The following is a 113035-nucleotide window of genomic DNA, read 5'->3' as shown; positions in this document are numbered from 1 at the left end:
TCTGGTCCGGCACGGCGACCCGGCTCTACAGCGTTCGGGGACATCGACGTCGGTCGACGTAGCGATCTCTCCCCGTGCGCCGGCAGGACGGCGAGAATTCGCTACGTCACCTTCGACGAGGTCGTGCGAGGATCCCGACGTGTCGGCGCGACGAGGGAGGAACTGATGTTCGCGAGGTCGCTGGGCGACGATGGCGCGGAGCTGCGGCCGCTGGAGCCGTGGCACGCAGAGGAGCTGCTGGCGACGATCGACCGCGGCCGGGAGTTCGTCGGGCGGTTCATCGGCCTCGCGGACCGGATCACGGACCTCGCGTCGAGCCGGTCGTTCCTCGAGTCGTACGCGCAGAAGGCCGCGACCGACACCGGGCGTCTCCACGGCATCTGGCTGGACGGCACGCTGGTGGGCGGCTTCCTGTTCCGCACGATGGACGTCGCGCAGGGCACGGCCGAGGCGGGCTGCTGGCTGGAGCCGGCGGCCGCGGGGCGCGGCCTGGTGACCCGCGCGGCGCGCGTCATCATCGACTGGGCGATCCGGGAGCGCGGCATCCACCGCGTCGAGTGGTGGGCGGCGTCGGGCAACACGGCGAGCATCGCGGTCGCCCGCCGGCTGGGGATGCGCCGCGACGGCGTGCTGCGCGAGCACCACGAACACCGCGGGGTGCGGCAGGACATCGAGGTCTGGTCGGTGCTCGCGCGGGAGTGGGAGGCCGAGGTATGACCGACGACGGCGTCGAGCTGGTGGGTGGGATCGAGAAGCGCGAGATCGTCCTCGTCGAGCCGGACCCGGCGTGGCCGGCGCGGTTCGCGCACGAGCGTGGGCGCATCGTCGCCGCCCTCGGCCGGGTGGCGGTGCGGGTGGACCACGTGGGGTCGACGTCGGTGCCGGGCCTCGCGGCCAAGCCGATCGTCGACATCGACGTCAGCGTGCCCGACGTCGAGGACGAGGACGCGTACCTGCCCGCGCTGCTCGCCGCGGGGTACGAGCTGCGCGTGCGGGAGCCCGGCCACCGCCTGGTCCGCACGCCGGAGCGCGACGTGCACGTCCACGTCTGCCCGGCGGGCGGCGACTGGGAGCGGCGGCACCTGCTGTTCCGCGACCGGCTCCGGCACGACGCCGACGACCGCGCCGCCTACGCCGCGCTCAAGCGCGAGCTCGCCTCCCGCGACTGGCCGAGCATGAACCACTACGCCGACGCCAAGGGCGGACTGATCGCCGAGATCACCGCCCGGGCGGAGGCGTGGGCCGCCGCCACGGGCTGGCGGGTCTAGCCCTCGTCGTCGAGCAGCGTGCCCGCCGCGTGCGCCTCGAAGAGCGCGGACGCGGCGTCCGGGTCGCCGTCGTCGAGCACGTCGAGCAGGCTGCGGTGCCAGTCCGCGACCTGGTGCCAGTCGCCCGTGAACTCGGGGTCGCCGAGCAGGTGCATGGACCGGAGGCTGGGCTCGATGATGTCCCACATGCGCGGCAGGTAGGTGTTGCCGCTTGCCTCGATGACGGCGCGGTGGAAGCCGAAGTCGAGCTCGCGGAAGGCGGGCAGGTCGGCCGAGTCGACGGCGCCGTGCATCTCGTCGATGACCTTCTCGAGGCTGGAGCGCGTCTCGGGCGCGAGCTGCCCGCACGCGAGCCGGCCGGCCAGCGCCTCGACGGCGACGCGCGCCTGCTTGGCCTGCTGCGCCTCCTCGTCGGAGTACTGCGCCACGAAGTTGCCCTGGTGGCGCACGTGCGTCACCAGGCCCTCGTGGGCGAGGCGCTTGAGCGCGTCGCGCACGGGCGCCTGGCTGACCTGGAGGCGGCGGGCGAGCTGCGACTCGACGAGCTGCTCCCCCGGGGCGAGCTGCGACGTCTTGATCATCGACTTCACGAGGTCGTAGATCTGGTCCGACAGGAGCCCCCGCTCCAGGCCGCTGATCGAGCTGAGCGCGTCCGTCATCCGTGCAGCCTCACGTCGTTCCTCGGGTCGTTATCGACAATCGTTTGTTGGTCGTCAGCGTACGCCGCCAGCCAGGCGTCCGCGATCATCCGGGACGCCGGCGGCGTCGGGTGCACGCCGTCGGGGGCGAGCGCCGCGGCGCCGGCGTCCTGGGCGGCGCGGGTCAGCAGGGCGTGCAGCGGCACCAGCGCGGCCCCGGTCTCGGCGGCCAGCCGCGCGACGACGTCCCGCTTGCCGTCGAGGTCCTCGAGCCAGCCGTGCTGCTCGTCGCGCACGGGCAGCAGGAACGGCTCGACGAGCACGAGCCGCGGGCTGCCCGGCACGCGCGCCAGCAGGCGCCGGTAGGTGGCCTCGAACGCCTCGGCGCTCGTCGCGTCGTCGGAGTCGAAGCGGCGCCACGTGTCGTTGACGCCCACGTACACCGTGAGGACGTCGGGCGCGGTCGCCGCGACGTCGCGCTCCCACCGCTCCTCGAGGTCGACGGCGCGGTTGCCGCCGATGCCGAGGTTGAGCACGACGGCGTCGGGCAGGTCCGCCGCGACGAGCGAGACGTAGCCGTCGCCGAGCGACGCCTCGTCCGCGCGGTCGCGGCCCGCGTCGGTGATGGAGTCCCCGACGAACACGAGTCGATCGGGGGCTGCACTGCTGGTCATGAGCTCTCCTTCGAGTGGCGGACGGGTCCGACCGTAGCGGGTCGGGGCGCCCGTCGCCGCATTGTCAGCGATTATCGATTAATGTAACCTGCGGGTGCTTGACGATCCGGGCGCGCCGCACCCGCGTCGCCCCGAGAACCCCGTGACCACACGAGAGGTCGGAGCACTCGCAATGAAGCGACCACTGTCAGCACTGCTGCTGACGTCCCTGCTCCTCGCAGGGACGCAGACGGCGGCCCACGCCGCACCACCCCCGCCCGCCGGCGCCCACAAGGCCGGCGTCGTCCTCTACGTCTCCCCCGACGGGAACGACGGCGCGAAGGGATCCCAGAAGCGTCCCCTGGCGAGCCTCGAGGGCGCGCGCGACGCGATCCGCGAGCTGTCGAAGGGACAGCGCAAGAAGGGCGTCACCGTGTACCTCCGCGAGGGCACGTACGAGCGCTCGGAGTCGTTCCTCCTCGGACCGGAGGACTCCGGCACCGCGGACGCCCCCATCACCTACGCCTCCTACCCGGGTGAGACCGCGACGATCTCGGGCGGCAAGGAGCTGCCCTACGACGGCTTCTCCCCCGTCACCGACCAGGCCGTGCTCGACCGGATCATCGAGACGTCCGCGCGCGACGACGTCCTCCAGATCGACCTGCGCGAGCTCGGCATCGACGACTACGGCCAGCTCAGCCGGCACGGCTACTGGAAGGCCAACGACGTCAGCACGACGCCGCCGATGGAGCTGTACGTGGACGGCGAGGACATGACCCTCGCGCGCTGGCCCAACGCCGGCGCCGCGAAGGACACCGTCCAGATGAACAAGATCGTCGACCCCGGCCCCACCAAGGACGACGCCGACCTGCAGGAGCGCGGCGGCACGTTCAGCTACTCCTACGACCGCCCGCAGTACTGGGGCGAGGCGAAGGACGTCTGGATGGACGGCATCTTCGGCCAGAGCTGGGAGTGGTCGTACAACAAGATCGAGACGATCGACACCGACGCGCGCACCATCACGCTGCGCTACGGCGAGATGTCGGGGCTGATGAAGACCTGGTACCCCGACTTCCACTTCGCGCAGAACCTGCTCGAAGAGCTCGACGCGCCGGGCGAGTACTACATCGACCGCGACACCGGGATGCTCTACCTGGTGCCGAACGCGTCGTTCCTGGCCGAGCGCGGGGCGCCCGTCGTCACGACGCTGGACGAGCCGATGATCCGCACGGACGGCGCGTCGTACGTGACGTTCGACGACCTGGTCCTCGAGTACGGACGGGCCCTGGGCGCCGTCATCCTCGGCGGCAGCCACGTGACGATCTCGCACAGCGACGTGCAGAACTTCTCCGACGGCGGCGTGTCCATCAACTCACCGGGCCGGTACACCTACGACGGCATCCCGGTGAACCGGGGCGGGCGCGACCACGCCGTCGTCTCCAGCGACATCCGGCACGTCGGCGGCGTCGGCGTCGTGCTGCAGGGCGGGGACAAGACGACCCTGGAGCCCGGCCGCAACCGCGTCGAGGACTCGCACATCCATGACTTCGCGTACTACCACAAGGCGTACAACCCGGGCGTGATGTTCGACGGCGTCGGGAACGTCGCGCGCGGCAACGAGATCAACGACGCGCCGCACCCGGGCGTCATCGTGCACGGCAACGATCACCTGTTCGAGCAGAACGAGGTCTACGACGTCTGCAAGACGTTCCAGGACCTCGGCGCGATCTACATGAACTCCGGCGAGACGCCGCAGCAGCGCGGGCACGTGTTCCGGCAGAACTACTTCCACGACGTCGGCCTCACCAAGCACGGCGTCGAGGGCATCTATGCCGACAACTTCACGTGGGACCTGGAGATCAGCCAGAACGTCTTCGTGGACATGGGCAACGACGCGATCAAGTCCGGCTCGGCCGACTACATCGACGCCACGAACAACGTGTTCGTCGACACGACCGTGCCCTACGACAACTACACGCAGTGGATGGGCGACGGGGAGGGCAACACCGTCGACCGCGTGTACATGCCGAAGTGGAAGAAGGTGTTCGCCGACAACAAGGACTTCGTCGGCACGCCGTACCTGGAGAAGTACCCCGAGCTGGGCCACTTCTTCGAGGACAACCACTACTTCCCGAACAACTCCACGTTCGCGAGGAACGTCGTGTGGAACCCCGACCGCACGCGCAACCCCGACGTCAACGCCGAGGGCGCGCTCGACACGAAGGACCTCCTCGACTACGGGACCGGCGACGACGCCAACTGGGTGGCGGACGCCGACCCGGGCTTCGTCGACGCGGCGAACGGCGACTACACGCTGCGCGACGACGCCGCCGTCTTCGACCAGATCCCCGGCTTCGAGGCGATCCCGTTCGACGAGATCGGCACGGACGGGCACGTCGGCCAGTCGCAGACGCCGGACACCGTGGCCCTGGAGTCGCTCCAGCTGCCCGCGGACCAGCTGGCGGTGACGCTCGGCGACGAGGTGTCGGTGGCCGCGCAGGCGGTGCCGTGGAACGCCACCCAGCAGGCCGTCACCTACACCTCGAGCGACCCGGAGGTCGCGACCGTCAGCGCCGCGGGGATCCTCACCGCCGTCGCGCCCGGCGAGGTGACGGTGACCGCGGAGGCGAAGGCCGACGCGAGCATCCGTGACGAGATGACCGTGACCGTGGCGGCCGGCGACGGCGTGCTGCACTCCACGGACTTCGAGACGGGCGGCAACGGCTGGGCCACCGACCCGAACCGCGCGATCGTCGACGACGGCACGGGCGACCACGTCTACCGGATCAAGAACGGCGCCAACTCCCAGCTCGACCGCTCCTTCACGGAGTACGCGCTCGACTTCACGGTGACGACGCCGGCAGAGGTGCCCGAGGGCGGGCAGATGCTCGTCTACGACCGCACCGGCAGCACGCCGGGCGGGTACGTCCGCTACCGCCACGCGGCGGCCGGCTCGACGTGGACGATCTTCGACTCCGCGTGGGGCACGGTGAAGGAGGTGACGCTGCCCGCGGGCGAGGGGCTCGAGCCCTCCACCCAGTACGACGTCCGCGTCGTGGTGACGGCCGGCGGCGTGCGCGTGCTGCTCGACGGCGAGGAGGTCGTGGCGGGCGCCAACCCGGCGCCCGACGGGGCCGGCAAGGTCGGCTTCTACGTGCAGGGCTTCGCGTCGCTGGACTTCGACGACGTGCGGTTCTCGCTCGTGGGCGTCGACCCCGACGGGCTCACCCTGGCGCCGTCCGAGGCGACGATCGAGCCGGGCGAGACGCACCCGCTCGCGCCGTCGTTCACCCCCGCGGACGCCACGCGCACCGGGCTCGGGTGGACCTCGAGCGACGAGTCCGTCGCGACCGTGGACGCGAAGGGCGTCGTCCGCGGCGTCGCCGCCGGCACGGCCACGATCACGGCGACGTCGACCGTGGTGGCCGGCCTCGCGGCGTCGTCCACCGTGACGGTGCAGGCGGCCGACCACCCCGTGTCGTCGCTCGGCGCCGAGATCCTCGACCCCGCGGCCTGGACGCCGGGCGAGGGGATCACGGTGGCCGACGGCGCGGCCCACCTGGCCCCGCGCGGCGCGTGGAGCTTCAAGCCCCGGCAGTTCGGCGACGAGCTGCTCCGGTTCGACACCTCGGTCGGTGCCTTCAACGGCGGCTGGTTCGGGTTCTCCGTCCGGTCGAAGACCGCCGGCGACCCGGTGTGGACCAACAGCAGCTCGGGCTACCTCGTGGTGATCAAGGAGGACGTCATCGAGATGCAGAAGTGGAGCCCCGCCGTCTTCATGGTCGACACGTTCCCCAACACGGTGATCGAGCCGAACTCGACCCACGAGGTCACGTTCGGCGCCGTCGACGTCGAGGGCGGCACCCGCGTCGTGCTGCGCGTGGACGGCGAGCCGGTCTGGAGCTACCTGGACGACGCGGCCGACAACCCGCTCGCCACGGACGGGTACTTCACGGCCTACCGCCAGGGCCCCGCGGGAGAGATGAGCATCGCGCCCGCGAGCTGACCGAGTCGCCTTCGAGCACGGGATCCGTGTCGCCATCCGCCCGGTTGGCGACACGGATCCCGTGCTCGAAGGGAACTCCTCCTCCCGTCCCCTAGGGTCCTGACCGTGCGGTCGAGAGCGACGTCCCGGGAGACGCGGCGCGTGCGGGCGGCGCTCGACGACGCCACGCACGCGCTCGGCTCGACGCTCGACGACGGCCAGCGCGCCGCCGCGGACGCACTCGCCGCCGCCGGGGCCCGCGTCTCGGCCCGCCGCCGCCGGGGCCGGGGCGTCTACCTGTACGGACCGGTGGGCCGCGGGAAGACCTTCCTCGTCGACGCCCTCCTGGCCGCCCTGCCGGACGACGGCGTCCTGCGGGTGCACGCCTTCGAGGCCGCCCGCCGGCTGCACGCAGCCGTCGCCCGCGAGTCGGGGAGCCCCGGTGCCCTGCCGCGCGCGCTCGCGAGCCTGCTCGACGGCACGCGGGTGCTGTTCCTCGACGAGCTGCACGCCCATGACCCCGGCGACGCGATGATCCTGGCGCGGCTGGTCCGCGAGGCCGTCGGGCACGGCATCCCGCTGCTCGCCACGTCGAACTACCCGCCGGACGGACTGCTGCCCAGCCCGCACCACCACCACCTGGTGCTCCCGCTGGTGCGGTCGATCGTCGAGTGCTGCGACGTGGTCGAGGTGGCGCACGGCGAGGACTACCGCCGCCGCAGCGACCTCGTCGACCGCTCGGGCTGGCGCGCCGGGGCGTGGGCCGTGCCGGGCAGCGCCGCGCAGGTCGCCTCCCTCGGCCTGGCCACCCCGGACCCGGGCGACCGCTTCCTGGTGCGGCTCCCCGCGACGACGCTGCGCGCCCTCGCCGCGGCCGGCCCCGGCACCCCCGAGGGCGTGGTGCACCTGGACTTCGGCGAGCTGTGCGAGGCGCCCACGTCCGTCGGCGACGTCCTCGACCTCGTGGACCGGTTCGGCACCCTCGTCGTGTGGCGGGTGCCCCGGCTCTCGGCGACGACGCCGGACGGGGTGCAGCGGTTCGCGAACCTCGTGGACGTGGCGTGGGACCGCGACGTGCGGCTGGTCATGCTCGCCGAGAGCGCGCCCGACGACGTCCTGGACGCCGAGGTCCGCGACCGCGACCGGATCGCCAGCCGCCTCGCGGCCCTCCCCCGGGTCTGACGCCCGCGAGCCCGCTCTCCCCTCGCGACGTCCTCTGCGCTAGATTATTGGCATGACCGACAATAACGTCGTCGCAGGCCACCGCGGCAGACGCCGCCGGCTCAGCCCAGAGCGCTCCCGCCAGGAGATCCTCGACGCCGCGACCGCGCTGGTGGCCGAGCACGGTCCCGACGCCGTCACCATCGCCCAGGTCGCCGCCGCGGTCGGCGTGACCCGAGGCCTGGTCAGCCACTACTTCGGCACCCACCGCGGCCTGGTCCGCGAGGTGCTGCGCGCAGAGGACGCACGCCACCGCGAGCGCGTCCGCGCCCGGGTCGCGGACGACGCCGGCGTCCCGTACGCCACCCGGATGCTCGACGTCGTGTTCGCGACGCTCGACGACGAGCGGTACCTGCGGCTGTGGGCATGGTCGGCCCTGCACCCCGAGCACGGCGCGCTCGCGACCGACGGGCTCGCCGGCATCGCGGACGTGATGGAGGCGGGCCTGCGCGCGGCGCTGCCCGCGGACCGGGTCCCGTCGCGCGACCGGATCGAGGCGGTGCTGCTCCTCGGGATGTCCGGCGCGTATGGCTACGCGCTGGGCGGGCGGTCCTGGCAGTCGGCGCTCGGTCACGACCCGGGCGACCCCGAGCACGCCACCGCGTTCCGGACCGCGCTCTCGGCCGCGGTGGCGGCGTACCTCGTCGGCGAGGAGGCCGCCTGATGGACAGCACGCTGGGCTCCGTGCTGGACACGGTGCCGCCCCAGGTCCTCGTCGGCCTGGTGACCCTGACGGCGATCGTCCTCCTCCGCCTGCGCCCCCGACCCGTGCGGACCGGGCGCCTGTTGATCGTCCCGGTCGCCGTCATGCTCGTCGGCGCGTTCCTGCTGGTGCCGTGGCTCGCGCTGCCGTCGCCCGGGGGCGCGAGCGCCACGATCGCGGTCCTGGCCGTCGACGTCGTCCTCACGATGGGCCTCGGCGTGGCCCGCGGGGCCACCGTCGAGGTCACCACAGGCCCGACCGGGTCGGTCCGGTTCCGCTACACCGGGGTGACCGTCGCGCTCTGGGCGGTGTCCGTGGCGCTGCGCTTCGAGCTCGCCGACGCGGGCGCGGGGGCCGGCGCGTCCCCGGCCGTCACGGAGGGGAGCATCCTGCTGGCGCTGGGGCTCTCGCTGCTGGTGCAGAACCTCGTCGTCGTCCACGCGATCAGCCGCGCACGCGCCCGCCGCCCTCAGCCCTTGACCGAGCCGAGCATGACGCCGGACACGAAGAACCGCTGCACGAACGGGTAGACGCACACGATGGGGATGATCGTGAGGATCATCGTGACCGCCTGGATGTTGGCCGAGACGGCCTGGGTGGTCGCGCCGACGGCGGCGGCGCCCTCGGACGCCGACGACGACGCCCCCGCGATGAGGTTCCGCATGAACAGCGTGACGGGGAAGAGCTCGTTCTTGTCGAGGTACAGGAAGGCCGAGAACCAGTCGTTCCAGTACGCGACCGAGTAGAACAGCACCATCGTGGCGAGCACGGCCTTCGACAGCGGGAGCACGATGCGGCCGAAGATCCCGAACCACCCCAGCCCGTCGATCTGCGCCGCCTCCTCCAGCTCCTGCGGGAGGTTCTCGAAGAACGACTTCATGACCAGCAGGTTGAAGACGGAGACGGCGCCAGGGAGCACCACCGCCCACATCGTGTTCTTCAGCCCGAGCGACGAGATCAGCACATAGTTGGGCACCAGCCCGCCGTTGAAGAACATCGTGAACACGGCGACGCCGATGAGGACCCCGCGACCGCGCAGGTGCCGCTTGGAGATGACGAACGCGAACGTCGTGGTCAGGACCATCGCGATGGTGGTGCCGACGAGCGTGTAGACGAGGGTGTTGCGGTAGCTGCTCCAGAACAGCCCGTCCTGCGCCATGGCGCGGTAGGTGTCCAGGTTGAACCCGACCGGCCAGAAGCTCACCATCCCGGCCTTGATCGCGCCGGGGCTGCTGAACGACTGCGCGAGCACGGTGACGAACGGGTAGAGCATGAACAGGGACACCACCACCAGCGCCACCGTGTTGAACACCGTGAACGCCCGGTACCCCCGGGTGTCCCGCGCCCCGACGGGCGTGCCGGCGGACCGCACGCTCGGGGACGACGTCGCGCGCTGCATCACCACAGGCTTGCTCCCACCACTCGTCGCGAGATGAAGTTGGCGCTCAGCACCATGACCAGCCCGATGCACGCCTGGAAGAGCCCGATGGCGGCCGCGTAGCTGAGGTTGTTGGACACCAGGCCGACCCGGTAGAGGTACGTCGAGATGACGTCCGCGGTGGAGTACGTGAGCGGGTTGTAGAGCAGCAGGACCTTCTCGAAACCCACGTTGAGGAACGTGCCGATGTTGAGGATCAGCAGCGTGATCATCGTGGGCCGGATCCCGGGGATCGTCACGTGCCACGTCTGCTGCCACCGGTTCGCGCCGTCGATGCGCGCCGCCTCGTACAGCGACGCGTCCACGGTGGTGAGGGCGGCGAGATAGAGGATCGTGCCCCAGCCGACGGTCTGCCAGACCTCCGACCCCACGTAGATCGTGCGGAACCACTCCGCCCGCTGCAGGAACGGGACGGCCTCGCCGCCGAGTCCCTCGATGATCTGGTTGACGGTGCCCTGCAGCGACAGCAGCTGCATGACCATGCCCGCCACGATCACCAGCGACAGGAAGTGCGGCAGGTAGGAGATCGACTGGATGGTGCGCTTGAAGGCCTTCTTGCGCACCTCGTTGAGCAGGAGCGCCAGCACGATCGGCAGCGGGAAGCAGACGAGGAGCGTGAGCCCGCCGAGGATCACCGTGTTGCTGAAGACCTTCCAGAACGTCGGGTCGTGGATGAACATCTCCACGTACCTCAGGCCCACCCACCGCTCGCCGAAGATGCTGCCGCCGGGGCGGAACTGCCGGAACGCGATGACGTTCCCCAGCATCGGCACGTAGCGGAAGACCAGCAGGAACGCCACGGGCAGGACGGCGAGGGCGTACAGCTGCCAGTCGCGGCGCAGGCTCAGCCGCCACGACCGGCGGGCCGGCCTCGACCGGCCCACGTCCGCCCGCGGGGGGCGGGGCGTGGGCCCGTCGAGAACCGGCGCCGGGGCCGACAGCTGCCGGTCCGAGGTCGTGCTCATGGATCAGTTCTTCTCGGCGAAGCGCTGCTGCGCGCCGTTGATCAGGTCGAGGTAGCCCTGCAGGTTCTGCCCCTCGAGCTCGGTGACGTAGTCGTCCCACTCCGCCAGCGGACGGTCGCCGAGGATGAACTTCAGCGTGTTCGTGTCCACCGTGTCCTTGAGCGGGGTGGCGAGCAGGGACGCCTGCTCCAGCTCGGCGTCGTCCAGCGGCGCCGGCGGGAACGGGTCGCGCGGGGTCCTGCTCTCCAGGACGCGGTCCATGTACTCGACGAACTGGTCGGAGTTGTAGGACTCCTTCAGGGCGCGCGACTCGGTGGACTCCGCGAGGAAGGTGGAGAAGCCGAGGTCCTTCGCGAGGTCGGTCTTCGCGTCGGGGTTGATGTTGTACGCGTCGAGCGAGTAGTCCGGGTCGATGGTGATCGTGCCGTCGGCGTCCTTCGTGTACGTCTCGCCCTCGACGCCCCAGCGCAGCATCTCGCGCGCGTCGGGGCTGTAGTACAGCCAGTCGAGGAACTGGACCAGGGCGACGAAGTGCGGGTCGTCCTTGGCCTCGGCGCTGAGCATGAACCCGTGCCAGAAGTTGCGGGGCTCCACGACCTGGCCCGCGGGGCCGCCGGGCGGGGCGATCTGCACGAGCTCGAACTCGGCGTCCGGGTCGGCCTCCTGGAGGGCGAGCTGGAACTCCGCCACGGTGCCGGAGGCGCCGGACGCCGCGTACACCGCGCTGTTCGCCACCTTCTCGGAGAGCTCGTTCACGCTGCCGTCGCTGGTCGTGGTCAGGGTCTCCGGGTCGAGCAGCCCGTCCTCGACGAGCCCGTGGAAGTACTCGACCATCTCCTTGTACCCGTCGGACGTCGCCGCGTAGGTGAACTCGCCGGCCCCCTCGTCCCAGAACGTGCCGTTGCCGAAGCCCCACCCGGCGACCGTGCCGTAGGCGTGCGCCGCGTAGTTGAGCATCGACTGCCCCTCGAACCCGTCGGCGAGCGGCTTGGAGTCGGGGTGCTTCGCCTTGATCTTCTCGAGGGCGACGCGCAGCTCGTCCCAGGTCTCCGGCACTTCGGCGCCGACCTCGTCGAAGACGTCCTTGCGGATGATCATCGAGAACACCGGGACGGACACCTCCTGCAGCCCGGGAACCATGTAGTACTTCCCGTCGTCCTGGCGGAGGTTGTCGATCATGTCGCCGAGGTCCCACTCCTCGACGTACTTCTGGAAGTTCGGCATGAGGTCGACGTAGTCGCTCATCGGGAGCACCGCGCCCGACGAGACGAAGGGCGCGTCCTCGCCGGTGTAGACGAGCGGGATGATCTGGGGGGCGTCGCCGGCACTGATGAGCAGGCTGCGCTTCTCCGTGGCGTCGCTGAACGGGATGTTGGTCGGCTGGAGCGTGACGTTGGTCCGCTTCTCGATCTCGTCGAAGAGCTGCCACGAGTCCTTGATCGGCAGCTCCGGCCAGTCGGTCCACAGGATCGAGAAGTCGACGGGCTCGGTCGCCTTGAACTGCTGGTCGGCGGCGAAGTCGGTCATCGACGCCTCGGTGTTGTCCAGGCCCGCGCCGCCCTCCTCCGACTCGCCGCTGCACGCGGCGAGGAGCAGCAGCGACGACGCCGCGACGGCTGCCGGGACGGCCCGCCACGGGCGGCGCGCCCGCGGTGTCAGATCACCCATCATGTGTCTCCCCTTCGAGAACCCCGGGCCACGTCGCCCGAGCCGACCGACCGTCCGACTGCCCGGTCCGTCTGCGATTTTAGCGTTAAACTAGAGCCCGCCTCCGGGCCCGTCAACCCCCGTCCGTCCGGTGGATCAGGGTGCGAGGCGCAGCTCGACGGCGCGCTCTCCCGCCGCCAGGTCGACCGTCGCCGACGACGCGCCGCAGCGCGCCTCGTACCTGCCGGCGAAGCCCTCCACCTCGATCCGCCCGGCCGCGTCCGTGCGGCCCGGCGTCGGGCCTGTCCACCACACGTCGCGGACCAGGGACCGCAGGGCGTCGTAGGACGGCTTGGGCGTGCCGTCCGCCCGCACGAGCCCCGCCGGGGCACCGAGCCACGCCCCGGCGTCGCCGAGACCCCAGTACGTGATGGACTCGACGGCCGGGTGGGAGACGAGCGCCGAGTAGTGCGCCACCACATCGGCCGCCTGGCGAGCCTCGCCCTCGGGCGTGGACGGCCACCGGGCGACCTGGTGGTCGTTGAGGTCCTCGACGTCGGCCGGCATGAGGTCGCCCGAGACGAGCGTCGTCTCGGTCCAGTGGAGCGGCAGCCCGAAGCGGGCGAACCGGTCGCAGACCTCGAGCAGCCGGTCGGCGCCGCGGAAGCCCTGGTGCATGTGCGACTGCAGCCCGATCGCGTCGACCCGCACGCCCGCCTCGAGCAGCTCCTCGATCAGCCGCTCGTACTCGGGCCCCAGGTCGAAGTCGTTGATCAGCAGGCGCGGCGACGTGCCCGGGCCGCGCGCCTCGTCGACCGCCAGCCGCACCATCTCGACCCGGCCGAGTCGTGCGCACAGACGACTGATCGCGTTGGGGACGCCGTCGGGCTCGTTCGTGAACCGGGGCATGATCACCACCTCGTTGATGGCGTCCCACGTGTCGATCAGGCCGGCGAGGTCGCGCACCTCCCGGCGCACGCGCTCGCGCAGCAGCCGCTCCGCGTCGTCCAGCGGCAGGCGGTCGACCCACGGGGCCTTGACCGTGTGCCACACCAGCGGGTGCCCCTTGAGGCGCACCTCCCGGTCGGCGAACCAGCGCGCCACCTCGGTGAGGTCGGCGAGGGCCGTCTCCCCGCGCCGCGGCTCGTAGCGCCCCCAGTACACGGGCAGGGTCGCCGTGTCGAACAGCCCCAGCCAGAGGTCCTGGTAGCCGGCGTCCGCGCCCGCCACCTCGAAGGCCGCGCAGCCGAACTCGAACGCGTGGCGCACCTGGCGCACCGTGACGTCCTCGTGCGCGAGGGGGCGGCCCTCCTCGTCCGTGAGCGTGACGACGCTCCGGGTGCGGCGGTGGTCGAGGCCGGTCACGCCGCATCCTCCGGCGTGAACGGCACGAGCGTTCTTCTCATGTGTCTCCTTCGTCGTGCGTCGTCCTGGTCAGAGCCGGGCAAGGCCATTCCATTCGCCGCGCCGGAGCGGGAGCACGGCGCCGTGCTTGGTGTGCGGGGGCAGGTGCAGCTCGTCCTCCGGCACGGGATCCCACCGTCCGGACGAGATGTCGGTGGTGGTCAGCGCCCTGTAACCCTGCGGCGGGCGGCCGTACTGGTCCACCCACAGGTACCACCGGCTCCCGTCGTGCGTCGGGAAGACGAGCGGACCCTCGACCGCGGGGCCGAAACCCTGGCCCAGCCCGGTCGCGAGCGTCCGGAAGGCGGGGTTGAAGAACGACGACCCCACCTGGTGGAAGACCTGCCACGACCCCGGCGCGCCGTCGTCCTGCTTCGCGAACCGGTGCACCTCGTCGCCGACGGCCACCGCCGTCATGTCGATCACCCCTCCGGGCAGCTCGAGGTACGTCTCGGCGGGGGCGAACGTGCGGAGGTCGCGGGTGGTTGCGGTCATGATCCGCGGTACGCAGGGCCCCTCGTGCCGCGGGTCGTCGGGGGCATAGAGGGCCGCCGCGAAGTGCAGCACGAGGACGCCGGTGTCCGCGTCGTGGAACACCTCCGGCGCCCAGGCCATGCCCGCGTGCGGCGGCGCGACGGTCACGTGGCGCGGCTCCGACCACGTCAGGAGGTCCGGCGAGTCCCAGACGACGACGTCCCGGCTGCCGCGGCGGGCGTACTCGTGCCAGTCCGGACCGGCGGGACGCCACACCCGCAGGTCGGTGGCGACGAGGTGGAAGCCCTTGCCGTCGGGCCGGCGCGAGACGTGCGGGTCGCGGACGCCGGTGGTGCCGGCGGTGGTCTCGAGGACCGGCGCGCCGCCGTGGAGCGGACGCCATCGCAGCGGGTCGTCACCCTCGCTGAGGCTGAGGTGGACGCGCTCCCCGTGGCCCGCCGGGTCCTCCACGAAGTGCACGAGGAGATAGCCGTACGGATCGTCGGAGCGCATCGTCGAGCCCTTCTCGGTTTATCGTTAATCCGGGCCGACCCTGACATGGCGGAATCGCGTCGTCAAGGCCGGCACGACGCCGCCGCGCACGGCCTGGCAGGATCACCCCGGGAGGTGGCGCATGGTCACGATGAGCGACGTCGCGCGGGAGGCGGGCGTGTCGATGATGACCGTCTCGAACGTGCTCACGGGCAACAAGCGCGTGGGCGAGCCCACCCGCGACCGGGTGCTCGCGGCGGTCGAGTCGCTGGGGTACGAGGTGAACCTCACCGCCCGGCACCTGCGCGCCGGCCGCACGGACACGGTGGCCCTCATCGTGCCCAGCTTCCACGACTACTTCGGCGAGGTCGCGGACCGGATCGCCCCCCTGGTCGAGGCCGGCGGCCGCCACCTCGTGGTCGAGCGCACCAGCGCGGACGCGCGCAGCGAGATGGAGTCGCTGAGCATGCCGCGGCTGCGGATGTACGACGGCGTCCTCCTCTCGGTGGCCGGCCTGCACAGCGACGAGCTCGACCGGGTCCCGACGTCCACCCCGATCGTCCTCCTGGGCGAGCGGGAGGTGCCCCCGCAGTTCGACCACGTCCGCCTCGCCAACGTCGAGGGCGCCCGCCTGGCGACGGCGCACCTGCTCGAACGCGGGGCACGGCGGGTGCTCGCCCTCGGTGCCTCGGCCGAGGCGTCGGTCGGCATGGAGTCGGACCGGCACGCGGGATGGGCCGAGGCGCACCGCGCGGCCGGGCTCGTCGCGGACGAGCGCCTGGTCACGCCGGTGCCGGACTTCACGTCCGAGGCCGCGTACGACGCCGTCACCCGGCTGCTCGACGACGGCATGCCGTTCGACGGCCTCTTCGCCGTCAACGACACCGTGGCGTTCGGGGCGGTGGCCGCGCTCGCCGAGCGAGGCGTGCGGGTCCCCCACGACGTCCAGCTGGTGGGCTTCGACAACCTCGGGGTCTCGCGCTTCGTCCCGCCGGGGATCACGTCGGTCGACCCCGGCTACGACGTCGTGGCGGCCACGGCAGTGCGGCTCCTCGAGCAGCGGATGGCCGGCGGGGACGGTCCGCACGAGCACGTGACCGTCCCCGTCCACCTGGTCGAGCGCGGCTCGACCCGCGCCTGACGCCCCCAGTCCTCGGATCTCTTGCCCCGCGAGTACCGCATGCTCGTTGCCGTGTCCGACGTGTTGCCGCTAGGTTGACTCTCAGTCATCCGATCTTTATGCCCGTCGCCACGAAGAGGTGCGCATGCCCACCATCACCGACGTCGAGATCACCGACGTCCGCTTCCCCACCTCCCGCACGGCCGACGGGTCGGACGCCATGAACGCCGACGCCGACTACTCGGCCGTCTACGTCGTCCTGCGCACCGACGGCACCGACCCCGCGGGCGAGCCGCTGGCCGGACACGGCCTGACGTTCACCATCGGGCGCGGCACGGACGTCGTCGCCCTGGCGGCCCGGCACCAGGCCGAGCGGCTGGTGGGGCGGGACGTCGACGACGTCGTCGGCGACCTGGGCGGCACGTACCGCGACCTCACCGCCGACAGCCAGCTGCGCTGGCTCGGGCCGGAGAAGGGCGTCGTGCACCTGTCGCTGGCCGCCGTCCTCAACGCGGCGTGGGACCTGGCCGGGCGCCGCACCGGCAAGCCCGTGTGGCGGCTGCTCGCGGACATGACGCCCGAGCAGCTCGTCGACGTCGCGGACCTGCGCTACCTCTCGGACGCCCTCACCCGCGACGAGGCGCTGGAGATCCTGCGCGCCGCCGAGCCCGGCAAGGCCGAGCGCATCGCGCACCTGGAGCGCCGCGGCTACCCCGCGTACACGACGTCGGCCGGCTGGCTCGGGTACGACGACGCCAAGCTGCGCCGCCTCACCCGGGAGGCCGTGGACGCCGGCTACCGGCACGTGAAGCTCAAGGTCGGGGCGCGGCTCGAGGACGACGTCCGCCGCCTCGGCATCGCGCGTGAGGAGCTCGGCCCGGACCTCACGCTGATGATCGACGCCAACCAGGTGTGGGACGTGCCCGAGGCCATCGAGTGGGTCCGCGCCCTGCAGCGGTTCGACCCGCTGTGGATCGAGGAGCCCACGTCGCCCGACGACGTCCTCGGCCACGCCGCCGTGCGCGAGGGCGTCGCCCCGGTGCGCGTCGCGACGGGCGAGCACTGCCACAACCGCGTGATGTTCAAGCAGCTCTTCCAGGCCGGGGCCACCGACTACTGCCAGCTCGACACGGGCCGCCTCGCCAGCATCAACGAGATCGTCGCGGTGCTGCTGCTCGCCGCGAAGTTCGGCGTGCCCGTCTGCCCGCACGCCGGCGGCGTCGGCCTGTGCGAGATGGTGCAGCACGTGTCCGTGCTCGACTACGTCGCCGTGTCGGGGTCGCTGGACGGGCGCATCACCGAGTTCGTCGACCACCTGCACGAGCACTTCACCGACCCGTGCCTGGTGGAGGACCTCGGCGAGGGCGTGTCGTACGTCGTGCCGACCGCGCCCGGCTACTCCACCCAGATGCGCCCGGAGTCCGTGGCGGAGTTCCGCTTCCCCGGCGGCGCTGCGTGGACGTCGTGACCGTGGTGACCTGGGACACGTTGCCCGGAACACGTTGACCTCAACAAGGGTTCAGGTCGTAGCGTGACCAGCAACGACATCCGCGACGACGAAGGGGACGAGATGCCCGTCTACACCCTGCCCGACCTGCCGTACGACTACAGCGCCCTCGAGCCGCACATCAGCGGCAAGATCATGGAGCTGCACCACGACAAGCACCACGCGGCCTACGTCACCGGCGCCAACACCGCCCTGGAGAAGCTCGCCGAGGCCCGCGAGTCCGGCGACAACGCCGCGGTGAACCTGCACGAGAAGAACCTCGCGTTCAACCTCGGCGGCCACACCAACCACACCGTCTTCTGGAACAACCTCTCCCCCGAGGGCGGCGGCCAGCCCGAGGGCGAGCTCGCCGAGGCCGTCAAGGACGCCTTCGGCTCCTTCGACAAGTTCCAGGCCCAGTTCGCCGCCGTCGCCACCGGCATCCAGGGCTCCGGCTGGGCCGTGCTCGGCTGGGACTCCATCGGCCAGCGCCTCGCCATCTTCCAGCTCTTCGACCAGCAGGCCAACGTCCCCGTCGGCATCACCCCGCTGTTCATGCTGGACATGTGGGAGCACGCCTTCTACCTCGACTACCTCAACGTCAAGGCCGACTACGTCAAGGCCGTCTGGAACATCGCGAACTGGCAGGACGTCGCCGCCCGCCTCCAGCGCGCCCGCACCCAGACCGCCGGGCTCATCGTCCCCGCCTGACGACCCCCCGCTCACAGCGCTGTCTGCTGGTACAGCACGAGCCGGGGCTCGCCGTCGACGACGACGTAGGTGCTCGCCATGAGCGCGACGAACGGCGGGTCGTCGCCGCGCACCGCCCGCGCGCGGTAGACGAGCGCGGCAGCGCCGTCCAGGAGACCGACGCGGCGCGCGTCGCGCAGGTCGTAGGAGTCCCACGGCGGCGCACCGTCCAGCGAGGCGACGACGGCGTCGCGGTCGAGCACCGAGCCGTCGACGAGCACCATGAGCGCGGCGGGCGTCATGAGGTCGCCGTAGAACGCGCCCCCGGTGCTCCGGCACAGCGCGTCCCACCCCTGGCGCTCCAGGTCCAGCAGCCGGTCGAGCGTGAGGTCTGCCATCGCGCCAGGCTACGGACCGCGGCGGGCCCACGCACGGACGGCCCCGGATTCATCGGAGGAATCGGTGCACCCGCGCGGGAACTGGGCCATAATCCAGGGCATGTCCCGCACCGATGAGGTCGTCGACGGCGTCCGCCGCATGATCACCGGCGGCGAGCTCGGCCCCGGCGACCGGCTCCCCGTGGAGAAGGATCTCGCCGACCGGCTCGGCGTCTCCCGCGGCTCCCTGCGTGAGGGGGTGCGCGCCCTCACCGTGCTCGGCGTCCTCGACACCCGCCAGGGCGACGGCACGTACGTCACCAGCCTCGACCCCGCACGGCTCATGTCCTCGCTGCAGTTCGTCGTGGACCTGCACGGCGACACCAGCGCGCGCCCTTTCCACGCCGTCCGGCGGGTGCTCGAGACCGAGGCCGCCGGCCTGGCCGCCCACCGCATCACCCCGGCGGCGCTGGAGGAGGCCCGCGTCGTGCTCGAGCAAGCGGCGAGCACCCTCGCGCAGGACGAGATCGACCACGCCGCCTTCATCGAGGCCGACACCGCGTTCCACCGGATCGTCGCCGACCAGGGCGGCAACCCCGTGATCACCGCCCTCGTCGAGGCCATCGCCGGCCGCACCGCCCGGGAGCGGCTCTGGCGGGGGCTGCACGAGGAGGGTGCCGAGGCCCGCACCCAGCGCGACCACGAGGCCGTCTGGCGCGCCCTGGCCACCGGCGACGCCGAGGCCGCGCGCGTGCGCATGGCCGCGCACCTCCTCGACGTCGAGGAGACCCTCCCCGGCCCGGAGGCCACCGAGGACTGACCCCGCGGGTCAGCCTCCGGTGGCCGCACCTAGACTGGGCGTCGCCTGCGATCAAGCCACCGGTCACCAGCAGGAGACGCGCGCGAGAGGAACGGATCATGGCCACCCACGGTGGTATCAACCTGAGCGACGACGGACTCCGGTGGGAGATGTGGGGCGAGATCGACGTCGCCGTCGCCCACGAGGTCTACGCCACGCTGGAGGCAGCGGGCGAGGGCCGCAAGACCCTCGACATGCGCAGGGTCACGTTCATCGACTCCTCCGGCGTGCGCCTCGTGGTCCTCGCGTGCGAGAACGGCCCGCACCCGCGGGTGGTCGGCGCTCCGCAGCTGGTCCGCGACATCTTCGAGATGATGAGCTTCGACATGCTGGTCGACTTCGTGGACGCCGACCCGGCGGAGCCCCTCGACGACGCTACGCGGACGGGGTCCGGACCCCGATCGTGAGCAGCAGGTTGGCGTAGACGCGCTGGTCGCCCGTGGCGACCAGCAGGGCGACGTCGTCGGACCGGGCGGCGTCGTAGAACGCGAAGCGGTCCAGCTCGTCCCAGCCGACCTCGGCCCCGAGCATCGCCCGGTAGCCGGTGTGCGCGGGGATCTCCTCCCCCGCGGCGACGACGTCGCCCGCCACACCGCCGGGCACCATGACGGCGGCGGACTCGACGGGCACGGCGTCGAGCAGCACCTCGAGCACCTGGTCCACGGTCAGCAGGCCGGGCCGCAGGTTGAGGTGCACGCGCGCGGCGCCCGGCCGGGCGCCCGTGGAGTGCGGGTAGTTCGCGTCGGCGAGCAGCACCCGCGACCCGTGCCCCGCCGCGGCGAGCGCCGCGACGAGGCCCGGGTGCAACAGCTCGTAGCGGAGCACGTCAGCCCCGCGTGGCCGCGGCCGGGACGCGCGCGTCGGCGAACGCGTGCCGCTGGCGGCCGAGGCCGTCGATCTCGACCTCGACGACGTCGCCGTCGGCCAGGTACGGGAACCGGCCGGACAGCGCGACACCCTCGGGGGTGCCGGTGCAGATCAGGTCGCCCGGCTCGAGCGTCATGTACTGCGACAGGTGGTGCACGATCTCGGCGACGCCGAAGATCATGTCCGTCGTCGACGAGTCCTGGCGAGGCTCGCCGTTGACGGACGAGCGCAGGCGCAGGTCGCTCGTGTCCACCTCGTCGGCGGGCACCAGCGCGGGGCCCGTCGGCAGGAACGCCGGGCCGCACTTGCCCTTCGACCACTGGCCGAGGGAGTCGTCGAGCTGCCAGGCCCGCTCGCTCACGTCGTCCACCACGGTGTACCCGGCGACGTGCGCCAGCGCGGCCTCGGGCGACGGCAGGTAGCTCGCCTGCTTCCCGACGACGATCGCGAGCTCGACCTCCCAGTCGACCTTCTCCGAGCCGGGCGGGATCGGCACCGTGTCGTCGGGGCCGACCACCGTGTTCGGGTGCTTGAAGAAGATGATCGGCAGGCGCGGCGGCTCCGCGCCCGACTCCCGCGCGTGCGCGGCGTAGTTCTGGCCCACGCACACGACGGCGGTGGGCCGCGCGATCGGGGCACCGCGGCGCAGGCCGTCCGCGCCGTCGAGCACGGGCAGCTCGCCGGCGGCGAGGGCGGCGCGCGTGCGCGCGATGCCGCCGGCGGCGAGGAAGCCGCCGTCGACGTCGCCGGTCAGCGGTCGCAGGTCGTAGGTGGCGCCGTCGGTGGTGACGGCGGGGATCTCCTGGCCCACCGGGCCCAGGCGGAGCAGCTGCATCGATGTCCTCTGTTCTCTCTGGGGGGCGCCTCGATCATGCGCCCGGGTCGCGTCCCGGTCACATCCGTCCCGCCATGCGGGCGGCGGGACGGACGGGACGTCACGCGAAGGCGTCGGGGTGGGCCTCGGGGGCGAGGAGCCCCCGGCCCACCAGGTCGGTCCACAGGTCGGCGGGGACGACGGCGGCGTGCCGGTCCACGGCCTGCCGCACCTGGTCGGCGGTGCGCAGCCCGACCACGGTGCTCGTCACCGCGGGGTGGGTGCGTACGTAGGCGAGCGCGGCCTGCGGCAGCGTGACGCCGTGCTCGGCGCACGCGGCGGCGATGCGGCGCGTGCGGTCGAGCAGGGCCGCAGGCGCCGGGGCGTAGTCGTAGGTCGCGTCGTCGGGCACGACGTCGCGGGCCAGCAGCCCGGAGTTGTACACGCCGGCCACGACGACGGAGGCGCCGCGCGCGGCGGCCGCCGGCAGCAGGTCGGCCAGCGCGGGCTGCTCCAGCAGCGTGAACCGGCCCGCGCACATCACCACGTCCACGTCCGCCTCGGTGACGAGCCGCGCGAGCATCGCGGACTGGTTCATCCCGGCGCCGATCGCGCCGACGACGCCCTGGTCGCGAAGCTCCACCAGCGCCGGGACGGCCTCGGTGAACGCCTGCTCCTCGTGGTCGTCCGGGTCGTGCAGGTACACGACGTCGACCCGGTCCAGGCCGGAGCGCTCCAGGCTCGCCTCCAGCGACCGCAGCACGCCGTCGCGGGAGAAGTCCCACACCCGCCGCGTCGCGGCGGGCACGTCGAACATGTCCGGGTCCTTCGCGTGCGCCGTCTCCGGGGAGGGCACCAGCAGGCGCCCCACCTTCGTCGACACGACGTACTCGTCCCGCGGGCGGCCGGCCAGGCTCGCGCCGAGCCGCCGCTCCGACAGACCCAGCCCGTAGTGCGGCGCCGTGTCGAAGTAGCGGACGCCCGCGTCCCACGCGGCGTCGACCGCCTCCTGGGTCTCCGCGTCCGTCGTCGCCCGGTAGAGGTTGCCGGCCTGCGCCGCCCCGTAGCCGAGGCCGGTCAGCCGGACCCCGGTCGCCCGGACCTCCCGGGAGGGCAGCGCGCTCACGCCTGCTCCGGCGGGCGCACGCGCAGCTCGTGCATGCCGCCGTCGACGGCGAGCGCGGTGCCGGTGGTGGCGGTCGCGAGCGGGCTCGCGAGGTAGCAGACCGCGTGCGCGACGGCCTCCGGGCTCACCAGCCTCCCGGTGGGCTGGCGGGCCGCGAGCGCGGCGCGCTCGGCGGCCGGGTCGGGGGCGGCATCGAGCAGCCGCCCCACCCACGGCGTGTCCACGGTGCCGGGGTTCACGCAGGTCACGCGGACGCCCTCGCGCACGTGGTCGGCCGCCATCGCGAGGGTGAGCGCCTGCACGGCACCCTTGCTCGCGGAGTACAGGGCGCGCTGCGGCAGTCCGGACCACGACGCGATCGAGGCGGTGTTCACGACGGCGGCGTGCTCCGACGCGCGCAGGTGCGGCAGCGCCGCCCGCGTCACGCGGACGATGCCGAGCACGTTGACGTCGAGCACCCGCAGCCACTCGGCGTCGTCGTTGTCCGCGACCGTGCCCTGCGCGCCGATCCCGGCGTTGTTCACGACGACGTCGATGCCGCCCATCTCGGCGGCCGCGCCCTCGACGGCGGCGCGCACCGCGGCGTCGTCGGTGACGTCGGCGACCTGGGCGCCGGCGCCGTCGGGCACGCCGTCCCGCGTGCGGTCGATCGCGACCACCTGGGCGCCGCGGGCGAGCAGGGCGCGCACGACGGACGCGCCGATGCCGGACGCGCCCCCGGTCACGATCGCGCGGATGCCGGCGAACTCCGGCGGGTTCTCGAGGGGGGCGGTGCTCACGGGTGCTCCTTCGTGCGGGTGGTGAGGTGGTCGACCGCGAGGCCGTAGGTGGCGACGGCGGTGCCGCCGCGCACGGCGGCGCGCTCGTCGTCGGACAGGGACTCCAGCAGCTCGTCGGCGGCGGCCCACCAGCGCCCGTAGCCGGAGGCGAGGAGGCAGACGGGCCAGTCGCTGCCGAGCAGGAGGCGGTCGGGACCGAAGACCTCGAGCGCGTGGTCGGCGGCGGGGCGCAGGTCCGCCGTGGTCCAGGAGTCCCAGCGCGCCTCCGTGACCAGCCCGGACAGCTTCGCGACGACGTTCGGGCGGGCCGCGAGCGCCGCCAGGTCGGCGCGCCAGGCGTCCAGGGCGGCCGGAACGTCGGGCAGCGCCGCGAGCGGCGGCTTGGCGAGGTGGTCGAGCACGAACCGGGTGTCGGGCAGGGCGGCGGCGAGTCGGCCGCACGACGCGAGCTGGTCGGCGCGGACCACGAGGTCGAACGGCAGGCCTGCCGCGCCGACGGCCGCGATGCCGGCGTGCACGTCGGGGCGGTCGAGGTAGCCCGGGTCGGGCTCGGCCTGCACCATCGTGCGGATCCCGACGAGGCGGTCGCCGCCCGGGCCCTCGCGCAGCGCGGCGAGGCGGTCCTCGAGCGCAGGATCGAAGAGGTCTGCCCAGCCCACGACGCCGGCGATGCGCGCCGCGCGCCCCTCGGGCGAGGCGGCGACGTCGAGCAGGTCGTCGGTCTCTGCCCAGGTGCTCACGCTCTGCACGACGACGGTCGCGTCGACGTCGTGCGACGCGGCGGGCAGGTCGGCGGCGGTGAAGTCGGCGTCGATCGCCGCCATCGTCGTGGGGTCGATCCAGTCCTGCGGGTGCCGCGCGCGGACCCACAGGTGGTGGTGCGCGTCGACGACGACGTCGGACATCCGGACTCCCTCGGCCTGCGGACTGATTCATCCAATGTATAGGCGCTCCATCCGCTTGCGCCAGCCCCGTCGGCCCCGAGTATCCTCAGATCGCACGCGAAGACGTCATATCTCTGTGTGCACGACTCGACCGGCTTCCGAGCCGGCCCCGCCCGCTCGACGAGGAGTGATCCGCATGACCACGGCCGCCCCGCCCCTGCGCCCCGAGCAGGCGTGGTTCACCGAGGCCCGCTTCGGCCTCTTCGTGCACTTCGGCCTCTACTCCGCGGCCGCCCGGCACGAGTGGGTGATGAGCTTCGAGAAGCAGACTGTCGAGCAGTACGCACGCTACGCCGAGGTGTTCGACCCGGACCTGTTCGACGCGCGGGCCCTCGTGCGCGCCGCCAAGGACGCCGGGATGAGGTACGTCGTGCTGACCACCAAGCACCACGACGGCTTCGCCCTGTGGGACTCCGCCGTCAGCGACTACAGCATCGCCCGCACCCGCGGGCGCGACCTCGTGGCGGAGCTGGCCGAGGCCGTCCGTGCCGAGGGCCTGCGGCTGGGGCTCTACCACTCGCTCCTCGACTGGCACCACCCCGACTACACGGTCGACGCCGACCACCCCCGCCGGGACGACCCCGACGGCCACGCCCTCAACGACGGCCGCGACATGGCCCGCTACCGCGAGTACCTGCACGCCCAGGTGCGCGAGCTGCTCACCGGGTACGGGCCGGTCGACTACGTCTTCTTCGACTTCACCGACACCCGCGACCGGCGCGGCTGGCCCGGCAAGCGCCCCGAGGACTGGGACGCCGAGGGCCTGCTCGCCATGGTCCGCGAGCTGCAGCCCCAGGCCGTGGTCAACGACCGCCTCGGCATCCCCGGCGACCTCGTCACCCCCGAGCAGTACCAGCCGGACGCCCCGATGCGCGACGCCGCGGGCGAGCTCGTCGTCTGGGAGGCCTGCCAGACCCTCAACGGCAGCTGGGGGTACGACCGCGACAACACGAGGTTCAAGGACCCGGACCTCCTGGTGCGCATGCTCGTCGACACCGTGTCCAAGGGCGGCAACCTGCTCCTGAACGTCGGTCCCGACGGCCGGGGCGCGGTGCCTGCCCGCGACGCCGCCACGCTCGCCGCGCTCGGGGCGTGGACCCGCCTGCACGGGCGCTCGATCCGGGGCGCCGGCCCGGCCGACCCCGACCTGGCTGCCGCCGTCGACCCCGGCCTGCCGCCCGGCGCCGTGCTCACGCAGCGCGACGACCGCCTCTACGTCCACCTGTTCGCGTGGCCCTTCGGGCACGTCCACCTGCGCGGGCTCGCCGACCGGGTGCGCTACGCCCAGCTGCTGCACGACGGCTCCGAGCTGCGCACGTCGGTGTCCGACCCGGACCAGAAGGCATGGAACACCAACCCGGGCGGGCAGCCGCCCGGCACGCTCACGCTGCACCTGCCCACGGCACGGCCCGACGTCGCCGTGCCGGTGATCGAGCTGTTCCTCGACCGGTAGCCGTCAGGCGCCCGCGACCTCCGCCAGGCGTCGCACGTCGACGGCCCAGCCGTCGGCGCCGCCGACGGCGTCCCGCATCCCCTTCCAGCCGTCCCCGTGCCGTCCGAGGTGGCGGTGCTCGAGGACGACGCGGGTGCGGCGTTCGTCGACCACGACGAACGAGACGTGCACCTCGCTGCAGCGGGCGGGGTCGGTCTCGACCTCCCAGCGCGGTGACACGTCCCAGGTGAAGGCGAACCGCGCGGGGCGCTCGACGACGAGCACGCGGCCGATCGTGCAGCGGTTCCCCGCGGCGTCGACCTCGGTGATCGAGCCGCCGGCCCGGAGGTCGACCTCCATGTCGACGGTGTCGTCGAGGAGGTGGTGGTCCGGGTCCCACCAGGTCGACGTCTGCCGCGTGAACACGTCGAAGACGTGCGCGCGCGGGGCGGCGACGTCCACCGCCACGGACACGGCGTGGGGGCCGGCGTCCGTCTCAGGTCGGGTCGGGGTGGTCATGGAAGGTCTCCTCTGCGACGGAGGCGAAGCTGTCGAGCGAACGGCGCCAGAACAGGTCCAGGTACTCGCGGAGCATCGCGAGCCCCTCGGGGTCGGCGCGGTAGACGCGGCGGGTGCCGACGGCCTCGTCGGCGACCAGCCGGGCGTCCTTGAGCACGCGCAGGTGCTGCGAGACGGCCGGGCGGCTCACGGGCAGCCCGGCGGCGAGCTCCCCGACCGACGACGGCCGGGCCGCGACGCGCTCGTAGATCTCGCGCCGTGTGGGGTCCGCCAGGGCGGCGAACCCCGATATGTCAGTAGCCACTTACGGTAAGTTACGCCTGACGGTACGCCCCCACAAGGCCCCGTCGAAGATCGCGCCCGACCGGTGGATATACTCGCGGCGTCGAGGCGGACCCGCGCCGCCTTGCGCTCGAAAAAGGGGCGCACGGCAGCCCGGTCACCGGCAGTCACGCTGCACAGCCAGCACGTCGGACCCGGCGTCGGGACCGCACGGGACACATACGGACCGCACCACTCATCCGTCACTGTTCCCCTGGAGGCCCCGTGCCCACCGTGTCCGCGCATGTCGCCCGCACCCTCGCCCAGCACGTCGACCACGTCTTCGGCGTCATGGGCAACGGCAACGCCTGGTTCCTCGACGACGTCGAGCGCACCGCGGCCGCCCGGTTCACCGCCGTCCGGCACGAGGCCGGCGGCGTCGTCGCCGCCGACGCCTACTTCCGCGCCTCCGGCCGCATCGCCGCCGCGACCGTCACCTACGGCGCCGGCTTCACCAACACGTTGACGGCGCTCGCCGAGGCCGCGCAGGCCCGCGTGCCGCTCGTGCTCCTCGCGGGCGACGAGCCGACGTCGGGCCCCCGCCCGTGGGACGTGGACCAGATCGCGCTGGCCGCCGCCGTCGGCGCGCGCACCTATACCGTCGGCCGCGCGGACGCCGCGGCGACCACCGTGATCGCCGTCGAGCACTCGCTCACCTACCGCGTGCCCGTCGTGCTGGCCATCCCCTACGACGTCGCCGCGCTCGAGGCCGGCCCGGTGCCCGAGGCGCCCGAGCCCGCCCTCCCCGGGCCGCTCGCGCCCGCCGGCCCGTTCGACGCCGCCGCGATCACCGAGCTCGCGCACGCCCTCGCCGGGGCCGAGCGCCCCCTGCTCCTCGCGGGCCGCGGCGCCTGGCTGGCCGGCGCGAGCACGGCGCTCGGCGAGCTCGCGGACGCCACCGGCGCGCTCACGGCGACGACGGCGCTGGGCCGCGGCGTCTTCCCCGACGGCCGGTACGACCTCGGCGTCGCCGGCGGGTTCGGCGCCGACGGCGCGATGGCGCTGGTGCGCGAGGCGGACGTCGCCGTCGTCGTGGGCGCGTCGCTCAACCAGTTCACGATGCGGTTCGGCGAGCTCTTCTCCCCCGGCACCCGCGTGGTCCAGGTGGACGTCGCGCAGGCCGCGACGCACCGCCACGTGGGCTCGTTCGTCCGCGGCGACGCCGCGCTCGTCACCGGCGCCCTGCTCGACGAGCTGCGCGCCCTCGGCGCCGCGCCGTCGGGCTGGCGCGACTCCGTGGACGTCGCCGCCGCCCGCACCTACGACACGGGGCCCGCCGACGGCCTCGCCGCCGACGGGCGCCTCGACCCGCGCGGCGTCGCGAGCCGCATCGGCGCGCTGCTCCCCGCCGACCGGGTGGTCGTGTCCGACGGCGGCCACTTCATCGGCTGGGCCAACATGTACTGGCCCGTGGCGTCGCCCGACCGGATGATGATGGTCGGCACCGCCTTCCAGTCCATCGGGCTGGGCTTCCCCAGCGTCGCCGGCGCGGCCGCGGCCCGGCCGGACGCCACCGTCGTGCTCACCACCGGTGACGGCGGCGGGCTCATGGCCCTGGCCGACCTCGAGACCGCCGTGCGCACCGCGGGCGGCCGCGGCGTCGCCGTCGTGTGGAACGACGCCGTCTACGGCGCCGAGGTGCACGTCTACGGGCGCCAGGGCCTCGCCGAGGAGCCCATGCGTATCCCCGAGACCGACTTCGCCGCGCTCGCCGCCGCCGTCGGCGCGGAGGGCGTCGTCGTGCGCAGCCTCGCCGACCTCGACCGCCTCGGCACCTGGGCGCGCGAGCCCGTCGACCGGCGCCGCTTCCTCATGCTCGACTGCCGCGTGTCCCCCACCGTCGTCGCCCCGTACCAGGAGGAGATCCTGCGCGTGAACCGGACCCGCTGACCCACTCGCCGGCATCTAGCCCGGCCCCATGCCGACGATGCGCATCGAGCTGGAGGTCGCCGACCGCGCCGAGGCGCAGCGGATCGTCCACGCCTCCGGGGCGGCTGGCACCGGCCCGAGCGACGACGCCGTGCTGGCCGAGGTCGAGCGGCGCGGCCGGACGGCGTCGGGCGGGCCCGAGTGCGCGGGGATGACGAACGGACGGCCCGTCCTCCTCAAGTTCGACGTCGAGGTGTATCCCGAAACCTGACCGCCGGCATGCCAGCCGTCCTCCACAGACTTTCCCGCAGGTCGAACGCCTGTTCGAACGAGTGTCGGTGGCGGCTGGTTGACTTGCTCCATGACGACAGGCCAGGGCATCGCCGCCTCGCGGCTGGACGGTGCCCTGGACGAGGCCGCGGACGCGCAGGTGGTGGCGAACGCGGCGGCTGGACGGCGCACGGCGGCGTTGGCCGAGGTCCTTGCCTCGACGGACGAGGTGGCGATGCTGGACCTCGAGGTGTCGCGGGTGATGGCCGCGCCGACAGGGCGCCGCGGCTCGGTCGCGCACCGCGCGCTGGTGGCGGAGGTGGCGTGCGCGCTCGGGGTGAGCGAGCACGTCGCGCAGGGGTGGCTCGCGGACGCGGATGTCCTGACCTCGAAGGCGACCGCGACGCTAGACGCGCTGTGCGCGGGGGCCATCTCCTATCAGCACGCGTCGAAGCTTGCGGACGCCGTCGCCGACCTGCCTGCCGCGGTGGCCGCGCAGGTCGAGCGGGCGGTCCTGGATCGGGCTCCCGCCCTGACGGCGGCGCGGTTCGGGGCACTGGCCCGCGCGGCCCGGGACCGGCTGCACCCGGTGCCCGCGGAGGTTCGCTACGAGGCCGCGGCCCTGCGCGCGGACGCGTGGGTCGACGATGGCAAGGACGGCATGTCCTGGCTGACCGCGCACCTGCCCACCCCGGTCGCTCACGCGATCCACGACCGGTTGACCCGCACCGCCGCGCGCGCCAAGGACGCCGGGGATCCACGCGGGGTGGGGCAGCTGCGCGCCGCCACGCTGACCGCCCTCCTGCTCGGCGACGAGGGGCGCGGCCCCGCAGGCCGGGCGCCCGATCGGCTCCCTCCAGACCTGCTCCCACCCGAACCACCCCCACCCGGCCCTCCACCGGACCTGCCGCCGGACCCGTTGGCCACGCTGGCGCGCGCGATCCGTCCCGTGGTGCACGTGACGGTGCCGGTCACCACGCTGGCCGGCACCGGCGAGGGATCCGGGTTGCTGGACGGCACGACACCGATCGACGCGGAGACCGCCCGACACCTGGTCGCGCGCGCCCCCACGCTCCGGCGCGTACTGACCGACCCCGTCATGGGCGCCATGCTCACCGTGGACCGGCGCAGCTACGTCGTGCCCACCGACCTGCGCGCCTTCCTCACCCAGCGCGACCTGACGTGCCGGTTCCCCGGCTGCCGCGTGCCCGCACGCCGCTGCGACGTCGACCACACCACCGCCTGGGCCGACGGCGGCGCCACCGACGCGGGCAACCTCGCCTCGCTGTGCCGCAAGCACCACACGCTCAAGCACGAGTCGCGCTGGCAGGTCGAACAGCTCGACCACGGCGTCCTGGCCTGGACCTCACCCCGCGGCCGCACCTACCTCACCAGCCCCGGCACCGCCGACCACACCCTCGACCACCTGGACGAGTGGGCCACCGCAGCCGAGCATCTCGCACGCGAGTCCGCGACCGAGGCGCCGGTGTCCGACGGGGCGGGGTACTTCCCTCCCTCAGCACCACTGGCACCCGAACCTGGGCTGCCACCCTTCTGACGGTCGGCTCAGTCCGCGCCGGGCGGCCCGTCCAGCACGGTCGGGGCGTACTCGAGCAGCGCGAGGCGGCCGTCGAGGGTCCGGCTGTCGAGGAGCTCGAGGCGGACGTCCGGCCAGCCGTCGTAGAGCCGGTCGTGGCCGGTCGCACCGTTGACGACGGGGAAGACGACGACCCGCACGCGGTCGACGAGTCCCGCCCGCAGCAGGGAACGGCACAGGCTGGGGCTGCCGATGGTCCGGAGCGGGACGTCGGCGTGCTTCATCGCACGCACGGCCTCGACGGCGTCACCCGCGACGAGGGTGGTGTTCGCCCACCCCAGCGGCTCGGTGAGCGTACGGGAGAACACGATCTTGGGACGGGCGGTGACCTCGGCCATCTCCTCCTCGCCGGTCTCCGCGAACTCGGCGAACATCCGGTAGGTCGTGGCGCCCAGCAGGGTCGTGTAATCCTGCCGGCCCTCCTCCTCGAGGAACGCGAAGTAGTCCGGCCCGCCCATCCCCCACAGGCCGGGCCACCCGTCGGCGGATCCGAACCCGTCGAGCGAGGTGATGTAGTCGATCATCAGGTCGGCCATCGTCGGGCCCTCCTCGGCCGCTGGGCACTCCTGGTCGCCCCCCAGTATCGGCGCGACGGCTGGTCGTCGCGCGCCGCCTGACCGGTCAGCCCGGCAACGACGCGCGGAGCGCCGCCATGAACGCGTCGTAGTGGCTGTACCAGACGGAGTGCGCCGCCCCCGGCACGTCGCGCACCACGACCCCGTCCCGCGCCAGCGCCGCCGCGTCCTCGTCGGTGACGAACGCGCTCGGCGACGCCCGGATCACGACGGCACCGTCCGGGAGCGGCCACGCACCGTCGGCGGAGGAGGCGACGGCCGCCCCGGTCTCCGGGTCGAACGCGTCCGCCGCCGCGGCCTCGACGCGCACGTCCTCGTCGCCGTAGTGCGGCCGGGTGCGACGCAGCTCGTCCGCGGTGCGGGCGCGCCGGTCGCGGGCGTAGCCGGCGAGCAGCGCCGCCCGGGCACCACCACCGTGGAACCGGGGCACGGCGTCCACCAGCACGGTCCGCGCGGGCCGCAGCTCCTCGCGCGCGGCGGCCAGCACCACCCCGCCGAAGGAGTGGCCGACGGCGAGCCCGGGGGCGACGACGGTCCTCGCGCGGAGCGTCGCGACGACGGCACGCGCCGCCCGCGGCACGGTGAGCCGCGGGTCGCGCGGGGACCGGCCGTGCCCGGGCAGGTCGGGCGCGAGGACCCGCCAGCCGGCCTCCGCGAGCGCAGGTCCGACCCGCCACCAGGAGTCCGCGGACCCCATGAAGCCGTGCAGCAGCACCGCGGTGCGGTCCCCCTCGCCCCACTCACGCACGCGCAGGAGGTCGGTCATCCGGCCGCGGCGATCCAGTAGCGCCGCTTCGTCTGGTCGCCGCGCGTGCGCACGTCCTCCAGCACGCCGCCGCACGCCTCGATGACGGCGGCGGAGCCGACGTTGTCGACGTCGCAGGTGACGAGCACCCGCTCGACGCCGCCCTCGGCGAGGAGCTCGACGGACTGCCGCAGCATCGCCGTCGCGTACCCCCGGCGGCGGTGCTCCGGCGCGACCGCGTACCCGACGTGCCCGCCGATCGCGCGCAGGTAGTCGGTGAGCTCGTGCCGCACGGACACCCGGCCCACGGGGACGCCGTCGACCTCGGCGACGAGGAAGTCGCACCGCACCCGCCCCGGGGCGAGGTCCTCCCCGAGCGACTCGCGACGCACGGCCGCGATCACCTGCTCCCACGTCCCGCCGTGCTGGAGGAACGTGAACCCGTCCGGCGCGAGCTGGTCGTGCATGCGCCGCAGCGCGGCCTCGTCGTCGAGCCGTGGAGGGCGGAGCGTCAGCGTCATGCGGACGATGATCGCCCACGCGTCACCCCGGCAGCACCTCGTCGTCGCGGTGCGCACCATAGAGCTCCGACTGGCGGCGCATCAGCTCGCGCATCGGCACGTCGCGCCCCACGCCGTAGACCGTGCCGGGGAAGTCGAGCTCGCGCTGCACGGCCCAGATGTCGTCGTGCCGGTCGGGCGGCAGGATCTGCGCGGGGTCGCCCACCGCGACCCAGCCGATCGGGACGAGCGCCCCGGGCGGGAGCACGGTGTTGACCTGCACCACCCCGTGGATGCGCACCTCGGCCCCGGTGCCGATCCGGCTGCCGGGGAACAGCGCGGCCCCGGTCGCGACGAACACCTCGTCCTCGACCGCGCTGCCGTTGACGTGGGCGTGCGGGCCCACCAGGACGGCGGCACCGATCCGCGCGTCGTGGCCGGCCCGCCCGCGGACGAGAGCGTGCTCCATGACCACGCTGTCCTCGCCCACGACGACGGCGCCGTCCTCGGCGCTCAGGACGGCGCCGTGCAGCACGCGGGCCCCGGCCGCGACGGTCACGTCCCCGACGAGCACGGCGGTCGGGGCGACCCACGCGGTCGGGTGGACGGACGGGGCGACCCCCCGGTGGCGGACGAGCACGGCCTGCTCCCCTCGATCGCGGTCAGCGTCCTGGGGACGATAGCTCAGCGGCCGACGAACACCCCGGCGAAGAACTCGGCGAGCTCGTCGGTGGCGTCGAGCGGCAGCACGTGCGCCACGTACTGGTCGGGGCGCACGACGACGACCACGCCGTCGCGGGACAGCTCGCGCTCCGCGAAGATGTCGCCCGAGGTCCACACGGTGGGCCCGGCGGCGTACACCTTCTCCCAGTCGGTGAGCCCCAGCGGGCCGGTCCGGGGGCGGAACACGTCGGGCACGGCCGCGAGGTCGACGTCCTGGAAGGCCTGCTGGTAGACGACCTTCACGTCGAGGACGGCGTCGACGTCGGACCCCTCGGGGGTGAACCGGGCCAGGGGCGACCCGGGCGAGGCGAGCCAGGCCGCCCAGGCGTCCAGGGCGGAGCCCTCGCCCGGCGCGGCGGCGTCGGCGAACGCGTAGACCCGCCACCGGCCGTCGGCCTTGGCGTGGTGCCCCAGGTGCACGGCGTTGCCGTCGCAGACGCGCGTCACCTCGGCGGACTTGAACCGCTTGCCGAGCGGGAACCCCGCGGCCAGCTCCTGCCGGGCGGAGCCTCCCACGATCGCCGACGGCTCGTACCGCGTCATGAACCCGGACGGGAACTCGGACGTCGCGAGGTAGTAGTGGGCCAGCTCCTGCGGGTCGGAGATCTCCTCGGGCTTGCGGGCCATGAGGCTGGACCACTCGCGGTCGAAGTCGATGAGCTGCTGCGCCACGGGCTGCCGCTCGGCGGAGTACGTGGCCAGGAGCGACTCGGGGCTGAGGCCCGTGAGCACGGACCCGAGCTTCCAGCCCAGGTTGAACCCGTCCTGCATGGACACGTTCATCCCCTGCCCGGCCTTGGCGCTGTGCGTGTGGCAGGCGTCGCCGGTGAGGAAGACGCGCGGGGTGCGGTGCTCCTCGCCGTCGGGCACGTCGTCGAACTTGTCGGTGACGCGGTGGCCGACCTCGTACACGCTGTGCCAGGCCACCTCCTTCACGTCGAGGGCGTAGGGCGTGAGGATCTCGTTGGCCCGCCCCACGATCTCCTCGATCGGCGTGCTGCGCACCCGGTGGTGGTCGTCCGCGGCGACCTCGCCGAGGTCCACGTAGACGCGGCAGAGATACCCGCCCTCGCGGGGGATGAGCAGGATGTTCCCGGCCTCGGAGTTGATCGCGCACTTGGTGCGCCAGTCGGGGAAGTCGGTGTTGACGAGCACGTCCATCACGCCCCAGGCGTGCGCCGCGAGCTCGCCGACGTGCTTGCGCCCGATCGCCTCGCGCACCGCGCTGCGGGCGCCGTCGCACCCGGCGACGTACCTGGCCCGGACGGTCCGCTCCTCCCCCGCGCGAACGCCGCCCACGTACCGGACGCGCACCTCGACGGGGTGCTCGTCCCCCTCGTGCACGGTGAGGCCGAGGAACTCCACGCCGTAGTCGGGCACGATGCGGGCGGGGCCCAGCGCGGCGGCCTCGGCGAAGTAGTCGAGCACGCGGGCCTGGTTGACGATGAGGTGCGGGTACTCGCTGATCTTGAGGCCGTAGTCCTCGGTGCGCGAGGTGCGCACGATGTGCTTCGGGTTCTCGGGGTCGGGGCCCCAGAAGTTCATCCAGCCGATGTTGTAGGCCTCGGCGATGATCCGCTCCGCGAAGCCGAAGGCATCGAAGGTCTCGACGCTGCGCGGCTGGATGCCGTCGGCCTGGCCGAGCACCAGCCGGCCCTCGCGCCTCTCGATGAGGCGGGTCGTGACGCCGGGGTACCGCGACATCTGCGCGGCGAGCAGCATGCCCGCCGGGCCCGAGCCGACGACGAGCACGTCGACCTCGTCGGGCAGCTCGTCGGGCCGGTCCACGCCGGTGCCTGCGGGCGGCAGCACCCGCGGGTCGCCGGAGACGTAACCGTGGTGGTGGAACTGCACGAGCTCTCCTCATCGTCGTCGATGCGCGACCCGACCTCCGTGTCGAGCGTGGCGTTCGCTGCGATCGCGTTCTATATTCGAACACGACGTTCTACTATTGAATTCAGCGTAACCCACCGGAAGGACGACGATGCCCGACGCCGGCCCACCCCCGTCGCAGACCCTCAGCCGCGGCATCCGCATCCTGGAGGTCCTCGCCGACGCCCGCGCGCCCCTGACCATCGACGACGTCGCCGGGCTGCTCGGGGTGCACCGCTCCATCGCCTACCGGCTGCTGCGCACGCTGGAGCACCACGGGCTCGTGGTGCGCGACGCGAACGGCGGCGTCGCGCTCGGCGCCCGCATGGCGGCGCTCGCCGCGGGCGTGGCCCACGACCTGCAGGCCGAGGCGCTCCCCGAGCTCACCGCCGTCGCGAACGAGCTGGGGATGACCTGCTTCCTCGCCGTCCTCGACCACGACGAGTGCGTGACCCTCGTCAGCGTCGAGCCGCGGCACGCCGTCGCGCCCGTGGCGCAGCGGCCCGGCACCCGGCACCCGGTCACGGTCGGCGCGCCCGGCAAGGCGATCCTCACGCTGCTCCCCCGTGCGCAGTGGCCGGCGGACGCGCCCGAGGGGCTGATCGCCACCGTCGCCCAGGCCGCGGAGCGCGGCTTCGCCACCAGCCACGACGAGGTCATCCCCAGCCTCGAGTCGGTCGCGGTGCCGCTCGCGCTGCGCGGGCGCGGGCCGGCGGCCGTCGCGGTGGTGCACGTCGCCAGCCCGATCGACCACGAGCAGATCGCCGCGCGCCTCACCGCGTCGGCGAGCGCCGTGCGGGAGGCCCTCGGCGGCTGAGGGCCGGACACCGTCGCCTGGCAGAACCGACGCCGGCCATGCATGGTGGCTCAGGGCGACCATGCACCGCGGAGCCCGCCGTCCCACCGAGGAGCGAGGTGTCCATGAGTGCTCGTCCCCCCGTCCCCGCCCGGCCCCGCCGGATCCTCGCGGCCGCCGGAGTCTGCGCCGTCCTGCTCGCCCCGGTCGGCGCGGCGCCCGTGGTCGCCGCTCCGCAGGCGCCCGAGCGCTCGGAAGCGGCCGCACGGCCCGTCGAGGGACCGCTGGCCCTGGGCATCGGCCGCCAGAAGAGCTCGTCCACGACGCTCCGGCACTACCTGAGCTGGGCACGGGCCTACGGGTTCCGGGTCTCCGAGCACCCGTTGTACGGCGGCGTGACGCGCGGGGCGCACTCGAAGAGCTCCTGGCACTACGACGGCCTGGCGGCGGACCTCAACTACGGCCCCGCCGGGGCGCCCTCCTCGGAGCGCTCCCGGGCGCGGACCGCGATCAAGGTGGCGGACTCGATGGGCCTGGGCGTGATCTACGCGCGGGACGGGACGGTCGGGTCGGCCGCCAGCCACCGCAACCACGTGCACGTCGACGTCGGCACGACGTCGAACTACGGCCGCGGCACCGTGCTCGCGCCGGCCGGCTCGCGCACCACGCAGCGGCTGCAGGAGGTGGCCCACTTCCCCCTGGCCCAGCGCGACAACCTGTGGGGCGCGAACACCGACCAGCGCCTGCAGGCGATCCGCGCCGCCTCCCGCATGCACGGCACGAAGTTCCCCTACGGCGTGAAGACGGCGCAGCGCGCCGTGGGTGTCACCGCAGACGGCAAGTGGGGCCCGAAGTCCCGTGCCGCGCACGACAAGGCCGTCGCCGCGCTGCAGCGGGTGCTGTCCGTGTCCGCGACCGGGACGTGGGGCCCGGCCACCGAGAGCAAGTACCTGAGCGTGCGCAAGAACCTGCGGTGACCGGGCCGGTCCGGCGGCGCCGGCGTCAGGCCCTCGAGATTCCGTAGACCGGGCTGGCGGCCTGCTCGTCCTCGTGCTCCGGGCCGAGGGGGATGCCGGTGCGGTCGCGCAGCAGCAGCGTGGCGGCGAACGCCACCACCATGACGCCGGCGACGTAGAAGGCGACGGACGTCGCGGTGCCCGTCGTCTGCACGAGCCAGGCCGCGATGGTGGGCGCGAAGGCGCCGCCCAGGATGGCGCCGATCGCGTACGTGATGGACACGCCGGAGTAGCGGATCGACGCGGGGAAGAGCTCCGCGAAGTATGCGGCCTGCTGGCCGTAGGTGAACCCGTTGCCGACGGCGAACAGCGACACACCGAGGAACAGCAGCCAGGGGTTGCCGGTGTCGACCAGCGGGAACAGCAGGAACACGGTGGCGAGGAACGCCAGCCAGCCGATGATGTACGTGTTCCGGCGCCCGATCCGGTCGGAGACCGCGCCGGCGGCGAAGGTGCACGCGAGCCACACGACGGACGCGCCCGCGACGGCGAGGAGCACCGGCGTGCGGTCCATGCCGACCAGGCCGCCCTCGGTGAGCGGCGTCGTCGCGTAGTTCTGCAGGTAGCCGCCGGTGGTCATGTAGCCGGCGGCGTTGTTGCCGGCGAACGTCAGCGCGGCGAGCAGCACGAGCAGCCAGTGCTTGCGGAACAGGGTGAGGATCGGCGTCTTGGCGGCGGCCTTCTTCTCGGCGATCTCGAGGAAGACGGGGCTCTCCTCGACGGACCGCCGCACGACGATCCCGACGACGATGAGCACCACGCTCAGCAGGAACGGGATGCGCCAGCCCCACTCGACGAACGCGTCCTCCGGGGAGATCACGCCGGTCATGAGGGCGAGCATGCCGGAGGCCAGCAGCAGGCCGATGGGGACGCCGATCTGCGGGAACGCGCCCATGCGGCCCCGCCGGCCGTCGGGGGCGTGCTCGACGGCCATGAGGACCGCGCCGCCCCACTCGCCGCCGGTCGACAGCCCCTGCACGATGCGCAGGAGCACGAGCATCGCGGGCGCCGCGATGCCGATGGACTCGTACGTGGGCAGGACGCCGATGAGCGTCGTCGCGCCGCCCATGAGCATGAGCGTGACGACGAGCATCGCCTTGCGACCGATCTTGTCGCCGAAGTGGCCCGCGAGGAACGCGCCGAGGGGTCGGAACAGGAAGCTGATCCCCACGGTCGCGAACGACAGCAGGGTGGCCGCGCCGGGACCGGCGGGCTCGAAGAACAGCGTGCCGAACACGAGGCCGGCGGCGCTGGCGTAGAGGAAGAAGTCGTACCACTCGATGGTGGTGCCGATGACGGTCGCGAAGGCGACGCGTCGGAGCTCGCGACGTGCGGTGTCGCTGGGGACGGCTGCGGTGCCGGTGGTCATGTCCGGAAGACCTCTCTGTCAGTCCGCGGGGGGTGGTGCAGTTCGCGAGATCGTATATCATCCGAGATACGACATGACAGCCTCGACCGACAGTGGGGTGCCCGTGGTCACCGACGACCAGCCCAGACCCGGCAAGATCATCGCCGTCCACCTGAACTACCCGTCCCGCGCAGCGCAGCGGGGCCGGACGCCGAGCCAGCCGTCCTACTTCCTCAAGCCCGGCTCGTCGCTCGCCGCGACGGGGGACACGATCGAACGGCCGCTCGGCACGGAGCTCCTCGCCTTCGAGGGCGAGGTCGCGATCCGCATCGGCACCGCCGCGCGCTGGGTCTCCCCCGCCGACGGCTGGTCCCACGTCGACGCCGTCACCGCGGCCAACGACTTCGGCCTCTACGACCTGCGCGCCGCCGACAAGGGCTCCAACCTGCGCAACAAGGGCGGCGACGGCTACACGCCGCTCGGCCCTCGCTGGATCCCCGCGTCCGACGTCGACCCCGCAGGCCTGCGCGTGCGCACCTGGGTGGACGGCGAGCTCGTCCAGGACGACTCCACCGGCACGCTGCTGTTCGACCTCGGCCGCCTCGTCGCGGACCTGTCCCAGCACCTCACCCTGGAGCCCGGCGACGTGATCCTCACCGGCACGCCGGCGGGGTCGTCGGTCGTCGGGCCGGGGCAGGTCGTCGAGGTCGAGGTGGACGCCCCGGAGGCGCCCGGCGCCCCGACCAGCGGCCGCCTCGTCACGACGGTCACCGCCGGCACGCGCACGTTCGGCGACTTCGGGTCGAAGCCGGCGGTGGACGACACGCAGCGGGCCGAAGCCTGGGGCACGCCGGCCCCCGCGCCCGAGCCGGCCTTCACGCTCACGGACGCGATGCGCGAGCGGTTCGCCGGCGTCGCCGTGGCCACCCTGTCGGCGGCGCTGCGCAAGCGCGGCTACACCGACGTCTTCGTCGAGGGCGTCTTCGGCAACCACCCCGGCGACCGGTTCGTCGGCACGGCCCGCACGCTGCGGCTGATCCCGTTCCGCCCCGACCTGTTCGCCTCCCACGGCGGCGGCTTCAACGCCCAGAAGCACGCGTTCGACGCCGTCGAGCCCGGCGAGGTCATCGTCGTCGAGGCCCGCGGCGAGCGCGGCACCGGCACCGTGGGCGACGTGCTCGCGCTGCGAGCCCACGTCCGCGGTGCGGCCGCGATCGTCACCGACGGCGGCGTGCGCGACGCCGACGCCGTGGCCGAGATCGGCATCCCCGTCTTCTCCCAGGGCCCGCACCCGTCCGTCCTCGGCCGCAGGCACGTGCCGTGGGAGACCGACGTGACCGTCGCGTGCGGCGGCGCCGCGGTGCAGCCGGGCGACGTCGTCGTGGGCGACGGCGACGGCGTCCTCGTCATCCCGCCGGCACTCGTCGAGGAGGTGCTCGCCGAGGCCGAGGCCCAGGAGGCCGCCGACGCCTGGGTCGCACAGCAGGTCGCCGCCGGCGCGCCCGTCGACGGGCTGTTCCCGATGAACGCCGAGTGGCGCGCCCGCTACGAGCGCGAGACGGCCGGGGGTGCCGGATGAGCACCCCGGCCACGGTCTCCGTGAGCAAGTCCCAGCGGGCGTACGCCTACCTGCGCGAGCGGATCGAGGACGGGCGCTTCGTGCCCGGCTACCGGCTGGTGCTGGCGCAGCTCGCGGGCGAGCTCGACATGTCCGTCGTCCCGGTGCGCGAGGCGATCCGCCGCCTCGAGGCGGAGGGCCTGGTGACGTTCGAGCGCAACGTCGGCGCGCAGGTCGCCCTCCTCCAGGAGACCGAGTACCAGCACACGATGGAGACGCTCGCGCTGGTCGAGGGCTTCGCCACCGCGCTGTCCGCGCCGCACCTGTCCGCCGCGCAGCTCGACGCCGCGCGCGCGGTCAACGAGCGGATGCGCCGCTGCCTCGCCGACTTCGACCCGCACCGGTTCACCGAGCTCAACCTCGAGTTCCACGCGGTGCTGTTCGAGCCCTGCCCCAACCCGCACGTCCTCGACCTCGTGCACCGAGGCTGGCGGCGCATGACCGTGCTGCGCGACTCGTCGTTCTCGTTCGTGCCCGGCCGCGCGCGCGAGTCGGTCGCCGAGCACGACGGGATCCTCGACCTGATCGGCGGGCTCCGCGAGGGCCGCACGACCGCGCTCGACGTCGAGCTCGCCGCCCGCCACCACCGCACCAACACCCTCGACGCCGTGCTCGCCCGCCAGGCGTCCCACCGGCACGACCCTTCGGAGAAGTGATGACCGAGCAGACCACGCAGCAGACACACCGTCCCGCAGACCTGCCCACCGCGATCCGGCACTACATCGACGGCCGCTTCGTCGACTCCCTCGACGGCGCCACGTTCGACGTCCTGGAGCCGGTCTCGAACGAGACGTACCTCCAGGCCGCCGCGGGCAAGAAGGCCGACGTCGACGCCGCCGTCGTCGCCGCCCGACGCGCGTTCACCGAGGGCCCGTGGCCGAAGATGCTCCCCCGGGAGCGCTCGCGGGTGCTGCACCGGATCGCCGACCTCGTGGAGTCGCGCGACGCCCGCCTCGCCGAGCTGGAGTCCTTCGACTCCGGCCTGCCGATCACGCAGGCGCTGGGCCAGGCCCGCCGCGCGGCCGAGAACTTCCGCTTCTTCGCGGACCTGATCGTGGCGCAGGCCGACGACACCTACAAGGTGCCCGGCCGCCAGATCAACTACGTCAACCGCAAGCCGATCGGCGTCGCCGGGCTCATCACGCCGTGGAACACGCCGTTCATGCTCGAGTCGTGGAAGCTCGCGCCCGCGCTCGCCACCGGCAACACCGTGGTGCTCAAGCCCGCGGAGTTCACGCCGCTGTCGGCGTCCCTGTGGGCGGGGATCTTCGAGGAGGCCGGGCTGCCCCAGGGCGTGTTCAACCTGGTCAACGGCCTGGGCGAGGAGGCCGGCGACGCGCTCGTCAAGCACCCTGACGTGCCGCTCATCTCCTTCACCGGCGAGAGCAGCACCGGCCGGCTGATCTTCGGCAACGCCGCCCCGTACCTCAAGGGCCTGTCGATGGAGCTCGGCGGCAAGTCCCCCGCCGTCGTCTTCGCCGACGCCGACCTCGACGCCGCGATCGACGCGACGATCTTCGGCGTCTTCTCCCTCAACGGCGAGCGCTGCACGGCCGGCTCGCGCATCCTCGTGGAGCGCGCCGTCTACGACGAGTTCGTCGAGCGGTACGCCGCCCAGGCGAAGCGCGTGCGCGTCGGGTACCCGCACGAGAAGGACACCGAGGTGGGCGCCCTCGTGCACCCGGAGCACTTCGACAAGGTCATGAGCTACGTCGAGCTCGGCAAGACCGAGGGCCGGCTCGTCGCGGGCGGCGGCCGCCCAGACGGCTTCGAGACGGGCAACTTCGTGGCCCCCACGGTCTTCGCGGACGTGAAGCCCGACGCCCGGATCTTCCAGGAGGAGATCTTCGGCCCGGTCGTCGCCATCACGCCCTTCGACACGGACGCCGAGGCGCTCGAGCTGGCCAACGACACGAAGTACGGCCTGGCCGCCTACGTCTGGACCGACGACCTCAAGCGGGCCCACAACTTCTCCCAGGCCGTCGAGGCCGGGATGGTCTGGCTGAACTCGAACAACGTGCGCGACCTGCGCACCCCGTTCGGCGGCGTCAAGGCGTCCGGCCTGGGCCACGAGGGCGGCTACCGCTCCATCGACTTCTACACCGACCAGCAGGCCGTGCACATCACGCTCGGCAAGGTCCACAACCCGACCTTCGGCAAGCACTGACCGCCCGAGACGACCAGCGAGAGACCAGCAAGGACGCTGCCATGACGCACCTGAACGACCGCACCCTCACCTCCTCGGGCTTCTACGTGAGCCAGGAGGCGCCGATCACCTGCGACAACCCGACCCCGACGCCGGCGAGCCCCGCGCCCGACATCCTGCGCTGCGCGTACATGGAGCTCGTCGTCACCGACCTCGCCGCGTCGCGCGAGTTCTACGTCGACGTGCTGGGCCTGTACGTCACGGAGGAGGACGAGCAGAGCATCTACCTGCGCTCCACCGAGGAGTTCATCCACCACAACCTGGTGCTGCGCCAGGGCGAGGTCGCCGCCGTCGCCGCGTTCTCCTACCGCGTGCGCACGCCGGAGGACCTCGACAAGGCCGTCGCCTTCTACGCCGAGCTCGGCTGCGAGGTGCGCCGCGAGCCGGGCGGCTTCACGAAGGGCATCGGGGAGTCGGTGCGCGTCGTCGACCCGCTCGGCTTCCCGTACGAGTTCTTCTTCCAGACCGAGCACGTCGAGCGGCTGTCGTGGCGCTACGACCTGCACACCCCCGGCGAGCTCGTGCGTCTGGACCACTTCAACCAGGTGACCCCGGACGTGCCGCGGGCCGTGAAGTTCATGCAGGACCTGGGCTTCCGCGTCACCGAGGACATCCAGGACGACGAGGGCACCGTCTACGCCGCGTGGATGCGCCGCAAGCCGACCGTGCACGACACCGCCATGACCGGCGGCGACGGCCCGCGCATGCACCACGTGGCGTTCGCGACGCACGAGAAGCACAACATCCTCGCCATCTGCGACAAGCTCGGGGCGCTGCGCCGCTCCGACGCCATCGAGCGCGGCCCGGGCCGGCACGGCGTCTCGAACGCCTTCTACCTGTACCTGCGCGACCCCGACGGGCACCGCGTCGAGATCTACACGCAGGACTACTACACCGGCGACCCGGACAACCCGGTCGTCACGTGGGACGTGCACGACAACCAGCGCCGCGACTGGTGGGGCAACCCCGTCGTGCCGAGCTGGTACACCGAGGCGTCCCTCGTGCTGGACCTCGACGGCACCCCGCAGCCCGTCGTCGCGCGCACCGACGACTCCGAGATGGAGGTGACCGTCGGCGCCGACGGGTTCTCCTACACCCGCAAGGGGGACACGGAGCAGGGTTTCAAGCTGGGGGCCACGCTGTGACGGGGGCTGTGACGGGGGGCGACGGCGAGCGCACCCTCGACGACGACGCCGTCGTCGCCGTCGCCGACGAGCTCGCGGAGGCGGACCGCACCCGCACCCCCGTGCCGCTGCTCACCGCGCGGCACGAGGGCATGACGGTGGCCGACGCGTACGCCGTGCAGCGCACCTGGCGCGAGCGCGGCGAGGCGCGCGGCCGCCGCGTCGTCGGGCACAAGATCGGCCTGACGTCGAAGGCCATGCAGGCCGCGACCGGCATCACCGAGCCGGACTACGGCGTCATCTTCGACGACATGGTGCTGGAGTCCGGCAGCGTCGTGGAGCACGCCCGGTACTCGAACGTGCGCGTCGAGGTGGAGCTCGCGTTCGTGCTCGCGTCGCCGCTCGAGGGCCCCGGGATCACCGTGACCGACGTGCTGCGCGCCACCGACCGCGTCGTGCCCGCGCTGGAGATCCTCGACGCCCGCGTCGAGATGCCGGGCCGGACCATCGTCGACACCATCAGCGACAACGCCGCGATGGGTGCCATGGTGGTGGGCGGGCGGCCCGTGCGGGTCGACGACGTCGACCTGCGCTGGGTGTCCGCCCTGCTGTACCGCAACGAGACCATCGAGGAGACGGGCGTCGCCGCGGGCGTGCTGGGGCACCCGGCCGCCGGCGTCGCCTGGCTCGCGAACAAGCTGGCGGCGCACGGCGACTCGCTCGCCGCCGGCGAGACCGTCCTGGCCGGGTCGTTCACCCGCCCCATGTGGGTGCACCCCGGCGACACCGTGCACGCCGACTACGGAACCCTGGGGGCCGTGACATGCCGCTTCGTCTGACCACCGACCGCTCGCTCGCCGCGATGCTCGCCGAGGCCGGGGACGAGGGGCGTCCCCTCGTCGGTGCCTGGTCGTCGATGGGCAGTCCCGTGGCGGCGGAGCTCCTCGCCGGCAGCGGGCTGGACGTCGTGCTGGTCGACGGCGAGCACGGGCCGAACGACCTCACGACCGTCCTCGCGCAGCTCCAGGCCACCGCCGCGTACCCGGTCGCGACGCTCGTGCGCGTGCCGTCCGGCGACCCGGTGGGCCTCAAGCGGGTGCTCGACCTCGGCGCCACGAACGTCCTGGTGCCCATGGTCGGCTCCGCCGCCGAGGCGGAGGCCGCGGTGCGCGCCGTCCGGTACCCGCCGGCCGGGGTGCGCGGTGTCGGCAGCGCGCTCGCCCGCTCGTCGCGGTGGGCCCGCGTGCCCGGCTACCTCGGCGGGGCGGACGACGGCATCACGCTCGTCGTCCAGCTCGAGACCCGCGCCGCGATCGACGACGCCGCGGCCATCGCCGGCACGGACGGCGTCGGCGCCGTCCTGATCGGCCCCGCGGACCTCGCCGCGTCGCTCGGCCACCTCGGGCAGCAGGACCACCCCGAGGTCGTGGACGCCGTGCTCCGCGCGATCGCCGCGTGCCGCGCGGCGGGCACGCCCGTCGGCGTCAACGCCTTCGACCCGGCCATGGCCGACCGCTACCTCGACGCCGGGGCGGCCTACGTCGTCGTCGGCGCCGACGTCACCCTGATCGCGCGCGGCTCCGAGCAGCTCGCCGCGCGCGTCGCCTCCCGCACCACGACCGCGCACACCAAGGACGGTGGAACCCGATGACGACGACCAGCCCGATGACGACGGTCCCGGCCGGCTCGACCAGCGTGGAGGCCCCGACCGGCCTCCTGATCGGCGGGGCGTGGCGCGACGCGTCCGACGGCGGGTCGTTCGCCGTCGAGAACCCGGCCACGGGCGAGACGCTGACGCACGTCGCGTCCGCGACGAGCGACGACGCCCGCGCCGCGCTGGACGCCGCCGCGGGCGCGCAGGCCTCGTGGGGCGCGACCCCCGCCCGCGAGCGGGCCGAGATCCTGCGGCGCGGGTTCGCCCTCGTGCAGGAGCGCCGCGAGGACCTGGCGCTGCTCATGACGCTCGAGATGGGCAAGCCGCTCGCGGAGGCGCGCGGCGAGGTGACGTACGGCGGCGAGTTCCTGCGCTGGTTCGCCGAGCAGGCCACGCACGACGACAGCCGGTACGCGCACACCCCGGAGAACACGCTGCGGATGCTGGTGCAGCGCCGCCCCGTGGGCCCGTGCCTGCTCATCACGCCCTGGAACTTCCCGCTCGCGATGGCCACCCGCAAGGTGGCACCCGCCGTCGCCGCCGGCTGCACCATGGTGCTCAAGCCGGCCCGCCTGACGCCGCTGACGTCGCTGCTGTTCGCGCAGCTCATGGTCGAGGCCGGTCTGCCGGACGGCGTGCTCAACGTGGTGCCGTCGGCGTCCGCGTCGTCGGTCAGCGAGCCGCTGATGGCGGACCCGCGGCTGCGCAAGGTGTCGTTCACCGGCTCCACGCCGGTCGGTCAGAACCTGCTGCGCGCCGCCGCCGGCACCGTGCTGCGGACGTCGATGGAGCTGGGCGGCAACGCCCCGCTCGTCGTCTTCGAGGACGCCGACCTGGACGCCGCCGTCGACGGCGCGATGGCCGCCAAGCTGCGCAACGGCGGCGAGGCCTGCACCGCCGCCAACCGGTTCTACGTGCACGAGTCCGTCGCCGACGAGTTCGTCTCCCGGCTCGCCGAGCGCTTCCGCGCCGTCGTCGTCGGGAACGGCCTGGACGACGGCACCACGCTGGGCCCGCTCGTCGAGGCCAAGGCCGTGGACTCGGTCGCGGCCCTCGTGGACGACGCCGTCGCGCGCGGCGCGCAGGTCGTCGTCGGCGGCTCCCGCGTCGACGGGCCGGGCCACTTCTTCCAGCCCACCCTGCTGCGCGACGTCCCCGCCGACGCCCGCTGCATGACGGAGGAGATCTTCGGCCCCGTGGCCCCGGTTGCGACGTTCCGCACCGAGGACGAGGCCGCGGAGCTCGCGAACTCCACCGAGTACGGGCTGGCGTCGTACGTGTTCACGTCCGACGTGCGCCGCGGGCTCGCGTTCGCCGAGCGCCTCGAGTTCGGGCTGCTGGGCCTCAACGCCGGCGTCATCTCCAACGCGGCCGCGCCGTTCGGCGGGATGAAGCAGTCCGGCACCGGCCGCGAGGGCGGGTTCGAGGGCATCGCCGAGTACCAGGAGACGCAGTACGTCGGCATGCCGCTCTGAGCGGGAGGTGGTGCGGGCCCGCGAGGTGGTGCGAGGGGTCCTCCTCGTACCACCTCGCGGAGTCCTGGACTACCTCGCGAGCACGTCCTCGCGCTCAGGCTCGTGCTCGCGCGGCTCCCAGCACTCGATCCCTCGGACACCGGGGAGCCGGTCGCGCGTGAACTGCGGGTCGAGCCCCTGCTTGCGCTGGGCCGTGAAGTCCCGCATGAGGCGGAACGCGATCGTGCTGAGCGGCGCGATCGCCGCCAGGTTCACCAGCGCCATGACCGCCATCGTGGTGTCGGCGAGCGTCCACACGAGCTGCACCGAGCCGATCGACCCCAGGAACGCGATGACGAGGAACACCACCCGGAACGCGGTCATCGCGCCGCGGCGCCTGGTGAGGAACGCGATGTTCGCCTCGCCGTAGTAGTAGTTGCCCAGCACGGACGTGAAGGCGAGCAGCAGCAGGATCACCGTCAGCAGGTGCAGCGACCAGTCACCGAGGCTGGACTGCAGCGCCTGCTGCGTCATCGTCGGGCCGGCGTTCTCGCCGTACGTCGGGTTCGACACCAGCACGATGAACGCGGTGATCGAGCAGACGAACAGGGTGTCGACGTAGACGCCCAGCGTCTGCACCAGGCCCTGCTTCACGGGGTGGCTCACCGTCGCGGTCGCGGCGGCGTTCGGCGCCGAACCGAGCCCGCCCTCGTTGGAGAACATGCCGCGGCGGACGCCCTGCGAGATCGCGGTGCCGACGCCCGCGGCGGCGAACTCCTGGAACCCGAGGGCGCTGCCGACGATGCTCCCGACGACGTCGGGCACCTTCTCGACGTTGAGCGCGACCACCAGCACCCCGAGGCCGAGGTAGAGCACCACCATGAGCGGCACGAGCAGCTGCGCGGTGTTCGCGATGCGGTGCAGGCCGCCGAACACGATCGCGGCGACGACCGCCGTGAGCACCACCCCGACGACGGGGGCCAGCCAGCCGGGCGTCTCGCCGAGGATCTGCTCGGCCGAGGTGCCCACCGCGCCGGAGATCGTGTTCGCCTGCACCGAGTTGAAGACGAAGCTGAACGTCACGATGATCACGACCGAGAACAGCAGGCCCATCCACCGCTTCCCGAGGCCGCGTTCCATGTAATAGGCGGGCCCGCCGCGGAAGTCCTTGCCGTCCTTGACCTTGTAGAGCTGGGCGAGCGTCGACTCGACGAAGCTGGCCGCGCCGACGACGAGGCCCATCACCCACATCCAGAACACGGCGCCCGGGCCGCCGAGGGCGATGGCGGTGGCCACGCCCACGATGTTGCCCGTCCCGATCCGCGCCGCGGCCGAGATCGCGAACGCCTGGAACGACGAGACCGGCTTCTGACCCGGCGCGGGCGCCGACTTCCCGACGACGGAGCGGAACATGTCCGGCAGCAGCCGGATCTGCACCGCCCCCGACCGGACGGTGAAGTACAGGCACAGCGCCGCGAGCACCGGGACCACGAGGTAGAGCCATAACCCGTCGTTGAACGAGGCAAGGGCGGCGTTGAAGCTTTCAATGATCGAACTGGCCTTTCGGTCGCTTCCGGTCCCGACGTCGGCGCGGAACCGGTCGGTTACCCTAGCGAACTATCCAGTTTCGGTCATGCTCCGTCCACGAATGCTCCCGGGCACGAGGCCGCCCTCAGCCCCAGACGAGCCCTCGCGCCGGGTCCTCCAGCACCTTCGCGACGTCGGCCAGGTAGCGGGCGGCGAGCTCGCCGTCGACCAGGCGGTGGTCGACGGAGAGCGCGAGCTGCGTGACCCACCGCGCCTTGATCTTGCCCTTGTGCACCCACGGCTGCTTGCGGATGGCGCCGAACGCGAGGATGCCCGCCTCACCGGGGTTGAGGATCGGCGTGCCCGTGTCGGTGCCGAAGATGCCGACGTTGGTGATGGTGATCGAGCCGTCCGCCATGTCCGCGGGCTGCGTGCGGCCCGCGCGCGCCGTGGACGTGAGGGTCGCGATCGCCTTCGCCAGGCCGAGCAGGTCGAGGGTGTGCGCGTCCTTGATGTTCGGCACGACGAGGCCGCGCGGCGTCGCCGCCGCGATCCCCAGGTTCACGTAGTGCTTGTAGACGATCTCCTGCGCGCCCTCGTCCCAGCTCGCGTTGATCTGCGGGTGCCGGTTGACCGCCAGCAGCATCGCCTTGGCGGCGACGAGCAGCGGCGTGACGCGCACGTCCGCGAAGTCGCGGTCCTCCTTCAGGCGCGCGACGAGCTTCATCGTCTTCGTGACGTCGATCGTCTGGAAGACCGTGACGTGCGGCGCCGTGAACGCGCTGGCCACCATCGCCTCGGCCGTGCGCTTGCGCACCGACTTCACCGGCACGCGCGTCTGGCGGCCGTCCTGGCTGACCGTGCCGGAGGCGAGCCACGGCCTGTCGTCGTCGGGGTAGGTGGCGAGGGACTTCGGGGCGGCACCCTCGTGGTGCGCGACGACGTCCTCCCGCGTGACGATCCCGCCCGGGCCCGTGGGGTGCACGGACGCGAGGTCGACGCCGAGGTCCTTCGCCAGCTTGCGCACCGGCGGCTTGGCGAGCACCCGGGTGCTCTGCGCGCCGGGCGCCGCCGGCACGCTCGCCATCGGCTTCTCGATCGCCGGGGCGGCCGGGGCGGGGGCCGGTACGTCGACGTCGAGGGGAGCGCCCGAGGTCGACGTCCCGGACATCGACGTCGGGCGCTTCGCCTCGACCTCGGCGGCCGGGGCGGCAGCGCGCCGCCGTCGTCGGCCACCGCCCGCGCCGTCGCCGGTGCCGTACCCGACCAGCACGGAGCCCGAGCCCTCGCCCGACGTCTCCTCGGCGGCCGCGGCGGGCGCGTCCGACGACCCGCCCGACGGCGCTCCAGCGGGGGCGTCGGTGGTGATCTCGATGATCGCCGTGCCGACGTCGACGGTCGTGCCCTCCTCGGCGAGCAGCGCCGTGACGGTGCCCGCCCACGGCGACGGCAACTCGACGAGCGACTTGGCGCTCTCGATCTCCACGAACACCTGGTTGACGGCGACGGCGTCGCCGACGGCGACCTTCCACTCGACGATCTCGGCCTCGGTGAGGCCCTCGCCCACGTCCGGCAGCGGGAAGCGCTGGGTCGTCATCGTTCTCCTCAGGTCCGCTCTCAGTGGGCCAGCACGCGGTCGACGGCGTCCACGACGCGGTCGACGCTCGGCAGGTACTCGTGCTCCAGCTTCGCCACGGGGTACGGCGCGTGGAAGCCGCCCACCCGCAGGACGGGGGCCTCGAGGGAGTAGAAGCACTCCTCGCTGACGCGGGCCGCGACCTCGGCGCCGGAGCCGAGGAACGTCGGCGCCTCGTGCACGACGACGCAGCGCCCGGTCCGCTTCACCGACTCCGCGACGGCGGTCACGTCGAGCGGCGAGATGGCGCGCAGGTCGACCACCTCGGCGCTGGTGCCCTCGGCGGCCAGCGTGTCGGCCGCCTTGAGCGCCGTCGCGACCGTCGGCCCGTAGGCGACGAGTGTGACGTCGGTGCCCTGGCGGGCGACGCGCGCCCGGTTGAGCACGTCGGCGCCGCCGGCGGCGGCCACCGTCGGGTAGGGGCTGGTCGTGACCTCGCCCTTGGACCAGTAGCGGCCCTTCGGCTCGAAGAACAGCACCGGGTCCGGCGACGCCACGGCGGCGCGGATCATGTCGTACGCGTCCTGCGGGGTGGACGGCGAGACGACGCGCAGGCCCGGCGTGTGCGCGAACAGCGCCTCCGGGCTCTCCGAGTGGTGCTCCACCGCGCCGATGCCGCCGCCGTAGGGGATGCGGATGACGACGGGCACCTGCAGGCGGCCGCGCGAGCGGTAGTGCATCTTCGCGAGCTGCGTCGTGATCTGGTCGTAGGCCGGGAACACGAAGCCGTCGAACTGGATCTCGCACACCGGCCGGTAGCCGCGCAGCGCCATGCCGATCGCGGTGCCGACGATGCCGGACTCCGCGAGCGGGGTGTCGACCACGCGGTCCTCGCCGAAGTCCTTCTGCAGCCCGTCGGTGACACGGAAGACGCCGCCGTTGCGGCCGACGTCCTCGCCCATGACGAGCACCTTGCCGTCCGACTCGAGCGCCGAGCGGAGGCCCTCGGTGATCGCCCGGGCGAACGTCAGGGTCTGCGGGGTTGCTGAGGTCATCGGGCCGCCCCCGTCGTCTCGTTCGTCTCGTTCTCGTACTGCTCGAACCACGCCCGCTCGGCCTGCACCTGCGCGTGCTCGGTGGCGTACACGTGCTCGAACATCGCCGTCGCGGGCGGGGCGCCCAGCTCTCGCACCTCGGTGCGCAGCCGCTCACCGAGGGCGTCGGCCTCGCGCTCGATGCCGGCCGCCCAGCCGTCGTCCCAGGCACCCTCGGCGCGCAGCAGCGCGGCGAGACGGTCGATCGGGTCGCGGCGGGCCCAGTGGTCCTCCTCGGCGCGGGCCCGGTAGCGGCTCGGGTCGTCGGAGGTGGTGTGGGCGCCCATGCGGTACGTGTACGCCTCGACGAAGGTGGGGCCGCCGCCGGAGCGGGCGCGCTCCAGCGCCTCCGCGGTCACGGCGTAGCAGGCGAGGACGTCGTTGCCGTCCACCCGCACGCTGGGGATGCCGAACCCCTCGCCGCGCTGGTAGAGCGGGGCGCGCGACTGGCGCGACGTCGGCTCCGAGATGGCCCACTGGTTGTTCTGCAGGAAGAACACGACGGGCGCGTTGTTCACGGCCGCGAAGACGAGCGCCTCGCTGACGTCGCCCTGGCTCGTGGCGCCGTCGCCGAAGTACGTGACGACGGCGGCGTCGCGCGCCGCGTCGCCGGTGCCGACCGCGCCGTCGCGCTGCACGCCCATCGCGTAACCGGTCGCGTGCAGCACGTGGGAGCCGATGACGAGCGTGTACAGGTGCACGTTGTGCTCGTTCGGGTCCCAGCCGCCGTGGTCCTCGCCGCGGTACAGGCGGAGGCGGTCGACCGGGTCGACGCCGCGCGCCTGGAGCACGCCGTGCTCACGGTAGGAGGGGAACACGTAGTCCTGCGGCGACAGGGCGTACGCCGACCCGACCTGGGCGGCCTCCTGGCCACGGCCCTGCGCGTACAGCGCGAGCTCGCCCTGCCGCTGCAGGGCCGTGGCCTCGTCGTCGAACCGTCGCGTCAGCACCATGTCGCGGTACAGGGCGCGCAGGTCCTCGGAGGTGAGGTGGTCGACACGCGAGCGGTAGGTCGCGTTGTCGGGTTCGACGACACGCTCGCCGGTGGGCGAGACGAGCTGGACCAGGGGGTCGACGTCAGCAGGCGCGACGTCGGCGGGCACGTCGACAGGCATCTTGTCGGGCTCGCCGGTGGTGTGCTGCGGCACGCGGTCTCCTTCGCTGACGGCCCCTGAACGGGGGCTGGGCTGCTCCGGCACGGAGGAGGTCCCGGCGCACCGATCGGCGCCACCGGAACCTACGCCTTCGTAGCCTACGCCAGCGTAGGTTGCCGTCCAGGGGGCAGACCCCCCGACGGCGGTACCAATGTCCCCCCGGTCGTTTTGGAGGATTCCTCCAAGCGTGCCGGGCGGTCGACCGCGCCCGCGCAGGTCAGCGCGGGTACCCCTGCCCCGCCCGCAGCGCGTCCCGCTCGCGCAGCACCGGCCACCGCGAGAAGGCGAACACGAGGAACATCACCACGTTGAGGATCGGCACGATCCCGACCAGGACCCACCAGCCCGAGTAGCCGGCCTTCTGGATGATCCGGATGTACGCGATCAGGAAGATGACGGCCACCGCCAGGTAGACGATGATCGCGGCCGTGCCGAACAACCATCCGTAGTCGTCGGCGAGCTGGTCGTAGTCCACGTTCTCCATGGCGGGGAGTCTTCCGCCGCTGGGCGGCACCGCAACCGGAGCCGTGTCGGTGGTGCGCGCGATGCTCAGGACACACCTCGACGAAGGGACCCGCCCATGAACGCGCAGTCGACGCCGACGCCGGTCAACCCGCCTTCGCTGCACCAGAACCCCGCGTTCGCGTGGGGGATGATCCTGCCCGCCGGCCGCACGCTCTTCGTGGGCGGGCAGAACGGCACCGGCCCCGACGGCGCCCTCGTCGAGGGCGGCCTGGGACCGCAGACCGAGGCTGCCCTGCGCAACGTGATCGCGGTGCTGACCGAGGCCGGCACCGACGTGGAGCACGTCGCGAAGCTGACGATCTACCTCGACCCCGCCGTCGACCCGAACGAGGCCTACGCCGCCTCCGGACGCGTCTGGCGCGCGCGCACCGCCGTCACCGTCCTCGCCGTCGCGCCCGCCCGCCCCGGCGCGCTCGTCGAGGTCGAGGCCGTCGCGACCGTCCCCGAGGGCTGACGGGCACGAGCCGCCGCCCGGCCGCCTGAGATCGGTCATCCGCTACGGGATCGGTCCGATGGATGACCGATCGTGTGCCGGATGACCGATCTCGTGGCCGGCGGATGGCAGGCTCAGGGCGTGACTGCCACCACCGGCCGCGCCGACGCCGCCGACACCGCCGCCCACGGCTCCGCCGTCGACACCCTCGTCCACCTGCGCGCGGACGGCGTCAGCGTGCTGGTCGACGCCCGCGGCGGCGAGCTGCCCGCCGTCGTGCACTGGGGCGACGACCTCGGCCCGCTGACCGCCGACGATGCGGCCGCCGTCGTCGAGGCCGCGGCCGCCCCGCTCGTGAGCAGCGGCCCCGACGAGCCGACCCGGCTCGCGCTCGTGCCGGAGCCGCGCACGGGCTGGCTCGGGCGCCCGGGCATCGTGGGCGAGCGCGACGGCGGCGCCTGGTCGCCGTGCTTCACGACCACCGTGGCGACGCTGTGCGGCGGCACCCTGGCCGCCGGCCTCACCGAGGGCGGCGCCGGGGCGCTGCGCGTCGAGGCGACGGACCCGGTCGCGGAGCTCACGCTCGTCCTCGACGTCGAGCTCACCGTCGACGGCGTGCTGCGGACGCGAGCCGCCCTCCGCAACGACGGCCGCCCGTACCGGCTGCACGAGCTCGGCGTCGTCCTGCCCGTGCCGCCTCGGGCGCGGGAGGTCCTCGACCTCACGGGCCGGTGGGGCAAGGAGCGGGTGCCGCAGCGGCACGACCTCACGGTGGGGACGCACCTGCGCGAGGGCCGCCGCGGCCGCACGGGCTTCGACGCCGCCACCGTGCTGACCGCGGGCGTCCCGGGCTTCGGCTTCGGCCACGGCGAGGTGTGGGGCCTGCACGTGGGCTGGTCGGGCAACCACCGGCACTGGGCGGAGCGGCTGCCCACGGGCGACCAGGTACTGGGCGGCAGCGAGCTGCTGCTGCCCGGCGAGGTGACCCTCGGCGCGGGCGAGGAGTACGAGACGCCGTGGATCTACGGCGTGCACGGCCACGGCCTCGACGCGCAGGCCGCGCGGCTGCACCGGATGCTCCGCCGCCGCACGGCGCACCCGCGCAGCCCGCGCCCGGTGACCCTCAACGTGTGGGAGGCGGTCTACTTCGACCACGACCTCGCGAGGCTCACCGCGCTGGCCGACGCCGCGGCGGAGCTGGGCGTCGAGCGGTACGTGCTCGACGACGGCTGGTTCCGCGGCCGCCGGGACGACACCCGCGGCCTGGGCGACTGGTACGTCGACGAGGAGGTGTGGCCCGACGGCCTGGACCCGATCGCGGACCACGTGCACGGTCTCGGCATGCAGTTCGGGCTGTGGTTCGAGCCCGAGATGGTCAACCTCGACTCCGACCTGGCGCGCGCCCACCCCGACTGGGTGCTGACCGCCGGCGGCCGGGTGCCGGTGCCGTCGCGGCACCAGCACGTGCTCGACCTGTCGAACCCCGACGCCGCCGCCTTCGTGCTGGAGCGGATGAGCGCGATCATCGGCGCCCACGGCGTGGACTACGTGAAGTGGGACCACAACCGCGACCTCGTCGACCCGGGCTCCGGCCAGGACGGACGGCCCGTCGTGCACGCCCAGACGCTCGCCGCCTACGCGCTCATGGCCGAGCTGCGGCGGCGGCACCCGGGGCTGGAGATCGAATCGTGCTCGTCGGGCGGCGGCCGGGTGGACCTCGGCGTCACCGAGCACACCCAGCGCGTCTGGGTGTCCGACGTGACCGACCCCTTGGAGCGCCAGCAGATGCAGCCGTGGACGGCACAGCTGCTGCCGCTGGAGTACCTGGGCGCGCACGTCGCGGCGGACGTCAGCCACCAGACCCGCCGCGCGCACTCCCTCGCCTTCCGCGCGGCGACCGCCCTGTTCGGCCACTTCGGCATCGAGTGGGACCTCACCCGCTCGACGCCCGAGCAGCTCGCCCACCTGGCCGGCTGGATCGAGCTGTACAAGGCGGAGCGCGGCCTGCTGCACACGGGCACGCTGGTGCGCCAGGACCTCCCCGCGGACGACGGCCGGCAGATGTGGGGCGTCGTCGCGACCGACCGCTCCCGCGCCCTGTTCCAGGTCGCGACCCTGACCCGACCCGCCACCGCGCCGCCCGGCCGCCTGACCCTGCGCGGCCTGGACCCCGCGCGCCGCTACCGCGTCACCCCGCTGCCGCTGAGCGGCGAGGCCTACGACGGCTGGTCGGTCCCGCCGTGGCTCAGGCGCCCGGAGGGCACCGTCCTGACCGGCCGTGCGCTCGCCGTCGCCGGGCTCCAGACGCCGGAGTCGGCGCCCGAGACGGCGCTCGTGCTGCGGGTGGAGGCCGTCGACTGACCGCACTCCCCCGCTAATGTCAGACCATGCCGACGCCGCCTGCCGCCCCGCCCACGACGATCCTCACCGCCGTCGGCGAGGAGTGGGCGGGCTCCGTCCTGCCCGCCGCCGTGCGCGACCGGCTCGCCGCCCACGGCACGATCGTCGGCCTCCGCGCCGCCGACGACGAGGCGCTCGCGTCGGCGCGCGTGCTCGTCACCGGCTGGGGCGCCCCGGTGCTGGACGCCGCGATGCTCGACCGCCTGCCGCTCCTGGAGCTCGTGGCGCACGCGGCCGGCTCGGTGCGGGGCCTGGTGACCCCCGAGGTGTGGGCGCGCGGGGTGCGCGTCACGTCGGCGGCGCACGCCAACGCGCGCGCCGTCGCGGACTTCACCGTGTCGATGGTGCACCTGGCCGTGAAGAACGCGCTGCGGCTGGGCCTGGCGGCCGCGCGGGAGCGCGCGATGCCGGGGCGCGACGGCATCCGCGGCCTCGACCGCGCCGTGGTCGGGCTGGTCGGTTTCGGGCTCATCGCGCGCCTCGCCGCCGAGGCCCTGCGCCCGCTGGACGTGCGCGTGCTGGTGCACGACCCGTACTACGACGCCGACGACGCGCGCCGGGCGGGCGTCGAGCTCGTCGGCCTGCCCGAGCTGCTCGCCGCGAGCGACGTCGTCTCGGTGCACGCGCCGCTCACCGACGGCACGCGCGGCATGCTCGGCGCCGCCGAGCTCGGCCTGCTCGCGCCGTCGGCCACGCTGATCAACACCGCGCGCGGCGGGCTGGTGGACCACGACGCGCTCGCGCGCCTGCTGGCCGACCGCGAGGACCTGTTCGCCGTGCTCGACGTCACCGACCCCGAGCCCCTGCCGGCGGGACACCCGCTGCTCGGCCTGGGCAACGTCTTCCTCACGCCGCACGTCGCGGGGTCGCTGGGCACCGAGGAGGCGCGGCTGGGCCACGCCGCCGCCGACGAGGTCGAACGGTGGGTCGTCGGCGAGCCGCTGCGGCACGAGATGCGCCCCGAGCAGCTGCCCTTCACCGCCTGACGGCCGCATCCGCCCGCCCCGAGGCCGCGGGTCCGACGAAGGTCGGCCCGGCGGCCTCTCGCATGTTCACTGTCGTGTGACGTTGTGTTTGAAATTGTTCCCGGGCGCGACAAGTTGTTACCGCACCGAGATCGCAGGGGTTTGACCAGATCGGCCAAGATCGGCCAGAGTGTGTCACGGACACCAGCTCATCACCCTCGTTGCCGAGGTTGACCCACAGGGACGTGGACATGACGAGTTCACAAACTCACACTCTTGAACACAGAAAGTCACATACGGCACCACGCCGGCTCAGCGACGGACAGTTCGCCGTCCTGCTGCTCCTGCCGGGCGTCGCGCTGCTCGCCGGCGTCGTGCTCTACCCGCTCGTCGCGGCACTGGTCACGGCGTTCTTCGAGCAGAGCCTCGTGCTGCCCGGACGCACGTTCGTCGGGCTGCAGAACATCGTGGACGTGCTGCAGGGCGACTTCCTGCGCCTGCTGCGCCAGACGCTCGTCTTCACGCTCGGCACCACGATCCTGCCGTTCGTGATCGGCTTCGCCCTCGCGCTGGCGCTGAACACGAGGATCCGCGGCGCCAAGGTGCTGCGCGGCCTCATGCTCATCCCCTGGCTCGTGCCCGGCGTCGTCGTGTCGTTCCTGTGGATGTGGATCTTCAACGCCAACTACGGCGTGATGAACGCACTGCTCCAGGGTCTCGGCCTCGTCGACGACCCGCAGGCCTGGCTCGCGCAGCCGGGCACCGCGATGGGCGCCGTGATCCTGGCGAAGACGTGGCAGTCGTTCCCCTGGATGATGGTCATGCTCCTGGCCGGCCTGCAGACCGTGCCGATCGAGCTGCACGAGGCGGCCGAGATGGACGGCGCGGGCACGGTCCGCCGCTTCTTCGCCATCACGCTGCCGCACCTCAAGGGCATCGTGGGCCTGGTGCTGCTGCTGGAGTTCATCTGGAACTTCCAGCACTTCGACATCATCTACGTCCTCACCGGCGGCGGCCCCGCAGGCGCCACCCAGACGTTCGCCACCGCCGTGTACGAGACGGCCTTCCAGGGCTACGACCTCGGCAAGGCCGGCGCGCTCGGCCTGCTGTGGATGGTGCTGCTCATGGCGCTCGTCGTCGTGTACGTCCGCTTCTCGGAGAAGGGAGAGGAGCGATGAGCGCGACGACGCAGCTCCCCGCCGCGCCCACCCCGCCCTCGGCGTCGTCCCCGGCCGACGACGCGCCCCGGCCGCCCCAGCGCCTCCGCCGCGGCGCCCTGCGCTCCGAGCGCCCCGGCGTCCGGTTCGCCGCCTGGGCCACGGTGGTCGTGTGCGGCGGCTTCGGCCTGCTGCCGGTGTACTGGCTGCTCGCCACGTCCCTCACGCCGCGCGACCAGGTGTTCAGCTACCCGCCGAAGTTCTTCCCGTCGGCGCCCACGCTGGACGCGTTCGCCGCGCTCGCCTCGAACGACCAGCTGTTCGGATACCTGCGCAACAGCGTCATCGTCTCGGTGATCACCGCGGTGCTGTCGGTGCTGGTCTCGGCGTACATGGGGTACTCGTTCTCCAAGTTCCGCTACCGCGGCCGCCGCTCGCTGATGTACCTGGTGCTGGCGTCGCAGATGTTCCCGCAGGCCCTGCTGCTGGTGACGCTGTACAGCGTGTTCAGCGCGTACGGGCTGCTCAACACCTACACCGCGCTGGTGCTGAGCTTCACCACGTTCACGCTGCCGCTGTGCGTGTGGATGCTCAAGGGCTTCTTCGACACCATCCCGGACGAGCTGATCGAGGCGGCGCGGGTCGACGGCGCGTCCCGCCTGCGGATCATCCACTCGATCGTGCTGCCGCTGGCGGCGCCGGGCCTCATCGCCGCGGGGCTGTTCGCCTTCGTCCGCGGCTGGAACGACTTCGTCTTCGCGCTCACGCTCGCCGGACCGGAGAAGCAGACCCTGCCGCCCGGCCTGGTCAACACGTTCATCGGCGAGGCCTCGACGGCGTGGCCGGAGCTCATGGCGGCGTCGCTCGTCGTCTCGCTCCCGGTCGCGATCGCCTTCATCGCGCTGCAGAAGTACCTGGTCGGCGGCCTCACCGCCGGCGCCGTCAAGGGCTGACCGAGCCCGCGACGCCCCCGTCACCACCCCTTCCCCACCCCGAACGACCCTCGATGCGGAGGATCCCCATGTCTCTCACCCTTCCCCAGAGCGCCCTGTCGCGACGTCGCGTGCTCCAGCTGCTCGGCATCGGCGCCGGCACCGCCGCCCTCGCCGCCTGCGCGCCGTCCGCGCCGTCGTCCACGGGCGCCGCCGCCTCGGCCGCCGCGGCAGGCGGCGCGAAGACGGACTTCGCGTTCTCGTCGTGGTCGTTCACCGAGGAGGCCGCGGCCCCGGCCCTCGAGGCGATCGTCAAGGCCTACCAGGACCAGGCCGGCGTCACGGTGGACGACGTCTCGTTCCCCTACAACGAGTACATCAACCAGCTCACGCTGCAGGTGAAGGGCGGCCAGTTCACCGGCGCGGCGCACGTGGACGTCGCGTGGCTCGGCTCCCTCGCCGCGATGGGCAAGCTGCAGGACCTGTCGGCGCTGACCGAGGGGCGCGGGTACACCGACGCGGCGCTGGCGGCCGCCCAGTTCGACGGCGTGCAGTACGGCCTGCCGTGGACCATCGGCGCGATCGGGCTCGTCGCGAACTCCGAGATCCTGCAGAAGGCGGACATCGACCCCGACGCGTTCCCGACGACGGTCGACGCGTTCGAGAAGGCGCTCAAGGACCTCAAGGGCCTCGGCGGCGGGCTCATCCCCTACGCCGCGTCCACCAAGGCCGCGCAGCTCAAGGACATCCTCATCTGGATGGAGACGTTCGGCAGCCCGCTGGTCGACGGCGACACCGTCACCATCGGCGACGACGCGTCCGTCGAGGCCGTGACCTGGTACAAGTCGCTGTACGACCAGAAGCTCATCGCCGCCGACGTCGACCGCTTCGACGCCCGCTCCCTGTTCGCGCAGGGCCGCGCGGCGATCTACGACGACGCCCCCGTGGGCCGCAACGCCGTGCAGGAGGAGTCGCCCGACAAGGACCTCGGCAGCAAGCTCGTGCCGCTCTCGCGCCCCGTGCTCAAGGACGGCGAGACCCCGCGCGCGCTGGTCTGGGGCGGCGCGATCGCCGTCGTCGACGGCGAGGGCGCCGAGACCGCCGCCGACTTCGCCCAGTTCGCGACGTCGGACCTCGACACCGTGCTGGCCGACTACGAGGTGCGCGGCCTGCCGCCGGTGACGACCGAGGCCCAGCAGTCCGACGTCGTCGCCGCCGACACGTTCGGCTCCCTGTTCAACGACCGCATCACCGCCACGTCGACGAGCAACCCGTTCTGGAAGTTCACCGCGTACTCGCAGATCGAGACGGTCGTCGCCGAGCAGGTGCAGGCCGTGCTGGTCGGCAAGACGGACGCCAAGGCGGCCATGCAGAAGGCCGGCGAGGCCGCGCAGAAGCTGGTCGGCTGACCCGACCGTGCCCACCCCCGGAGTCCTGACCACGGTTCGAGGAGGAACCATGCGACGACGCCCCACCCCGACGCTGCGCACCGCCCTGACCGGCGCCGCGGCCGCCCTCGCGGCGGCCGCGGCGGTCGGGGCCGCCGCCCTGCCCGCGACGGCCTCGGCCCCCGCGGCGCACGCGAAGCACGCCCCCCAGGTCGAGGAGCTGCCGTTCACCGTCGACTCGTCCAACCAGGCGGGCTGGTGGAAGCCGATCGACGTCGTCGACGGCACCACCTACGTCGCGTACAACGCGCCGGGGCCCACGGCCGCGACGCACCAGGTCCACGTGGCCGCGCGCGGCGCCGACGGCGCCTGGACGGACGGCTGCCTGCGGGCGACCGACGGGGAGTGCGCGACGTTCGTCGACGACAACGGCCACAACCAGCCGTCGATCGTCGTGGACGGCGACGGGAACGTGCACGCCTTCGTCTCGATGCACCACGAGCAGTGGAACTACTTCCGCACGACGACGCCCGGCGACGTCACCAGCCTCGTGGACGTGTCGGGCGAGATGCCCGACCAGGACCTGGCCGTCACCTACCCGGTGACCGCCCGCGGCGCCGACGGCGACGTGTACGTCATGGCCCGCGCCGGCGCGGACGAGCGCCAGGCCCGCACGGGCAACCTGTACCGCTTCGACACGGGCGCGGGCACGTGGTCGCGGGTCGCCGTCGTCGCGGACGCGAAGGGCCACTCGTTCTACCCGGACGACCTCGAGGTGGGCACGGACGGACGCGTGCACGTGCTGTGGGAGTGGGGCCCGTGGCCTGCCGACCCGTCGCGGCACCTCGGCTCGTACGCCGTGTACGACCCGGCGGACGGGTCGTTCCGCGACGTCGCCGGGAACGCCCTGGAGACGCCGGTCACGCCCACCACCCCGGGCGCGGTCGTGTACCAGCCGTACGTCGACGGCGAGGACATCGGCTCGTACTGGCCCGCCCTGCAGACGGCGAAGCTGTCCGTGCACGGCGACACGCTCGACGGGATCGCCTACCGGTTCCGGACCGAGGGCGTCACCGCGTTCGACGGCTACGACGTCCGGTTCGCGCGGTGGGACGGCGCCGCCTGGCAGCGCGAGACCGTGCTGGACCTCGGCGGCCTCGGCCCGGGCGTGGAGACCTCCGCGGCCATCGAGACGACGTCGGCCGGCCCGACCACGCGCGTGTACGCGGTGGTGGAGACCACCTCGTGCGTCACGGGCCAGCAGAGCGCCGTCGTCCGCGCCGACCAGGTGCGCGGCGAGGACACCTGGCGCTTCAGCACCGTCGGCGAGGCACGCACCGGCGCCCAGCGGCTCAGCGCCGTGACCACGGGCACCTGGACGGACCAGCTGTACGTGACGGTGCCGAGCGCCGGCCAGCTCTTCCACGCGACGGTGCCCCGCACGGGCGGCACGCCCGAGGGCTCGACGGCCGCCGAGCTGGTGGCCGGTCTCCGGGGCGAGAGCACCGACGTGAACGTCGCCCGCGGCGCGGACGTCACGGTGTCGTCCACGCTGCGCGCCGACACCGGCGGGGAGCTGGCGGTCGACGGGTCGTGCGTCGACGCGAGCCGCTGGATCTCCGCGGCCGACGACGCCCGGCCGGTCCTCACGGCCGACTGGGGCACCCCGCAGGCGGTGGACACCGTCCGCGTCCGCAGCGGCTACAGCAAGGCGACCGGCACGGCCGACGTCCTGCGCTCGTTCGCGGTCGAGCTGCACACCGCCGACGGCTGGGTGCCGGCCGGCCAGGTCACGAACAACACCTCGGGCACGGTCACGCTGCCCGTGCCCACCACCCAGGCGGACCAGGTCCGCCTGCTGATCACCGACCCGTCGAGCTCGGCGACCGACGTCGCGCGCGTCTACGAGGTCGAGGTGCTGGCCGCCGGCTGACGCCCGCGACCGGCGCCGCACACCCGCCCGCACCACGAGAACCACCACGTTCGACCAGCACAACCACCGGATCGAGGACTGAGAGATCATGCGCACGCAGACCGTCGAGGCGGACGTCGTCGTCGTCGGAGGAGGGCTCGCCGGCGTCAGCGCGGCGGTCGCCGCCGCGCGGCTGGGCCGCCAGGTGGTGCTGGTGAACAACCGGCCCGTGCTGGGCGGCAACTCCTCCTCCGAGGTGCGGGTGTGGGTGTGCGGCGCCACCGCGCACGGCAACCAGCGCTGGGCCCGGGAGACCGGGATCGTCGGCGAGATGTACGTGGAGAACCAGTACCGCAACCCCGAGGGCAACCCGGTCTACTGGGACGACGTCGTGCTGGACACCGTCCGCCGCGAGAAGAACATCCGGCTGTTCCTCAACACGGACGTGCGCGAGGTCGTCGCGACCGGCCCCGACGACGCGCGCCGCATCGAGTCCGTCACCGGCTGGACGATGGGCTCGGAGATCCTCACGACGTTCGTCGCGCCGGTGTTCCTCGACTGCACGGGCGACGGACTGGTCGGCCACCTGGCCGGCGCGCGCTACCGGCTCGGCAAGGAGTCGCAGACCGAGTTCGGGGAGGAGTGGGCGCCGCCGGAGCCGGTGCGCGAGTTCCTCGGCTCCACGCTGCTCTTCTACACCAAGGACCTCGGGCACCCGGTGAAGTACGTCGCGCCGGAGACCGCGATCGACATCACCACCACGCCGATCCCGATGAACCGCGTCATCCGCAGCGGCGACTCGGGCGCGCACTACTGGTGGATCGAGTGGGGCGGCGAGCTCGACATCGTCGACGACAACGAGCGCATCCGCGACGAGCTGCGCGGCGTCATCCTCGGCATCTGGGACTACATCAAGAACTCCGGGAAGTTCGACGCCGACAACCTCACGCTCGAGTGGATCGGCAACGTGCCCGGCAAGCGCGAGTACCGCCGCCTGATCGGCGACTACACGCTGCACCAGGGCGACGTCGTCGACCAGACGGTGTTCGACGACGGCGTCGCGTTCGGCGGCTGGTCCATCGACCTCCACCCGGCCCAGGGCATGTACGCGGAGGGCGCGGGCGCGCTGCAGCGCTTCTCCGACGGCGTCTTCGAGATCCCCTACCGCTCGCTGTACTCGGTGAACGTGGAGAACATGCTGTTCGCCGGTCGCGACGTCTCGGCCACGCACATCGCGTTCGGCGCCGCGCGCGTCATGGCGACCTGCGGCGCGATGGGCCAGGCCGCGGGCACCGCGGCCGCGCTGTGCGTGGAGCACGGCACCACCCCGCGCGGCATCTACACCGACCACCTCGACGAGCTGCGCCAGACGCTGCTGCGCTGGGACGCGCCCGCCGTCGGCATCGCGAACGCCGACCCGCACGACGTCGCGCGCCGCGCCCGCGTCACCGCGTCCAGCACGACGACACGGATCGCCGCGCCCGTCGCGGAGCCGGCCGACCTCGATCCGGGCGACATCGGTCCCGACGGCTTCGACGTCTACGACCTCGACGTCGACCTCGGCATCGTGCTGCCCGTGGACCCGCGGCTCGAGACGGTCGAGCTGCTCGTCTCCGCCCGCCGCGACACCACCCTGTCGGTCGAGGTGTTCTCCACCGGCAAGCCGCAGAACGTGGTGCCCGCGCACCTGGAGACCAAGACCGACGTCGTCGTGCCCGCCGGCGACGAGCGCTGGGTCACCGCGCACGTGCCGTTCGCCCCCGACACCCCGCAGAACGCCGTCGTCGTGCTGCGCGCCAACCCCGACGTGGCCGTCCGCCTCACCTCCCCGCTGCCGGCGGGCGTCCTCACGCTGGTGCACCGCGTCGACAACGACGACCAGAACGTGCAGATCAGCTCGGAGGAGCTGCTGGTGCAGTGGCCCACCAAGCCGCTGCGCGGGCGGTCCGTCGTGTTCCGCGCCGGCCCGGACACCCGAGCGCTGGCCCCCGAGCGCGCGACGGGCGGCTACCACCGCAACCACGGCGGCCCGCACCTGTGGGCGTCGTCGCCGATGGTCGCCGGCCGCGACGAGTGGCTGCGCCTCGACTGGGACGAGCCCGTCACCGGGCGCGAGGTGCGCCTGGTCTTCGACGACGACCTCGACGTCGAGCTCAACACGCTGCACCACCACCGCACGCCCGACGAGATCATGCCGACCCTGGTCAAGGACTACCGCGTCGAGGTGCTGCCGGCAGGCGCCCCCGAGTCCGGCGACGCCTGGGTGACCGTCGCCGACGAGACCGACAACCGGTGGCGCCTGCGCACGCACCCGCTGCCCGCCGACCTCGGCCCCCTGGCTGCCGCGCGCCTCGTCGTCGGCGCCACGAACGGCTCGGCGCAGGCCCGCGTGGTCGCGCTGCGCGTGCAGGAGTGAGCGTGCCGCACGCAGGACTCACCCGCGCCGCGCGCGGGATCGCGACGGTGTCCCGGACGGCGGACCGGGCTACGCTGACCGCCGTGCACAGGAAGGAGCGCACCGGCATCGTGGCGCTCGCCGTGCCGGACCTCGAGGAGCCGTACTTCGCCGAGCTCACGGCGCTGCTGGTGCGGCGCGCCGACGAGCGCGGGCTGTCGATCCTCATCCAGCAGACCGCGGGCGACCACGAGCGCGAGGTGGACGTCGCCAACGGCATCGGGCTGCCCCCGACCGACGGCCTCATCCACATCCCGCGCGCGCTGTCCGTGGCCGACCTGACGCGGCGCACCTCCCCCGGGCCGCTGGTGCTGCTCGGCGAGCACATCCTCGTCAGCCCGTTCACGCACGTGACGATCGACAACCGGGCCGCGTCGTACGCGGCCACCGCGCACCTGGCGTCCGTCGGGTGCCGACGGGTCGCGTTCGTCGGGCCGCGGGACGCGCGCCCCTCGGACGCCGCCGACCGCCGGTACGCCGGCTATCGCGAGGCCGTGGCCGCGCTCGGCATCGCGGACGACCCCGACCTGGTGGCCCAGGTCGAGTCGTTCACACCCGCCGAGGGGCGGCGCGCCGTCCGCGACCTGCTGGCCCGCGGCGTCGAGCTCGACGGCATCGTCTGCTCCAACGACTCCGTCGCGTTCGGGGCGCTGCCCGCCCTGCACGAGGCAGGGCGGCGCGTCCCCCAGGACGTCGCGGTCGTGGGGATCGACGACGTGCGGGGCGCGCAGTTCACGACGCCGTCGCTCACGTCGGTCTCCCCGGACAAGGAGGCCCTCGTCGAGCGCGCGCTGAGCGAGCTGGAGCGGCAGATCGCCACCCCGCCGGGCGGCAACCTGCCGGTGCAGCACGTGGTCGTGGACGCGCGCGTCGTGCCGCGCGCGAGCACCGCCCGCTGACGGGTGGCGCCGCGACCGCGCGGTCAGTCGACCGGCACCACCCAGAGCTCGCCGACGTGCGCCTCGAGCAGCTCGCGCGCGTCGTCGTCCAAGCCGTCGTCCGTGACCAGGTGCTCCACCTCGTGCAGGTCGACGATCGTGGTCAGCCCGACGACGCCCCACTTGGTGTGGTCGGCCAGCACGACGGCGTCCTGGCCGGCGGCCAGCAGCGCGCGGTCAGTCTCCGCCTCGAGGAGGTTGGGCGTCGTGAGGCCCGCGTGCAGGTCCACGCCGTGCACGCCGAGGAACGCGACGTCGAGGTGCAGGTGCTCCAGCGAGCGCACCGCCACCGGGCCCACGAGCGCGTCGGACGGCGTGCGGACCCCGCCGGTGAGCACCACGGACTGCGTGTACGGCTCGTCGGCGCGGTCGGGGCGGCGGAACACCTCCGCCACCGGCAGCGAGTTCGTCACCACCGTGAGGTCGGGGACGGCGCGCAGCTCCTGGGCGAGCACCCACGCCGTCGTGCCGCCCGAGAGCCCCACGGCCATGCCGGGCTCCACGAGCTGTGCGGCGCGGCGGGCGATGGCCCGCTTGGCCCCGACCTGCTGCTGCACCCGCGACGCGAACCCGTGCTCCTGCACCGCGCCGGCGTCCCCGCGCGTCGTCGCGCCGCCGCGCACCCGGTCGAGCTCGCCCGCGTCCGCGAGCGCCTCGATGTCCCGGCGCACCGTCATCGCGCTGACTCCCAGCTCCTGCGCCAGCTCGGTGACGCTCGCGGCGCCCCGGCGGCGCACCTCGGCCACGATCCGCGACCTGCGTTCTGCGACGAGCACCCGCTCCCCTTTCGACCCGCGGCACAGTCTGTCACGCAGGCTGCCGCGGGTCGGCCCGGACCTCGAGAGCCTGGAGATCCCGTGATCCTGCCCGCCCCCTATGACGCCTGGTTCCCCGACAGCCCGATCGACGGCACGTACGGCTACGACCGCGACGGCCTGCTGGCCGTGCCGCCCGCCGCCGAGCCGGACGGTTTCGCCGACCTGTGGCGGTCGTGGCACGACGCCGCGCGCGACGTGCAGGCCGACGTCGTGGCGGAGCCCGTGGGTCGGCAGGGCGCCCACGAGGTGTCGGTCGTGACGTTCACCGCCGACGGTGGCCTGTGTCTGCGCGCCTGGCTGGCGCTGCCCGTGGACGCGCCCGTCCGGGTCGGCATCGTGCACGGGCACGGGTACGGAGGCCGCGAGGCGCCGTCGTTCGAGCGGGTGCCTCGCGACGCGGCGGTGATCTTCCCCGTGGCGCGCGGCCTGGGTGCGCTCAACGCCGGGGTGGGCGCCCCGGACGTGAGCACCGCGCACGTGCTCGCCGGCATCGAGGACGTGGAGACGTACGTGCTGGGGCGCTGCGCCGTCGACCTGTGGCACGCGGCCACGGCGCTGCGGGAGGTGCTCGCCGGGGTCGCGGGCGTGCCCGCCGACCTGCCCCTGTACTACGTGGGCACGAGCTTCGGCGGCGGGGTGGGCGCGCTGGCCGTGCCGTGGGACGACCGGTTCGTGGGCGCCACGCTGGAGGTGCCGAGCTTCGGCCAGTACGACGAGCGCCTCGCCGTGCCGTGCACCGGTAGCGGCGAGGCGCAGCGCGCGTACGTGGCCGCGCACCCCGAGGCCCGCGCCGTCCTCGCCCTCACCGACGCGTCCGTGGCGGCGACGTACCTGCGGGTGCCCACCCGCGTCGAGTGCGCCCTCTGGGACGCGCACGTGCCACCGCCCGGCCAGTTCGGCGTCGCCTCCGGCGTCCGCGCCGCCGAGCGCGCCGGCACCGGGGCCGAGCTGGAGCTGGCGGTGCACTCCGCCGGGCACGCGGAGTACCCCGGACAGGCGCGGGAGATGGCGGCGGCGTTCGCGGCCACGCGCGAGCACGTCGCGCACGCCGTCGCACTCACGGCGAGGTAGGGCAGCGTCGTCAGTTCCAGTTGTCGATCTTCACGTCCCGGGGCGACGGCGCGGCGTCGGCGCCCTCGACGAGGGCCTTGAGGCTCTGCAGGAACGTGGCCCACTTGGTGCTGCAGTGGTGCATGAACTCCACGGGCTCGCGCCAGCCGCGGTGCGCGAACAGCAGGACGGTCCAGTCGCCGTCCTGACGCAGGTCCCACTCGACGGTCGTGCCGACCCACTCCTCGGGGCCGTCGACGACGCGCCACACGACGCGCTCGCTCGGCCGCAGCTCCTCGACCTCCATCACGAAGCCGCCCTCGGGGAAGCGGAACTCGACCTTCCCGCCGAGTCCGGCGTCGCCCGTCGTCTCCTGGGTCCACCAGCCGGCGAGGCCGTCCACGGTCGTCAGGGCGTCGTACATCGCCTGGGGCGTCGCGGTCGTCGTCGCGATCCTGTGCAGGATGTCCACCATCGTGATCAGCTCCTTCTCGTGGTCTCGATCGCCTCGGCGATCGCCTTGATGCGCTGCAGGCGCCGGTCCCAGGTGCGGCCGACGGCGGCCAGCTGGTCGGCGGCACGCTCGAGCTGGGCGGCGTCGACCTCGCACCGCTTCTCCCGTCCCGCCGTCGTCGACCGGACGAGGCCGGCGCGGTCGAGCACGTCGAGGTGCTTGGCCACGGCCTGCCGGGTGACCGGCAGCTGCCGGCTCAGCGACGACGCGGTGCCGCCGCCGTCGGCCAGCAGCAGGTCGAGGATGCGGCGTCGCGTGGGGTCGCCGATCGCGGACCAGAGCCCGTCGTCCACGGACGACGACGTCCCGGTCATGGCCGGACCTCCAGCGACCCCGCGTAGGTCACCAGCCGCGGCAGGTAGTAGGCCCAGCCGTCGACGTGCTCGCGGTAGCGCTGCTCGAGGACCGCGACCTCCCAGCCCTGCTCACGGAAGCCGGTCTCGGTCATGCGCAGCAGCGTCCCGTCGCCGGACGGCACGAGCTCGAAGGTGACGAGCAGCGAGTTGCCCGCCGTCGCCTCCTGCCGGGCCGGGTGCGTCCAGCGGAACGAGAACGTCCGCGGCGGCAGCGACTCGACCACCGTGAACGACTCGACCGTCCGGTCCGGGCCCTCGCCGAACGTGATCGACCCCGCCGCGCCGGGCTCCGGGTCGAAGTCCGCGTCGTCGGGCCACCACTGCCGGACGTGCTCTGGGCTGCTCACCACCTCGAAGACGACCTCCGGCGCCGCCTCGACGTAGATCTCCCGCTCGATGCTTCCCAGCTCGCTCGTCGAACCCATGACCCCTCCTGCAACTAGTGGTTGCACATCACGCTAGCCCGCGGGCGAGGGATGTGCAACCACTAGTTGCAGAACGGGTGGGGCGGGCTACCGCCGGCGCGTGGCCAGGAACTCCCCGATGCGGCCGATGGCCTCGGTGAGGACCTCCTCGTCCGGCAGCGTCACCAGGCGGAAGTGGTCGGGCTCGAACCAGTTGAAGCCCGTGCCGTGCGTGACGAGGATCTTCTTGGCCCGCAGCAGGTCGATGACGAACGCCTCGTCGTCCTCGATCGGGTACATCTCCGGGTCGAGGCGCGGGAAGCAGTACAGCGCGCCCTTCGGCCGCACGGAGGTGACGCCGGGGATCTCGTTGAGCAGCTTGTCGGCCAGCATCGCCTGGTCGTAGAACCGGCCGCCGGGCACGATCAGCTCGTCGATCGACTGGTACCCGCCCAGGGCGGTCTGGATGGCGTGCTGCGCGGGCACGTTGGCGCACATGCGCATGTTCGCCAGCAGGGTGAGGCCCTCGAGGAACTCGGTGGCATTCTCCTTCGGGCCGGACACCATGACCCACCCGGCCCGGTAGCCGCACACGCGGTACGCCTTGGACAGTCCGCTGAACGTCAGGCACAGCACGTCGTCACCCGCCGCGGCCGCGGCGTGGTGGTGCGTGGCGCCGTCGAACAGGATCTTCTCGTAGATCTCGTCGGTGAGGACGACCAGGTCGTGGCGGCGGGCGATGTCGACCATCGCCTCCACCATCTCCTTGCTGTACACGGCGCCGGTGGGGTTGTTCGGGTTGATGATCACCATGGCGTGCGTGTTCTCGGTGATCTTCGACTCGAGGTCCTCGAGGTCCGGCATCCAGCCGTTCTCCTCGTCGCACCGGTAGTGCACGGCGGTGCCCCCGCACAGCGTGACGGCACCCGTCCACAGCGGGTAGTCCGGCGCGGGGACGAGGATCTCGTTCCCCTCGTCGACGAACGCCTGCAGCACCATCGAGATGAGCTCCGAGACACCGTTGCCGATGAACACGTCGTCCACGCTCGTGTCGCGCAGCCCGCGCGACTGGTAGTACTGCGCCACCGCGGTGCGCGCCTCGTAGATGCCGCGCGAGTCGCTGTACCCCTGCGCCTCCGGCAGGTGGTGCACGACGTCGGCCTGGATGGCGGCCGGTGCCTCGAAGCCGAACGGCGCCGTGTTGCCGATGTTCAGCTTGAGGATGCGGTGGCCCTCGGCCTCGAGGCGCTGGGCCTCGACGAGGATGGGACCGCGGACGTCGTAGCGGACGCCGCGGAGCTTGCGGCTCTGTCGGATGGTGCGCACGGGGACCATCATCCCCCTGCGGGGCCGGTGACCGACACGGCCAATCCGCGACCGGCGGCCCCGTCGTCCCGCGACGTCACGGCGGGCGCCGCCCCCACCAGCGCGTCCAGCCGCTCCAGCCGCTGCGCCGTCGCGTCGTCGGCCGGCGTCATGACGATGATCCGGTCGCCACGGGCCCGGTCCAGCCACAGGCTCTGGAAGTGCACGTCGAGGCGACCCGCGCGGGCCGAGCGGTAGTGCCGCAGCTGGGTGCCGTCCCCGGCGACGTCGTACGACTCCCAGTGCCGCACGAAGTCCGCCGACGACGCCCGCAGCCGCGCCAGCAGCGCGGACCAGCGGGGGTCGTCGCGGTGCTCCGGCTCCCGGGCCCGCAGGCGGGCGGCGATGTTGTGCAGGACGACGTCCTCGGCGTCGCCGAGCGCCCCGCGCCAGTGCGGCTCGGTGAACATCAGCCAGGCGCAGTTGCGGTCCTCGGGTGGGCGGGCGTCGAGGTCGTCGAACAGGTACCGGTACGCCCGGTTGGCCGCGAGCAGGTCGTAGGCGTCGGTCTGCACCGCCGCCGGGTACGGGAGCAGCCCGGCCAGCACGGCGAGCTGCTCCGGCCGCACGCCTGGCGGCGGTCCGGGCGCGACGGCGGCCTCGCGGCCCGCGAGCACCATGAGGTGGCGGCGCTCGGCGGCGTCGAGCCGCAGCACCCGGGCGACGGCGTCGAGCACCTGGTCCGAGACGTTCCTCGCCCGCCCCTGCTCCAGCCACGTGTACCAGGTGACCCCTACCCCGGCGAGCTGCGCCACCTCCTCGCGGCGCAGGCCGGGCGTGCGTCGCCGCCCGCCGACGGGCAGCCCGACGTCGCCGGGCGTCACGCGCCCGCGGCGCTCGCGCAAGAAGGCGCCGAGGGCGGCACGGTCGGGGGTCGTCGACGTCATCGCCCCAGTGTCACCCTCGCCCGGGCGCGCAACCAGGTGGTGGTGGTACCACGATCGACAGGCTCCTGGTACCAGGATGGACGCGGGCGCACCGTCGTCGTCATGACCACGACCACCACCCCGCCCGCCGGCCGAGCGGCCGCGCCTGCCGCGACGGCGCCCGCCGCTTCGCTGTCGCACCGGGCGCTCACCGGCCTCGGGCTCGCCGTCCTGCTCGTCGCGTACCTGCCCGTCAACATGACGTTCGGCTCGGTCAACCTGCTCGCGCCGGCGATCACGGCCGACCTCGGCGTCGCGGTGTCGGGCGGCCAGCTCGTCCTGTCCGCGTACACGACGACGTTCGCCGCGACGCTCGTCGTGGCCGGGCGCCTCGGCGACCGCTTCGGACGACGTCGGCTGCTCGCCGCAGGCCTCGCGGCGTTCGCCGCGCTGTCCGTCCTGGCAGCGTCCGCCCCGACCCTGCCCGTGCTCGTGGCGCTGCGCGCGGGGCTCGGCGTCGCCGCGGGGCTGTTCACCCCGCAGGTGCTGTCCACGATCCAGGCCACCGCCCCCGACCGCCTGCGGGCCCTCGGGGTCACCCTGTTCACCGCCGTCAGCGGCGTCGCGACGATCGCCGGGCAGGTGCTCGCGGGCGCGGTGGTCGGCGTCGCGGGCGACCACGTGGGCTGGCGGGCCGTGCAGGCCGCCACCGGCGCGATCGCCGTGGCCGCCCTGCTCGCGCTGCGCACCGTCCCGGAGTCACGCTCGACGGCGCCGCTCGCGCTCGACCTGCGCGGCGCCGCCCTGCTGGCCGCCGGCCTGCTGCTGCTCGTGGTGCCGCTGACGCTCGGCGCGTCCGCCGGCTGGCCGCCCGCGCTGCTCGGGATGCTCGCCGCTTCGGGCGTCGTCCTCACGCTGTTCGCCCGCTCGCAGCGCGCGGCCGAGCGGCGCGGCGAGCTGCCGATCGTGCCGCCCAGCGTGCTGCGCACCCGTGTCGTGCGCGACGGGCTGATCATGACGCTGCTGTTCTTCACCGGCTACGGGGCGTTCCTGTACGAGTTCTCGGCGCTCGCGCAGGGCGCGTTGGGCGCCGACGCCTGGGGCACGGTCGTGCTGCTCCTCGGCTTCGGCGGCGCGTTCGTCGCGACGGCCCTCGCCACACCCGCGATCGAGCGCCGCACCGGGCGATGGACGATGACCGGGTCCTCCGTCGCGCAGGCCGCCGTGCTGGGCGGGCTCGCCCTCGTCGTCGGCAGCGGGCACGGCGGGACGACGGCGGCCCTGCAGCCCCTGCTCATGACACTCGGCGCCGCGCAGGCGCTCATGTACGGGCCGGTGCTGCGCACCGTCCTGTCGCGCACGCCCACCTGGGCGGCCGGCGTCGCCGGCGGGCTGTTCACCACGCTGCAGCAGCTCGGCCTCGGCCTCGGCGTCGCCGTGCTCGGCGGGCTGTTCCAGGCCGTCGCAGCGCGCGCCGGGGTGCCCGCGGCCCCCGGCCTGCCGCGCGGGTTCGTCGTGGCCGTCGGCGTGCAGGCCGTGCTCGCGCTCGTCTTCGCCGCGTTGGCCGCCCGGGTCGCGCGAGCCCGCTGACCGCGGGTGCGCCCGGCCCACGGTGGCGGCCCGCCCGCTGATGCTTACGGTGGGAGTCCGGTTCCTCGCCCCGCTCGGAGGTCGTCATGAAGGTCGTCGTCGTCGGCGCGCTCGGCAAGGTCGCGCGCCAGCTCATCCCGCTGCTCGCCGACGGCGGCACGGGGCCGGTGGTCGACGTCGTCGGGGTGGTGCGCAAGCCCGAGCAGGTGGACCGCGTGGCCGACCTCGGTGCGGAGCCCGCGCTGCTGGACGTCGAGCACGCGAGCACCGAGGAGATCGCCGCCGCGCTGGCCGGCGCGGACGCCGTCGTCTGGTCCGCCGGGGCCGGCGGCGGCGACCCGGAGCGCACGTACGCCGTCGACCGGGACGCCGCGATCCGCTCCATGGACGCCGCGGCGAGCGCCGGTGCGCGCCGGTACGTCATGGTGTCGTGGGTGGGCTCGACGCCCGAGCACGGCGTTCCCGAGAGCGCGGGCTTCTTCGCCTACGCGGACGCGAAGCTCGCCGCCGACGACCACCTGCGCACCACCGACCTGGACTGGACGATCCTCGGCCCCGGCACACTGACGGACGAGCCGCCCACGGGGCGCATCGCCGTCCTGCCCGAGACCGGCGCCGTCCCCGCCGGGACGGACACCAGCGTGCCGCGCGCCGACGTCGCGCAGGTCGTGGCCGCGGCGCTGCGCGAGCCCGCGACCGTCGGCCGCTTCGTCCGCTTCTCCGCCGGGGACACGGCGATCCCGACGGCGCTGCGCAACCTGGACTAGCGAGCGCGCCTTAGTCAAGGTTTCGCCGAAACCTTGATGAAGATGACCCTCATGGTCAAGGTCCCCGCCTTCGGGTACGTCGACGAGTACTGGGTTGCCGACTCCGACGGGATGACGAGCCGGTCCGCGCGCGCTGCAGCGTCCGGGCCCTACCGTTCGACCGTCCCGCCGGCGATCGGCGGCTGGGTATGGAGCGTCCCCGCGGACCTGTCCGCGAACGTCGAGGAGGCCACCGCTGCCCTCAGCCGCTTCGACGAGTACGCGGCCAAGGTCCTCGGGACGACGAGCCCGACGCTCGGCCCGATGAGCTCGATCCTCCTGCGCACGGAGTCCGCGTCGTCGTCCCAGATCGAAGACCTCACCGTCGGGCCCCGACAGCTGGCCTCGCCGAGATCGAGCGGTCGACCTCGGCGAACGCCCGTACCGTCGTCGCGAACGTCCGCGCCATGGAGGCGGCACTCGCGCTGGCGGACCGACTCGACACCGACGCGATCCTGGAGATGGACCGTGCGCTCCTGTCGGGACAGCGCGGCTGGGAGGACCACGCGGGGCGCTGGCGCGACCAGCTCGTGTGGATCGGGACCAGCGCGATCAGTCCTCGGGGAGCTTCGCACGTCGCACCCCAGGCGCCGCTCGTCCCAGACGCGATGGAGGACCTGGTCGCCTTCCTCCGTCGCGACGACCTGCCCGTCCTGTTCCAGGCGGCCGTGGCGCACGCACACTTCGAGACCGTCCACCCGTTCGTCGACGGCAGCGGGCGCACGGGCCGCGCCATGGTGCATTCCGTCCTGCGGGCGAAAGGGATCCTGACCGCGACGACCGCACCGGTGTCCGCGGGGCTGCTCACGCAGATCGAGCAGTACTTCGCGTCGCTGACCGCCTACCGCGACGGTGACGCACGACCGATCGTGGAGCGCTTCGCCGACGCCGCCCGCTTCGCGGCCTCGTCGGGCTCCCGGCTCGTCGACGACCTCGCCGCGCAGGTCGACGTCGCCCGCGAACACCTCCGTGGGCTCCGGCGACAGGCCGTGGCATGGCGGGTGGTGCCGCATCTGGTGTCCCACCCCGTCGTGAACGCTCGCTTCCTCTCCGACCACCTGGGCATGAAGGGACAGACCGCGCAGAACGCTCTCGCCCAGCTCGCCGACGCCGGCGTCCTGGTCGAGCGGACCGGGCTGCGCCGCAACCGCGTGTGGGAGCACCCGGGCGTCCTGACCGTCCTCGATCAGTACGCCCAGATCCTGCTCCGCCGGTGAACCGTCGGTAGGGTCGGGGCGGCGAAGGAGACGCCGATGACTCGTCGAGGCTGGCTCGCGCTGCTGCTGGGGGCCATCGTGCCACTGGGCCTGTGCCTCGTGCTCCAGGTGACGGGAAGCCCGTGGGCATCGGTGCCGGCATGGGCCTTCTGGGGCGCGGTGGTCGTCGCGCTGGTCGTACGGGTGGTGCGGTCGCGCAGCCTGCGCGAGGCGCTGCGCCCGGCGGCGCAGGGCATCGACGAGGTGCAGGACCTCTACCTCGGCCGGATCCGCCCGCCCGTGGAGTACGGCGGCGCCGCGGGGCCGGTCGCCACGCTGGTGGAGCCGCTGCCCGACGACCCTCTCGCGGGCGGCACCGTCACGCTGGAGCCGCCGCCCGACGCCGCGCGCTGATCGCGCCGTGCGGGCGGACGCCGGGGTCTGTGCGCTCGGCGGTCTCCACGACGTCGAACCCCGCCCGCTCGACGCGCGCCGCCAGCTCGTCGACGGGCCAGAACCAGGCGGTCGTCACGGCGTGGTCGAACGGCTCGACGCGCGGGCCGCGGCAGAACCCGAGGAGCAGCCCGCCGCCCGGCGCGACGGCGCGGGCGAGCTCCGCCAGCACGGCGTCGACCCCCGTGCCGTCCACAGCCTCGGGCGGGCTGTGGATGAGCGAGTACCAGGCCAGCACGCCGCCGAGGCTGCCGTCCGGCACGCCGAGGTCGGCGAGCGAGGCGCGGCGGAACGGCACGGCGGGGTACTCGGCCCGGGCACGCTCGAGGAACGGCTCCGCGAGGTCGACGCCCTCCGCGTCCAGGCCGCGACGGGCGAGGAAGTCCGTCCAGTGCCCCGGCCCGCACCCGGCGTCGACGACGCGCCCGGTCAGCCCGGCGGCCCACCGCTCGACGAGCGCCCGGTCGTCGTCGTGCACCGCGTCCATCGAGCCGAACAGGTCCGTGTACTCCTGCGCCCGGGCCGCGTAGGCCGCGCTCGCGGCGCGAGCCGACGAGGACACGGGGCTCAGCCGAGCTCGCGCAGCGGCGCGGTCCGCTCGCCGCCGGCGTCCCCCGTGTTGACCGTGGCGGTCGGTTCGACGAGCAGCGCGTGCACCTCGCCGTCCGCCCGGGGGCAGTGCTCGACGCCGCGCGGCACGACGAACACGTCCTGCGGCCCGAGGACGACGTCACGGTCCCGGAGCTGGATCGTGAGCTGCCCGCTGAGCACGAGGAACAGCTCGTCGGTGTCGTCGTGCGTGTGCCACACGAACTCCCCGTCGAGCTTGACCACCTTCACCGCGTAGTCGTTGACGCTCGCCAGCAGGTGCGGCTGCCACGGCTCGGGGATGCTCTCGAGGGCGGTCCGGATGTTCCTCACGTCGCTGCTCATCTCGTCAGCGTAGGCACCCGGACCGACGGTCAGACGAGGAACGCCGCCACCCGCCGTCGGACACCCGCCGCGTCGAGGCCGTGCGCGGCGGCGTGCTCGCGCGGCGTCCCGTACCTGCGCAGCTCCGACTCGCCGGGCACGCCGACGTGCAGCACACGGCTGGGCCGGTCGACCAGCGCCGCCGCGACGGCGGCGGCGCTCGTGCCCTCCAGGTACGGCTCCACGACGGCGAGCACCGGCGCCGGGCCGGCCAGCACGCGGAGCCCGTCGGCGTCGAGCGGGTGCGGCGTGGCCGTCCACGCGACACGGACGGGCAGGTCGGCGACGGCGTCCAGCACGGTGTCGAGCATCGGGCCGACGGCGACGACCAGCGGCGCCGAGCCGGACGACGGCGGCGTCTCCCCGCCGTCGCGCACCAGGTGCAGCCGTCCGTCCACCGGCCCCGGACGGGCGTTGCGCTGCCCGGAGAGCCGGATGTACGTGCGGCCCGTTCCGGCGGCCTCGCGGTGCAGCAGCTCGGCGACCTCGTCGGCGTGGCCGGGCACGTGCACCGTCCAGCCCGGCAGCGCGGAGATCAGCGCGACGTCCGCGGGCGACTGGTGCGTGCGGCCGCCGGCCGACACGTCGTACGAGGCGCCGGCGCTGACCAGCACGGCGCCGACGTCCTGGTGCCCGAGGTCGAGCTTCACCTGCTCGTAGGGCCGCTCCACGAGGAACGACGCGAACGTGTGCACGATCGGCCGTCGCCCGGCCAGGGCCAGGCCGCCGGCCACGCCGATGAGCGCCTGCTCGCGGATGCCGACGTCGATGATGCGGCCGGGGTGGCGCGCGATCGCGCGGCCCATGTAGCCGGAGCCGATCACGGCCAGGACGACGTCGACGTCCGGGTGCGCGTCGAGCAGCGGGTCGAGCTCGGCGTAGAGGCGGGTGCGCAGGTCGAGCGCCTGCGGGGCAGGGGCGAGGGCGGTCATGCAGCGTCCTTCGAGGTGGTGTCGACGACCACGACCGTGGGCCGGTCGGGCTCGGTGTGCCGCAGCGCGGCGGTCAGGCGGGGCTGGTCGTGGGTGCGCACCTCGGCGGCCGTCCAGCCCTCGAGGGCGAACCGGGGCGCGATGCCGCCGGGCCAGCCCAGGCTGTCGCTGTGGTTGTCGACGACGACGCAGGTGAGGTTGCCGAGCCCGTACCGGCCGGCGACCTGGATCGCCTCCGCGTTACTGCCCTCGTCGAGCTCGGCGTCGCCCACGAGGACGACGACGCGCGCGGTCGACCGGCCGCGCAGCCCGAGGGCGAGGCCGACGGCGAGCGGCAGCCCGTGCCCGAGCGAGCCGCTGCCGATCTCGATGCCCGGCACCAGCATGCGGTCGGGGTGGTGGCCCAGCGGCGAGTCGAACGACCCGACGTCGTCCAGCCACGACGCCGGGAAGAAGCCCTTCGCCGCCAGCACGGCGTACGTCGAGGCCGGGCCGTGGCCCTTGGAGAGCAGGAACCGGTCGCGGTCGGGGGCGTCCGGGCGGGCCGCGTCGACGCGGAGCACCTGGTCGTACAGCGTCCACACGACGTCGAGGGTCGAGTGCGCGCTCGGGTCGTGCTTCTCGTCGCCCGTGACCCGGGCAACCAGGTCGCGGACGTGCTGCGGGACGCTCGTGGGGACGGTCTGCACCGGCGTGATCGTCGTCATGCCCCGATCGTCCGACCTGAACCATGGTTGAGGTCAACCCTCGCCGGAGAGGTGCGCGTGCGCCACCTCACGTCCCGACGTCCTGCGGAAACACGGCACCGGAGGCAGGATCGAGACGGACCAGCCGCCGTCATCAGGAGGTCTCGCCATGGCCCGCACCGTCGCCGAACACCTCGTCGACCAGCTCGTCGCCGCCGGCGTGAAGCGCATCTACGGGATCGTCGGGGACTCCCTGAACCCCGTCGTCGATGCCGTCCGCCGCACCGACGGCATCGACTGGGTGCACGTGCGTCACGAGGAGGCGGCGGCGTTCGCGGCCGCCGCCGACGCCGAGGTGACCGGCGAGCTCGCCGTCTGCGCCGGGTCGTGCGGGCCGGGCAACCTGCACCTCATCAACGGCCTCTACGACGCGAACCGCTCCAGGCTGCCGGTGCTCGCCATCGCGTCGCACATCCCCAGCGCGCAGATCGGCACGCAGTTCTTCCAGGAGACCCACCCGGACCGCATCTTCAACGAGGCGTCCGTGTTCTCGGAGCTGATCTCGTCCCCGGCCCAGCTGCCGCGCGTCACGCGGTCGGCCATCCAGCACGCGCTCGCCGCGCCGGGCGTCGCGGTGCTGACCCTGCCGGGCGACGTCGCCGACGAGCGCGTGCCCGACGACGACGCCCCGATCCTCGTGCCCGGCGCCTGCCCGGCGCGCGTCGTGCCGAACACCGCCGACGTCGAGGCCCTCGCCGACGCGATCAACCAGGCCAAGAAGGTCACGCTGTTCGTCGGCGCGGGCGCGCGCGACGCCCGCGACGCCGTCCTCGAGCTCGCCGACCTGGCCGCCGCGCCGGTCGGCCACTCGCTGCGCGGCAAGGAGATCATCCAGTACGAGAACCCCCACGACGTCGGCATGTCCGGCCTGCTCGGCTACGGCTCCTGCCACGAGGCGATGCACTCGGCGGACCTGCTGGTGATGGTCGGCACCGACTTCCCGTACGACTCGTTCCTGCCCGCCGACGTCCGCACCGCGCAGATCGACGTCGACGCCTCCCACCTGGGCCGTCGCACCCGCCTCGACCTGCCGGTGCACGGCGACGTCGGCGAGACCCTGAAGCTGCTCAACCCGCTGGTCAAGCGCAAGAAGGACCGCAAGTTCCTGCGCTCGATGGTCGACAAGCACGCCGGGCTCATGACCAAGGTCGTGGGTGCGTACACCCGCAACGTGGAGAAGCACACGCCCATCCACCCCGAGTACGCGGCCGTGCAGCTCGACGAGACGGCGGCCGACGACGCCGTGTTCACCGTCGACACCGGCATGAACAACGTGTGGGCGGCCCGCTACCTCACGCCCAACGGGAAGCGGCGCGTCATCGGGTCGTTCATCCACGGGTCGATGGCGAACGCCCTGCCGCACGCCATCGGCGCCGCGTTCGCGGAGCCCGGGCGGCAGGTCGTGGCGCTCGCCGGCGACGGCGGCCTGTCCATGCTGCTGGGCGAGCTCATCACCGTGCGCACCTACGACCTGCCGGTGAAGGTCGTCGTCTTCAACAACGCGACGCTCGGCATGGTGAAGCTGGAGATGCTGGTCGAGGGGCTGCCGTCGTACGGCACCGACTCCCCACCCGTGGACTACCGGAACATCGGCCTCGCCGTCGGCATCCCGTCGGTCCGGGTCGAGCGGCCGAAGGACCTGCGCCGCGCCCTCCGGGACGGGCTGGACCGCAAGGGCCCGGCGCTCATCGAGGTCGTCACCGACCCGAACGCGCTGTCCATCCCGCCGTCCATCACGTCGGGGCAGATCCGCGGGTTCGCCACCGCGATGACGAAGCAGATCTTCGGCGGCGGCATGGGCGAGGTCATGTCCATGGCGCGCTCCAACCTGCGGAACCTCCCCCGCTGACCTGACCCTGCCCGCCACCCACCCGGGTGGCGGGGCAGGGTCAGGGGCGCCAGGTGGCGGCGACGGCGAGGAACGCGTCGTTCGCCTCGACCTCGCCGATGCTGACGCGCAGGCCGTCGCCGGCGAAGGGGCGCACGAGGACGCCGGCGGCGGTCGCCTCGGCGGCGCGCGCCACGGTCTCCTCGCCGAGGGGGAACCACACGAAGTTGGCGTGCGTCTCCGGCAGGTTCCAGCCCTGCTCGCGCAGGGCGGCGACGACGCGATCGCGCTCGGCGACCAGCGCGTCGACCCGCTGGCGCAGCTCGTCCTGCGCGACCGGCTCGAGCGAGGCCAGCGCCGCGCGCTGGGCGATGTGGTTCACGCCGAACGGCGTCGACACCGCGCGGATGCCGGCGGCGAGGCGCGGCTCCGCGACGGCGTACCCGACGCGCAGGCCCGCCAGCCCGTACGCCTTCGACAGCGTGCGCAGCAGGACGACGTGGGGGTGCCGGCGCAGCAGGTCGACACCCTCGGGCGCCTGCGGGTCGCGCACGAACTCGAGGTACGCCTCGTCGACGATCACCAGCACGTCGCGCGGAACCGCGGCGAGGAACTCCTCCAGCTCGTCCGCGTGCACCACGGGGCCGGTGGGGTTGTTGGGCGTGCAGACCATGACGACGCGCGTGCGGGGCGTGACGGCGGCGGCCATGGCGGACAGGTCGAGCCGGCCGTCCGCGGCGACCGGCACCGTGACGGCGACGCCGCCCGCGACGGCGACCACGATCGGGTAGGCCTCGAACGACCGCCACGGGAACACGACCTCGTCGCCGTGCTCGACGACGGCCTGCAGCACGTGCCCGAGCACGGCCACCGAGCCGTTGCCCACCACGACCTGCTCGGCCGGGACGCCCACGTGCGCCGCGAGCGCCTCGACGAGCTCCGTCGCGTACATGTCGGGGTAGCGGTTGGTCTCCTCCGCCGCACGCGTGATGGCCTCGAGGACGGACGGCAGCGGCGGGTACGGGTTCTCGTTCGACGACAGCTTCCACAGCTTCGCGCCCTCGGCGGGCCGCGCGCCCGGCACGTACGCGGGCAGCGCGGCGACGGCGGCGCGCAGGGGGACGGCAGGGTTCTGGACGGCCGGCGAGTCAGCGGGGGTGGTCACAGCGATCAAGGATGCCACCCGCGCGGTGGTGGGCGAGGTCGTCCCTCCCTCCGCGAGGCAGTACCACCTCGCGAGGGCTCGTACTACCTCGGCTCGGTCCGTACTACCTCGCGAGGGCTCGTACTACCTCGGCACGGTGGGTACTACCTCGCGGAGGCGGGTACTCCCCCGGCGAGCTCCCGCACCAGGCCGGCGAAGAACCGGGCGATCGCGTCGGCGGCGGGTACCTCGACGGACTCCTCGACGTCCGGGCTGTAGTTGGTGTTCGTGTTGATGTCGTACGGCACGGTGCGGCCGTCGACCGTCTCGAAGAACTCGACCCCGGCGATCTCGATCCCCTGCTCGGCGAGCAGCCGCTCGAGCCGCACGACGACCGGGTGCTCGGCCGTGACCTCGGGCCGCAGGGCGAACAGCGGCGGCGGGGCGACGCCGTCGGCCCCCGGCAGCGCGCACGCCTCGGCCGGGCACAGCTCGAACCCGGTGGACGTGTCCACGCGGACCGCGTAGTGGAACCGGCCGCCGACGAACTCCGCACGGGTCACGAACGGCTCGGGCGCGACGAGCAGCTCCTGCAGCAGCCACACGCCGTCGACGGGCTCGTCGAGCAGGCCCGCGTCCAGGGCGGCGGCGAACGTCTCGACGTCGTCGAACCGCTGCACCCCCAGCCCCTTGCCGCCGCGGTTGTGCTTGGTGATGAACGGGGCGCCGAACCGTGCGGCCGCCGCCCGCAGCGCCGCGCGGTCCGTGACGGCGGTCGTGCGCGGCACGTCGAGCCCGGCGGCGCGCAGCAGGGCGTACTGCCGCACCTTGCTCACCTCGAGCGCCGCGGCGCGCGTGCCGTTGACGACTCGGCGGCCCGCCGCCTCGGCCCGGGACAGCACCGCCTGCGCGGCCTCCGGTGCGTGCGGGACGCCGCGCGTGTGCGCGGACGCACTGAGCCGCGACCAGTGCACGGCCAGGGGCGGCGGCGCGGCGAGGTCCAGGGCGACGTCGCCCAGGTGCACCGGTTCCAGGGGCACGCCGGCGCGGTCGAAGGCCCGCTCGAACGGCGGCAGCCAGTCGGGGTTGTCGTGCAGGACGAGGACGGACGGCTCGCTCACCCGGCGAGCCTACGCGCGCGGGCCGGTCGCCGGGATCCGGCCACCGAGCCCCGCGGCATCGAGCGTCGCGCCTGCCCCGCGCACTCATGACGTGCCACGATGGCCGCATGAACTTCATCGTCCGCACCCTCGTCACAGCCGTGGCGCTGTGGCTGAGCGACCTGATCTTCACCAACCTCGAGATCCTGCCCCCGTACGACGGCGACAACGTGCTCGAGTACATCCTGGCGGTGCTCGGTGTCGCGTTGGTGTTCACCATCATCAGCAGCTTCGTGAAGCCGATCGTCAGCATCATCTCGATCCCGCTGCTCATCCTCACGCTGGGCCTCTTCTACCTGGTCATCAACGCCGGTGTGCTGTGGCTCACGACCTGGATCACCGACCAGGGGTGGTTCGGGGACTGGGGCGTCGACGTCAGCGGCGGCTTCTGGTGGTTCGTCTGGATCGCCCTCATCCTCGCCGTGCTGCAGGCGATCATCGGCGCGTTCGCGCCGAAGAAGGGCTGACGCACCGGCCTCCGCCGCACGACACGCTCAGTGCAGCATCGCCCCCGTCGGGTTCACCGGCGGGGGCGCCGTCGTCCCGGGCGCCATGACCAGGGGCGGCGCCGGGTCCACCCGGCGCGCCGCGAAGAACCGGGTGCGCGCCCGGGTGCCGTCGAGCAGCCGCTCCAGCCGCGCCGTCACCCCCGCCACCTGCACGTTCCCGGACCGCCGCGCCGCCGCCAGCGTGCGCAGGTGCGTGGGCATCGCATGGGCGAGCGAGATGCTCCCGGCCGCGGCGACGTCGGCCGGGTCCGTCGAGTCCAGCAGCCGGCGCCCCACCGTGACGCGGTCCGCCGTGGCCGGCCCCTCCTCGCGGGACCGGCCGTCCACGTTCTCGACCAGGCTCTCCTCGTTCTCCACGTGCAGCACGGGCACCCCCGCGGGGAGGGCGAACGACGCGGTTGGCGCCCCCGCGGTCACCACGCCGCCGACGGGGTGGTTCGCGCGGAACGCCGACGACGCCGCGAGCGCCGCCGCAGCGATCCCGCCGAGGCTGTGGCCCACGAGCACCACGGGCTCGTCCGGGGACGCGCCCGCCGCGTCGAGGGCCTGCTCCACAGCCACGGACACGTCCGCCGCCTCGTGCGCCATGAGGCCGAGGTCGGTCGCGGCGTCGAACGGGTTCGAGGACGACAGGAGCTCCTGGGTCCCGGGGATCAGCACGGTCCACGACGTCGTGCCGTCGCCGTGCACGACCTCCTCCACCGCGAGCGTCCCGGCGGGCACACCGGCCGCGGGCCGGTCGACGACTCCGCTGCCCTGGGGGTAGAGGTCCGCGGTGCGCGCGAGCGTCTCCGCGACGGAGCCCGCCGGCCGGTCCGCCCACCCGGGCCGTTGGCCGGCGAGGTCCGCGTCGGCCAGGGCCACCACCTGGGGCACCGCGTCGGGCAGCAGCGCGGCCACGACGTCGGACAGCGAGCCCGCGCCGCGCGTGACGGGGTCCAGCGCGGCCGCCGGGCCCTCCTCGATCCCGCGCCGCAGGTCCTGCCAGGTCAACGGCCGGGTGGCGCTGAACCCCGCCGCGAAACCCCCGACCGCCTCGTCGGAGAACGGCGCGACGACCCGCCACACGCTCGCCAGCCTCCCGTCGGGGCCCGTCGTCACCGGCGCTGTCGGCGGATCGGGCGGGGAGGACGCGGTCGGCGGCGCCACGGTCGCGCCGGAGCCCGTCGATTCAGAGCCGGGTGAGCCAGAGCCGGGTGAGCCAGAGCCGGGTGAGGCGCCGCGGGCCCGGACACCGCGCAGCCCGTCCGCCACGGACGTGACGGTGAGCACCGGCGTCGCCGCCAGCCCGAGCCAGGCTCCCGCCGCGCCCGCCAGCAGGGTCACGGCCCCGTCGGCGACGCGCTGCACCACGCTCTCCGCATCCCGGTACAGGCCGGCCGCGAGCCGCAGCCGGCGCGAGCAGCCCTCCGCCGTCGCGGCCCGGGCGCGCAGCCGGGCGCTCACCTCGTCCAGCCGAGCCGCAGCCGCCTCCCGGGACGCGGCAGCCGCGGCGTCGTCCCCCGCGGCGCCGGGCAGCGGCACGGCCGGTCGCGGCCACGGGTCGGGGGCCCACGCCGCACCCCGCAGGGTCCCGGCGGCGCCGAACGACCGGTGGGACGCCCGCCGCAGGCCCTCCGCCACGCCGTCGAGCAGCACCGCCGCGCCCTGCACGGCCTCGGCGTCGACCTGGGCGAGGGCCCGGCCGCCCACGACGTCCAGGGTCTCCTCGGGCGGCAGCCCGCGCGTCACCGGGCCAGCACCTCGGCAGCCCCCTCGAGGAGCCGCAGATCGGCGTCGAGGTCGGCGAGCAGGGCGCCGACGTCGTCGCGGAACCGGTCGGCCGCTGTCGACTGCCAGGCCACCGCCAGGCTGCGCCGTGCGCCCGCAGTGGCGTCGAGGACGTCGTGGTGCGCCACGAGGACGGCGGCACGGGCGGCGCTCGGGTCGGGTGCCGGGGACGAGAAGGGTGGGGCCGGTGAGGTCATGCCCGCGACGCTAGGCCGCGCCCCGACCGTGACTCCGGGCGCGACTTCGGCCTGTGGACGGCGCCGCCCTGGGGACAGGCTCCCCACCGCGCCGCGCCGTCCCCGCGTCCGAAGCCGACGTCGGATACCGACGTCCGAGACCGACGTCCGCTATGCCTCCGGCACCCCCGCGAGCCGGGCGGCGTCCGACAGGATGTCGATGCCGACCACCCGGCCGTCCCGCACCGTGAACGCGAGCAGCGAGTAGACCGTCCCGTCCTCGAGGACGGTGACCAGGCCGGGCGAGCCGGCCACGAGCGCGAGCCGCGAGAAGCGCGCCGTGCCGAAGTGCAGGCGCGCCTGCTCCGCGACGGCCTGCGCGCCCCGCAGCACGCGGGACAGCTCCCCCGGCCCGTAGTCGAGGCGCACCACGACCTCCGGGTCGAGCAGCGCCACGAGGCCGTCGAAGTCCCCCGCCTGCGACGCGGAGAGGTAGGCGGCGACGACCTCCCGACGCCGCGCGACGTCGTCCTGCACGGGCACGGCGTCGCGCACCTTGCGGCGCGCGCGGCTGGCGAGCTGACGCGTGGCGGGGAGCGACCGGTCGACGAGCGGCGCGATCTCCTCGAAGGGGACCGCGAACTGGTCGTGCAGCACGAACGCGACGCGCTCGGCGGGAGTCAGGGTGTCCAGCACGACCATCAGCGCGGAGCCGAGGTCGTCCTGCTCGACCGCCCGCCGCTCGGGGTCGGCCGGCCCGTCGGCCGGCGCCACGAGCAGGTCCGGCAGGTGCCCGTCCCACGCCGTCTCCCGGCGCGTCCCGCGCGAGCGCAGCAGGTTGAGCGCCACCCGTCCGACGATCGTCGTGAGCCAGCCGCCGAGGTTCTCCACCCCTGCGGCGCCGGCGGCATGCGCGCGCACCCACGCGTCCTGCACGGCGTCCTCCGCGTCCGCCGTCGACCCCAGCACCCGGTACGCGACCGCACGCAGGTGCGGCCGGAAAGCCTCGAACTGATCCGCCGTGAGCCGGCCCGCCGCGAACTGATCCGTGCTCACCGGTCACACTCCTTCGTCGGGCCGTGTCAGAGAGGTGACAGCGCACGCTGCCGGTGACACCGAACCACGAGGGTGCGACACCGGCCCTTCGACCAGGAGCCCGCATGACCTCCCTGACCTCGAACGATCCGGCCTCGACCGATGTGGCCTCGACCGACACCTTCTCCCCGGCCCTCGCCCGCGACCTGCGCGGGCGGGTGCTCCTGCCCGGCGACGACGCGTTCGACGCCGCCGCGACCCCCTGGAACCTCGCCGTCCGGCAGCCCGTCGCGGCCGTCGTCGAGGCCGCTGACGCCGACGACGTCGCCGCCACGGTGCGGCACGCGCGCGACGCCGGGCTGACGGTCGCGGCCCAGTCGACGGGCCACGGCGCGTCGGGCGACGTGGTGGGCACCGTCCTCCTGCGCACCCGCGCGCTCGACGCCGTCGAGGTGGACCCGGTGCGCCGCACCGCCCGGGTCGGCGCCGGGGCGTCGTGGGGAGCCGTGCAGTCCGCCGCGGCCCCGCACGGCCTCACGACCCTGCTCGGCAGCGCCCCTGGCGTCGGCGCCGTCGGCTACACCCTCGGCGGCGGGCTGGGGTGGTTCAGCCGCGCCCACGGCCTGGCGGCCGACCACGTGCGGTCGTTCGACGTCGTGTCCCCCGCGGGCGAGAAGGTCACCGTCACCGCCGCCTCCGACCCCGAGCTGTTCTGGGGGCTGCGCGGCGGGGGCGGCGACCTGGCCGTCGTGACGGCGATGGAGATCGACCTGGTCGAGCTGCCCGCGTTCGCGGGCGGCAAGGTCGCCTGGCCGGCCGCGCGCGCCGCCGAGGTCCTCGGCGCCTTCCGCGAGGTCACCGCCACGGCCCCGGCCGAGCTCAGCGTCTGGCTGTCGCGGGTGGAGGCGCCCGGCGCCCCGGCCGTCGTCGTCGTGCACGCCGCGTACCTCGGCGACGCGGCCGAGGCCCGGACGCTGCTCGCCCCGTTCGCCGCCGTCCCCGACGTCCTCGGGCAGGGCGTCGACGCGGCGATCGGCCCGGTCGCGCCGGTCGACGTCGGTGACATCACCGCCGACCCGACCGACCCCTCCGCGGGGAAGGGCCGCGCCGAGCTGCTGCAGGGGATCGACGACGAGGCGGTGGAGCGCCTGTTCACGACCTCGGTCGCGCCGCTGCTCGTGCTCCAGCTGCGGCACCTGGGCGGCGCCCTGGCCGCGCCGGGCGACGGCGCGGGCGCGCTGGGCGCGATCGACGAGCCCTACCTGCTGTACGCGTTCGGTCTGGCGTTCGAGCCGAGCCTCGCGGCCGCCGTCGGCCACCGCCTCGAGGCGCTGCCGGCCGAGCTCGCGAGGGTCGCCACGCTGCGCAAGCCCGCCACGTTCCTCGCCCCGGGCGAGAGCGCCGCGGCCGCGTACGACGACGCCGCCCTCGCCCGGCTGCGCGACCTCAAGCGGGCCCGCGACCCGCGGGGCACGGTCCGCGGGAGCTACCCGCTCCTCGGCTGAACCGGGCGCCGGCGATCGTGGTGAGCGCGATCTCGGGGACAGGTCGCGGTCGGCCTGTCCCCGAGATCGCGCTCACCACGTCCGTCTGCGCCCGTGGGAGAATGTGGGCCGTGACCTCCCCCGCGCCGCAGACCTCGCCGACAGAGTCCACAGCCGTCCCGACCCGCGTCACTCTCGCGGACGTCACCCCGCCGATCGCGCTGGGGCCGCTCGACGGCCGCTACCGCGGCGCCGTCGCGCCGCTGGTGGACCACCTCAGCGAGGCCGCGCTGAACCGGGCGCGCATCCACGTCGAGGTCGAGTGGCTGGTCACGCTGTGCAACGGCACGACGGCGACCCCCGGCGCCGTCGTCCCCGGCGCCCCCACGCTAACCGACGCCGAGATCGCCTACCTGCGCCGGATCCCCGCCGCGTTCGGCGCGGACGAGATCGCCGAGCTCGCCGCCATCGAGCGCGAGACGGTGCACGACGTCAAGGCCGTCGAGTACTTCATCAAGCGCCGCATCGCCGCCGCGCCCGAGGTCCTCGGCGAGACCAGCCTCCCCGCCGCGAGCGAGCTGGTGCACTTCGCGTGCACGTCCGAGGACATCAACAACCTGTCGTACGCGCTCATGGTGCAGGGCGGCGTGCGCGAGGTGTGGCTGCCCGCCGCGACCGCGCTGACCGACCAGCTCGCCGAGATGGCGCGCGAGCACGCCGAGGTCCCGATGCTCAGCCGCACGCACGGTCAGCCGGCCACGCCGACGACGATGGGCAAGGAGCTCGCCGTCCTCGCGCACCGCCTGCGCCGTCAGCTGCGCCGGGTCGAGGGCGCCGAGTACCTGGGCAAGCTCAACGGGGCCACCGGCACCTACGGCGCGCACGTCGTCGCCGTCCCGGGCGCCGACTGGCCGGCCGTGTCGAAGGCGTTCGTCGAGCACCTGGGCCTGGTCTGGAACCCGCTGACCACGCAGATCGAGTCGCACGACTGGCAGGCCGAGGTCTACGCCGACGTCGCCCGCTTCAACCGCATCCTCCACAACCTCGCGACCGACGTGTGGACGTACATCTCGCTGGGCTTCTTCACGCAGATCCCCGTCGCGGGGGCCACCGGCTCGTCGACCATGCCGCACAAGGTCAACCCGATCCGGTTCGAGAACGCCGAGGCGAACCTCGAGATCTCGTGCTCGCTGCTCGACACCCTGTCGGCCACGCTCGTGACGTCCCGCCTGCAGCGCGACCTCACCGACTCCACCACGCAGCGCAACATCGGCCCGGCGTTCGGCCACTCGCTGCTCGCGATCGACAACGTCCGCCGCGGCCTCAAGGCGCTCAACGTCAACGCCGCGCTCATGGCCGACGACCTCGACCACAACTGGGAGGTGCTCGGCGAGCCCGTCCAGTCTGCGATGCGCGCCGCGTCCGTCGCCGGCGTCGAGGGCATGGAGAACCCGTACGAGCGGCTCAAGGAGCTCACGCGCGGGCAGCGCGTCGACGCCGCTCGGATGCGCGAGTTCGTCGCCGGCCTCGGCCTGCCCGACGACGTCGCCGCGCGCCTCGCGGACCTCACGCCCGCGTCGTACACCGGCATCGCCGCCCGGCTGGTCGAGGACTACCTCGCCTGACCCCGGTGCGCCGAACAGGCGGTTGGTCCCGGTATGAGCGTCAGACGGCGCCCATCCCGGGACCAACCGCCTGTTCGGCACCCGGCCGGAGGCTGGCGCGGGCGTCCGCGAGCCCGTCCACCCGGTTGACGACCCAGCGCGCGGACGCCGTGGCGACGAGCGCGATCGCGAGGAGCACCCAGAGGTTCCCCTCGTCCACGACGTCCATCGGCAGGAGTCCCCGCGAGCCCATCAGCCCGGTCCGGCCCACGACGACGGCCGCGCCGACGCCCGCCAGGACGGGCAGCGCCTGCCGGGCACGGCGCGACACCAGCAGGCCCCCGGCGAGCACACACGTGCCGACCACGACGATGCCGCCGCCGAGATCCGCGAACGGCGCGTCGTACGACGGCCACCATGGCACGAGCCCCAGGGCCGTGCGGGCGAGCGCGACGACCGGCATCAGCGCGCCGACGGCACCGGCCACTCGGACCAGCCCGGCGACGCCCCGGGGAGCCGGGACGAGCCCCTGGGACGCGGCGAGCACCGCTGCGGCCACGACGAGGGCCGACTGCGCGACCGCCCACCCGAGCCCGGAGAGCACCGGGAACAGACCACCACCCGTCGCCCCGACGACTGTCATGCCGCCCAGCGCGACCCAGGTCGCAGCCGCGGCCGCGCCGAGCAGCCGCACGGCGGCCCGGAACAGACCGGCGGCGAGCGCGAGGGAGGCGAGCACCCACAGCGCCCACCCCGGGGCGAGCGGCACCGCGACGCCGAGCCCGGCGACATCGTGCCCGTGGGCGACGCCCTGCGCCACCGCGCCGAGCGAGGACGCCGCCGGGTAGCCGAGCACGACGGAGAGCACGACGAGCACGCCGACGGCGCCCCGGCGTCGTCGTTCCGGCGTGGGTCCCAGCGGCGCAAGCGCCCACTCCCGCGCGGCGGCGCGCAGCAGGTCGACGACGTCCCCGCGCGCGGGTCGCGACTGCCCGGGCGCGGCGGCGTCGAGCAGGTGGCCGAGCATCTCGGCGCCGTGTGCGCGGCGGTACGCGAACGGGAACAGCCGCAGCAGCCGGCGATAGTCGCGCACCAGCGCGGGGACGACAGCGGTGACGTCGGTCGGGTCGGGGCGGTCGGCGCTCATGCCGGCACCTCCCCGAGACCGCCGGTGACGGCGCGGCCCGGTCGGGACATCCGCCGCGCCGCGAGGCGCTCCAGCGCCTGGCGTGCCTGCGCCTCGGCCCGGCGGGCCTCGGCATCGAGCCGGGTGCCGCCCTCGACGGTCAGGCGGTAGTAGCGCCGCAGCCGGGAGTCGACCACCTCCTCGTGGTCCACCTCGACCAGTCCGGCGGCGACGAGCCGGTCGATCGCGCCGTAAAGAGTGCCGGCGCGCAGCGCGACGCGCCCGCCTGAGCTCTCCTCGACGTCTTTGGAGATGCCGTACCCGTGCGCCGGCCCCTGCGCGAGGGCCGACAGGACGAGGAACGCGGGTTCCTGCAGCGCTCTGTGTGAGGGCTTCGATGCCATGCCGAGGACCATACTCTCGCCACAAAGGCATGCCAAGCGACACGCACCTCGCGGCACAGGCAGTTGTGCACCCCGTAGGCCGCGAGAAAGTGCACAACTGCCTGTTCTTGCATCGCGCCGGGGTCAGCGCGCCATGGCCTGCTGGCCCAGGACGGCGAGCAGGGCGAGCTTCTCCTCCGCCTCGGAGCGCGGCGGCGCGGTGAGCACCAGCAGCGCCTGCGTCTGGTCCTCGGTGAACAGCACCTGGCAGTCCAGCTCGATCGGCCCGACCTGCGGGTGCACGAGCGTCTTGTGGTCGGCGAACCGCTGGTGCACCTCGTGCCGGTCCCACAGCTCGGCGAACTCGGGGCTGCGCTCCCGCAGCTCACGCACCAGCTCGCCCGCGCGCGAGCGCGGGCCGAGCATCCCGTGGGCCACACGCAGCGTGGACACGAGCGAGCGCCCCTGCCGGTCGCGGTCGTCCTCGGGGTACAGCAGCCGCTCGGACGGGTCGGTGAACCAGCGGTAGACGTCGCTGCGCGCCCACCCCGTCAGCGCCGACCGGTCGCCCAGCAGCGCGACGGCGAGATCGTTGGCCACGAGCGTCTCGCCGAGCGCGGACAGCACGAGGGCGGGCGTGTCGGACAGGCGGTCGAGCACGCGCAGCAGCGCGGGCGACACGTGGGACGACATCGTCACCCGGTCCGGCGCCCCCCGACCGGCCACGCGGAACAGGTAGTCGCGCTCGTCGTCCGTGAGCCGGAGCGCCCGCGCCAGCGACGCGAGCATCTGCTCGCTGGGCTGCGGGCCGCGCTGCTGCTCCAGCCGCGTGTAGTAGTCGGCCGACATGGCGGCGAGCGCCGCGACCTCCTCCCGCCGCAGCCCCGCGGTGCGACGTCGGGCGCCCGTGGGCAGGCCGACGTCGGCGGGCTGCACCGCCTCCCGGCGACGGCGCAGGAACTCGGCCAGCTCTCGACGGTCGGCGGCACGCTCCATGCGCCCATCGTCCGCCGCCGCCGCCGGTCGGGCCAGGCCGCAGCCAGGGATCGTCGGTCCCCCGACGACCGCTCCTCTCCCGCCCGCGCGCCGGGCCGCGCAGGGTGAGGGGCATGGACCTCACCCGCAGCACCGTCTTCGTCCCCGGCGCGACCAGCGGCATCGGCCTCGCGCTCGCCCTCCGGCTCCGGGCCCGCGGCAGCACCGTGATCGTGGGCGGCCGCCGCACCGCCCTGCTCGACGAGATCGTCGCCGCCCACCCCGGGATCGGGGCCGTCCGCGTCGACACCGCCGACGCCGCAAGCATCGAGGCGGCCCGCGACGTGGTGCTGGAGCGCCACCCCGGCCTGGACGCCGTCGTCGCCATGGCGGGCATCATGCAGCCCGAGGACTGGACCTCGTCCGACTTCCTCGCCACCGCCGAGCGCACGGTGACCACCAACCTGCTCGGCCCGATCCGCCTGGCCGCCGCGTTCCTGCCGCACCTGCGTGCCCGCGCCGCGGCGGGCTCGGGCGCCGCGTTCGTCACGGTCTCCTCGGGGCTGGCGCACGTGCCGCTCGCCGTGACGCCCACGTACAACGCGACCAAGGCCGCGGTCCACCGGCTGAGCGAGGGCATCCGGCTGCAGCTCGAGCCGGCGGGCGTGCAGGTGATCGAGATCGTGCCGCCCGCGGTCCGCACGGCCCTCATGCCGGGGCAGGAGGACAACCCGGTCGCCATGCCGCTGGACGCGTTCGCCGACGAGGTGGTCGACCTCCTCGCGGCCCGTCCCGACGCCCACGAGATCCTCGTCGAGGGCGTGAAGTTCCTCCGCTTCGCCGAGACGTCGGGCGCTTACGACGCGACGGTCGCGCGGCTCAACGCCACGGACCGGCACGCCGTCTGACGCCCGGCGCTCAGGGCTTCGTCGACCCGACGTACTTCGACGCGACGTAGCCCTGGTGGCCGTTGACGAACACCTTGACCCACCCGCCGGAGGAGTCCCAGATCTTCTTGACGGCCTTGCCCTTGTTGAGCGTGTCGATGGCCTTGTAGCCGGTGCCGGGGCCCGAGCGCAGCCGCAGGCCGTCGACCTTCACGTACCGCGTCCCCAGCGAGGTGAGCCCCGGGGAGACGTAGTTCGCGTGCATCCAGCCGGTGGTGCCGCCGTAGCTCACCTTGCGCCACACGCCCGAGCCGGCGCCGGGCTTGGCGGTGAGCCAGCGGTTGACCTTGACGGTCTTGAGCACGCGGTAGCCGGTGCCCGGGCCGGAGCGCAGGTTGACCTTGGTGGTCGTGTAGTAGTTGCAGGACTTCGGCACGACCCGCTTGTACGCCCACGCCGCGCCGGCGGTGAGCGACGCCCCGTGGTTCTTCATCCACGGCAGCGGGTCGGTGGTGCTGCCGGAGCCCTTGTACTCGCGCTTCCAGATCTCCAGGTGCAGGTGCGGCGCGGTGGACGTGCCGGAGCTGCCGACGTCGGCGATGCGCTGGCCGCGCTTCACGTACTTGCCGGCCTTCACGTACTTGTCGCCGTCGACGACGTGGCCGTAGACGGCGAAGACCTTGCCGCCGTCGGCGTTGGAGCGCACCACCACGACCTGGCCGAAGCCGGGCGCCGACCCGGCCTTGACGACGGTACCGGGGGCGACGGACTTGATCGGGGTGCCCTTCTTCGCGCTCATGTCCTGGCCGAGGTGGGAGGTGGACGCTCCCCTGATGGGCATGCACCTCGGCCCGTAGTAGGAGGAGAGCCCGTAGCTCTTGTCGGGGAGCGGCCGGACGGCGGCCGCCGCGGCCCCCGCCCCCGCGACCCCGCTCGTGAAGGCCACCGCCGTGGCGATCCCCAGGGTGACTCCGGTCGTGATGATGCGTCGCACGGTGCGCATGGTGGTGCCCTCTCCGCGTCAGAAGGTCCGGGGCGTCGTTGCCCGAACGCACGGTAAGCACAGGCGCGGGGGTGGCGCGCGCGGTACCGCATCCGCGACACTCGTCTTCACAGGTACCCGTGAGCGTGAAACTCCCTTACCCCACGCCTGACCACCGGAGGTCTGCAATGACGCACCCCGATCCGACCGGCCGAGCCGACCACGGCGCGAGCGAGCGCGCCCTCGACCGGCGCGGCTTCCTCTCCCTCGCGACGGCGGGGGTGGCGGGCTCGGCGCTGTCCGTGACCGTCGGCTCGATGACGCCCGCCAGAGCTTCGGAGGCCACCCCGAAGGCCGCCGCCGGGACCACCGCCCGCAAGCGCGAGCTGCGCGCGATGTGGATCTCGTCGGTCGTCAACATCGACTGGCCGTCGCGCACCGGCCTGAGCACGGACGAGCTGAAGGCCGAGTACCTCCACTGGCTCGACGTCGCCGTCGGCATGCACCTCAACGCCGTCTTCGTGCAGGTCCGACCGACGGCGGACGCGTTCTGGCCCAGCCCGTACGAGCCCTGGTCGCAGTACCTCACGGGCACCCAGGGCGGCGACCCCGGGTTCGACCCGCTCGCGTTCGTCGTGGCGGAGACGCACGCCCGCAACCTCGAGCTGCACACCTGGTACAACCCGTACCGCGTGTCGATGCAGACGGACCCCACGAAGCTCGTGCCCGAGCACCCGGCCCGACAGCACCCCGACTGGGTGTGGCCGTACGGCGGCAAGCTCTACTTCGACCCGGGCCTGCCGGAGGCGCGCGAGCACATCTACGCCGCGATCCTGCACAGCGTCGAGCACTACGACGTCGACGGCGTGCACTTCGACGACTACTTCTACCCGTACCCCGTGGCGGGCCAGACCCTGCCCGACGCCGCCACGTACGCCGAGCACGGCGGCGGCTTCGCGACGATCGAGGACTGGCGGCGGCACAACGTCGACGAGTTCGTCCGGACCGTCTCGGAGCGCATCAAGGAGCTCAAGCCCTGGGTCAAGTTCGGCATCAGCCCGTTCGGCATCTGGCGCAACGCGTCGACCGACCCGCGCGGCTCGGAGACCGGCGGCTCGCAGAGCTACGACCTGCAGTTCGCCGACACCCGCAAGTGGGTCCTCGAGGGCTGGCTCGACTACATCAACCCGCAGATCTACTGGCAGTTCGGGCTCGCCGTCGCGGACTACGCCAAGCTCGTGCCGTGGTGGGCCGACGTCGCGGCGACGTCGGGCACCCACCTGTACATCGGCGAGGCGCTGTACAAGGTGACGTCGGGCGTGTTCACCGACCCGGCGGAGCTCAGCAACCACCTCACGTTCTGCGCGGAGGTCACGGAGCAGGGCACGCCCGTGCACGGCAACGTGTACTTCTCGGCCGTGCACGTGCCGCAGGACCCGCAGGGCTCCATGTCGCGGGTCTTCGCGGACCACTACAGCCACCCCGCGCTCGTCCCGACGATGCCGCACCTGCCCGGCACCGCCGTCGAGCGGCCGACGCTCACGCACGCGCGCCGCGAGCGCGACGGCGTCCGGCTGCGCTGGGTGGACGCGACGCCGCACCGGCGGCGCGCGACGTCGTTCGCCGTCTACCGGGCCGCCGGGGACCGCGTCCCCGTGGACGTCGAGGACGCCACGCAGCTGCTCGGCACGGTCCGCTCGGACGGGCACGTGCTGCAGTCCTTCACGGACGCGACGGCCGTGGGCGGCGAGCGGTACACGTACGCCGTCACCGCCCTCGACCGGCTGTGGAACGAGTCCGCCCCGAGCCGGAGCCGCACCGCCGGCTGAGCGCTCCCCACGACCGTCGAGCCTGTCGAGACCCGGCCGAAGGGTCTCGACAGGCTCAGCCGGCGGAGGAGAGGAAGATCCCGTTGCCCGGGCCCACGGGCAGGTCGAGGACGAAGAACACCGTGAGGATGGCGGTCCACACCAGCCAGAAGCAGACCGTGAACGGCAGCAGCCGCGCCATCACGGTGCCGAGGCCGGCGCTCGGCTCCCACCGCCGCAGGTAGGCGAGCAGCACGATCATGTACGGGTTGAGCGGCGTGATGATCTGCGTCGCCGAGTCGCCCACGCGGAACGCCGCCTGCACGAACGCGGGCTCGTACCCGATGAGGGCGAACATCGGCACGAAGACGGCGGCCATGAGCGTCCACAGCGCCGAGCCCGAGATGATGAACAGGTTGAGCAGCGACGCGACGACGAGGAAGCCGAGGATCGCGCCGTAGCCGGTGAGCCCGATCGACTCGAGCGCCGACGCCCCGGACACCGCGATCCACTGCCCGACGCCGGACCAGTTGAACAGCGCGATGAACTGGCCGAGCACGAACGCCAGCACGACGAACCCGATCATGTCCTTCAGCGCCTGGCCGAACATGATCGGCACGTCCTCGATGCGCCGGACCGTGCCGACCGCGCGCCCGTAGACGATCGCCGGCACCAGGAACATCGTGAAGACGATGAACACGATCGAGCTGAGCAGCGGCGACTCGGGCAGGAACGCGCCGTCCTCGTTGCGCCACGGCGAGGCGGGCACGAGCACGGCGGCCGCCATGACCGCCGCGACGACGAGCGCCACCAGCAGAGCGTTCCGCAGCCCGCGGCGCTCGTCCGTCGTCGTGGCCGCGGAGGCCGAGGCGAGCGGGTCCTCGCCGTCCTCCGCCACCTGCTCCACCGGCACGCGCTGGCGGCGGATCCGCGGCTCGAGCACCCTGTCGATGAGGAAGCCCGCGAGCAGGGCGAGCGCGATCGACGAGACGGCGTTGAAGAACCAGTTCGACAGCGGGTTCACGGGCGAGCCCGGGTCCGGCAGGATCTGCGCGACCGAGCTGGTGATGCCCGCGAAGAGCGCGTCGAGGCTGGTGACGAGGATGTTCGTGGAGTACCCCGCGCCGGCCGCGGCGAACCCGCCGAGCAGGCCCGCGACCGGGTGCCGCCCGGCCGCGCGGAACACCATCGCCGCCAGCGGCGGGATGATGATGAACGCGGTGTCGGACATGATGCTGCCCATCACGCCGACGAACCCGACGGCGTACGCGAGCGCCCACCGCGGCGCGGAGCCGAACGCGTACCGCACGGCGGCGCCGAGCAGACCCGACTTCTCCGCCACGCCGACCGCCATGAGGATCGGCAGCACCGTGACCAGCGGCGGGAAGCCCAGGAAGTTCTCCCCGAGGTTCTCGGTGAGCCAGGTCATCCCCTCGGCGGTGAACAGGCCCTTGACCTCGACCACCTCGTCGCTGCCGGGCATCTGCACGGTGACGCCCGCGAGCGCCATGCCCGTGGAGGCCAGCGCGATGACGCCGAACAGGATGAGGAACAGCGTGAACGGCTCGGGCAGCTTGTTGCCGATCCGTTCCACCACGGCCAGGAACCGGTCGGTGCGGGATCGGGTGTCGAGGGTGCTGGTCACGCGGTCTCCCCGGGTCGGCCCGCCGCCGCGGGCGTGTCCGCCCGAACGTAGTGGCCCCGGTCACCCATGGCGAGAGATCGGCGGATTCGTCCGCATCGTGAGATTCGCGCGATTCCTCCCGGGCGCCGCGCCGGCTTCCCTACGATGCCTGACATGACCGTGCCCGACGCGAACGCCGCGCAGCCCGCCCGCCCGAGCACCGCCTACCTCGACCACCTGTTCCACGAGAGCGAGGAGCGCCGGCGGTCGGCCCCGCCGGCCGACGTCGCCCCCTCGCTGCTGCCCGCCGCCGTCGCGGACGCCGTCGAGCGCGCGGCCGAGGCCCTGGAGCCCGACCTGCGGGAGGTCGTCGAACGCCTGCACGCCGACCCGGAGCCCGCCTGGGAGGAGCACCGCAGCGCCGCCCTGCTGGTCGAGGTGCTGGCCCGGCACGGGATCGACGCCGAGCTCGGCGCGCACGGCGTCCCGACGGCGTTCCGCGCGGAGCTCACGGGGGCCGGCGACGGCCCGACGATCGCGATCTGCGCGGAGTACGACGCGCTGCCCGTCATCGGGCACGCCTGCGGGCACAACGTCATCGCCGCCGCCGGGGTGGGCGCGTTCCTCGCGCTGCGCGGCGTCCTCGCCTCGGCGGGCGCGCCCGCGGGGCGCGTCGTCCTGCTCGGCACCCCCGCCGAGGAGGGGAGCTCCGGCAAGGAGGTGCTGGCCCGTGCGGGGGCGTTCGACGACGTGGACGCGGCGATCATGGTGCACCCGTACGGGCAGGACGTCGCCGAGCAGGTGTGGCTGGGGCGGCGGCTGCTCACCTGGACGTTCACGGGCCGCCCCGCCCACGCGTCGGCCCAGCCGTTCATGGGGCGCAACGCGCTCGACGCCGCGAACCTCGCCTACCAGGGCATCGGGCTGCTGCGGCAGCAGCTGCCGCCGGTGGACCGCGTGCACGCGACCGTCGTCGAGGGCGGCACCCGGCCCAGCATCATCACCGAGCGCGCGGTGATGCGGCTCTACGCCCGGTCGAAGTACCCGGACACCCTGCGCGACCTGTCGGCGCGGCTCGACGACGTCGCCCGCGGCGCGGCGCTCATGACCGGCACCGAGGTCGAGATCGTGTGGGACGACGGCGCCCTGCCGAGCCTGCCCGTGCGCACCAACGCGGCGCTCACCGAGCGCTGGGTGGCGGCGCAGCGGCGGCGCGGGCGCGACCCGCTGCCGCCCGGCGTCGTGTCCGAGACGCTCGCTGCGTCCACCGACTTCGGCAACGTGTCGTTCCGCGTGCCCGGCATGCACCCGCTGATCCAGGTGTCGGCGCCCGACGTGGCCCTGCACACCGCCGAGTTCGCCGACGCCGCCGGCGGCGCGGCGGCCGTCCCGGCCGCCGTCGACGGCGCCGTCGGGCTGGCCCTCACCGCCCTGGAGTACCTCACGGACGACGCGCTGCGGACCGCCGTGCACGACGAGTTCGTCGCGCACGGCGGCCCGCTGGACGTGCCGACCTACTTCGACTGAGCGGGTCGGGGGGCGACGCCCGTCAGCGTGCGGTACCGGTCACCGAGCGGTGAGCTCCGCCGGGTCGGCGGGGCCCTGCGGTGCCGGCTGCACCGGCGCGTCGTCGCTCGGCACGTCGCCGCGCAGCACCGTCGCGGTCGCGGCGGGCCGGTCGTCGGCCACCGTGAACCGCAGGGTGTCGGTGAACTCCCGGCCGTGGTTGTCGACGGCCGTCACCGTCGCGGCGTGCGTGCCCGCCCCCAGGTCCTCGGGGAGGGGCAGCCGCCACAGGTGCGCGTTCGACCGCGTCGCGTTCCCGCTGGTGAGCAGGTTGCGCGTGGCCGCCGTCGGGTCGGAGTACTCCCAGCCGGTGCGCAGCGACTCGCCCGTCATCGGCTGCGTGTGCTCGGCCTCGACCGCGGCACCGCCGTCGATCGACACCTCGACGCTCGCGGCCGACGAGCCGGCGTAGAAGTTGGCGGTGAGCCAGCTGTCGCCCGCGAGGTCGGCGGCGCTCACCAGCCGCTCGTCGCCGAGCGCGGGCGCGTCGCCCTCCTTGCCGCCGTCGCGCCACGCGAGCGCCTCGCCGGCCCAGTCGCGCCAGTGCGGCGTGTTCACCCCGAGGGCGAGCTGGAGGTCGTCCTGCTCCCCGCGGATCGTGTACCGCTCGGCGAACGCGTTGCCGTCGAGGTCCAGGGTGAGGACGCCCGGCCGGGCGCCGTCGGCCATGTACGCGTAGGGCAGGCCCTGCTCGTCGAGGCCGCCGGAGTACCAGTCGCCCGAGACGGCGCCGGCCACGAGCTGGGTGTGCTCGAGCTCCTCGACGCCTCCCGCCTGCCACTCGGCGCGCGTGTCGCCCGGCAGCAGGTTCTCCAGCATGTGCGTGTGCCCGCCGACGGTCACCGCGTTGCGCCCGCGCAGCACGTCGTACAGCTCCGGTGCGTTGTCCACGATCACCTGGCGGTGGTCGACGATCGGTGCGTGCGTCGCGACCACGACGAGCTTGTTCTTCGGCACCTCGGCGAGGTCCGCCTCGAGCCAGGCGAGCTGCTGGTCGTCGATCTGCTCCCAGTAGCCGCCGTTCTTGCCGTCCGGCTTGGCGCCCTTGTAGACGATGCTGTCGAGGACGACGACGTGCGCCTGCCCGACGTCGTAGGAGAAGTAGCCGGGGCCGACCTCCTGGCGGAACGTGTCCAGGGCCCGGGAGTCGTCGGCGGCGTCGTAGTCCATGTCGTGGTTGCCGGGCGCCATGCGGACCGGGCCGTTCGCGGCGGCGTAGATGTCCTTGAGCTCGGGGTACAGGCTCAGGTCGTCGCCCACGTTGTCGCCGAGCAGCAGGACGCCGCAGCTCGCGTAGTCGTCGCGGGCCATGAGGTCCGCGACGGCGCCGTCGCGCGCGTAGCCGACCTGGGTGAGGTCGTACGTCTGGGTGTCGGCCGCGATCGGGCAGCTCTGCTTCGCCCTGCCGGTCGCCTTCGACTTCCCGAGGGGGAAGTTGACGGCCTTCGGCAGCGGCCCGGTGGGCTCGAGGCCGCCGTACCTCAGGTCGGGCGACCCCTCGGGCAGGTGGTTGTAGCTGAACTGGGCGATGGCGTTCTCGTCCACCGGCACCTGGTAGCCCGCGGGCTGGGTGACGAAGACGGTCATGTCGTCGAAGGCCGGGAGGCGGTAGCGCCCCTGGCCGTCGGTCGTGACGACGTCGCGCCCGTTGGACACCTGGACGCCGGCGACGCCCTTCTCGCCCTTGTCCTGGGTGGAGTCCTCGTCCTTGTCGTGGAACACGGTGCCGGTGAGCACCTCGGGGTCGGCGGCGTCGCCGCGGACGACCTCGACGTGACCGGTGTACAGGCCGGCCTGGGCGCGCTGGGCGGCCGCGGCCGCCTTCACCTCGGCCGGGTCGGGCGACGGCGCGGCCGCGGCGCCGGGCGCCACGAGGACCAGCCCGACGAGCGAGGCGGCGCCGGCCGCGGCACAGGCCTGGCGGATGCTGCGGGGGTTCATGTACTTCCTCCGGGGTCGTGAGAGAGCGGATCGAGTACACGCCCTCGTCAGGGCGCTCCGGCATGCCGATGGCGACGACGGTAGGCGGCCGAGGCAACCGTCCGGTGACGTCGAGACGCCGGGCAGCCGAACGTCAGACGGGGCACGGCGAACTCCCAGCGAACGAGGCCCGCCCGTTACCCGGCGGACACCCGTCCCGAACACGGGCGTCATGCGGGCTCCCTACCGTCGGGCCCAGCCGACCTCAGGAGGAGCACCATGCACGACGGACGAGACGCTGCCGAGACCCTCACCGCCGGCCTCGGGCGCCGACGGTTCCTGCAGGCCGCGGCCGGCGTGGGCGCCGGGGCCGCGCTGACGGTCGGCGCGGCGGTCCCCGCCGCGGCCACCTCGGGCGGCACCACCGCCGCGGGCCGGGGCGGCGCGGGCAGCTTCGGCGGCATCCTGCAGCCGGGCCAGGGCCGCATCCGCGGGGAGCACTACCTGCGCTCCGACGTCGACGACGTCCTGTGGGGCTACGTGCCCTCCGTGCACGCGACCGCCGTCACGCGGGTCCGGTCGGGCCGCACGATCACCATCGACTCGGTGTCGCACGAGGGCATCCTCGAGGACCAGGGCCGCGACCCCGTCGCGTGGTTCGGCGAGCGCGGCGTCCGACGCCGCGAGGTGCTGGACGACGCCGTCGCCATCGCCGGGGGCTACGACCGCACCCCGCGGAACTTCGACACCGACGGACCGCACGTCATCACCGGCCCCGTGCACGTCGAGGGCGCCGCGCCCGGCGACGTGCTGAAGATCGAGACGCTCGACGTCGTGCCGCGCGTGCCGTACGGCGTCATCTCGTCCCGGCACGGCAAGGGCGCGTTGGCCCTCACCTCCTCGGGCGCACCCGCCGGCATCACGCTCGACGAGGTCATGCCGCCGGTCGCGACGGACGGCCGCGCCACCGGCGTCCCCACCGAGTACGGCAACGTGTCGGTGCTCGCGCAGATCCGGGGCGGCAAGGCGGTCATCGGCGAGGGACGCTCGCGCGTGTCGTTCCCGCTGCGGTACTTCTTCGGCACGATGGGCGTCGCGTTCTCGGAGAACACGGGGCTCTCCGCCCCCGAGGCGAACTCGATCCCGCCCACGCTGGGCGGCGGCAACATCGACATCAGCCGGCTGGGCGCGGGCTCCACGTTCTACCTCCCGGTGCGCGCGCCGGGCGCCCTGTTCTACGTCGGCGACCCGCACATGGCGATGGGCGACGGCGAGGTGGCGCTCACCGCGATGGAGGGCTCGCTGCGGGGCACGTTCCGCCTCACCGTGTGCAAGCCGGGCTCGGGCGACGCGCCCTCCGTCGCGTACTCGTACCCGTTCGCCGAGACCGCCGACGCCTGGATCCCCATCGGCCTGTCCGACCCGGACGGCGCGGTGGGCGGCAACGGCTCCGACCTCGACGTCGCGATGCGGCGCGCCGTCGTCAACGCCCTCGACTTCCTCGAGCACGACCAGGGCCTGGACCGCGCGATCGCGTACGCGTACCTGTCCGCGGCGGCCGACTTCGCCGTCTCGCAGGTCGTCGACCGCACGGTCGGCGTGCACGGGCTGGTGCGCAAGGCGGACTTCCGAGGCTGACGGCGGCGGGACAGCCCTGACACCCGGCGGCGACGACTGGCAAGATCGACCCCATGCACGAGCGCGCGGGGAAGCCGGCCCAGGACATCGACCTCATCGACGTCGACCAGGTGGTGGGGGCGTACTACGACCTCACGCCGGACGTCGCGGACCCGGCGCAGCAGGTGGTGTTCGGCACGTCCGGGCACCGCGGCTCCAGCCTGGACACCGCGTTCAACGAGGCGCACATCGCGGCGATCACGCAGGCGATCGTCGAGTACCGGGCGTCGCAGGGCACGGACGGCCCGCTGTTCATCGGCCGGGACACGCACGCCCTGTCCCTGCCGGCGTGGCAGACGGCGCTGGAGGTGCTGGCCGCGGCGGGCGTCACGGTGATGGTCGACGCCCGCGACTCGTTCACGCCGACGCCCGCCGTGTCGCAGTCGATCCTCATCCACAACGGCGCGACGACGGGCGACGGCGTGCGCACGCAGGGGCCGGGCCTCGCGGACGGCATCGTCGTCACGCCGTCGCACAACCCGCCGCGCGACGGCGGTTTCAAGTACAACCCGCCGCACGGCGGCCCCGCCGGGTCGGAGGCGACGGGTTGGATCGCGGACCGCGCGAACGAGATCCTCCGCACCGGCGGGCTCGCGTCCGTGCGCCGGGTCGCGCTCGAGGACGCGCTCGGGGCCGACACCACCCACAAGCACGACTTCCTCACCACGTACGTGGACGACCTGCCGAACGTCGTCGACCTCGACGCGATCCGCACGGCCGGCGTGCGCATCGGCGCGGACCCGCTGGGCGGCGCGTCGGTCGAGTACTGGGGTGCGATCGGCGAGCGGTACGACCTCGACCTCACCGTGGTGAACCCGCAGGTGGACCCGCGCTGGTCGTTCATGACGCTCGACTGGGACGGCAAGATCCGCATGGACTGCAGCTCCCCGTACGCGATGGCGTCGCTCGTGGAGAAGATGGCCGGCGACGCGCCGTACGACGTCGCGACCGGCAACGACGCGGACTCCGACCGGCACGGCATCGTGACCCCCGACGCCGGGCTGATGAACCCCAACCACTACCTGGCCGTCGCGATCGGGTACCTGTACGGCGGGGCGCGTCCCGGCTGGCCGGAGGGCACGGCGGTCGGCAAGACGCTCGTGTCGTCGGCGCTGATCGACCGCGTCGTGGCGGGCCTGGGCCGGCAGCTGGTCGAGGTGCCCGTGGGCTTCAAGTGGTTCGTACCGGGCCTGCTGAACGGCGAGGTCGGGTTCGGGGGCGAGGAGTCGGCGGGAGCGTCGTTCCTGCGCCGCGACGGCCGCGTCTGGTCCACCGACAAGGACGGCCTGCTGCTCGCGCTGCTCGCCTCCGAGATCATCGCGACGACGGGTCGCACGCCGTCGGAGCACCACGCCGACCTCGTCGACCGCCACGGCGAGTCCTGGTACGCCCGCGTGGACGCGCCGGCCACGCGCGCGCAGAAGTCGCGCCTGGCCGCTCTGTCCCCCGACGAGGTCGCCTCCACGACGCTCGCCGGGCAGGACATCACCGCGACGCTCACCGAGGCGCCGGGGAACGGCGCGAAGATCGGCGGCCTCAAGGTGACCACCGAGGACGCGTGGTTCGCGGCCCGCCCGTCGGGCACGGAGGACGTGTACAAGATCTACGCCGAGTCGTTCGTGTCGGCCGACCACCTCGCCGAGGTGCAGGCCGCCGCCAAGGAGCTCGTCGACGGCGCGCTCGGCGACGCCTGACGACCGCCGTGCCGCACCTGCGCACGTACGTCGTCACCGGCGCGGACTCCGGCCTGGGCCGGGCGGTCGCCGACCTGCTCGCCGCGCGCGGGCGGGTGATCACCTGCGGGCTGGCGGACGGCGTGGACGTGCGCGCCGACCTCACGACGACCGAGGGCCGGGCGGACCTGGTCGAGCGGGTGCGGTCCCTCGGCGGCGGGCGGGTCGACGGCGTCGTCGCGGCGGCGGGCGCCGGCGCGCCCCGGCCCGAGACGGTGGCGCTGAACTACTTCGGCGCCACCGGCGTGCTGGAGGGCCTGCGCGACTGCCTGGCGGCCTCGGACGCCCCGGCCGCCGTCGTCGTCTCGTCGTCGTCGACGCTGAACCGCGGCAGCGGGGCGCTGGTCCGCGCCTGTCGCAGCGGCGACGAGCGACGCGCGCTCGCCGTCGCGCGCCGGCTGACCCGCACCGGTCGCGGGAGCCAGCTCTACCGGTCCAGCAAGGCGGCCCTCAACCTGTGGACACGGGCGACCGCCGTGTCGCCGGAGTGGACCCGCGACGGCATCGTGCTCAACGCCGTGGCCCCGGGGATCGTCGCCACGGACGTCGTGACCCGCACCTGGGAGCGCGACCGGGTCCTCCTGGAGACGGCGCTCCCCCAACCCCTCGGCGCGCCGGGACCCGTCGCCCCGGTGGCCGACCTGCTCGCGTTCCTGGTCTCGCGGGAGAACCGCTTCACGACCGGCCAGGTCGTCTACTGCGACGGGGGCACCGACGCCCTGACGCGCGGCGGCCGCCCCCAGCGGGTGCACCTCCGGTACGGGGTCCGCGCGATGGCGACGATGGCGCGCGAGGCGCGGCGCCGCACGACCACTCCCTGACATCCATTTGATTTCAGCAGGCAACCTTTTTATGTTTGCTCCCCGCAACCAACATGGGAGTGGGCGAGCATGCCTGAGCACGCGCGGTACGAAGAGCTCCAGCGCCAGCTGCGCGCTGTCGGCGTCGTCAAGCGCACCATCGTGCGCAACCTGCCGCACGACTGCGCCGTCGGGCCGACGGCCGTCATGTCGACCCTGCGGCGACAGGGGCCGATGCGGCTGGGCCGCCTGGCCGACCTGCTGTGGCTGGACCCGTCCGTCACCAGCCGGCACGCGTCCCACGCCGTCGAGCAGGGGTGGGTCGAGCGCACGCCCGACCCGGACGACCGACGGTCGTGGATCCTCAGCCTGACCTCGGAGGGGCAGCGCAAGCTCGAGCAGATCTCCGCGACCACCGCCGGTCTGCTCGCCGAGCGGATGGGCGACTGGGACGACGCCGAGATCGACCGCCTGACGGAGCTCATGGCCCGGCTGCACGGCAGCTTCGCCGAGTGCCCGACGTCGGCCCGCGCCGCCGTCCCCGCCCGGGCCTGACGCCCTCACACACACGCAGCACCTCCCCCCGCAGCACCTCGGAAGGACCTTCATGGCATCGACCACAGCGGCGGCGCCCGCGCACGCCAAGCGCGGGCGCACCGACCACCAGGCCGGGGTCTCGATGACCCACCGCCAGATCCTGGAGGCCCTGTCGGGCCTCATGCTGGGCATGTTCGTCGCGATCCTGTCCTCCACGATCGTCTCGAACGCCCTGCCGGAGGTCATCGCCGAGCTCGGCGGCGGCCAGTCGGCCTACACCTGGGTCGTCACGGCCTCGCTGCTGTCGATGACCGCCACCACCCCGCTGTGGGGCAAGCTCGCCGACCTGTTCAGCAAGAAGGTGCTGGTGCAGGTCGCGCTGGTGATCTTCGTGCTCGCCTCGGCGGCGGCGGGGCTCGCCCAGTCCGCGGAGTGGCTGATCGTCTGCCGGGTGTTCCAGGGCATCGGCACCGGCGGCCTGTCGGCCCTGGCGCAGATCGTCATGGCCACGATGATCGCGCCGCGCGAGCGGGGCCGGTACTCCGGCTACCTCGGCGCCACGTTCGCCGTCGCCACCGTCGGCGGCCCGCTCCTGGGCGGCGTCATCACCGACACCGACTGGCTCGGCTGGCGCTGGTGCTTCTACGTGGGCGTGCCGTTCGCGCTCGTCGCCCTGATCGTGCTGCAGAAGACGCTGCACCTGCCCGTCGTGAAGCGCGACAACGTGAAGATCGACTGGGGCGGCGCGTTCCTCTCCACCGCCGCCGTCTGCCTGCTGCTCCTGTGGGTCACGTTCGCGGGCGACAAGTACGACTGGAACTCGTGGCAGACCTACGCGATGACGGGCGGCGCGCTCGTCCTCGTCCTGCTGTTCGTGCTGGTCGAGTCGAAGGTCTCCCAGCCGATCATCCCCATGCGGCTGTTCCGCAACCGCACGGTGGCCCTGTCCTCGGTGGCATCGCTCTTCGTGGGCGTGGCGATGTTCGCCGGGACCATCTTCTTCAGCCAGTACTTCCAGCTGGCGCGCGACAAGTCGCCGACGATGGCCGGCGTCATGACGATCCCGATGATCGGCGGCCTGTTCGTCTCGTCGACCCTCTCCGGCCTCATCATCACCAGGACCGGTCGCTGGAAGGGCTGGCTGGTCTCCGGCGCCCTGCTGCTCACCGCCGGGCTCGGGCTGCTGGGCACCATCCGGTACGACACCGAGTACTGGCACGTCGCCGTCTTCATGGCCGTGATGGGCGTCGGCGTCGGCATGATGATGCAGAACCTCGTGCTCTGCACCCAGAACCAGGTGGCCCCCGCCGACCTGGGCTCCGCCAGCTCCCTGGTGACGTTCTTCCGCTCGCTCGGCGGCGCGATCGGCGTCTCCGCGCTCGGCGCCGTCCTGGCGCACCGGATCCCCGACTACGTCGCGGACGGCCTGCGGAACCTGGGCCCGAAGGGCGCCGAGCTCGCGCAGGGCGCGACCGGCGGCTCGGGCGAGATTCCCGACATGGACCAGGTGCCCGAGCCCCTGCGCGGAGTCCTCGAGAGCGCGTACGGGCACGGCATCGCCGACGTCTTCCTCATCGGCGCGTGCGCCGCGCTCGTCGCCTTCCTGCTCGTGGTCTTCATCAAGGAGGTCCCGCTGCAGACCAAGGGCGCGATGGACCAGTCCGCCGCCGAGGAGGCCGACTCCGCGGCCACGGAGGCCGTCGAGGACACCGAGGCCTACGCACCGGAGCTCGTCGCGGTCGGCGCCGAGCCGACGGCCCGGCGTGCCGTCCCGGCCGCGGGCGGCCCGCCCGTCGGCGACGGCGGGACGGGCGGTGTCACCGTGCACGGCCTGGTCCGCGGCGCCGAGGGCGCCCCGCTGCCGCAGGCGGCGATCACGCTCATCTCGCTCGGCGGGCGCCAGCTCGGCCTCGCGATCGCACGCTCCGACGGTGCCTACGCGGTCGACGCGCCGGGTGCCGGCACGTACGTGCTCATCGCCTCGGCCGACGGGTTCCAGCCGCAGGCCTCGACGATCGTCGTCGGCGCGACGCCGCTGGCCCACGACGTGCTGCTCAGCGGCACCAGCGGCCTGCGCGGCGTCGTCCGCGGCCCTGACCTGCAGCCCGTCGCGGGCGCGATGGTGCTGGTCACGGACGTGCGCGGCGACCTGCAGGCGAGCACCGACACGGCGGAGGACGGCACGTTCGCGCTCGAGGAGCTCGTGCCCGGACCGGTCACCGTGGCGGTCAACGCCGCCGGGTTCCGGCCGCGGGCGCTGCCCGTCGACGTGGGCGGCGCCGGCGTCACGCGCGTCGAGGTCGAGCTCGCCGCGGGCGCCCGGGTGACCGGCGTCGTGCGCGCCCCGCACGGCCCGCTCGCGGACGCCCGCGTGACGCTCGTCGACGCGGCCGGCAACGTCGCGGGCACGGCCACGACCGGCCCGGACGGCGCCTACGCGTTCACCGACCTGGACGGCGGCGAGTACACCGTGATCGCGACGGGCTACCCGCCGGCCGCGACGGCGCTGAGCCTCGCCGGCGCGGGCGTCGACGGCCACGACATCGTCCTCGCCCACCCGGCCGAGTGAGCGCGGAGGTGAGCGGGATCCTGACCGCGAGCGTGCGGACGCGCGACGGGTGGGCGGTGCCGCACGCCGTCGTCACCCTGACGGACGCCGGCGGCGCGCAGGTGCTGCGGGTGGCCGCGGACGACGACGGCGCGGTGCGCGGCGAGGCCGCGCTCGCCCCGGGCGGGTACGTCGCCATCGTCACCGCGGTGGGCTACGCGCCCGCCGCGACGTCGGCGATCGTCACCGCGGCGGGCCGCGCCGCCCTCGGCACGGTGACGCTGGCCCGACAGGGTGGCACGGAGCTGCCACCGCCGGGGCCGTGGACGATCGACCCGGCGCACTCGTCGGTGACGGCGGTGGCCCAGCACCTGGGCATCTCCAGCGTGCGGGGCCGGTTCACCGAGCTCGCCGGCCGGATCGACGTCGCACCCGGCGACGTCTCCCGGTCCGGCGTCGCCGCGGTGATCGCGGCGGCGTCCATCGACACCGGCAACGCCTACCGGGACGGCCACCTGCGCTCCCCGGACTTCCTCGACGTGGAGCGGTACGAGCACATCACGTACCGCTCCACGGGGATGACCCCGGTCGCCGACAGCCGCTGGACCGTGCACGGCGACCTCACCCTGCACGGGCTGGCGCACCCCGTCGACCTCGACCTGACCTACCTGGGCACCGGCGCCGACGCGCAGGGGGTGGTGCGCGCCGCATTCCGCGCCACCACCGAGCTGCGCCGCGACGCCTTCGCCATCCGGTACAACGAGGTCGCCGCCGCCGGCGTCGCCATCGTCGGCACCACCCTCAAGGTCGAGCTGGAGATCCAGGCCGCGCAGGGCACCGCGCTGCCCGCGTGACGCCCCGCCCGACGCCCCGCCCGACGTCGTGGCGCTACTCGCAGGCGGTCCCGTCGTTGTCGCCGTCCAGCCGGGAGGAGTAGCCGGGGTCCCCACGGTGGACCGGCGCCGCCCCGGCCGCCCGCGCCGCGTCGCAGTTCGCGAACGGCTCCTGCGGCTCGGCGCCGGCGTCGTCGTCCGCCGGGTCGTCCCCCTGATCGTCGACCGGCGCGACGTCGGGCGCGGGCCCGCCGGCGGGCAGCGGCTCGTCGGGGCACCGGGCCAGGATGCCCGCGATGGCGTCGTGCTCGGCCTGCGTGACCCAGAGGGCGTACGCCTGCTTCACCGCGACCTGCCGCGCCACGTACTGGCAGCGGAACGCCTTGGACGGCGGCAGCCAGGTCGCGGCGTCGCCGTCGCCCTTGCCCGAGTTGGTCGGCCCGTCGACGGCGAGCAGGTTGAGCGGGTCGTTGGCGAGCTGCCGGCGCGCGACGCCGTCGAGCTGCTGGGCCCCCTTCTGCCACGCGTCGGACAGCGCGACCACGTGGTCGATCTGCACCGCGGTGGACGTCGCCTGCCCGCGCAGGAAGTCGATCCGTGTGCCCGTGTACGGGTCGGCGAGCACGCCGCTCAGCACGATGCAGTCGTGCGTGCCCGGGTCCGTGACGGTGCGCGTCAGGTCGCGCGCGAGGACGTCGTTGCGCGTGTCGCAGCCGTTGTGGTCGATGTCGGCCCACGCCGGCCCGAACTGGTCGCGGGAGTACCCCGTCTGGGGCGCGCGGCCCTTCACCGGCAGGCCCGAGAGCGCCGCGAGCGCCGTGCCGGACGCCGCGGGCGCGGACTCCCCCGGCGCGGACTCCCCAGGCACGTCCGGCGCGGGCGCCACCGTCGCCGCCGGCGGATCCACGTCCGCGCCGCCGATCCCGGACGCCGCGGGATCGAGGCCTCCGGCGCACGCCCCGAGGAGCAGCGCGACGGAGGCACCCAGCGCCGCGATGCCGCCGCGCCGGGTGGTGGTCGCCGCCCTCACCGGGCGGGGTGGGCGAGCAGGTCGGCGTACTCGGGGTGCCGCTGCACGTACGCCTTGACGAACGGGCACAGCGGCACGATCTTCTCCCCGGCGGCGCGCACCTGGTCGAGCGCGCCGGCGGCGAGCTGGGACCCGATCCCCTGCCCCTCGTAGGCGGGGTCCACCTCCGTGTGCGTGAAGACGACCACCGCCGCCCCCCCGTCGTCCTTCCGCTCGTAGTACGCGCCGCCGGCGCGGCGACCGTCGTCGAGCCGGGCGAGGAAGACCTGGTGATCGCGGTCGTCGACGACCGTCACGGGGGTGGGAGTGGCGTTCATGGCCCCCATCCTGGCCGCTGACCCCGGCGTCTGTCGCCTCCCGTGCCGGGGCGAGACGGACCTCACGGTGCCTGGCGGGCCGGCTTCTCGTCGCGGGGCAGCAGGCGGTGCAGCAGCGGCGTGTTGACCCGCACGGTGAAGAAGTCGATGAGCGGCCCTGCGAAGAACGCCGTCATGACCGTTCCCACCCCCACGGGGCCGCCGAACACGACCGCCAGCCCCACGAACGCCAGGTCCTGCACCACCCGGACCGCCCGGTAGCGCCACCCGGTGCGGTCGACGACGATCGGCGCGATCGCGTCGTACGGCGCCGTCCCGATCCCCGCGGTCATGTAGGCCGACGCGCCCGCCGTGAACAGCACGATCCCCACCCCGAAGAGCACGGCCTGGAGCAGGTGGCCGGGCGGGTCGGGCACCAGGGGGTCCAGCAGCGCACCGAACCACTGCACGAAGAACCCCGTCATCACCATGTTGATGACCGTGCCCAGGCCGACGTAGCGGCGCGCCCACACCACGACGGGCACGAGCAGGACGACGTTCACGGCGAGCTGGTACGCCCCGAGCCCCATGCCGAGGTGCCCGCTGACCCCGATGTTCGCCGCCGTGAACGGGTCGACGCCGACGTGCGCGGACAGCAGCACGGCCGACCCGAGGGCGAGCACCGCGACGCCGCCGAGTGCCCAGAGCGCACGCGGGACGAGCTGCGCCGCGCGCACGCGGCCCCTGGCGGTCATGGGTCGTCACGGTAGGCGTCGTGCGGCGGGCGCGCGCGGTGGCGCTGCCGCCCCGTCGCCGGGGTGGGAGAATCCGGCAGTGACCGTGCCCGTCCCCGAGGGCCCCGACACGGCGTCGGCCGCCCGGAAGCGCAACCCGTACCTCGACGTCCTCCGCGTGCCGGGAGCCCTGCCGTTCTCCGCCGCGGGCGTGATCGCCCGGCTGCCGATGTCGATGGTCGGCATCGGCACGGTGCTCATGGTCCAGGCCCTGTACGGCTCGTACGCGATGGCGGGCCGGGTGTCGGCGGTGCTGGTGGTGGCGCAGGCGCTGGTCGCGCCGCAGATCGCCCGCCGCGTGGACCGATCGGGTCAGGCCCGCGTGATGACCCCGATGCTGGTCGCGACGACGGTGGGGCTGCTGGGGCTGGTGGCGGCCGCGACCCTGGGCGCCCCGGAGTGGGTGCTGTGGGTGTGCGCCGCGGTCGGCGGCGCGAGCCAGGGCTCGTACGGGTCGCTCGCCCGGGCCCGCTGGTCCCACGTGCTGCCCGAGGCGCAGCGCGTGCACACCGCCTACTCCCTGGAGTCGGCCCTCGACGAGCTGGTGTTCATCGTGGGCCCGGTGCTGGCCACGACGCTCGCGACGACGGTGATCCCGTCGGGCGGCCTGCTGGTGGCGGCCGTCGTGGGCGGCGCGGGCGCCGCCTGGTTCCTCACGCAGCGACGCACGGAACCACCCGCTCGCGGCGCCGCCGTGCCCGCGGACGGCGAGCGCGTCGGCACGGTGGCGCACCCCGACGCCGTCCGGCTCGAGCGCCGCTCCGCGATCCGCATGCCCGGGATGCCGGTGCTCGCCGTCGTCTTCGTCGGCATGGGTGTCATGTTCGGGTCGAGCGACGTCGCCACCGTGGCGTTCGCGGAGGAGCAGGGGGTCAAGGGCCTCGCCGGGCTGGTGCTCGCCTGCTTCGCGCTGGGCTCGATGGTCTCGGGTCTGGCGTACGGGGCCCGGCACTGGGTGTCCCCGCTCTCGGTCCGCTTCACGGTCACCGCCTGCGGGATCGCCGTCGGCGTCTCGCTGTTCTTCTTCGTCCAGAACCTCGTGGTCCTGGGCGTGGTCATGTTCGTGGCCGGCTTCGCCATCGCGCCCACGCTCATCAACGGCAACGCCCTGGTGCAGGCGCTCGTCGCACCGCACCAGCTCACCGAGGGCCTCACCTGGGTGGGCACGTCGCTGGGCGTGGGCGTCTCGATCGGCTCGTGGCTGGCCGGTGTGGCCGTGGACGCCGCGGACTCGCACGCCGGGTTCCTCGTCACGATGTCGGGCGGCTGGGCGTGCGCCCTGCTGGCGCTCGCCGCGCTGCCCGGGATGAGACGCCGGCGCCCGTACGCCGCCGTCGCCGGCTAGTCGAACCGCGGGGTCAGGGCTCCGGGTGGCGCGCGTCGTAGCGCCAGAACCGGGGCTGCAGCCGCACGACCAGCCACAGCACGGCGACGCACGCGAGCCCGCCGACGACGGCCGCCCACCCCTCGCCGAACCACGTGGCCTCCGAGCCGAGCACCATCTCCCCGAGCCGCGGCCCGCCCGCGACCACCACGATGAACACGCCCTGCAGGCGGCCGCGCATGTGGTCCGGCGTCGCGGTCTGCAGGATCGACTGGCGGAACACGGACGAGATCGCGTCGGAACCGCCCGCGAGCAGCAGCGCCACGCCCGCGAGCACCACGGCGCCCCACAGCACGCCGTCCGGCGCGCCCGGCCCGACGGCGACCAGCACCGCGCCGAAGGCGGTGACGCTCAGCCCCCACGCCGTGATCGCCCACACGATGATCCGGCCCTGCCACCGCACGCGGACGAGGGCGCCGGAGAACACGCTCGCGAGGATGCCGCCGACGGCGAACCCGGCGGCGAGCACGCCCGTCGTCGTCTCCCCGCCGCCCAGGTAGAGGGCGCCCGCCGCGGGCCACAGCACGCGCGGGAAGGCGAGCACCATCGCGGCCAGGTCGACGACGAACGTCGTGCGCACGTTCGGCCGCGTCGCGAGGTAGCGCAGCCCGTCGAGCACGGAGCTCAGCCCGACGACGCGCCGCCGGGCGGGCGCGGCGCCCGTCGCGTCAGCGTCCGCGCCGTCGTCCAGCGGCTGCTCGGGCGGGACGGCGGGCAGCCGCCACACCGCCCACAGCGCCGCCGTGAACAGCAGCGCGTCGAGGGTGTACGCCCAGGCGTACCCGAGCCGGGCCACGAGGAGCGCGCCCACGAGCGGGCCGCACGTGAGCGCCACGTTGAACGCCAGCGTCTGCAGGGCGAGGGCCGCCGGCATGAGCTGCGGCTCCAGCAGGCGCGGCACGATCGACGTGCGCGCCGGGTTGTTGATCGCGAACGCCGCCGACTGCAGCGCCACCAGCCCGTACAGCAGGTTCACCGAGCCGACGTCGAGCCAGGCCTGCGCCGCGATCGCCGCCGTCACGAGCCAGAGCACCGACGACGCGAGCAGCGAGACGCGGCGCCGGTCGTAGTGGTCCACCAGCGCCCCGCCGTACAGGCCGAGCGCGACCAGCGGCACCAGCGCCGCGATGCCCAGCGTGCCCACCGCGAGCGTGGACCCGGTCAGGGCGTACACCTGCAGGCCCACCGCGACCACGGTGATCTGCGTGCCGATGTTGGAGACGCCGAGGCCCCACCACAGGCGACGGAACGCCGGGGAGACGCGCAGCGGCGTGAGGTCGGCGATCAGTCGGGGCACGGTGTCCCAGGGTAGGCGTGTTCCACGGGCAGCCCCGGGCGGTCTCCCGGGCACCTCCGTCGAGGGTCCGGTGATCGTCCGCCCGGGGCCGCCACGCGCACCCCGCGGTGCCGGTGGTGTCGTGGGCGCGGCCCGGCCCCCTGCGCCGTGCTGCGCCCACGCCGACCCCAGCCGGGGCGGAGCTGCCACGGGGCACTCCCCAGTGATCCCCCGTGACAGCGCCGCCCCGTCCGGAGCCGGTACCGGCTCCGGTGGGGTCAGCGGGTCGCGACCGCGAGCGCCTCCCTCCGACGACGCAGCAGCAGCACGCCGCCCGTCAGCATCAGCAGCAGGGACAGCCCCAGCAGCCGCAGGTCCCCACCCGTCGTCGGCAGGGTCTGCATCGCGTCGGTCCCGTCGGCACCGGCAGCGCCGGACGCCGCCGTGGCGCCGTCGGACCCGGTACCGCTCAGCTGTCCCGAACCGTCCGAGCCGGGCGCCTCGGCCACCGGACCGCCCACGGGGCCGGTCGCGCCGTCGCCGGTGCCGTCACCGGGGTTGTCGGTGCTGCCACCGCCACCGTTGTCACCGTCACCAGGATCCGTGCCGTCACCAGGATCCGTGCCGTCACCAGGATCCGTGCCGTCACCGGGATCCGTGCCGTCACCGGGATCCGTGCCGTCACCGGGATCCGTGCCGTCACCGGGATCCGTGCCGTCACCAGGATCGGTGGCGGTCGTGCCGTCCTCCAGGACGTCGTCGACCAGGCCGTCCTCGGCGAGGACGTCGTCCGTCACGGCCCCGAGGTCGCCCTCGAGCAGGTCGTTCGCCGTGTCGTTGAGGTCCTCGACGACGTGCTCGACGAGCTCGTCGGTCACGCCGTCCTGCGGCTCGTCGGCGCCGATGATGTCGTCCACGGTGCCGTCCTCGCCGGCGATCCCGTCGACGGTGTCCTCGACCAGGTCACCCGTGCCGAGCAGGTCGTCCACCGCGCCGGTCGAGTCGACGACGTCGTTCAGCACCGGGTCGAGACCCTGGTCCTCCAGCACGTCGTCCACCAGGCCGTCGTCGGCGGTGAGGTCGTCCACGACGCCCGGCAGGTCGCCGGCCGTCACCGAGTCGAGCGTCGAGTCGACGTCGTCGACCACGGCCTCCACGAGGCCGTCCGTGACGCCGTCCTGCGGCTCGTCGGCGCCGACGACGTCGTCGACCACGCCGTCCTCGCCGAGCAGCCCGTCGGCCGCGTCCTGCACCGCCGAGCCGGTGCCCAGCAGGTCGTCCACCGTGCCGGTCGAGTCGACGACGTCCCCGAGCACCGGGTCCAGGCCCTGGTCCTCGAGCACGTCGTCCACCAGGCCGTCGTCGGCCGTGAGGTCGTCGGTCACGGCGCCGAGGTCACCCTCGGTGACGTCGCCGACGATCTGCTCCAGGTCGTCGAGCGCGTGCTCCACGGCCTCGTCGGTGACGCCGCCCTCGGGCTCGTCGGCACCGACGACGTCGTCCAGGACGCCCTCCTCACCGGCGATGCCGTCCACGACATCCTGCACCAGCGACCCGGTCCCGACGGTGTCGTCGACCGTGCCCGCCAGGTCCGAGACCTGATCGACCAGGTCGTCCGCGGCCGTGTCGACGCCGCCGTCCTCCAGCACGTCGTCGAGCACGCCGTCCTCGGCAGCGACCTCGTCGACGACGCCCGGCAGGTCGCCGGCCGTCACCGAGACGAGCGTCGAGTCGACGTCGTCCAGCACAGCCTCCACGAGACCGTCCGTGACGCCGTCCTGCGCCTCGTCCGGGCCGACGACGTCGTCCACCACGCCGTCCGGCCCGAGCAGACCGTCCACCGTGGACCGCAGCAGCGACTGCGTGCCCAGCACGCCGTCGACCGCGCCCGCGGTGTCGGCCACCGCAGCGGTCAGCTCGTCCACCGCGCCGTCCAGCCCGGACACCTCACCGAGGTCACCGAGGTCACCGAGGTCACCGAGGTCACCGAGGTCACCGAGGTCACCGAGGTCACCGAGGTCACCGAGGTCACC

At 73.7% G+C, this 113035-nt stretch carries 104 protein-coding genes and 1 pseudogene (1 of these 105 running past the window's edge); 53 read left to right on the top strand and 52 right to left on the bottom strand.

Annotated features, from left to right (window positions below; translation table 11 throughout):
- The 3 genes from ACQP6G_RS15935 to ACQP6G_RS15925 form a co-directional block, all read left to right on the top strand.
- Positions 1-62, top strand: partial view of an amidohydrolase family protein gene (locus tag ACQP6G_RS15935; protein ID WP_429765674.1) — the 3' portion only. 838 nt of this gene lie to the left of the window's left edge; 62 of the gene's 900 nt are visible here — the last part of the coding sequence; its start codon lies beyond the left edge, outside the window; the stop codon is at positions 60-62.
- A gap of 103 nt (positions 63-165) precedes the next feature.
- Positions 166-717, top strand: coding sequence for a GNAT family N-acetyltransferase (locus tag ACQP6G_RS15930; RefSeq protein WP_429765672.1), 552 nt, complete (start codon positions 166-168; stop codon positions 715-717).
- Positions 714-1268 carry a GrpB family protein gene (locus tag ACQP6G_RS15925; protein WP_429765670.1) on the top strand — a complete coding sequence of 185 codons (555 nt, stop codon included), beginning with the start codon at positions 714-716 and terminating at the stop codon, positions 1266-1268. The genes ACQP6G_RS15930 and ACQP6G_RS15925 overlap by 4 nt, the downstream gene beginning before the upstream one ends.
- On the opposite strand, the gene ACQP6G_RS15920 is transcribed toward ACQP6G_RS15925, so the two are convergent.
- Both ACQP6G_RS15920 and ACQP6G_RS15915 read right to left on the bottom strand, forming a co-directional pair.
- Positions 1265-1927 (bottom strand): GntR family transcriptional regulator, encoded by a 663-nt coding sequence (locus ACQP6G_RS15920; RefSeq protein WP_429765668.1) that lies wholly within the window; start codon positions 1925-1927, stop codon positions 1265-1267. The two genes, ACQP6G_RS15925 and ACQP6G_RS15920, sit on opposite strands and share 4 nt — an antisense overlap.
- Positions 1924-2580, bottom strand: coding sequence for an SGNH/GDSL hydrolase family protein (locus ACQP6G_RS15915; protein WP_429765666.1), 657 nt, complete (start codon positions 2578-2580; stop codon positions 1924-1926). Before ACQP6G_RS15915 ends, ACQP6G_RS15920 begins: the two co-directional genes overlap by 4 nt.
- Positions 2581-2752: 172 nt before the next feature.
- Between ACQP6G_RS15915 and ACQP6G_RS15910 the strand changes: the two genes are divergently transcribed.
- The 4 genes from ACQP6G_RS15910 to ACQP6G_RS15895 all read left to right on the top strand — a co-directional run bounded on the left by ACQP6G_RS15910 (position 2753) and on the right by ACQP6G_RS15895 (position 8998).
- Positions 2753-6565 (top strand): Ig-like domain-containing protein, encoded by a 3813-nt coding sequence (locus ACQP6G_RS15910; RefSeq protein WP_429765665.1) that lies wholly within the window; start codon positions 2753-2755, stop codon positions 6563-6565.
- A 105-nt stretch (positions 6566-6670) separates the two neighbouring features.
- A complete protein-coding gene (gene zapE, locus ACQP6G_RS15905) occupies positions 6671-7726 on the top strand; it encodes a cell division protein ZapE (protein WP_429765663.1) in 1056 nt (351 codons plus the stop codon).
- Positions 7727-7778: 52 nt separating this feature from the next.
- Complete coding sequence (locus tag ACQP6G_RS15900; protein ID WP_429765661.1) at positions 7779-8429, top strand: TetR/AcrR family transcriptional regulator; 651 nt, start codon at positions 7779-7781, stop codon at positions 8427-8429.
- Entirely contained in the window at positions 8429-8998 is a 570-nt protein-coding gene (locus ACQP6G_RS15895; RefSeq protein WP_429765659.1) for a hypothetical protein, read from the top strand. Before ACQP6G_RS15900 ends, ACQP6G_RS15895 begins: the two co-directional genes overlap by 1 nt.
- On the opposite strand, the gene ACQP6G_RS15890 is transcribed toward ACQP6G_RS15895, so the two are convergent.
- The 5 genes from ACQP6G_RS15890 to ACQP6G_RS15870 form a co-directional block, all read right to left on the bottom strand.
- The gene (locus tag ACQP6G_RS15890) at positions 8938-9867 is read right to left on the bottom strand and encodes a carbohydrate ABC transporter permease (RefSeq protein WP_429765658.1); all 930 of its coding nucleotides are present in this window, start codon (positions 9865-9867) and stop codon (positions 8938-8940) included. The genes ACQP6G_RS15895 and ACQP6G_RS15890 overlap by 61 nt on opposite strands.
- Positions 9867-10871: an ABC transporter permease gene (locus ACQP6G_RS15885; RefSeq protein WP_429765656.1), complete on the bottom strand. Its 1005-nt coding sequence runs from the start codon at positions 10869-10871 to the stop codon at positions 9867-9869. The genes ACQP6G_RS15890 and ACQP6G_RS15885 overlap by 1 nt, the downstream gene beginning before the upstream one ends.
- A gap of 3 nt (positions 10872-10874) precedes the next feature.
- On the bottom strand, positions 10875-12542 hold the full coding sequence (locus ACQP6G_RS15880; protein ID WP_429765654.1) for an ABC transporter substrate-binding protein: 1668 nt from the start codon (positions 12540-12542) through the stop codon (positions 10875-10877).
- 132 nt (positions 12543-12674) lie between these two features.
- Positions 12675-13883 (bottom strand): endo-1,4-beta-xylanase, encoded by a 1209-nt coding sequence (locus ACQP6G_RS15875; protein WP_429765653.1) that lies wholly within the window; start codon positions 13881-13883, stop codon positions 12675-12677.
- A 69-nt stretch (positions 13884-13952) separates the two neighbouring features.
- Positions 13953-14909, bottom strand: a complete 957-nt coding sequence (locus tag ACQP6G_RS15870; RefSeq protein WP_429765651.1) for a glycoside hydrolase family 43 protein — start codon at positions 14907-14909, stop codon at positions 13953-13955.
- A gap of 121 nt (positions 14910-15030) precedes the next feature.
- Here ACQP6G_RS15870 and ACQP6G_RS15865 point away from each other — a divergent pair, with 121 nt between their 5' ends.
- The 3 genes from ACQP6G_RS15865 (at position 15031) to ACQP6G_RS15855 (ending at position 18205) form a co-directional block, all read left to right on the top strand.
- Positions 15031-16029, top strand: a complete 999-nt coding sequence (locus tag ACQP6G_RS15865) for a LacI family DNA-binding transcriptional regulator (protein WP_429765649.1) — start codon at positions 15031-15033, stop codon at positions 16027-16029.
- Between the two features lie 124 nt (positions 16030-16153).
- Positions 16154-17476, top strand: coding sequence for an enolase C-terminal domain-like protein (locus ACQP6G_RS15860; RefSeq protein ID WP_429765648.1), 1323 nt, complete (start codon positions 16154-16156; stop codon positions 17474-17476).
- A gap of 102 nt (positions 17477-17578) precedes the next feature.
- Complete coding sequence (locus ACQP6G_RS15855) at positions 17579-18205, top strand: superoxide dismutase (protein ID WP_429765786.1); 627 nt, start codon at positions 17579-17581, stop codon at positions 18203-18205.
- 11 nt (positions 18206-18216) lie between these two features.
- Here ACQP6G_RS15855 and ACQP6G_RS15850 read toward each other — a convergent pair whose 3' ends face one another.
- Positions 18217-18582, bottom strand: coding sequence for a nuclear transport factor 2 family protein (locus ACQP6G_RS15850; RefSeq protein ID WP_429765647.1), 366 nt, complete (start codon positions 18580-18582; stop codon positions 18217-18219).
- 100 nt (positions 18583-18682) lie between these two features.
- Between ACQP6G_RS15850 and ACQP6G_RS15845 the strand changes: the two genes are divergently transcribed.
- Together ACQP6G_RS15845 and ACQP6G_RS15840 are read left to right on the top strand one after the other, a co-directional pair.
- Positions 18683-19381 carry a FadR/GntR family transcriptional regulator gene (locus tag ACQP6G_RS15845; RefSeq protein WP_429765645.1) on the top strand — a complete coding sequence of 233 codons (699 nt, stop codon included), beginning with the start codon at positions 18683-18685 and terminating at the stop codon, positions 19379-19381.
- 98 nt (positions 19382-19479) lie between these two features.
- Positions 19480-19827: an STAS domain-containing protein gene (locus ACQP6G_RS15840; protein ID WP_429765643.1), complete on the top strand. Its 348-nt coding sequence runs from the start codon at positions 19480-19482 to the stop codon at positions 19825-19827.
- Here ACQP6G_RS15840 and ACQP6G_RS15835 read toward each other — a convergent pair.
- From ACQP6G_RS15835 to ACQP6G_RS15815, 5 genes are all read right to left on the bottom strand, one after another.
- A complete protein-coding gene (locus tag ACQP6G_RS15835) occupies positions 19796-20245 on the bottom strand; it encodes an RbsD/FucU domain-containing protein (protein ID WP_429765641.1) in 450 nt (149 codons plus the stop codon). The two genes, ACQP6G_RS15840 and ACQP6G_RS15835, sit on opposite strands and share 32 nt — an antisense overlap.
- A gap of 1 nt (position 20246) precedes the next feature.
- Entirely contained in the window at positions 20247-21122 is an 876-nt protein-coding gene (locus ACQP6G_RS15830; RefSeq protein WP_429765640.1) for a fumarylacetoacetate hydrolase family protein, read from the bottom strand.
- 100 nt (positions 21123-21222) lie between these two features.
- The gene (locus tag ACQP6G_RS15825; RefSeq protein ID WP_429765638.1) at positions 21223-22227 is read right to left on the bottom strand and encodes an aldo/keto reductase; all 1005 of its coding nucleotides are present in this window, start codon (positions 22225-22227) and stop codon (positions 21223-21225) included.
- On the bottom strand, positions 22224-23006 hold the full coding sequence (locus ACQP6G_RS15820) for an SDR family NAD(P)-dependent oxidoreductase (RefSeq protein ID WP_429765636.1): 783 nt from the start codon (positions 23004-23006) through the stop codon (positions 22224-22226). The genes ACQP6G_RS15825 and ACQP6G_RS15820 overlap by 4 nt, the downstream gene beginning before the upstream one ends.
- Positions 23003-23911 carry an amidohydrolase family protein gene (locus ACQP6G_RS15815; protein WP_429765634.1) on the bottom strand — a complete coding sequence of 303 codons (909 nt, stop codon included), beginning with the start codon at positions 23909-23911 and terminating at the stop codon, positions 23003-23005. The genes ACQP6G_RS15820 and ACQP6G_RS15815 overlap by 4 nt, the downstream gene beginning before the upstream one ends.
- 175 nt (positions 23912-24086) lie before the next feature.
- Between ACQP6G_RS15815 and ACQP6G_RS15810 the strand changes: the two genes are divergently transcribed.
- The gene (locus ACQP6G_RS15810; protein WP_429765632.1) at positions 24087-25403 is read left to right on the top strand and encodes an alpha-L-fucosidase; all 1317 of its coding nucleotides are present in this window, start codon (positions 24087-24089) and stop codon (positions 25401-25403) included.
- Between the two features lie 3 nt (positions 25404-25406).
- Here ACQP6G_RS15810 and ACQP6G_RS15805 read toward each other — a convergent pair whose 3' ends face one another.
- Complete coding sequence (locus ACQP6G_RS15805) at positions 25407-25901, bottom strand: SRPBCC domain-containing protein (RefSeq protein ID WP_429765630.1); 495 nt, start codon at positions 25899-25901, stop codon at positions 25407-25409.
- Positions 25879-26205 (bottom strand): ArsR/SmtB family transcription factor, encoded by a 327-nt coding sequence (locus ACQP6G_RS15800; protein ID WP_429765628.1) that lies wholly within the window; start codon positions 26203-26205, stop codon positions 25879-25881. Before ACQP6G_RS15800 ends, ACQP6G_RS15805 begins: the two co-directional genes overlap by 23 nt.
- Positions 26206-26447: 242 nt before the next feature.
- Between ACQP6G_RS15800 and ACQP6G_RS15795 the strand changes: the two genes are divergently transcribed.
- From ACQP6G_RS15795 to ACQP6G_RS15785, 3 genes are all read left to right on the top strand, one after another.
- The gene (locus ACQP6G_RS15795) at positions 26448-28112 is read left to right on the top strand and encodes a thiamine pyrophosphate-binding protein (protein WP_429765626.1); all 1665 of its coding nucleotides are present in this window, start codon (positions 26448-26450) and stop codon (positions 28110-28112) included.
- A gap of 28 nt (positions 28113-28140) precedes the next feature.
- Positions 28141-28362: a hypothetical protein gene (locus tag ACQP6G_RS15790; RefSeq protein ID WP_429765624.1), complete on the top strand. Its 222-nt coding sequence runs from the start codon at positions 28141-28143 to the stop codon at positions 28360-28362.
- A gap of 90 nt (positions 28363-28452) precedes the next feature.
- Entirely contained in the window at positions 28453-29919 is a 1467-nt protein-coding gene (locus tag ACQP6G_RS15785) for an HNH endonuclease signature motif containing protein (RefSeq protein WP_429765622.1), read from the top strand.
- An 8-nt stretch (positions 29920-29927) separates the two neighbouring features.
- Here the strand turns inward: ACQP6G_RS15785 and ACQP6G_RS15780 are convergent, their stop codons facing one another.
- The 5 genes from ACQP6G_RS15780 to ACQP6G_RS15760 all read right to left on the bottom strand — a co-directional run bounded on the left by ACQP6G_RS15780 (position 29928) and on the right by ACQP6G_RS15760 (position 34355).
- On the bottom strand, positions 29928-30494 hold the full coding sequence (locus tag ACQP6G_RS15780; protein WP_429765620.1) for a dihydrofolate reductase family protein: 567 nt from the start codon (positions 30492-30494) through the stop codon (positions 29928-29930).
- 85 nt (positions 30495-30579) lie between these two features.
- Entirely contained in the window at positions 30580-31299 is a 720-nt protein-coding gene (locus ACQP6G_RS15775) for an alpha/beta fold hydrolase (RefSeq protein WP_429765619.1), read from the bottom strand.
- Entirely contained in the window at positions 31296-31799 is a 504-nt protein-coding gene (locus ACQP6G_RS15770; protein ID WP_429765617.1) for a GNAT family N-acetyltransferase, read from the bottom strand. Before ACQP6G_RS15770 ends, ACQP6G_RS15775 begins: the two co-directional genes overlap by 4 nt.
- A 22-nt stretch (positions 31800-31821) precedes the next feature.
- The gene (locus ACQP6G_RS15765; RefSeq protein WP_429765615.1) at positions 31822-32418 is read right to left on the bottom strand and encodes a gamma carbonic anhydrase family protein; all 597 of its coding nucleotides are present in this window, start codon (positions 32416-32418) and stop codon (positions 31822-31824) included.
- Positions 32419-32462: 44 nt separating this feature from the next.
- Positions 32463-34355 (bottom strand): FAD-dependent monooxygenase, encoded by a 1893-nt coding sequence (locus ACQP6G_RS15760; RefSeq protein ID WP_429765613.1) that lies wholly within the window; start codon positions 34353-34355, stop codon positions 32463-32465.
- Between the two features lie 130 nt (positions 34356-34485).
- Between ACQP6G_RS15760 and ACQP6G_RS15755 the strand changes: the two genes are divergently transcribed.
- Both ACQP6G_RS15755 and ACQP6G_RS15750 read left to right on the top strand, forming a co-directional pair.
- Entirely contained in the window at positions 34486-35190 is a 705-nt protein-coding gene (locus ACQP6G_RS15755; RefSeq protein ID WP_429765612.1) for an IclR family transcriptional regulator, read from the top strand.
- Positions 35191-35294: 104 nt separating this feature from the next.
- On the top strand, positions 35295-36146 hold the full coding sequence (locus ACQP6G_RS15750; protein ID WP_429765611.1) for a hypothetical protein: 852 nt from the start codon (positions 35295-35297) through the stop codon (positions 36144-36146).
- A 25-nt stretch (positions 36147-36171) separates the two neighbouring features.
- Here ACQP6G_RS15750 and ACQP6G_RS15745 read toward each other — a convergent pair whose 3' ends face one another.
- Complete coding sequence (locus ACQP6G_RS15745; protein ID WP_429765609.1) at positions 36172-37554, bottom strand: MFS transporter; 1383 nt, start codon at positions 37552-37554, stop codon at positions 36172-36174.
- Positions 37555-37627: 73 nt separating this feature from the next.
- Here ACQP6G_RS15745 and ACQP6G_RS15740 point away from each other — a divergent pair, with 73 nt between their 5' ends.
- Genes ACQP6G_RS15740 through ACQP6G_RS15710 form a run of 7 tightly spaced genes read left to right on the top strand, consistent with a single transcriptional unit; the run spans position 37628 to position 45610 of the window.
- Positions 37628-39112, top strand: coding sequence for a fumarylacetoacetate hydrolase family protein (locus ACQP6G_RS15740; protein WP_429765608.1), 1485 nt, complete (start codon positions 37628-37630; stop codon positions 39110-39112).
- Positions 39109-39807: a GntR family transcriptional regulator gene (locus ACQP6G_RS15735; protein ID WP_429765607.1), complete on the top strand. Its 699-nt coding sequence runs from the start codon at positions 39109-39111 to the stop codon at positions 39805-39807. Before ACQP6G_RS15740 ends, ACQP6G_RS15735 begins: the two co-directional genes overlap by 4 nt.
- Positions 39807-41318, top strand: a complete 1512-nt coding sequence (gene hpaE / locus ACQP6G_RS15730) for a 5-carboxymethyl-2-hydroxymuconate semialdehyde dehydrogenase (protein WP_429765606.1) — start codon at positions 39807-39809, stop codon at positions 41316-41318. Before ACQP6G_RS15735 ends, hpaE begins: the two co-directional genes overlap by 1 nt.
- A gap of 41 nt (positions 41319-41359) precedes the next feature.
- Positions 41360-42502: a 3,4-dihydroxyphenylacetate 2,3-dioxygenase gene (hpaD, locus tag ACQP6G_RS15725; protein ID WP_429765605.1), complete on the top strand. Its 1143-nt coding sequence runs from the start codon at positions 41360-41362 to the stop codon at positions 42500-42502.
- Positions 42503-42510: 8 nt separating this feature from the next.
- Positions 42511-43320 (top strand): 2-oxo-hept-4-ene-1,7-dioate hydratase, encoded by an 810-nt coding sequence (hpaH, locus tag ACQP6G_RS15720; RefSeq protein WP_429765604.1) that lies wholly within the window; start codon positions 42511-42513, stop codon positions 43318-43320.
- Entirely contained in the window at positions 43305-44132 is an 828-nt protein-coding gene (locus ACQP6G_RS15715; RefSeq protein ID WP_429765602.1) for an aldolase/citrate lyase family protein, read from the top strand. The genes hpaH and ACQP6G_RS15715 overlap by 16 nt, the downstream gene beginning before the upstream one ends.
- On the top strand, positions 44129-45610 hold the full coding sequence (locus ACQP6G_RS15710; RefSeq protein WP_429765601.1) for an NAD-dependent succinate-semialdehyde dehydrogenase: 1482 nt from the start codon (positions 44129-44131) through the stop codon (positions 45608-45610). Before ACQP6G_RS15715 ends, ACQP6G_RS15710 begins: the two co-directional genes overlap by 4 nt.
- Before the next feature lie 69 nt (positions 45611-45679).
- Here the strand turns inward: ACQP6G_RS15710 and ACQP6G_RS15705 are convergent, their stop codons facing one another.
- The 5 genes from ACQP6G_RS15705 to ACQP6G_RS15685 form a co-directional block, all read right to left on the bottom strand.
- On the bottom strand, positions 45680-47080 hold the full coding sequence (locus ACQP6G_RS15705; RefSeq protein ID WP_429765599.1) for an alanine/glycine:cation symporter family protein: 1401 nt from the start codon (positions 47078-47080) through the stop codon (positions 45680-45682).
- A gap of 181 nt (positions 47081-47261) precedes the next feature.
- A complete protein-coding gene (locus ACQP6G_RS15700; RefSeq protein WP_429765597.1) occupies positions 47262-48713 on the bottom strand; it encodes a dihydrolipoamide acetyltransferase family protein in 1452 nt (483 codons plus the stop codon).
- 20 nt (positions 48714-48733) lie between these two features.
- Positions 48734-49747, bottom strand: a complete 1014-nt coding sequence (locus ACQP6G_RS15695; RefSeq protein ID WP_429765596.1) for an alpha-ketoacid dehydrogenase subunit beta — start codon at positions 49745-49747, stop codon at positions 48734-48736.
- Complete coding sequence (pdhA, locus tag ACQP6G_RS15690; protein WP_429765785.1) at positions 49744-50901, bottom strand: pyruvate dehydrogenase (acetyl-transferring) E1 component subunit alpha; 1158 nt, start codon at positions 50899-50901, stop codon at positions 49744-49746. The genes ACQP6G_RS15695 and pdhA overlap by 4 nt, the downstream gene beginning before the upstream one ends.
- A gap of 256 nt (positions 50902-51157) precedes the next feature.
- Positions 51158-51424 (bottom strand): DUF805 domain-containing protein, encoded by a 267-nt coding sequence (locus ACQP6G_RS15685; protein WP_429765594.1) that lies wholly within the window; start codon positions 51422-51424, stop codon positions 51158-51160.
- A gap of 96 nt (positions 51425-51520) precedes the next feature.
- On the opposite strand from ACQP6G_RS15685, the gene ACQP6G_RS15680 reads away from it, so the two are divergent.
- The 9 genes from ACQP6G_RS15680 to ACQP6G_RS15640 all read left to right on the top strand — a co-directional run bounded on the left by ACQP6G_RS15680 (position 51521) and on the right by ACQP6G_RS15640 (position 64006).
- Positions 51521-51919: a RidA family protein gene (locus tag ACQP6G_RS15680; protein WP_429765593.1), complete on the top strand. Its 399-nt coding sequence runs from the start codon at positions 51521-51523 to the stop codon at positions 51917-51919.
- Between the two features lie 120 nt (positions 51920-52039).
- Entirely contained in the window at positions 52040-54259 is a 2220-nt protein-coding gene (locus tag ACQP6G_RS15675; protein ID WP_429765591.1) for an alpha-galactosidase, read from the top strand.
- 26 nt (positions 54260-54285) lie between these two features.
- Entirely contained in the window at positions 54286-55284 is a 999-nt protein-coding gene (locus ACQP6G_RS15670; RefSeq protein WP_429765590.1) for a hydroxyacid dehydrogenase, read from the top strand.
- Positions 55285-55514: 230 nt separating this feature from the next.
- Positions 55515-56441, top strand: a complete 927-nt coding sequence (locus ACQP6G_RS15665) for a carbohydrate ABC transporter permease (protein WP_429765589.1) — start codon at positions 55515-55517, stop codon at positions 56439-56441.
- Positions 56438-57373: a carbohydrate ABC transporter permease gene (locus ACQP6G_RS15660; RefSeq protein WP_429765587.1), complete on the top strand. Its 936-nt coding sequence runs from the start codon at positions 56438-56440 to the stop codon at positions 57371-57373. The genes ACQP6G_RS15665 and ACQP6G_RS15660 overlap by 4 nt, the downstream gene beginning before the upstream one ends.
- Positions 57374-57441: 68 nt before the next feature.
- Positions 57442-58761, top strand: a complete 1320-nt coding sequence (locus ACQP6G_RS15655) for an extracellular solute-binding protein (protein WP_429765585.1) — start codon at positions 57442-57444, stop codon at positions 58759-58761.
- Between the two features lie 49 nt (positions 58762-58810).
- Positions 58811-60673, top strand: a complete 1863-nt coding sequence (locus ACQP6G_RS15650) for a BNR-4 repeat-containing protein (protein ID WP_429765584.1) — start codon at positions 58811-58813, stop codon at positions 60671-60673.
- An 88-nt stretch (positions 60674-60761) separates the two neighbouring features.
- Positions 60762-63068 (top strand): FAD-dependent oxidoreductase, encoded by a 2307-nt coding sequence (locus tag ACQP6G_RS15645; protein ID WP_429765582.1) that lies wholly within the window; start codon positions 60762-60764, stop codon positions 63066-63068.
- An 83-nt stretch (positions 63069-63151) separates the two neighbouring features.
- Entirely contained in the window at positions 63152-64006 is an 855-nt protein-coding gene (locus ACQP6G_RS15640; RefSeq protein WP_429765580.1) for a LacI family DNA-binding transcriptional regulator, read from the top strand.
- A gap of 23 nt (positions 64007-64029) precedes the next feature.
- Here the strand turns inward: ACQP6G_RS15640 and ACQP6G_RS15635 are convergent, their stop codons facing one another.
- Positions 64030-64821 carry a DeoR/GlpR family DNA-binding transcription regulator gene (locus ACQP6G_RS15635; RefSeq protein WP_429765578.1) on the bottom strand — a complete coding sequence of 264 codons (792 nt, stop codon included), beginning with the start codon at positions 64819-64821 and terminating at the stop codon, positions 64030-64032.
- A gap of 81 nt (positions 64822-64902) precedes the next feature.
- Between ACQP6G_RS15635 and ACQP6G_RS15630 the strand changes: the two genes are divergently transcribed.
- Positions 64903-65934: an acetylxylan esterase family protein gene (locus tag ACQP6G_RS15630; RefSeq protein WP_429765576.1), complete on the top strand. Its 1032-nt coding sequence runs from the start codon at positions 64903-64905 to the stop codon at positions 65932-65934.
- A 10-nt stretch (positions 65935-65944) separates the two neighbouring features.
- Here the strand turns inward: ACQP6G_RS15630 and ACQP6G_RS15625 are convergent, their stop codons facing one another.
- From ACQP6G_RS15625 to ACQP6G_RS15605, 5 genes are all read right to left on the bottom strand, one after another.
- On the bottom strand, positions 65945-66388 hold the full coding sequence (locus tag ACQP6G_RS15625) for an SRPBCC family protein (protein ID WP_429765574.1): 444 nt from the start codon (positions 66386-66388) through the stop codon (positions 65945-65947).
- A gap of 5 nt (positions 66389-66393) precedes the next feature.
- Positions 66394-66741 carry an ArsR/SmtB family transcription factor gene (locus tag ACQP6G_RS15620; RefSeq protein ID WP_429765573.1) on the bottom strand — a complete coding sequence of 116 codons (348 nt, stop codon included), beginning with the start codon at positions 66739-66741 and terminating at the stop codon, positions 66394-66396.
- Complete coding sequence (locus tag ACQP6G_RS15615; RefSeq protein WP_429765572.1) at positions 66738-67208, bottom strand: SRPBCC family protein; 471 nt, start codon at positions 67206-67208, stop codon at positions 66738-66740. Before ACQP6G_RS15615 ends, ACQP6G_RS15620 begins: the two co-directional genes overlap by 4 nt.
- An 87-nt stretch (positions 67209-67295) precedes the next feature.
- Positions 67296-68513, bottom strand: a complete 1218-nt coding sequence (locus ACQP6G_RS15610; protein WP_429734439.1) for a pyridoxal phosphate-dependent aminotransferase — start codon at positions 68511-68513, stop codon at positions 67296-67298.
- Between the two features lie 8 nt (positions 68514-68521).
- Positions 68522-69439 carry a helix-turn-helix transcriptional regulator gene (locus ACQP6G_RS15605; RefSeq protein ID WP_429765570.1) on the bottom strand — a complete coding sequence of 306 codons (918 nt, stop codon included), beginning with the start codon at positions 69437-69439 and terminating at the stop codon, positions 68522-68524.
- Between the two features lie 102 nt (positions 69440-69541).
- Between ACQP6G_RS15605 and ACQP6G_RS15600 the strand changes: the two genes are divergently transcribed.
- The 4 genes from ACQP6G_RS15600 to ACQP6G_RS15585 all read left to right on the top strand — a co-directional run bounded on the left by ACQP6G_RS15600 (position 69542) and on the right by ACQP6G_RS15585 (position 73424).
- Positions 69542-71008: an MFS transporter gene (locus ACQP6G_RS15600; protein WP_429765568.1), complete on the top strand. Its 1467-nt coding sequence runs from the start codon at positions 69542-69544 to the stop codon at positions 71006-71008.
- Between the two features lie 86 nt (positions 71009-71094).
- The gene (locus ACQP6G_RS15595; protein ID WP_429765567.1) at positions 71095-71775 is read left to right on the top strand and encodes an NAD(P)H-binding protein; all 681 of its coding nucleotides are present in this window, start codon (positions 71095-71097) and stop codon (positions 71773-71775) included.
- 446 nt (positions 71776-72221) lie between these two features.
- Entirely contained in the window at positions 72222-73031 is an 810-nt protein-coding gene (locus ACQP6G_RS15590; protein WP_429765565.1) for a Fic family protein, read from the top strand.
- Between the two features lie 36 nt (positions 73032-73067).
- Positions 73068-73424 carry a hypothetical protein gene (locus ACQP6G_RS15585; protein WP_429765563.1) on the top strand — a complete coding sequence of 119 codons (357 nt, stop codon included), beginning with the start codon at positions 73068-73070 and terminating at the stop codon, positions 73422-73424.
- On the opposite strand, the gene ACQP6G_RS15580 is transcribed toward ACQP6G_RS15585, so the two are convergent.
- From ACQP6G_RS15580 to ACQP6G_RS15565, 4 genes are read right to left on the bottom strand one after another with little or no spacing between them, the layout of a single operon-like run.
- Positions 73390-74025 carry a class I SAM-dependent methyltransferase gene (locus tag ACQP6G_RS15580; RefSeq protein ID WP_429765561.1) on the bottom strand — a complete coding sequence of 212 codons (636 nt, stop codon included), beginning with the start codon at positions 74023-74025 and terminating at the stop codon, positions 73390-73392. The genes ACQP6G_RS15585 and ACQP6G_RS15580 overlap by 35 nt on opposite strands.
- Positions 74026-74030: 5 nt before the next feature.
- Complete coding sequence (locus ACQP6G_RS15575) at positions 74031-74396, bottom strand: cupin domain-containing protein (protein WP_429765559.1); 366 nt, start codon at positions 74394-74396, stop codon at positions 74031-74033.
- Positions 74397-74425: 29 nt separating this feature from the next.
- Positions 74426-75367, bottom strand: coding sequence for a transketolase family protein (locus ACQP6G_RS15570; protein ID WP_429765557.1), 942 nt, complete (start codon positions 75365-75367; stop codon positions 74426-74428).
- The gene (locus ACQP6G_RS15565) at positions 75364-76074 is read right to left on the bottom strand and encodes a thiamine pyrophosphate-dependent enzyme (RefSeq protein ID WP_429765556.1); all 711 of its coding nucleotides are present in this window, start codon (positions 76072-76074) and stop codon (positions 75364-75366) included. The genes ACQP6G_RS15570 and ACQP6G_RS15565 overlap by 4 nt, the downstream gene beginning before the upstream one ends.
- 148 nt (positions 76075-76222) lie before the next feature.
- Between ACQP6G_RS15565 and ACQP6G_RS15560 the strand changes: the two genes are divergently transcribed.
- Positions 76223-77962 carry a pyruvate dehydrogenase gene (locus tag ACQP6G_RS15560; protein ID WP_429765555.1) on the top strand — a complete coding sequence of 580 codons (1740 nt, stop codon included), beginning with the start codon at positions 76223-76225 and terminating at the stop codon, positions 77960-77962.
- A gap of 40 nt (positions 77963-78002) precedes the next feature.
- On the opposite strand, the gene hisC is transcribed toward ACQP6G_RS15560, so the two are convergent.
- Positions 78003-79106 (bottom strand): histidinol-phosphate transaminase, encoded by a 1104-nt coding sequence (hisC, locus tag ACQP6G_RS15555; protein ID WP_429765553.1) that lies wholly within the window; start codon positions 79104-79106, stop codon positions 78003-78005.
- Between the two features lie 143 nt (positions 79107-79249).
- On the bottom strand, positions 79250-80206 hold the full coding sequence (locus ACQP6G_RS15550; protein ID WP_429765551.1) for an ATP-grasp domain-containing protein: 957 nt from the start codon (positions 80204-80206) through the stop codon (positions 79250-79252).
- A gap of 107 nt (positions 80207-80313) precedes the next feature.
- Here ACQP6G_RS15550 and ACQP6G_RS15545 point away from each other — a divergent pair, with 107 nt between their 5' ends.
- Positions 80314-80712: a phage holin family protein gene (locus tag ACQP6G_RS15545; protein WP_429765549.1), complete on the top strand. Its 399-nt coding sequence runs from the start codon at positions 80314-80316 to the stop codon at positions 80710-80712.
- Between the two features lie 27 nt (positions 80713-80739).
- Here ACQP6G_RS15545 and ACQP6G_RS15540 read toward each other — a convergent pair whose 3' ends face one another.
- The 3 genes from ACQP6G_RS15540 to ACQP6G_RS15530 form a co-directional block, all read right to left on the bottom strand.
- Positions 80740-82485: a hypothetical protein gene (locus ACQP6G_RS15540; RefSeq protein WP_429765547.1), complete on the bottom strand. Its 1746-nt coding sequence runs from the start codon at positions 82483-82485 to the stop codon at positions 80740-80742.
- A complete protein-coding gene (locus tag ACQP6G_RS15535; protein WP_429765545.1) occupies positions 82482-82721 on the bottom strand; it encodes a hypothetical protein in 240 nt (79 codons plus the stop codon). Before ACQP6G_RS15535 ends, ACQP6G_RS15540 begins: the two co-directional genes overlap by 4 nt.
- Before the next feature lie 150 nt (positions 82722-82871).
- The gene (locus ACQP6G_RS15530; RefSeq protein ID WP_429765543.1) at positions 82872-83756 is read right to left on the bottom strand and encodes a sigma-70 family RNA polymerase sigma factor; all 885 of its coding nucleotides are present in this window, start codon (positions 83754-83756) and stop codon (positions 82872-82874) included.
- Positions 83757-83860: 104 nt separating this feature from the next.
- Between ACQP6G_RS15530 and ACQP6G_RS15525 the strand changes: the two genes are divergently transcribed.
- Both ACQP6G_RS15525 and purB read left to right on the top strand, forming a co-directional pair.
- Positions 83861-85240 (top strand): FAD-binding oxidoreductase, encoded by a 1380-nt coding sequence (locus tag ACQP6G_RS15525; RefSeq protein WP_429765541.1) that lies wholly within the window; start codon positions 83861-83863, stop codon positions 85238-85240.
- A 101-nt stretch (positions 85241-85341) separates the two neighbouring features.
- On the top strand, positions 85342-86844 hold the full coding sequence (purB, locus tag ACQP6G_RS15520) for an adenylosuccinate lyase (RefSeq protein ID WP_429765540.1): 1503 nt from the start codon (positions 85342-85344) through the stop codon (positions 86842-86844).
- A gap of 40 nt (positions 86845-86884) precedes the next feature.
- On the opposite strand, the gene ACQP6G_RS15515 is transcribed toward purB, so the two are convergent.
- The 3 genes from ACQP6G_RS15515 to ACQP6G_RS15505 form a co-directional block, all read right to left on the bottom strand.
- Positions 86885-87970: a hypothetical protein gene (locus ACQP6G_RS15515; RefSeq protein WP_429765538.1), complete on the bottom strand. Its 1086-nt coding sequence runs from the start codon at positions 87968-87970 to the stop codon at positions 86885-86887.
- Positions 87967-88353 carry a PadR family transcriptional regulator gene (locus tag ACQP6G_RS15510; protein WP_429765537.1) on the bottom strand — a complete coding sequence of 129 codons (387 nt, stop codon included), beginning with the start codon at positions 88351-88353 and terminating at the stop codon, positions 87967-87969. The genes ACQP6G_RS15515 and ACQP6G_RS15510 overlap by 4 nt, the downstream gene beginning before the upstream one ends.
- A gap of 123 nt (positions 88354-88476) precedes the next feature.
- Positions 88477-89328, bottom strand: coding sequence for a helix-turn-helix transcriptional regulator (locus tag ACQP6G_RS15505; RefSeq protein ID WP_429765536.1), 852 nt, complete (start codon positions 89326-89328; stop codon positions 88477-88479).
- Between the two features lie 113 nt (positions 89329-89441).
- Here ACQP6G_RS15505 and ACQP6G_RS15500 point away from each other — a divergent pair, with 113 nt between their 5' ends.
- The gene (locus ACQP6G_RS15500; protein WP_429765534.1) at positions 89442-90215 is read left to right on the top strand and encodes an SDR family oxidoreductase; all 774 of its coding nucleotides are present in this window, start codon (positions 89442-89444) and stop codon (positions 90213-90215) included.
- 10 nt (positions 90216-90225) lie between these two features.
- On the opposite strand, the gene ACQP6G_RS15495 is transcribed toward ACQP6G_RS15500, so the two are convergent.
- Positions 90226-91188 (bottom strand): peptidoglycan DD-metalloendopeptidase family protein, encoded by a 963-nt coding sequence (locus ACQP6G_RS15495; protein ID WP_429765532.1) that lies wholly within the window; start codon positions 91186-91188, stop codon positions 90226-90228.
- A 176-nt stretch (positions 91189-91364) separates the two neighbouring features.
- Here ACQP6G_RS15495 and ACQP6G_RS15490 point away from each other — a divergent pair, with 176 nt between their 5' ends.
- On the top strand, positions 91365-93005 hold the full coding sequence (locus ACQP6G_RS15490; RefSeq protein ID WP_429765530.1) for a glycoside hydrolase family 10-like protein: 1641 nt from the start codon (positions 91365-91367) through the stop codon (positions 93003-93005).
- 55 nt (positions 93006-93060) lie between these two features.
- Here ACQP6G_RS15490 and ACQP6G_RS15485 read toward each other — a convergent pair whose 3' ends face one another.
- The gene (locus ACQP6G_RS15485; RefSeq protein ID WP_429765529.1) at positions 93061-94629 is read right to left on the bottom strand and encodes an AbgT family transporter; all 1569 of its coding nucleotides are present in this window, start codon (positions 94627-94629) and stop codon (positions 93061-93063) included.
- Positions 94630-94782: 153 nt separating this feature from the next.
- Between ACQP6G_RS15485 and ACQP6G_RS15480 the strand changes: the two genes are divergently transcribed.
- Positions 94783-96135, top strand: coding sequence for a M20 family metallopeptidase (locus ACQP6G_RS15480; RefSeq protein ID WP_429765527.1), 1353 nt, complete (start codon positions 94783-94785; stop codon positions 96133-96135).
- A 39-nt stretch (positions 96136-96174) separates the two neighbouring features.
- Here the strand turns inward: ACQP6G_RS15480 and ACQP6G_RS15475 are convergent, their stop codons facing one another.
- The gene (locus ACQP6G_RS15475) at positions 96175-98115 is read right to left on the bottom strand and encodes a calcineurin-like phosphoesterase C-terminal domain-containing protein (RefSeq protein WP_429765525.1); all 1941 of its coding nucleotides are present in this window, start codon (positions 98113-98115) and stop codon (positions 96175-96177) included.
- 258 nt (positions 98116-98373) lie between these two features.
- On the opposite strand from ACQP6G_RS15475, the gene ACQP6G_RS15470 reads away from it, so the two are divergent.
- From ACQP6G_RS15470 to ACQP6G_RS15445, 6 genes are all read left to right on the top strand, one after another.
- On the top strand, positions 98374-99732 hold the full coding sequence (locus tag ACQP6G_RS15470) for an acetamidase/formamidase family protein (protein WP_429765523.1): 1359 nt from the start codon (positions 98374-98376) through the stop codon (positions 99730-99732).
- A gap of 53 nt (positions 99733-99785) precedes the next feature.
- A complete protein-coding gene (gene pgm / locus ACQP6G_RS15465) occupies positions 99786-101465 on the top strand; it encodes a phosphoglucomutase (alpha-D-glucose-1,6-bisphosphate-dependent) (protein WP_429765522.1) in 1680 nt (559 codons plus the stop codon).
- 8 nt (positions 101466-101473) lie between these two features.
- Positions 101474-102325 (top strand): SDR family oxidoreductase, encoded by an 852-nt coding sequence (locus tag ACQP6G_RS15460; RefSeq protein ID WP_429765520.1) that lies wholly within the window; start codon positions 101474-101476, stop codon positions 102323-102325.
- A gap of 69 nt (positions 102326-102394) precedes the next feature.
- Positions 102395-102859 carry a MarR family winged helix-turn-helix transcriptional regulator gene (locus tag ACQP6G_RS15455; RefSeq protein WP_429765518.1) on the top strand — a complete coding sequence of 155 codons (465 nt, stop codon included), beginning with the start codon at positions 102395-102397 and terminating at the stop codon, positions 102857-102859.
- 52 nt (positions 102860-102911) lie between these two features.
- The gene (locus ACQP6G_RS15450) at positions 102912-105410 is read left to right on the top strand and encodes an MFS transporter (protein WP_429765516.1); all 2499 of its coding nucleotides are present in this window, start codon (positions 102912-102914) and stop codon (positions 105408-105410) included.
- 8 nt (positions 105411-105418) lie between these two features.
- The gene (locus ACQP6G_RS15445; RefSeq protein WP_429765514.1) at positions 105419-106243 is read left to right on the top strand and encodes a YceI family protein; all 825 of its coding nucleotides are present in this window, start codon (positions 105419-105421) and stop codon (positions 106241-106243) included.
- A 34-nt stretch (positions 106244-106277) separates the two neighbouring features.
- Here ACQP6G_RS15445 and ACQP6G_RS15440 read toward each other — a convergent pair whose 3' ends face one another.
- From ACQP6G_RS15440 to ACQP6G_RS15430, 3 genes are all read right to left on the bottom strand, one after another.
- Positions 106278-107252: a GmrSD restriction endonuclease domain-containing protein gene (locus ACQP6G_RS15440; protein ID WP_429765512.1), complete on the bottom strand. Its 975-nt coding sequence runs from the start codon at positions 107250-107252 to the stop codon at positions 106278-106280.
- On the bottom strand, positions 107249-107569 hold the full coding sequence (locus ACQP6G_RS15435; protein WP_429765511.1) for a GNAT family N-acetyltransferase: 321 nt from the start codon (positions 107567-107569) through the stop codon (positions 107249-107251). Before ACQP6G_RS15435 ends, ACQP6G_RS15440 begins: the two co-directional genes overlap by 4 nt.
- Before the next feature lie 62 nt (positions 107570-107631).
- Complete coding sequence (locus ACQP6G_RS15430) at positions 107632-108303, bottom strand: YczE/YyaS/YitT family protein (protein ID WP_429765510.1); 672 nt, start codon at positions 108301-108303, stop codon at positions 107632-107634.
- Between the two features lie 79 nt (positions 108304-108382).
- Between ACQP6G_RS15430 and ACQP6G_RS15425 the strand changes: the two genes are divergently transcribed.
- The gene (locus tag ACQP6G_RS15425; RefSeq protein WP_429765508.1) at positions 108383-109687 is read left to right on the top strand and encodes an MFS transporter; all 1305 of its coding nucleotides are present in this window, start codon (positions 108383-108385) and stop codon (positions 109685-109687) included.
- Between the two features lie 13 nt (positions 109688-109700).
- Here the strand turns inward: ACQP6G_RS15425 and ACQP6G_RS15420 are convergent, their stop codons facing one another.
- On the bottom strand, positions 109701-111023 hold the full coding sequence (locus tag ACQP6G_RS15420) for an MFS transporter (RefSeq protein WP_429765506.1): 1323 nt from the start codon (positions 111021-111023) through the stop codon (positions 109701-109703).
- Between the two features lie 257 nt (positions 111024-111280).
- Positions 111281-113035: pseudogene (locus ACQP6G_RS15415) on the bottom strand (hypothetical protein); the annotation flags it as partial.

Origin of the sequence: Isoptericola nanjingensis (assembly GCF_050311635.1) — a bacterium.
Classification (GTDB): domain Bacteria; phylum Actinomycetota; class Actinomycetes; order Actinomycetales; family Cellulomonadaceae; genus Isoptericola; species Isoptericola nanjingensis.
Note: the sequence above shows the minus strand (reverse complement) of the source record. Positions and strands in the feature narration are given on the sequence as shown.

Coding starts and splice junctions, on each gene's coding strand:
- ACQP6G_RS15860 (WP_429765648.1), top strand. CDS start 16,154: ATGCCCACCATCACCGACGTCGAGATCACCGACGTCCGCTTCCCCACC.
- ACQP6G_RS15885 (WP_429765656.1), bottom strand. CDS start 10,871: ATGAGCACGACCTCGGACCGGCAGCTGTCGGCCCCGGCGCCGGTTCTC.
- ACQP6G_RS15515 (WP_429765538.1), bottom strand. CDS start 87,970: ATGAGCGCCGACCGCCCCGACCCGACCGACGTCACCGCTGTCGTCCCC.
- pgm (WP_429765522.1), top strand. CDS start 99,786: ATGCACGAGCGCGCGGGGAAGCCGGCCCAGGACATCGACCTCATCGAC.
- ACQP6G_RS15685 (WP_429765594.1), bottom strand. CDS start 51,424: ATGGAGAACGTGGACTACGACCAGCTCGCCGACGACTACGGATGGTTG.
- ACQP6G_RS15535 (WP_429765545.1), bottom strand. CDS start 82,721: ATGACCTCACCGGCCCCACCCTTCTCGTCCCCGGCACCCGACCCGAGC.
- ACQP6G_RS15715 (WP_429765602.1), top strand. CDS start 43,305: ATGCCGCTTCGTCTGACCACCGACCGCTCGCTCGCCGCGATGCTCGCC.
- ACQP6G_RS15770 (WP_429765617.1), bottom strand. CDS start 31,799: ATGACGCTGACGCTCCGCCCTCCACGGCTCGACGACGAGGCCGCGCTG.
- purB (WP_429765540.1), top strand. CDS start 85,342: ATGTGGGCCGTGACCTCCCCCGCGCCGCAGACCTCGCCGACAGAGTCC.
- ACQP6G_RS15490 (WP_429765530.1), top strand. CDS start 91,365: ATGACGCACCCCGATCCGACCGGCCGAGCCGACCACGGCGCGAGCGAG.
- ACQP6G_RS15470 (WP_429765523.1), top strand. CDS start 98,374: ATGCACGACGGACGAGACGCTGCCGAGACCCTCACCGCCGGCCTCGGG.
- ACQP6G_RS15585 (WP_429765563.1), top strand. CDS start 73,068: ATGACTCGTCGAGGCTGGCTCGCGCTGCTGCTGGGGGCCATCGTGCCA.
- ACQP6G_RS15450 (WP_429765516.1), top strand. CDS start 102,912: ATGGCATCGACCACAGCGGCGGCGCCCGCGCACGCCAAGCGCGGGCGC.
- ACQP6G_RS15595 (WP_429765567.1), top strand. CDS start 71,095: ATGAAGGTCGTCGTCGTCGGCGCGCTCGGCAAGGTCGCGCGCCAGCTC.
- ACQP6G_RS15575 (WP_429765559.1), bottom strand. CDS start 74,396: ATGAGCAGCGACGTGAGGAACATCCGGACCGCCCTCGAGAGCATCCCC.
- ACQP6G_RS15845 (WP_429765645.1), top strand. CDS start 18,683: ATGTCCCGCACCGATGAGGTCGTCGACGGCGTCCGCCGCATGATCACC.
- ACQP6G_RS15695 (WP_429765596.1), bottom strand. CDS start 49,747: ATGACCTCAGCAACCCCGCAGACCCTGACGTTCGCCCGGGCGATCACC.
- ACQP6G_RS15615 (WP_429765572.1), bottom strand. CDS start 67,208: ATGGGTTCGACGAGCGAGCTGGGAAGCATCGAGCGGGAGATCTACGTC.
- ACQP6G_RS15655 (WP_429765585.1), top strand. CDS start 57,442: ATGTCTCTCACCCTTCCCCAGAGCGCCCTGTCGCGACGTCGCGTGCTC.
- ACQP6G_RS15700 (WP_429765597.1), bottom strand. CDS start 48,713: ATGACGACCCAGCGCTTCCCGCTGCCGGACGTGGGCGAGGGCCTCACC.
- ACQP6G_RS15600 (WP_429765568.1), top strand. CDS start 69,542: ATGACCACGACCACCACCCCGCCCGCCGGCCGAGCGGCCGCGCCTGCC.
- ACQP6G_RS15455 (WP_429765518.1), top strand. CDS start 102,395: ATGCCTGAGCACGCGCGGTACGAAGAGCTCCAGCGCCAGCTGCGCGCT.
- ACQP6G_RS15750 (WP_429765611.1), top strand. CDS start 35,295: ATGAGTGCTCGTCCCCCCGTCCCCGCCCGGCCCCGCCGGATCCTCGCG.
- ACQP6G_RS15790 (WP_429765624.1), top strand. CDS start 28,141: ATGCCGACGATGCGCATCGAGCTGGAGGTCGCCGACCGCGCCGAGGCG.
- ACQP6G_RS15805 (WP_429765630.1), bottom strand. CDS start 25,901: ATGACCACCCCGACCCGACCTGAGACGGACGCCGGCCCCCACGCCGTG.
- ACQP6G_RS15525 (WP_429765541.1), top strand. CDS start 83,861: ATGACCTCCCTGACCTCGAACGATCCGGCCTCGACCGATGTGGCCTCG.
- ACQP6G_RS15870 (WP_429765651.1), bottom strand. CDS start 14,909: ATGCGCTCCGACGATCCGTACGGCTATCTCCTCGTGCACTTCGTGGAG.
- ACQP6G_RS15890 (WP_429765658.1), bottom strand. CDS start 9,867: ATGCAGCGCGCGACGTCGTCCCCGAGCGTGCGGTCCGCCGGCACGCCC.
- ACQP6G_RS15925 (WP_429765670.1), top strand. CDS start 714: ATGACCGACGACGGCGTCGAGCTGGTGGGTGGGATCGAGAAGCGCGAG.
- ACQP6G_RS15710 (WP_429765601.1), top strand. CDS start 44,129: ATGACGACGACCAGCCCGATGACGACGGTCCCGGCCGGCTCGACCAGC.
- ACQP6G_RS15435 (WP_429765511.1), bottom strand. CDS start 107,569: ATGAACGCCACTCCCACCCCCGTGACGGTCGTCGACGACCGCGATCAC.
- ACQP6G_RS15920 (WP_429765668.1), bottom strand. CDS start 1,927: ATGACGGACGCGCTCAGCTCGATCAGCGGCCTGGAGCGGGGGCTCCTG.
- ACQP6G_RS15565 (WP_429765556.1), bottom strand. CDS start 76,074: ATGACGACGATCACGCCGGTGCAGACCGTCCCCACGAGCGTCCCGCAG.
- ACQP6G_RS15660 (WP_429765587.1), top strand. CDS start 56,438: ATGAGCGCGACGACGCAGCTCCCCGCCGCGCCCACCCCGCCCTCGGCG.
- ACQP6G_RS15810 (WP_429765632.1), top strand. CDS start 24,087: ATGACCACGGCCGCCCCGCCCCTGCGCCCCGAGCAGGCGTGGTTCACC.
- ACQP6G_RS15620 (WP_429765573.1), bottom strand. CDS start 66,741: ATGACCGGGACGTCGTCGTCCGTGGACGACGGGCTCTGGTCCGCGATC.
- ACQP6G_RS15840 (WP_429765643.1), top strand. CDS start 19,480: ATGGCCACCCACGGTGGTATCAACCTGAGCGACGACGGACTCCGGTGG.
- ACQP6G_RS15780 (WP_429765620.1), bottom strand. CDS start 30,494: ATGGCCGACCTGATGATCGACTACATCACCTCGCTCGACGGGTTCGGA.
- ACQP6G_RS15865 (WP_429765649.1), top strand. CDS start 15,031: ATGGTCACGATGAGCGACGTCGCGCGGGAGGCGGGCGTGTCGATGATG.
- ACQP6G_RS15605 (WP_429765570.1), bottom strand. CDS start 69,439: ATGACGTCGACGACCCCCGACCGTGCCGCCCTCGGCGCCTTCTTGCGC.
- ACQP6G_RS15930 (WP_429765672.1), top strand. CDS start 166: ATGTTCGCGAGGTCGCTGGGCGACGATGGCGCGGAGCTGCGGCCGCTG.
- ACQP6G_RS15500 (WP_429765534.1), top strand. CDS start 89,442: ATGGACCTCACCCGCAGCACCGTCTTCGTCCCCGGCGCGACCAGCGGC.
- ACQP6G_RS15645 (WP_429765582.1), top strand. CDS start 60,762: ATGCGCACGCAGACCGTCGAGGCGGACGTCGTCGTCGTCGGAGGAGGG.
- ACQP6G_RS15475 (WP_429765525.1), bottom strand. CDS start 98,115: ATGAACCCCCGCAGCATCCGCCAGGCCTGTGCCGCGGCCGGCGCCGCC.
- ACQP6G_RS15745 (WP_429765609.1), bottom strand. CDS start 37,554: ATGACCACCGGCACCGCAGCCGTCCCCAGCGACACCGCACGTCGCGAG.
- ACQP6G_RS15850 (WP_429765647.1), bottom strand. CDS start 18,582: ATGGCAGACCTCACGCTCGACCGGCTGCTGGACCTGGAGCGCCAGGGG.
- ACQP6G_RS15775 (WP_429765619.1), bottom strand. CDS start 31,299: ATGACCGACCTCCTGCGCGTGCGTGAGTGGGGCGAGGGGGACCGCACC.
- ACQP6G_RS15480 (WP_429765527.1), top strand. CDS start 94,783: ATGACCGTGCCCGACGCGAACGCCGCGCAGCCCGCCCGCCCGAGCACC.
- ACQP6G_RS15560 (WP_429765555.1), top strand. CDS start 76,223: ATGGCCCGCACCGTCGCCGAACACCTCGTCGACCAGCTCGTCGCCGCC.
- ACQP6G_RS15505 (WP_429765536.1), bottom strand. CDS start 89,328: ATGGAGCGTGCCGCCGACCGTCGAGAGCTGGCCGAGTTCCTGCGCCGT.
- ACQP6G_RS15900 (WP_429765661.1), top strand. CDS start 7,779: ATGACCGACAATAACGTCGTCGCAGGCCACCGCGGCAGACGCCGCCGG.
- ACQP6G_RS15910 (WP_429765665.1), top strand. CDS start 2,753: ATGAAGCGACCACTGTCAGCACTGCTGCTGACGTCCCTGCTCCTCGCA.
- ACQP6G_RS15740 (WP_429765608.1), top strand. CDS start 37,628: ATGACAGCCTCGACCGACAGTGGGGTGCCCGTGGTCACCGACGACCAG.
- ACQP6G_RS15735 (WP_429765607.1), top strand. CDS start 39,109: ATGAGCACCCCGGCCACGGTCTCCGTGAGCAAGTCCCAGCGGGCGTAC.
- ACQP6G_RS15570 (WP_429765557.1), bottom strand. CDS start 75,367: ATGACCGCCCTCGCCCCTGCCCCGCAGGCGCTCGACCTGCGCACCCGC.
- ACQP6G_RS15670 (WP_429765590.1), top strand. CDS start 54,286: ATGCCGACGCCGCCTGCCGCCCCGCCCACGACGATCCTCACCGCCGTC.
- ACQP6G_RS15895 (WP_429765659.1), top strand. CDS start 8,429: ATGGACAGCACGCTGGGCTCCGTGCTGGACACGGTGCCGCCCCAGGTC.
- ACQP6G_RS15855 (WP_429765786.1), top strand. CDS start 17,579: ATGCCCGTCTACACCCTGCCCGACCTGCCGTACGACTACAGCGCCCTC.
- ACQP6G_RS15880 (WP_429765654.1), bottom strand. CDS start 12,542: ATGATGGGTGATCTGACACCGCGGGCGCGCCGCCCGTGGCGGGCCGTC.
- ACQP6G_RS15590 (WP_429765565.1), top strand. CDS start 72,222: ATGGAGGCGGCACTCGCGCTGGCGGACCGACTCGACACCGACGCGATC.
- ACQP6G_RS15545 (WP_429765549.1), top strand. CDS start 80,314: ATGAACTTCATCGTCCGCACCCTCGTCACAGCCGTGGCGCTGTGGCTG.
- ACQP6G_RS15650 (WP_429765584.1), top strand. CDS start 58,811: ATGCGACGACGCCCCACCCCGACGCTGCGCACCGCCCTGACCGGCGCC.
- ACQP6G_RS15785 (WP_429765622.1), top strand. CDS start 28,453: ATGACGACAGGCCAGGGCATCGCCGCCTCGCGGCTGGACGGTGCCCTG.
- ACQP6G_RS15915 (WP_429765666.1), bottom strand. CDS start 2,580: ATGACCAGCAGTGCAGCCCCCGATCGACTCGTGTTCGTCGGGGACTCC.
- ACQP6G_RS15665 (WP_429765589.1), top strand. CDS start 55,515: ATGACGAGTTCACAAACTCACACTCTTGAACACAGAAAGTCACATACG.
- ACQP6G_RS15625 (WP_429765574.1), bottom strand. CDS start 66,388: ATGGTGGACATCCTGCACAGGATCGCGACGACGACCGCGACGCCCCAG.
- ACQP6G_RS15430 (WP_429765510.1), bottom strand. CDS start 108,303: ATGACCGCCAGGGGCCGCGTGCGCGCGGCGCAGCTCGTCCCGCGTGCG.
- ACQP6G_RS15755 (WP_429765612.1), top strand. CDS start 34,486: ATGCCCGACGCCGGCCCACCCCCGTCGCAGACCCTCAGCCGCGGCATC.
- ACQP6G_RS15510 (WP_429765537.1), bottom strand. CDS start 88,353: ATGGCATCGAAGCCCTCACACAGAGCGCTGCAGGAACCCGCGTTCCTC.
- pdhA (WP_429765785.1), bottom strand. CDS start 50,901: ATGCCTGTCGACGTGCCCGCCGACGTCGCGCCTGCTGACGTCGACCCC.
- ACQP6G_RS15815 (WP_429765634.1), bottom strand. CDS start 23,911: ATGTCCGACGTCGTCGTCGACGCGCACCACCACCTGTGGGTCCGCGCG.
- hpaE (WP_429765606.1), top strand. CDS start 39,807: ATGACCGAGCAGACCACGCAGCAGACACACCGTCCCGCAGACCTGCCC.
- ACQP6G_RS15830 (WP_429765640.1), bottom strand. CDS start 21,122: ATGCAGCTGCTCCGCCTGGGCCCGGTGGGCCAGGAGATCCCCGCCGTC.
- ACQP6G_RS15680 (WP_429765593.1), top strand. CDS start 51,521: ATGAACGCGCAGTCGACGCCGACGCCGGTCAACCCGCCTTCGCTGCAC.
- hpaD (WP_429765605.1), top strand. CDS start 41,360: ATGACGCACCTGAACGACCGCACCCTCACCTCCTCGGGCTTCTACGTG.